The organism is Pedobacter sp. UYP24, assembly GCF_054057295.1.
The window spans coordinates 1-115343 of record NZ_JBSRZD010000002.1; the positions used below are offsets into that span (position 1 = coordinate 1).

At 38.3% G+C, this 115343-nt stretch carries 119 protein-coding genes, 2 tRNA genes and 2 pseudogenes (1 of these 123 running past the window's edge); 70 read left to right on the top strand and 53 right to left on the bottom strand.

Features of this window, described 5'->3' with window-relative positions:
* The first annotated feature begins 240 nt into the window (after nt 1-240).
* The 4 genes from ACVWYN_RS04610 to mobC (ACVWYN_RS04625) all read left to right on the top strand — a co-directional run bounded on the left by ACVWYN_RS04610 (nt 241) and on the right by mobC (ACVWYN_RS04625) (nt 4405).
* Nucleotides 241-513: a helix-turn-helix domain-containing protein gene (locus ACVWYN_RS04610; protein ID WP_457287660.1), complete on the top strand. Its 273-nt coding sequence runs from the start codon at nt 241-243 to the stop codon at nt 511-513.
* 194 nt (nt 514-707) lie between these two features.
* The gene (gene mobC / locus ACVWYN_RS04615; RefSeq protein WP_457287661.1) at nt 708-1118 is read left to right on the top strand and encodes a plasmid mobilization relaxosome protein MobC; all 411 of its coding nucleotides are present in this window, start codon (nt 708-710) and stop codon (nt 1116-1118) included.
* The gene (locus ACVWYN_RS04620; protein ID WP_457287662.1) at nt 1100-2332 is read left to right on the top strand and encodes a relaxase/mobilization nuclease domain-containing protein; all 1233 of its coding nucleotides are present in this window, start codon (nt 1100-1102) and stop codon (nt 2330-2332) included. Before mobC (ACVWYN_RS04615) ends, ACVWYN_RS04620 begins: the two co-directional genes overlap by 19 nt.
* Before the next feature lie 45 nt (nt 2333-2377).
* Nucleotides 2378-4405, top strand: coding sequence for a conjugal transfer protein MobC (gene mobC, locus ACVWYN_RS04625; RefSeq protein WP_457287663.1), 2028 nt, complete (start codon nt 2378-2380; stop codon nt 4403-4405).
* A 168-nt stretch (nt 4406-4573) separates the two neighbouring features.
* Here mobC (ACVWYN_RS04625) and ACVWYN_RS04630 read toward each other — a convergent pair whose 3' ends face one another.
* The 4 genes from ACVWYN_RS04630 to ACVWYN_RS04645 form a co-directional block, all read right to left on the bottom strand.
* A complete protein-coding gene (locus ACVWYN_RS04630) occupies nt 4574-4939 on the bottom strand; it encodes a hypothetical protein (protein ID WP_457287664.1) in 366 nt (121 codons plus the stop codon).
* Nucleotides 4940-4959: 20 nt separating this feature from the next.
* Nucleotides 4960-5346, bottom strand: coding sequence for a LytR/AlgR family response regulator transcription factor (locus tag ACVWYN_RS04635; protein WP_457287665.1), 387 nt, complete (start codon nt 5344-5346; stop codon nt 4960-4962).
* A gap of 2 nt (nt 5347-5348) precedes the next feature.
* Entirely contained in the window at nt 5349-6413 is a 1065-nt protein-coding gene (locus tag ACVWYN_RS04640) for a hypothetical protein (RefSeq protein ID WP_457287666.1), read from the bottom strand.
* Nucleotides 6414-6633: 220 nt separating this feature from the next.
* Entirely contained in the window at nt 6634-7512 is an 879-nt protein-coding gene (locus tag ACVWYN_RS04645) for a HEPN domain-containing protein (RefSeq protein WP_457287667.1), read from the bottom strand.
* 316 nt (nt 7513-7828) lie between these two features.
* Between ACVWYN_RS04645 and ACVWYN_RS04650 the strand changes: the two genes are divergently transcribed.
* The 11 genes and pseudogenes from ACVWYN_RS04650 to ACVWYN_RS04700 form a co-directional block, all read left to right on the top strand.
* Entirely contained in the window at nt 7829-8065 is a 237-nt protein-coding gene (locus ACVWYN_RS04650) for a helix-turn-helix transcriptional regulator (RefSeq protein ID WP_457287668.1), read from the top strand.
* A gap of 212 nt (nt 8066-8277) precedes the next feature.
* Nucleotides 8278-8856: a GNAT family N-acetyltransferase gene (locus ACVWYN_RS04655; RefSeq protein WP_457287669.1), complete on the top strand. Its 579-nt coding sequence runs from the start codon at nt 8278-8280 to the stop codon at nt 8854-8856.
* A 27-nt stretch (nt 8857-8883) separates the two neighbouring features.
* Nucleotides 8884-9780: a response regulator transcription factor gene (locus ACVWYN_RS04660; RefSeq protein ID WP_457287670.1), complete on the top strand. Its 897-nt coding sequence runs from the start codon at nt 8884-8886 to the stop codon at nt 9778-9780.
* A 229-nt stretch (nt 9781-10009) separates the two neighbouring features.
* A complete protein-coding gene (locus ACVWYN_RS04665) occupies nt 10010-10873 on the top strand; it encodes an RteC domain-containing protein (RefSeq protein ID WP_457287671.1) in 864 nt (287 codons plus the stop codon).
* Between the two features lie 119 nt (nt 10874-10992).
* Nucleotides 10993-11514: a hypothetical protein gene (locus ACVWYN_RS04670; RefSeq protein ID WP_457287672.1), complete on the top strand. Its 522-nt coding sequence runs from the start codon at nt 10993-10995 to the stop codon at nt 11512-11514.
* Between the two features lie 49 nt (nt 11515-11563).
* On the top strand, nt 11564-11908 hold the full coding sequence (locus ACVWYN_RS04675) for a DUF4134 domain-containing protein (protein WP_457287673.1): 345 nt from the start codon (nt 11564-11566) through the stop codon (nt 11906-11908).
* A 2-nt stretch (nt 11909-11910) separates the two neighbouring features.
* Nucleotides 11911-12276, top strand: a complete 366-nt coding sequence (locus ACVWYN_RS04680; RefSeq protein WP_457287674.1) for a DUF4133 domain-containing protein — start codon at nt 11911-11913, stop codon at nt 12274-12276.
* A 4-nt stretch (nt 12277-12280) separates the two neighbouring features.
* Nucleotides 12281-14743 carry a TraG family conjugative transposon ATPase gene (locus ACVWYN_RS04685; protein ID WP_457287675.1) on the top strand — a complete coding sequence of 821 codons (2463 nt, stop codon included), beginning with the start codon at nt 12281-12283 and terminating at the stop codon, nt 14741-14743.
* 6 nt (nt 14744-14749) lie between these two features.
* Nucleotides 14750-15487: a conjugal transfer protein TraI gene (locus ACVWYN_RS04690; protein ID WP_457287676.1), complete on the top strand. Its 738-nt coding sequence runs from the start codon at nt 14750-14752 to the stop codon at nt 15485-15487.
* Entirely contained in the window at nt 15474-16118 is a 645-nt protein-coding gene (locus ACVWYN_RS04695) for a hypothetical protein (protein WP_457287677.1), read from the top strand. The genes ACVWYN_RS04690 and ACVWYN_RS04695 overlap by 14 nt, the downstream gene beginning before the upstream one ends.
* A gap of 43 nt (nt 16119-16161) precedes the next feature.
* A pseudogene (locus tag ACVWYN_RS04700) lies at nt 16162-16371 on the top strand (TerB family tellurite resistance protein); the annotation flags it as partial.
* A gap of 371 nt (nt 16372-16742) precedes the next feature.
* Here the strand turns inward: ACVWYN_RS04700 and ACVWYN_RS04705 are convergent.
* The 3 genes from ACVWYN_RS04705 to ACVWYN_RS04715 form a co-directional block, all read right to left on the bottom strand.
* A tRNA-Pro gene (locus ACVWYN_RS04705) sits at nt 16743-16816 on the bottom strand.
* Nucleotides 16817-16937: 121 nt separating this feature from the next.
* Nucleotides 16938-17024 (bottom strand) — tRNA-Ser (locus ACVWYN_RS04710).
* Between the two features lie 63 nt (nt 17025-17087).
* Entirely contained in the window at nt 17088-19094 is a 2007-nt protein-coding gene (locus tag ACVWYN_RS04715) for an HD family phosphohydrolase (RefSeq protein ID WP_457287678.1), read from the bottom strand.
* Nucleotides 19095-19502: 408 nt separating this feature from the next.
* Between ACVWYN_RS04715 and ACVWYN_RS04720 the strand changes: the two genes are divergently transcribed.
* From ACVWYN_RS04720 to ACVWYN_RS04740, 5 genes are all read left to right on the top strand, one after another.
* Nucleotides 19503-20681, top strand: coding sequence for an acetyl-CoA C-acyltransferase (locus ACVWYN_RS04720; protein ID WP_457287679.1), 1179 nt, complete (start codon nt 19503-19505; stop codon nt 20679-20681).
* Complete coding sequence (locus tag ACVWYN_RS04725) at nt 20682-21605, top strand: hypothetical protein (RefSeq protein ID WP_457287680.1); 924 nt, start codon at nt 20682-20684, stop codon at nt 21603-21605.
* A gap of 76 nt (nt 21606-21681) precedes the next feature.
* The gene (locus tag ACVWYN_RS04730) at nt 21682-23250 is read left to right on the top strand and encodes a peptide MFS transporter (RefSeq protein WP_457287681.1); all 1569 of its coding nucleotides are present in this window, start codon (nt 21682-21684) and stop codon (nt 23248-23250) included.
* A gap of 11 nt (nt 23251-23261) precedes the next feature.
* The gene (locus ACVWYN_RS04735) at nt 23262-24818 is read left to right on the top strand and encodes a peptide MFS transporter (protein WP_457287682.1); all 1557 of its coding nucleotides are present in this window, start codon (nt 23262-23264) and stop codon (nt 24816-24818) included.
* 32 nt (nt 24819-24850) lie between these two features.
* Nucleotides 24851-25591: a polyprenol monophosphomannose synthase gene (locus ACVWYN_RS04740; RefSeq protein WP_457287683.1), complete on the top strand. Its 741-nt coding sequence runs from the start codon at nt 24851-24853 to the stop codon at nt 25589-25591.
* Here ACVWYN_RS04740 and ACVWYN_RS04745 read toward each other — a convergent pair.
* From ACVWYN_RS04745 to proS, 4 genes are all read right to left on the bottom strand, one after another.
* Nucleotides 25588-26100, bottom strand: a complete 513-nt coding sequence (locus ACVWYN_RS04745) for a YdeI/OmpD-associated family protein (protein WP_457287684.1) — start codon at nt 26098-26100, stop codon at nt 25588-25590. The genes ACVWYN_RS04740 and ACVWYN_RS04745 overlap by 4 nt on opposite strands.
* Before the next feature lie 12 nt (nt 26101-26112).
* The gene (locus ACVWYN_RS04750; RefSeq protein WP_457287685.1) at nt 26113-26973 is read right to left on the bottom strand and encodes a TIGR02757 family protein; all 861 of its coding nucleotides are present in this window, start codon (nt 26971-26973) and stop codon (nt 26113-26115) included.
* A gap of 11 nt (nt 26974-26984) precedes the next feature.
* Nucleotides 26985-28124 carry a cystathionine gamma-synthase gene (locus ACVWYN_RS04755; RefSeq protein WP_457287686.1) on the bottom strand — a complete coding sequence of 380 codons (1140 nt, stop codon included), beginning with the start codon at nt 28122-28124 and terminating at the stop codon, nt 26985-26987.
* Between the two features lie 88 nt (nt 28125-28212).
* Nucleotides 28213-29685: a proline--tRNA ligase gene (proS, locus tag ACVWYN_RS04760; RefSeq protein WP_457287687.1), complete on the bottom strand. Its 1473-nt coding sequence runs from the start codon at nt 29683-29685 to the stop codon at nt 28213-28215.
* 103 nt (nt 29686-29788) lie between these two features.
* Between proS and ACVWYN_RS04765 the strand changes: the two genes are divergently transcribed.
* Complete coding sequence (locus tag ACVWYN_RS04765) at nt 29789-30691, top strand: hypothetical protein (protein WP_457287688.1); 903 nt, start codon at nt 29789-29791, stop codon at nt 30689-30691.
* 21 nt (nt 30692-30712) lie between these two features.
* The gene (locus ACVWYN_RS04770; protein ID WP_457287689.1) at nt 30713-32236 is read left to right on the top strand and encodes an OmpP1/FadL family transporter; all 1524 of its coding nucleotides are present in this window, start codon (nt 30713-30715) and stop codon (nt 32234-32236) included.
* A gap of 31 nt (nt 32237-32267) precedes the next feature.
* Here the strand turns inward: ACVWYN_RS04770 and ACVWYN_RS04775 are convergent, their stop codons facing one another.
* Nucleotides 32268-34088, bottom strand: a complete 1821-nt coding sequence (locus ACVWYN_RS04775; protein WP_457287690.1) for a UbiD family decarboxylase — start codon at nt 34086-34088, stop codon at nt 32268-32270.
* A gap of 83 nt (nt 34089-34171) precedes the next feature.
* Complete coding sequence (locus tag ACVWYN_RS04780; RefSeq protein WP_457288364.1) at nt 34172-34651, bottom strand: Dps family protein; 480 nt, start codon at nt 34649-34651, stop codon at nt 34172-34174.
* A 211-nt stretch (nt 34652-34862) separates the two neighbouring features.
* Here ACVWYN_RS04780 and ACVWYN_RS04785 point away from each other — a divergent pair, with 211 nt between their 5' ends.
* Both ACVWYN_RS04785 and ACVWYN_RS04790 read left to right on the top strand, forming a co-directional pair.
* Nucleotides 34863-36026, top strand: coding sequence for a LysM peptidoglycan-binding domain-containing protein (locus tag ACVWYN_RS04785; RefSeq protein WP_457287691.1), 1164 nt, complete (start codon nt 34863-34865; stop codon nt 36024-36026).
* The gene (locus ACVWYN_RS04790; RefSeq protein ID WP_457287692.1) at nt 36013-36660 is read left to right on the top strand and encodes a uridine kinase family protein; all 648 of its coding nucleotides are present in this window, start codon (nt 36013-36015) and stop codon (nt 36658-36660) included. The genes ACVWYN_RS04785 and ACVWYN_RS04790 overlap by 14 nt, the downstream gene beginning before the upstream one ends.
* A 4-nt stretch (nt 36661-36664) precedes the next feature.
* Here ACVWYN_RS04790 and ACVWYN_RS04795 read toward each other — a convergent pair whose 3' ends face one another.
* From ACVWYN_RS04795 to ACVWYN_RS04810, 4 genes are read right to left on the bottom strand one after another with little or no spacing between them, the layout of a single operon-like run.
* Nucleotides 36665-37324, bottom strand: coding sequence for a 3-oxoacid CoA-transferase subunit B (locus tag ACVWYN_RS04795; protein WP_457287693.1), 660 nt, complete (start codon nt 37322-37324; stop codon nt 36665-36667).
* A gap of 7 nt (nt 37325-37331) precedes the next feature.
* A complete protein-coding gene (locus ACVWYN_RS04800; RefSeq protein WP_457287694.1) occupies nt 37332-38033 on the bottom strand; it encodes a CoA transferase subunit A in 702 nt (233 codons plus the stop codon).
* 14 nt (nt 38034-38047) lie between these two features.
* Nucleotides 38048-40417, bottom strand: coding sequence for an endonuclease MutS2 (locus ACVWYN_RS04805; RefSeq protein ID WP_457287695.1), 2370 nt, complete (start codon nt 40415-40417; stop codon nt 38048-38050).
* Between the two features lies 1 nt (nt 40418).
* Nucleotides 40419-40991, bottom strand: coding sequence for a DUF4296 domain-containing protein (locus ACVWYN_RS04810; protein WP_457287696.1), 573 nt, complete (start codon nt 40989-40991; stop codon nt 40419-40421).
* Between the two features lie 70 nt (nt 40992-41061).
* Between ACVWYN_RS04810 and ACVWYN_RS04815 the strand changes: the two genes are divergently transcribed.
* The 5 genes from ACVWYN_RS04815 (at nt 41062) to ACVWYN_RS04835 (ending at nt 47752) form a co-directional block, all read left to right on the top strand.
* The gene (locus ACVWYN_RS04815) at nt 41062-41751 is read left to right on the top strand and encodes a YggS family pyridoxal phosphate-dependent enzyme (RefSeq protein ID WP_457287697.1); all 690 of its coding nucleotides are present in this window, start codon (nt 41062-41064) and stop codon (nt 41749-41751) included.
* The gene (locus ACVWYN_RS04820) at nt 41748-42212 is read left to right on the top strand and encodes an N-acetyltransferase family protein (protein WP_457287698.1); all 465 of its coding nucleotides are present in this window, start codon (nt 41748-41750) and stop codon (nt 42210-42212) included. The genes ACVWYN_RS04815 and ACVWYN_RS04820 overlap by 4 nt, the downstream gene beginning before the upstream one ends.
* A 1-nt stretch (nt 42213) precedes the next feature.
* Entirely contained in the window at nt 42214-43482 is a 1269-nt protein-coding gene (locus ACVWYN_RS04825; protein WP_457287699.1) for an aspartate kinase, read from the top strand.
* Complete coding sequence (locus ACVWYN_RS04830) at nt 43479-44657, top strand: hypothetical protein (protein WP_457287700.1); 1179 nt, start codon at nt 43479-43481, stop codon at nt 44655-44657. The genes ACVWYN_RS04825 and ACVWYN_RS04830 overlap by 4 nt, the downstream gene beginning before the upstream one ends.
* Nucleotides 44658-44752: 95 nt before the next feature.
* Nucleotides 44753-47752 carry a glycosyltransferase family 117 protein gene (locus ACVWYN_RS04835; protein WP_457287701.1) on the top strand — a complete coding sequence of 1000 codons (3000 nt, stop codon included), beginning with the start codon at nt 44753-44755 and terminating at the stop codon, nt 47750-47752.
* 47 nt (nt 47753-47799) lie between these two features.
* Here the strand turns inward: ACVWYN_RS04835 and ACVWYN_RS04840 are convergent, their stop codons facing one another.
* From ACVWYN_RS04840 to ACVWYN_RS04855, 4 genes are all read right to left on the bottom strand, one after another.
* Nucleotides 47800-48435: a peroxiredoxin gene (locus tag ACVWYN_RS04840; protein WP_457287702.1), complete on the bottom strand. Its 636-nt coding sequence runs from the start codon at nt 48433-48435 to the stop codon at nt 47800-47802.
* Between the two features lie 72 nt (nt 48436-48507).
* Nucleotides 48508-49449 (bottom strand): DUF72 domain-containing protein, encoded by a 942-nt coding sequence (locus ACVWYN_RS04845; protein ID WP_457287703.1) that lies wholly within the window; start codon nt 49447-49449, stop codon nt 48508-48510.
* A gap of 86 nt (nt 49450-49535) precedes the next feature.
* Nucleotides 49536-50627: a S1C family serine protease gene (locus ACVWYN_RS04850; RefSeq protein WP_457287704.1), complete on the bottom strand. Its 1092-nt coding sequence runs from the start codon at nt 50625-50627 to the stop codon at nt 49536-49538.
* Between the two features lie 4 nt (nt 50628-50631).
* The gene (locus tag ACVWYN_RS04855) at nt 50632-51198 is read right to left on the bottom strand and encodes an RNA polymerase sigma factor (RefSeq protein ID WP_457287705.1); all 567 of its coding nucleotides are present in this window, start codon (nt 51196-51198) and stop codon (nt 50632-50634) included.
* A gap of 558 nt (nt 51199-51756) precedes the next feature.
* Between ACVWYN_RS04855 and ACVWYN_RS04860 the strand changes: the two genes are divergently transcribed.
* The 3 genes from ACVWYN_RS04860 (at nt 51757) to ACVWYN_RS04870 (ending at nt 54136) form a co-directional block, all read left to right on the top strand.
* Nucleotides 51757-51963 carry a hypothetical protein gene (locus ACVWYN_RS04860; protein ID WP_457287706.1) on the top strand — a complete coding sequence of 69 codons (207 nt, stop codon included), beginning with the start codon at nt 51757-51759 and terminating at the stop codon, nt 51961-51963.
* A gap of 176 nt (nt 51964-52139) precedes the next feature.
* Nucleotides 52140-53486, top strand: coding sequence for an adenylosuccinate lyase (gene purB, locus ACVWYN_RS04865; protein ID WP_457287707.1), 1347 nt, complete (start codon nt 52140-52142; stop codon nt 53484-53486).
* 98 nt (nt 53487-53584) lie between these two features.
* Complete coding sequence (locus ACVWYN_RS04870) at nt 53585-54136, top strand: NifU family protein (RefSeq protein WP_457287708.1); 552 nt, start codon at nt 53585-53587, stop codon at nt 54134-54136.
* Here ACVWYN_RS04870 and ACVWYN_RS04875 read toward each other — a convergent pair.
* From ACVWYN_RS04875 to ACVWYN_RS04890, 4 genes are read right to left on the bottom strand one after another with little or no spacing between them, the layout of a single operon-like run.
* Nucleotides 54133-54927, bottom strand: a complete 795-nt coding sequence (locus ACVWYN_RS04875; RefSeq protein ID WP_457287709.1) for an inositol monophosphatase family protein — start codon at nt 54925-54927, stop codon at nt 54133-54135. The two genes, ACVWYN_RS04870 and ACVWYN_RS04875, sit on opposite strands and share 4 nt — an antisense overlap.
* Before the next feature lie 10 nt (nt 54928-54937).
* Nucleotides 54938-56092, bottom strand: coding sequence for a prolipoprotein diacylglyceryl transferase (locus tag ACVWYN_RS04880; RefSeq protein WP_457287710.1), 1155 nt, complete (start codon nt 56090-56092; stop codon nt 54938-54940).
* A gap of 27 nt (nt 56093-56119) precedes the next feature.
* The gene (gene mtaB / locus ACVWYN_RS04885) at nt 56120-57439 is read right to left on the bottom strand and encodes a tRNA (N(6)-L-threonylcarbamoyladenosine(37)-C(2))-methylthiotransferase MtaB (RefSeq protein ID WP_457287711.1); all 1320 of its coding nucleotides are present in this window, start codon (nt 57437-57439) and stop codon (nt 56120-56122) included.
* Nucleotides 57440-57470: 31 nt separating this feature from the next.
* Nucleotides 57471-58037: a UbiX family flavin prenyltransferase gene (locus ACVWYN_RS04890; protein ID WP_457287712.1), complete on the bottom strand. Its 567-nt coding sequence runs from the start codon at nt 58035-58037 to the stop codon at nt 57471-57473.
* Nucleotides 58038-58339: 302 nt separating this feature from the next.
* On the opposite strand from ACVWYN_RS04890, the gene ACVWYN_RS04895 reads away from it, so the two are divergent.
* Nucleotides 58340-59212, top strand: coding sequence for an AraC family transcriptional regulator (locus ACVWYN_RS04895; RefSeq protein ID WP_457287713.1), 873 nt, complete (start codon nt 58340-58342; stop codon nt 59210-59212).
* 3 nt (nt 59213-59215) lie between these two features.
* Here ACVWYN_RS04895 and ACVWYN_RS04900 read toward each other — a convergent pair whose 3' ends face one another.
* From ACVWYN_RS04900 to ACVWYN_RS04930, 7 genes are all read right to left on the bottom strand, one after another.
* A complete protein-coding gene (locus ACVWYN_RS04900; RefSeq protein WP_457287714.1) occupies nt 59216-59986 on the bottom strand; it encodes an SDR family NAD(P)-dependent oxidoreductase in 771 nt (256 codons plus the stop codon).
* Between the two features lies 1 nt (nt 59987).
* Nucleotides 59988-61127, bottom strand: coding sequence for a DUF4861 family protein (locus ACVWYN_RS04905; RefSeq protein WP_457287715.1), 1140 nt, complete (start codon nt 61125-61127; stop codon nt 59988-59990).
* 3 nt (nt 61128-61130) lie between these two features.
* Nucleotides 61131-61973: a 5-dehydro-4-deoxy-D-glucuronate isomerase gene (kduI, locus tag ACVWYN_RS04910; RefSeq protein WP_457287716.1), complete on the bottom strand. Its 843-nt coding sequence runs from the start codon at nt 61971-61973 to the stop codon at nt 61131-61133.
* 115 nt (nt 61974-62088) lie between these two features.
* Nucleotides 62089-63501: a glucuronate isomerase gene (uxaC, locus tag ACVWYN_RS04915; RefSeq protein WP_457287717.1), complete on the bottom strand. Its 1413-nt coding sequence runs from the start codon at nt 63499-63501 to the stop codon at nt 62089-62091.
* Nucleotide 63502: 1 nt separating this feature from the next.
* A complete protein-coding gene (gene uxuA, locus ACVWYN_RS04920; protein ID WP_457287718.1) occupies nt 63503-64687 on the bottom strand; it encodes a mannonate dehydratase in 1185 nt (394 codons plus the stop codon).
* 119 nt (nt 64688-64806) lie between these two features.
* Nucleotides 64807-67536 carry a TonB-dependent receptor gene (locus tag ACVWYN_RS04925; protein WP_457287719.1) on the bottom strand — a complete coding sequence of 910 codons (2730 nt, stop codon included), beginning with the start codon at nt 67534-67536 and terminating at the stop codon, nt 64807-64809.
* Between the two features lie 88 nt (nt 67537-67624).
* Nucleotides 67625-69898: a glycosyl hydrolase family 95 catalytic domain-containing protein gene (locus ACVWYN_RS04930; RefSeq protein WP_457287720.1), complete on the bottom strand. Its 2274-nt coding sequence runs from the start codon at nt 69896-69898 to the stop codon at nt 67625-67627.
* A gap of 148 nt (nt 69899-70046) precedes the next feature.
* Here ACVWYN_RS04930 and ACVWYN_RS04935 point away from each other — a divergent pair, with 148 nt between their 5' ends.
* Nucleotides 70047-71165, top strand: coding sequence for a Gfo/Idh/MocA family protein (locus ACVWYN_RS04935; RefSeq protein ID WP_457287721.1), 1119 nt, complete (start codon nt 70047-70049; stop codon nt 71163-71165).
* Between the two features lie 2 nt (nt 71166-71167).
* Here ACVWYN_RS04935 and ACVWYN_RS04940 read toward each other — a convergent pair whose 3' ends face one another.
* The 3 genes from ACVWYN_RS04940 to ACVWYN_RS04950 all read right to left on the bottom strand — a co-directional run bounded on the left by ACVWYN_RS04940 (nt 71168) and on the right by ACVWYN_RS04950 (nt 75557).
* Entirely contained in the window at nt 71168-71938 is a 771-nt protein-coding gene (locus ACVWYN_RS04940) for a GLPGLI family protein (protein WP_457287722.1), read from the bottom strand.
* 2 nt (nt 71939-71940) lie between these two features.
* On the bottom strand, nt 71941-74667 hold the full coding sequence (locus ACVWYN_RS04945; protein WP_457287723.1) for an outer membrane beta-barrel protein: 2727 nt from the start codon (nt 74665-74667) through the stop codon (nt 71941-71943).
* A 65-nt stretch (nt 74668-74732) separates the two neighbouring features.
* Nucleotides 74733-75557, bottom strand: coding sequence for a sulfurtransferase (locus ACVWYN_RS04950; protein WP_457287724.1), 825 nt, complete (start codon nt 75555-75557; stop codon nt 74733-74735).
* 109 nt (nt 75558-75666) lie between these two features.
* Between ACVWYN_RS04950 and ACVWYN_RS04955 the strand changes: the two genes are divergently transcribed.
* On the top strand, nt 75667-76359 hold the full coding sequence (locus tag ACVWYN_RS04955) for a porin family protein (protein ID WP_457287725.1): 693 nt from the start codon (nt 75667-75669) through the stop codon (nt 76357-76359).
* 29 nt (nt 76360-76388) lie between these two features.
* Here the strand turns inward: ACVWYN_RS04955 and ACVWYN_RS04960 are convergent, their stop codons facing one another.
* Nucleotides 76389-77594: a PQQ-dependent sugar dehydrogenase gene (locus tag ACVWYN_RS04960; protein WP_457287726.1), complete on the bottom strand. Its 1206-nt coding sequence runs from the start codon at nt 77592-77594 to the stop codon at nt 76389-76391.
* A 234-nt stretch (nt 77595-77828) separates the two neighbouring features.
* Here ACVWYN_RS04960 and ACVWYN_RS04965 point away from each other — a divergent pair, with 234 nt between their 5' ends.
* From ACVWYN_RS04965 to ACVWYN_RS04980, 4 genes are all read left to right on the top strand, one after another.
* Nucleotides 77829-78626 carry a hypothetical protein gene (locus tag ACVWYN_RS04965; protein ID WP_457287727.1) on the top strand — a complete coding sequence of 266 codons (798 nt, stop codon included), beginning with the start codon at nt 77829-77831 and terminating at the stop codon, nt 78624-78626.
* A 2-nt stretch (nt 78627-78628) separates the two neighbouring features.
* Entirely contained in the window at nt 78629-81070 is a 2442-nt protein-coding gene (locus ACVWYN_RS04970; RefSeq protein WP_457287728.1) for a bifunctional YncE family protein/alkaline phosphatase family protein, read from the top strand.
* 99 nt (nt 81071-81169) lie between these two features.
* Nucleotides 81170-81766 (top strand): sigma-70 family RNA polymerase sigma factor, encoded by a 597-nt coding sequence (locus ACVWYN_RS04975; RefSeq protein WP_457287729.1) that lies wholly within the window; start codon nt 81170-81172, stop codon nt 81764-81766.
* Complete coding sequence (locus tag ACVWYN_RS04980) at nt 81766-82038, top strand: hypothetical protein (protein WP_457287730.1); 273 nt, start codon at nt 81766-81768, stop codon at nt 82036-82038. Before ACVWYN_RS04975 ends, ACVWYN_RS04980 begins: the two co-directional genes overlap by 1 nt.
* A gap of 12 nt (nt 82039-82050) precedes the next feature.
* On the opposite strand, the gene ACVWYN_RS04985 is transcribed toward ACVWYN_RS04980, so the two are convergent.
* Nucleotides 82051-82632, bottom strand: coding sequence for a peroxiredoxin-like family protein (locus tag ACVWYN_RS04985; protein WP_457287731.1), 582 nt, complete (start codon nt 82630-82632; stop codon nt 82051-82053).
* Between the two features lie 95 nt (nt 82633-82727).
* Nucleotides 82728-83438: an SDR family oxidoreductase gene (locus tag ACVWYN_RS04990; RefSeq protein ID WP_457287732.1), complete on the bottom strand. Its 711-nt coding sequence runs from the start codon at nt 83436-83438 to the stop codon at nt 82728-82730.
* Nucleotides 83439-83560: 122 nt separating this feature from the next.
* Here ACVWYN_RS04990 and ACVWYN_RS04995 point away from each other — a divergent pair, with 122 nt between their 5' ends.
* The 4 genes from ACVWYN_RS04995 (at nt 83561) to ACVWYN_RS05010 (ending at nt 85557) form a co-directional block, all read left to right on the top strand.
* Entirely contained in the window at nt 83561-83773 is a 213-nt protein-coding gene (locus ACVWYN_RS04995) for a UPF0175 family protein (protein WP_457287733.1), read from the top strand.
* A complete protein-coding gene (locus ACVWYN_RS05000; RefSeq protein WP_457287734.1) occupies nt 83760-84233 on the top strand; it encodes a DUF3368 domain-containing protein in 474 nt (157 codons plus the stop codon). The genes ACVWYN_RS04995 and ACVWYN_RS05000 overlap by 14 nt, the downstream gene beginning before the upstream one ends.
* 81 nt (nt 84234-84314) lie before the next feature.
* Complete coding sequence (locus tag ACVWYN_RS05005) at nt 84315-84734, top strand: OsmC family protein (RefSeq protein WP_457287735.1); 420 nt, start codon at nt 84315-84317, stop codon at nt 84732-84734.
* 232 nt (nt 84735-84966) lie between these two features.
* Nucleotides 84967-85557, top strand: a complete 591-nt coding sequence (locus ACVWYN_RS05010; RefSeq protein WP_457287736.1) for a hypothetical protein — start codon at nt 84967-84969, stop codon at nt 85555-85557.
* 75 nt (nt 85558-85632) lie between these two features.
* Here ACVWYN_RS05010 and ACVWYN_RS05015 read toward each other — a convergent pair whose 3' ends face one another.
* From ACVWYN_RS05015 to ACVWYN_RS05035, 5 genes are all read right to left on the bottom strand, one after another.
* A complete protein-coding gene (locus ACVWYN_RS05015) occupies nt 85633-86367 on the bottom strand; it encodes a hypothetical protein (protein ID WP_457287737.1) in 735 nt (244 codons plus the stop codon).
* A complete protein-coding gene (locus tag ACVWYN_RS05020) occupies nt 86364-86747 on the bottom strand; it encodes a GntR family transcriptional regulator (RefSeq protein ID WP_457287738.1) in 384 nt (127 codons plus the stop codon). Before ACVWYN_RS05020 ends, ACVWYN_RS05015 begins: the two co-directional genes overlap by 4 nt.
* A complete protein-coding gene (locus ACVWYN_RS05025; protein WP_457287739.1) occupies nt 86748-87542 on the bottom strand; it encodes a hypothetical protein in 795 nt (264 codons plus the stop codon).
* A gap of 31 nt (nt 87543-87573) precedes the next feature.
* Complete coding sequence (locus tag ACVWYN_RS05030) at nt 87574-88386, bottom strand: ABC transporter ATP-binding protein (RefSeq protein ID WP_457287740.1); 813 nt, start codon at nt 88384-88386, stop codon at nt 87574-87576.
* Between the two features lie 180 nt (nt 88387-88566).
* A complete protein-coding gene (locus tag ACVWYN_RS05035; RefSeq protein WP_457287741.1) occupies nt 88567-88701 on the bottom strand; it encodes a hypothetical protein in 135 nt (44 codons plus the stop codon).
* A gap of 460 nt (nt 88702-89161) precedes the next feature.
* Here ACVWYN_RS05035 and ACVWYN_RS05040 point away from each other — a divergent pair, with 460 nt between their 5' ends.
* From ACVWYN_RS05040 to ACVWYN_RS05100, 13 genes are all read left to right on the top strand, one after another.
* Nucleotides 89162-89299, top strand: a complete 138-nt coding sequence (locus ACVWYN_RS05040) for a hypothetical protein (RefSeq protein WP_457287742.1) — start codon at nt 89162-89164, stop codon at nt 89297-89299.
* 299 nt (nt 89300-89598) lie between these two features.
* Entirely contained in the window at nt 89599-90501 is a 903-nt protein-coding gene (locus ACVWYN_RS05045; protein ID WP_457287743.1) for a hypothetical protein, read from the top strand.
* The gene (locus ACVWYN_RS05050; protein WP_457287744.1) at nt 90491-91249 is read left to right on the top strand and encodes a hypothetical protein; all 759 of its coding nucleotides are present in this window, start codon (nt 90491-90493) and stop codon (nt 91247-91249) included. Before ACVWYN_RS05045 ends, ACVWYN_RS05050 begins: the two co-directional genes overlap by 11 nt.
* 284 nt (nt 91250-91533) lie before the next feature.
* The gene (locus tag ACVWYN_RS05055; RefSeq protein WP_457287745.1) at nt 91534-91701 is read left to right on the top strand and encodes a hypothetical protein; all 168 of its coding nucleotides are present in this window, start codon (nt 91534-91536) and stop codon (nt 91699-91701) included.
* Nucleotides 91702-91725: 24 nt separating this feature from the next.
* On the top strand, nt 91726-92748 hold the full coding sequence (locus tag ACVWYN_RS05060) for a PDDEXK nuclease domain-containing protein (RefSeq protein ID WP_457287746.1): 1023 nt from the start codon (nt 91726-91728) through the stop codon (nt 92746-92748).
* Nucleotides 92749-92777: 29 nt separating this feature from the next.
* Nucleotides 92778-92963: a hypothetical protein gene (locus tag ACVWYN_RS05065; RefSeq protein ID WP_457287747.1), complete on the top strand. Its 186-nt coding sequence runs from the start codon at nt 92778-92780 to the stop codon at nt 92961-92963.
* Nucleotides 92964-92980: 17 nt separating this feature from the next.
* A complete protein-coding gene (locus ACVWYN_RS05070; RefSeq protein ID WP_457287748.1) occupies nt 92981-93589 on the top strand; it encodes a Crp/Fnr family transcriptional regulator in 609 nt (202 codons plus the stop codon).
* A gap of 58 nt (nt 93590-93647) precedes the next feature.
* Nucleotides 93648-94436 carry a sulfite exporter TauE/SafE family protein gene (locus ACVWYN_RS05075; RefSeq protein WP_457287749.1) on the top strand — a complete coding sequence of 263 codons (789 nt, stop codon included), beginning with the start codon at nt 93648-93650 and terminating at the stop codon, nt 94434-94436.
* 2 nt (nt 94437-94438) lie between these two features.
* On the top strand, nt 94439-94999 hold the full coding sequence (locus ACVWYN_RS05080) for a YeeE/YedE family protein (protein WP_457287750.1): 561 nt from the start codon (nt 94439-94441) through the stop codon (nt 94997-94999).
* A complete protein-coding gene (locus ACVWYN_RS05085; RefSeq protein ID WP_457287751.1) occupies nt 94996-95406 on the top strand; it encodes a DUF6691 family protein in 411 nt (136 codons plus the stop codon). Before ACVWYN_RS05080 ends, ACVWYN_RS05085 begins: the two co-directional genes overlap by 4 nt.
* A 2-nt stretch (nt 95407-95408) precedes the next feature.
* Complete coding sequence (locus ACVWYN_RS05090) at nt 95409-96746, top strand: MBL fold metallo-hydrolase (protein ID WP_457287752.1); 1338 nt, start codon at nt 95409-95411, stop codon at nt 96744-96746.
* A gap of 378 nt (nt 96747-97124) precedes the next feature.
* A complete protein-coding gene (locus tag ACVWYN_RS05095) occupies nt 97125-97352 on the top strand; it encodes a UPF0175 family protein (RefSeq protein ID WP_457287753.1) in 228 nt (75 codons plus the stop codon).
* Nucleotides 97324-97800, top strand: coding sequence for a DUF3368 domain-containing protein (locus tag ACVWYN_RS05100; protein ID WP_457287754.1), 477 nt, complete (start codon nt 97324-97326; stop codon nt 97798-97800). Before ACVWYN_RS05095 ends, ACVWYN_RS05100 begins: the two co-directional genes overlap by 29 nt.
* Before the next feature lie 86 nt (nt 97801-97886).
* Here the strand turns inward: ACVWYN_RS05100 and ACVWYN_RS05105 are convergent, their stop codons facing one another.
* Both ACVWYN_RS05105 and ACVWYN_RS05110 read right to left on the bottom strand, forming a co-directional pair.
* Nucleotides 97887-98801, bottom strand: coding sequence for a helix-turn-helix domain-containing protein (locus tag ACVWYN_RS05105; protein ID WP_457287755.1), 915 nt, complete (start codon nt 98799-98801; stop codon nt 97887-97889).
* Between the two features lie 12 nt (nt 98802-98813).
* Entirely contained in the window at nt 98814-99713 is a 900-nt protein-coding gene (locus ACVWYN_RS05110) for an NAD(P)H-binding protein (RefSeq protein ID WP_457287756.1), read from the bottom strand.
* 386 nt (nt 99714-100099) lie between these two features.
* Here ACVWYN_RS05110 and ACVWYN_RS05115 point away from each other — a divergent pair, with 386 nt between their 5' ends.
* The gene (locus ACVWYN_RS05115; RefSeq protein WP_457287757.1) at nt 100100-100855 is read left to right on the top strand and encodes a DUF6597 domain-containing transcriptional factor; all 756 of its coding nucleotides are present in this window, start codon (nt 100100-100102) and stop codon (nt 100853-100855) included.
* Between the two features lie 81 nt (nt 100856-100936).
* On the opposite strand, the gene ACVWYN_RS05120 is transcribed toward ACVWYN_RS05115, so the two are convergent.
* Both ACVWYN_RS05120 and ACVWYN_RS05125 read right to left on the bottom strand, forming a co-directional pair.
* Nucleotides 100937-101290 (bottom strand): SnoaL-like domain-containing protein, encoded by a 354-nt coding sequence (locus ACVWYN_RS05120; RefSeq protein ID WP_457287758.1) that lies wholly within the window; start codon nt 101288-101290, stop codon nt 100937-100939.
* Nucleotides 101291-101660: 370 nt separating this feature from the next.
* Complete coding sequence (locus ACVWYN_RS05125) at nt 101661-101747, bottom strand: chromate resistance protein ChrB domain-containing protein (protein WP_457288365.1); 87 nt, start codon at nt 101745-101747, stop codon at nt 101661-101663.
* A gap of 84 nt (nt 101748-101831) precedes the next feature.
* On the opposite strand from ACVWYN_RS05125, the gene ACVWYN_RS05130 reads away from it, so the two are divergent.
* The 7 genes from ACVWYN_RS05130 (at nt 101832) to ACVWYN_RS05160 (ending at nt 105792) form a co-directional block, all read left to right on the top strand.
* Complete coding sequence (locus ACVWYN_RS05130; protein WP_457287759.1) at nt 101832-102398, top strand: cupin domain-containing protein; 567 nt, start codon at nt 101832-101834, stop codon at nt 102396-102398.
* A gap of 445 nt (nt 102399-102843) precedes the next feature.
* On the top strand, nt 102844-103308 hold the full coding sequence (locus ACVWYN_RS05135; protein ID WP_457288366.1) for an AAA family ATPase: 465 nt from the start codon (nt 102844-102846) through the stop codon (nt 103306-103308).
* A gap of 518 nt (nt 103309-103826) precedes the next feature.
* Complete coding sequence (locus tag ACVWYN_RS05140) at nt 103827-104255, top strand: hypothetical protein (protein ID WP_457287760.1); 429 nt, start codon at nt 103827-103829, stop codon at nt 104253-104255.
* Entirely contained in the window at nt 104252-104695 is a 444-nt protein-coding gene (locus ACVWYN_RS05145; protein WP_457287761.1) for a helix-turn-helix domain-containing protein, read from the top strand. The genes ACVWYN_RS05140 and ACVWYN_RS05145 overlap by 4 nt, the downstream gene beginning before the upstream one ends.
* A 23-nt stretch (nt 104696-104718) precedes the next feature.
* Nucleotides 104719-105138 carry a VOC family protein gene (locus ACVWYN_RS05150; protein WP_457287762.1) on the top strand — a complete coding sequence of 140 codons (420 nt, stop codon included), beginning with the start codon at nt 104719-104721 and terminating at the stop codon, nt 105136-105138.
* Nucleotides 105135-105575, top strand: a complete 441-nt coding sequence (locus ACVWYN_RS05155; protein ID WP_457287763.1) for a DUF1569 domain-containing protein — start codon at nt 105135-105137, stop codon at nt 105573-105575. The genes ACVWYN_RS05150 and ACVWYN_RS05155 overlap by 4 nt, the downstream gene beginning before the upstream one ends.
* Complete coding sequence (locus ACVWYN_RS05160) at nt 105568-105792, top strand: DUF4287 domain-containing protein (RefSeq protein ID WP_457287764.1); 225 nt, start codon at nt 105568-105570, stop codon at nt 105790-105792. Before ACVWYN_RS05155 ends, ACVWYN_RS05160 begins: the two co-directional genes overlap by 8 nt.
* Nucleotides 105793-106069: 277 nt before the next feature.
* Here the strand turns inward: ACVWYN_RS05160 and ACVWYN_RS05165 are convergent, their stop codons facing one another.
* On the bottom strand, nt 106070-106282 hold the full coding sequence (locus tag ACVWYN_RS05165) for a hypothetical protein (RefSeq protein ID WP_457287765.1): 213 nt from the start codon (nt 106280-106282) through the stop codon (nt 106070-106072).
* A 367-nt stretch (nt 106283-106649) separates the two neighbouring features.
* On the opposite strand from ACVWYN_RS05165, the pseudogene ACVWYN_RS05170 reads away from it, so the two are divergent.
* Nucleotides 106650-106865, top strand: a pseudogene (locus ACVWYN_RS05170) (SnoaL-like domain-containing protein); the annotation flags it as partial.
* Between the two features lie 539 nt (nt 106866-107404).
* On the opposite strand, the gene ACVWYN_RS05175 reads toward ACVWYN_RS05170, so the two are convergent.
* Nucleotides 107405-107776: a TraR/DksA family transcriptional regulator gene (locus ACVWYN_RS05175; protein WP_457287766.1), complete on the bottom strand. Its 372-nt coding sequence runs from the start codon at nt 107774-107776 to the stop codon at nt 107405-107407.
* 130 nt (nt 107777-107906) lie between these two features.
* On the opposite strand from ACVWYN_RS05175, the gene ACVWYN_RS05180 reads away from it, so the two are divergent.
* On the top strand, nt 107907-109040 hold the full coding sequence (locus ACVWYN_RS05180) for a helix-turn-helix domain-containing protein (RefSeq protein WP_457287767.1): 1134 nt from the start codon (nt 107907-107909) through the stop codon (nt 109038-109040).
* Nucleotides 109041-109172: 132 nt separating this feature from the next.
* Nucleotides 109173-110030 carry an alpha/beta fold hydrolase gene (locus ACVWYN_RS05185; protein WP_457287768.1) on the top strand — a complete coding sequence of 286 codons (858 nt, stop codon included), beginning with the start codon at nt 109173-109175 and terminating at the stop codon, nt 110028-110030.
* Nucleotides 110031-110503: 473 nt separating this feature from the next.
* On the opposite strand, the gene ACVWYN_RS05190 is transcribed toward ACVWYN_RS05185, so the two are convergent.
* The 3 genes from ACVWYN_RS05190 to ACVWYN_RS05200 form a co-directional block, all read right to left on the bottom strand.
* Nucleotides 110504-110890 carry a nuclear transport factor 2 family protein gene (locus ACVWYN_RS05190; protein WP_457287769.1) on the bottom strand — a complete coding sequence of 129 codons (387 nt, stop codon included), beginning with the start codon at nt 110888-110890 and terminating at the stop codon, nt 110504-110506.
* A 21-nt stretch (nt 110891-110911) separates the two neighbouring features.
* Complete coding sequence (locus tag ACVWYN_RS05195) at nt 110912-111817, bottom strand: MBL fold metallo-hydrolase (RefSeq protein WP_457287770.1); 906 nt, start codon at nt 111815-111817, stop codon at nt 110912-110914.
* A gap of 83 nt (nt 111818-111900) precedes the next feature.
* Entirely contained in the window at nt 111901-112482 is a 582-nt protein-coding gene (locus ACVWYN_RS05200) for a Crp/Fnr family transcriptional regulator (RefSeq protein WP_457287771.1), read from the bottom strand.
* 272 nt (nt 112483-112754) lie between these two features.
* On the opposite strand from ACVWYN_RS05200, the gene ACVWYN_RS05205 reads away from it, so the two are divergent.
* Entirely contained in the window at nt 112755-113216 is a 462-nt protein-coding gene (locus ACVWYN_RS05205) for a cupin domain-containing protein (RefSeq protein ID WP_457287772.1), read from the top strand.
* Nucleotides 113217-113320: 104 nt separating this feature from the next.
* Here the strand turns inward: ACVWYN_RS05205 and ACVWYN_RS05210 are convergent, their stop codons facing one another.
* Nucleotides 113321-114796, bottom strand: a complete 1476-nt coding sequence (locus ACVWYN_RS05210; RefSeq protein WP_457287773.1) for an aminotransferase-like domain-containing protein — start codon at nt 114794-114796, stop codon at nt 113321-113323.
* 108 nt (nt 114797-114904) lie between these two features.
* On the opposite strand from ACVWYN_RS05210, the gene ACVWYN_RS05215 reads away from it, so the two are divergent.
* The gene (locus tag ACVWYN_RS05215) at nt 114905-115330 is read left to right on the top strand and encodes a DoxX family membrane protein (RefSeq protein ID WP_457287774.1); all 426 of its coding nucleotides are present in this window, start codon (nt 114905-114907) and stop codon (nt 115328-115330) included.
* 7 nt (nt 115331-115337) lie between these two features.
* Nucleotides 115338-115343, top strand: the start of a protein-coding gene (locus tag ACVWYN_RS05220; RefSeq protein ID WP_457287775.1) for a GNAT family N-acetyltransferase. 432 nt of this gene lie beyond the right edge of the window; the window shows 6 of its 438 coding nt (coding positions 1-6); it begins with the start codon at nt 115338-115340; its stop codon lies off the right edge, out of view.

The window sequence follows — 115343 nt, forward strand, 5'->3', positions numbered from 1 at the left end:
ATATATAAAATTCTACTGAATATTACCAATTTATCTACTATTTCTTTATCGATATTTACCGTTTTGTTCCGATTTTATTAATCGAACTCAGGTTATTAGGTTTATTTATTGAATAATCATACAAAAATCTTAAAAATGAATTAAAAGATATTCGTACGTACCCACGAACCTCTATCGAACCAATCCCGCCACATCCCCTTTCCTTTGCCATACAATTTGAAAAAATTAATCAAAAACATTATGGCAACAATAGAATTTATTACAAAGGAAGACCTTAAACAATTCAAGTCAGAATTATTACAGGATTTAAAAGAAGCATTGAGAAAACCTAAACTTCTAGAATCCAACAAGGAGTGGCTAAAGAGTTACGAGGTTAGAGAAATACTTAAAATCTCCCCAAGTACATTGCAAACTTTGCGTATCAACGGCACAATCCCCTACTCAAAAATTGGCGGTTTGATGTACTATAAAAATGACGATATCAAAGGCCTGCTGGAAGGCAACCGAAGTTAGATCACAATCTTTTTTAATTACCATTCATCAATCACAAGCCGAAGTTCAAAATCACTTTAGGAATGGCTACGTGCATAACCGCGTGGTCATAGCAAGATGTATTTTTGCATGCGCAAAAACATCTTGCCGTCCTTGAGGCCGGGACTTTGCTCGGAACTCGCAAAGTCTGGAACTTCATAAAAGAGCTGCCAATCATGCCAAGGAAAAAACTAAAAGACCAAGACGCTATATTAAGCCACAACCTCATTATCAGGGTATCAGAAGAGCTTTTCAAAAAGCTAGATAAATTGTATAGTGAAAGCGACTGCCAAAGCATTGCCGAGGTGGCGAGAAAAATCCTTTCCAACGAAAAGATAAACTGTTTTTATAGAGATGTTTCCATACATGCGCCAATGGAGGAAATGGCACTAATCCGCAAAGAGTTAAAAGCCATTGGTATCAACATCAACCAGATCACTCGCAGCTTTAACCAGGACAAGGTAGAAACACATAGGGCATTCTACGTGATTAAAGTAGCAGACCTTTATAAAAAAGTTGATGAAAAAGTAGAAAGGCTGCTCATCATTATATCTCAATTGGCAGAAAAATGGTTGCAAAAATCGTGAGTGGCAAGAGCATCAGAGGCATGTTGCACTACAATGAAAACAAGGTAGATCAAGGGCAAGCACGACTGATTTTAGCCAATGGATTTGCGGGCGAAATCAGTAAAATGGATTTCGGTAATAAGCTTAGGCGCTTTGAAAACCTGACCATGTTTAACGGAAAGGTTAAGACCAATGCCATACACATCAGCCTGAATTTTGATCAGAGTGATAAATTAAATGATGAACTGCTACAACAGATTACGATGGACTATATGGAGAAAATCGGGTTTGGCGATCAGCCCTATCTGGTTTACAGGCATACCGATGCTTCCCATCCGCATTTACATATCACCACCACAAATATCAAATCCGACAGCCTACGCATTGACATCCATAACATTGGTAAAACGCTATCAGAAGCAGCACGTAAGGAAATCGAAATAGACTTTAGCCTTACCAAAGCAGAGGGAAGAAAATTAAGCGATGGTTTGGGGATAAAACCAGCCGATTTGGAAAAAGCGGTTTATGGTAAGTCAGCTACCAAAAGAGCCATAACAAACATAGTGAACAGTGTGGTTAGTAGTTATTGCTTTACTTCTCTTGCAGAATTTAACGCGATATTAAAACAGTTCAATGTAATTGCTGATCGGGGTTTGGAAGATACTCATATGTTCCAGAAAAATGGACTAATCTATTCTATAATTGATGCGAGCAGCAAACAAGTTGGGGTATCTATTAAGGCTAGCTCAATCTATAATACACCTACCCTATCTGCACTAAAGCCCAAGTTTGCAAAGAATATTGAAAAAAGAAAACCATACAGGGATGGATTAAAGAAATGTATTGATCAACTGTTAAACAAATATGAAATACTCACCAGAACAACATTTGTTAGCGAACTGCGAAAACAAAAAATAGTGGTAACATTCCGCCAGAGTGAGCAGGGTTTTGTTTATGGTTCAACTTTTATTGACCATAACAATAAGACCGTATTCAATGGTAGAGATTTAGGCAAGGCATATAGCGCAAAAGCATTAATCGAACGTTTCGGTAATACGGATAAACTAAAAACCTATCTCAAACAAACAAATGGGGAAAGCAACAAGACCTATCTCGAACCACTGGCACCGACTAATTACCTGAAAGACCTGTTAGGGCGAGCAGAAACCGATTATGCACCAACTACAGATCAAAAAAAGAAGAAAAGAAAACAGGGACAAGGATTTTCAAGGTAGTCAGCCAATTTCTACACCTATATTTCACATTAAACACCAATTAAAATGAACACTGGAGAGGATATACAAGGGCTAAGAAAGATCATAGATTTTACACGCTTAATCAGCATTTTCATATTGAGCATCCATTTCTACCTCTGCTGTTATGCAGCATTTAAGCAATGGAATTTTACAGCAGAGATCAGCGACCGTATCATCACCAATATTGCAAAAACAGGATTGTTCAATAGCATGACCAATTCCAAACTTGCCGCATTGCTTTTTTTAGTTATATCGCTTATTGGAGTTAAGGGGAAGAAAGATGAAAAGATACAGGTAAATGCCATTATAGCCTATCTGCTTACAGGATTGTTATTATATTTCATTAGCGTATTATGCTTCTACCTAAATGTTGTCCAAAATATTACAGCTACACTCTATATAGGTATTACCTCTATTGGTTATATGCTTATACTCACGGGCGGTGGCCTATTGTCAAGACTGATTAGAGACAAGCTGAAAACAGATATTTTTAATACCGACAATGAGACCTTTCCACAGGAAGAACGGCTTTTGGAAAATGAATATTCGATCAATCTACCGGCAAAATATCGGTTAAAAAACAAGGTTAGGAACAGTTGGATCAATTTTATTAACCCTTTTCGTGGTATGCTCATTGCTGGAACACCAGGAGCAGGTAAATCCTATTTTGTAATTAGGCACATCATTGACCAGCACATCAGGAAAGGTTTTACCATGTTCATCTACGATTTTAAGTATGATGACCTTTCAAAAATAGCCTACAACAAACTGCTAAAATACAAGGATAGCTACAAGATCAAACCATCTTTTTATATCATCAATTTCGATGATCTAAGCCGTAGCCACCGTTGCAATCCGCTTGACCCTGCTGGAATGGATGATATAACCGATGCGACAGAAGCGAGCCGTACCATTATGCTTGGTCTGAACAGAGATTGGATTAAAAAACAGGGCGATTTCTTTGTAGAAAGTCCAATCAACTTTTTAACAGCCATTATCTGGTATTTAAAACGGTACGAAGATGGTAGATATTGCACCCTTCCTCACGTTATAGAACTCATGCAGGCAGATTATGACCCTCTGTTTGCTGTACTGCAGGAAGAGGAAGAGATTAAGGTACTCATCAATCCCTTTGTATCCGCATTCCAGAACAAAGCCAAGGAACAGTTAGAGGGACAGATTGCATCTGCAAAGATTGGATTAGCAAGATTATCATCGCCACAACTTTACTACGTGCTATCTGGAAATGACTTTACGCTGGATGTGAATAATCCAAAGGAACCCAAGATTGTATGTGTAGGTAACAATCCGCAGAAACTACAGGTATATGGCGCAGTCCTTTCTCTTTATATCTCAAGGATGATAAAACTGGTAAACCGTAAAGACCAACTCAAAAGTAGTTTGGTTTTTGATGAGTTTCCCACCATATTTTTCAATAATATGGATAGTCTGATTGCCACGGCAAGGAGCAACAGGGTGGCCACCACGCTGGCCGTTCAGGATTTCAGCCAACTTAAAAAAGATTATGGTGCAGAACAGGCAGACGTAATATCGGGCATAGTTGGCAACATTATCAGTGGGCAGGTTACTGGCGATACCGCCAAAAAATTGTCTGAAACATTCGGCAAGATCATGCAGGATAGGGACAGCATGAGCATTAATAGTGCGGATACTTCCATCACCAAATCAACCCAACTGGAATATGCCATACCTGCTTCCAATATTGCTTCGCTATCATCAGGTGAGTTTGTAGGCATTGTAGCCGATAATCCAGACGAAAAGATAAAACTAAAGGTTTTTCATAGCGAGATACAGAATGACCATGAAGCCATTAAAGCTGAAGAAGATGCTTATAGGGCTATTCCGGTAATTGCAAAAGTAACAGAACAGGACATAGAAGAAAACTATAAAAAGATCAAGCAGGATATTGAAGAACTATTTACAATAGAGCTCAAAAAAATAGACGACAGAAAGCCTAAAGAAGAGGAAAAGCCAGAAGAAAGCCCAAAAAAGGAGGAGAATTCTGGAAAAAGTATGCCACGGTCGATGTAAAAGCTAATCAGCATTTTTAGACCTATTTACTTCATAATTTCCGATAATTGATCCACAAAACTCATGAAGCGATTTATGTAGTGTATTTTAAGCAATGAAATTTTAAAGCTGTGTCTATCGAAAAGGGAAATAATATCATAATCTGCTAGAACTATTTTTTATTATAAATCAAATGAATCTGCATTCATTTAGCTTTCCTATAATCAACACTACTTCATCCTCACCTATCGGAACATATCCATATTCGTAACAAAATAAGTAGGTTTTGCCATTTCGTCTAACTCGGTGAGTGTGATAGTCAAAGTCGAATCCCCGTTGAATCAAGGTAAGCATTTTAACTGTGGCCTTGCCGCTTTCATTTACCACTTTTAAAATCCTGCGATTTTTTCTAAGCGTATAGTTAACTAATCTTAAAAACTTATCCTCAGACAGTTTTGCTGCATTATTGTAGTGTGTTCGACAAAGGTCGTTACAAAATTTTTTATCTGTCCTTCCGAACAGTGCGGTACCACAGTCTAAACATAAACGTTCCATGAGTTCAATAATCAATTAATTTATACTAACGGTTGATTAATTTTCTTTTTCCTGCCTACTACTCTTGATGATATAAGTAGATAACTGGGATTATATACATCTCTGTAATGGTCTCCTACCATAAAACTTAAGCCATTTTCCATTGTGACCTGACCTCTTTTAATCTGTTTGATATGGCGCACAGCTATGATAAATGCTCTGTGAAGCCGTACAAATTGTTCAATTGAGGGAATCTGTTCAGGTACATCTGAAATTGAAAGGTAGGTCATAATGCGCCTGCCTTTTAAATGTAACATCACGTAATTCCGTTTAGCTTCAAATGCTATGATTTCGTCAAGAAAAACTTTGTGCAAAGCATTGTAATCCGATGTGACCTTGATAAAAATAAATTTTCTACAGTAGCACATGTTCAGCTGCTATACTCCACATCAAAATTACTCCTTAACCAATTCCAATAAGTTTCAAAAAACTTGAAATGGGCTTTTAATATGAATATTTTGAATTTTCGTTCTGCAAAAAAAGAGGTGATTTGGTATTCGGAAAACGATTGAAAAAGATAGAATCTAATTGGGTCAGTTTCATCATTTATAAAAAATGAAGTATTGTTCTCTGAGGGTGTCATTATCTTTTTCCCAACCTTAAATCTGTATGTTAATTCGAAATATTCTTTTCTGTCCTTCCATAAAAAACAGATTTTTGGAATTTCATACGAAAAAGAGCAAGGGTTCATATCCATCTTTCTTGGCTTGTTACGAATATTCCGCATGCCATAAGTAAAATAGTGATGAGTAAGAGGTTGTAGCACTAAGTAAGGAATAGCATCTTGCCATAAGGTAAACAACAGCCTACATCTTTCTAAGTTTCTTTCTTCTATTACCGCTATTTGTTCTTCGGCACAGTCGTACTTCGGCTTTAACACAGCAGCAATGAGACCCATTTTAACACATATATTATATAAATCAATTTGTATAGGCGAAAAATCTGATAGTCCCAAAATGTCATCGGTAGTAACAAAAGCCGTAAATGTTTTAATGGCTTTCTTGGTGAGTGTCAAAGTCCCACAATAGGGAATCAAAAATGGATAATGGTTAGAATGAAAAGACCCTAACAACGTATCTGCAAGGCAAAAACCTATCCCATTGCTATTTTGGATATCAACAAAATTTTTATCCATGAATAATAGTTTTGGCCGACGAAAAACTGTTTCAATTTTTATTAGCTCTAATTTTTCATTGGGTTTGAAAAAATAGATATATTTTGGCTTTAGGGAAATATCCATTCCCTGCCTATCATTTAATACTGTAACGTATTTACTGGTGCCATTCTTTTCGTTAAAGAAATCTGGCCAATAATATTTGTCAAAATTGCAATAGTCATAAATGGACATAAATCTATATAGGGCATAATAGGAATATCGACTTAGATTGGTTTCGTCTGTATCGACACTACAGCAAACCAATAATTTCTCCTTCATTACTTTTAAGTAAACCCTTTCCTCTGCTTCCTCACCAAGTATTATTCCCAGTGTTAACAATTCATCCTTAAAATAGATTTTTCGAATTTTAATTGATAAGTGTGGACGGGTAGGTATCCTGAATTCTGAATGGCTGTTCAAGGTTTCAAGCGTTAGCCTCAGCGTACCTCTTTCAAATGGCAGGTTAAAGAATCTAGAAGCGGGAATTTTATTTATGAGATTATCCATTTTCAACCTCACTTTCTTTGATTAGACTGTTTTCAAACTCCGAAATTTTCAGTTCGCACATTTCTCTGGTCAATTGCACGAATGCAGAAATTTTTTCAAAGAGACATTTAGCATCTATCTCGTCGACCGAAAAACTTTGCCCGTATCTTGCTTGTGAATAGCTCCTGACAAGTATTTCAAGTAATTTTTCCTCGAATAATCGACCAGTTAAAAACCATGAATAAGGAATATTAGAAAAAGAACCACATAATCGCAGCAATCTATTCAGATTGTGTACTTCTGATCGGTAAGCTAAGAATACACGAATTAATCCAATGCAACACTGCTCCACCACTTGATGCAACATAAACGTACATACGTTATACTGTTGGTTTTGCAAACATTCCCTAGCACCTGTTAAAAATCCATCAGCTAGATTTATGCGGTGTTCATAGTGCTTTTTAGCCTTTATTGCTATTTGAGTGGGATTAAATCTGACACTTAGACTGAGCAAACTTATTCCATCATGGCTATAAAGTAGTTGCCCAGAGGCATATACGTTGATAAAGAATCGATTATTCTTTTCAATGGCATCCTTAATCGACGCCTGACCATGCGAGAGAATCGTAATTGTTCCATTATTGTACATTGAATTACAATAGTCTTGAACTTCATGATCTATCCGAACGTTCGTTTCGGTTACCATTAAAAGGCAATAATGACCTTGACAGGTTAATTTTTGATCAATAAATAACCCTGTAGCTCCCTGAAAGGACAACCTATTTGAAAAGCTGATTATCTGTATAGGCTTGAATTTATCAGCAAGGAGTTTGATAAAAGACCTGAGATCACTGGCGTGTTCATCGACGGTTTTGAAAAGTTGTAATTCCATATTTCTCATTTTAGTTGATTTAACTAGAATGAGCCTTGACGATTAGATTGATAAATTTGGGATCTACCAACCGTGGTACCGTAAAGTTTCTGAGGCCTTAAGTGACACGGAATTACAGCAGACCCCAAATCTATCTCGACATGCAAATATACACATCTATTGATAGATTGTGGGAAATTCTGCTGTCTCACGTCACGGCCTCAGATTTCGGTACCGCAAGACTCTTAATTTCTTATAAAACGAATGTACAAAAAATATTCAATTCCAAGCTATGGCTGGGTAAATTTATTTTACAAATCCTTTATTTAGCTTATAAATGTTGAAACTATCCCCAATTGAACAATTTGTGATTGATAAAGTAAGAGAAAAGCGCATCGCTTTGGGAATTACTCAAGTCGTGCTTTCGGTTTCTATGGATCTAAGTCCAAAATTTGTCGGAAATGTAGAGAGTGTGAAAGCCGATGATAAATATAATATCAACCATCTTAATAAATTAGCAATCATATTTGATTGTTCCATTAAGGATTTCTTTCCTGATAAACCTATTTCATAAAGGCTAACCAATCTTTTAACAAAAATCTATGCTTATATATTATTTAGAATCCCATAGTCTGAATATCAAAATCGAACTGTGGTACACATATGACGCGGCTTTGAATTAGATTTTCTTAACTCTTTGGTTGGAAAAAAGTTAAGAAAAACAAACTAAATACTTAGTAGTTATGGTATAATTTTTGCTAGAAAATTGTTGTAAATCAAACTGGTATGATAAGAGCAACTAGTGAGGATAAATATCTTGTAGTTAATATTTTAACTGAATCTTTTGGCGACAACCAAAGTGTTAGTTTTATAATTAAACATGATGAGAAAAGACGCCAACGCGTAAAGGTCTTAATGGATTACTCTTACGAGCTCTGCCATTCCTTTGGAGAAGTGTACTTATCCAATGATAAAAAAGCCTGTGCTTTAGTTTTGTATCCAGATAAAAAACGAACAACTCTCAAATCAACCTTATTGGATATCAAACTTATATTTTCTTGTATAGGAATTGAAAATATAGGAAAAGCATTATCTAGGGAACGCAAAATTAAACACCGACAACACCAAGGCCCCATGTACTATCTGTGGTTTATAGGTGTAAATCCCCGATATCAAAATACCGGGATCGGCAAGAAACTGCTCGACGAAATAATAAAAGATAGCAATGCTATGAAACGCCCAATTTATCTTGAAACATCAACGGTAACTAATCTGCCATGGTACAAGAAGTTTGGCTTCGAAATATACAACGAGCTTGATCTAGGATATAAATTATTTTCTCTGAAACGAGAGCTCACAATATAATAATGTTAATACTCAGCAACAGAAGATATGTTAGTTTTTGGAACAGAAATGCATATTGTGACCTTCACTTTCGTGATGTTGGAAATTGCTATGTTCTTTTATCAGTTCACCTATTACTTATTTAGACCACAAGACAAAGGCAGGTTATGGTATCTTATTCTGCTATCCCTCTTACTTTTTTACAATATTACAGGCGGACTTTTCCCTGATCCCGAATTCAACATATCTATTATTACGCAAAATATCATTGCTTATGGCAGTGGGTTTTTAATGGCCTCCTATTTCCCTTTCTATTTTTACAGGGGGTTTGGCCTCAAGAGATTGAGATTCCACGCTTTGTACGGGGTGCCATTATTTTTAGTCCTTCCATACTTGGTTTTCTTTGTAGTTATTTATTCAATTCATAGAAATTTAGATATTGCAATTAATTATGGATTAGGTGTACCATTTCTATATACAATTATTGTTTTTTTGGCTATTACGAATGCAATTCGAAAAAAATATTCAGAAAACAGAAGCCCTATAAATACCATGGAAATGATTGCTGTGTATTGTGCTGTAGTTCCTTGGCTCTCTATGCCCATCCTTGCCTACTTTAAAGCGAACCAATTAACAGAAGTGCTTTTTACTAATGTAGGCTTCCTTATAATCACGTGCATTTTTATCTCTAAATCTGTTGCTAAGGCAAGAAAGGAAAGCGAGCTGTTGCTAGATATGGATTTGGCGTCATGTGACCCAAAAATAATTGAGGCCAATTGCAAACATTTTGGTCTCACCGCTAAAGAAACTGAAATAGTTCAACTTATTTGCCAGCGGATGAAATATCGAGATATTGCCGAAAAATTGTTTATCTCACCCCGTACAGTTGATAAGCATGCAGAGCATATTTTTAGTAAACTTTCCATCAATACAGTACAGACCTGATACGCAGAATGAGCCATTTTAGCGCTTAACATTTAAAATACGTGGCAACTACGTATTAAAATACGTGCCCATACTTATTTTTTTTCCAAACTATACTACTCACCTTTGTTGCTGATTGTTATAAAAACCACTAATAAAAGAACTATGGATAAAAACTACTCATTCCCGTAACATGTGAATTAATGGTGGCCAGTAAACAGGCAGGGCGGGTTCATTTAAAACCTATTTAATGAGACAGTTTAGCGAAAGGCTCTATCGTGAGCTTAATGATGAATTAGATTTAGTTCTAGCAGATGAGGTAGATGGTGCGAAAAGATTAACAGCAACGTTATTGATTATCCGTAATAAAATTAAAAAGTTGAAAGAGTTTGTTGAAAAACAATCTTTTAATAATGCTCAAGAAGAAATATACTTCTTTAAGTATATCAAACCCCGTTTCTACTCACTTTTAATATATCAGTTAGAACTATTTTCTTTAGAAAATCATAAACCTTGTTTAGATCAAAAAAAGCTTAAAGCTTATTACACTCAAGAAATGGAATTCGTCGAACGTTTTTTTAGACAGCACAGTTTTCACTATGAATATTATCGTTTAGGGGCAACTGATCTAGATAACCTTTATTTTATTCGTGGAGAAAATGTGGAGAGTATTTTGATACCTGAAATACCCGAACTCAATCCAAACTTCTCTACGAGCTGTGACCACCTCTTTTCAAAATTCATCGCCATGGAAATGTTAAGAGATACATTGTGCAATATGATCGGTGATCTTTCCAGCCAACCCGACACTATTGGTGAGCCAGTTATGGAGATGAAGTGGACAGGCGATAAGGTAAACCTCGCCGAAATTATTTATGGCATTTATTTTACAGGCCAGATCAATAATGGAAAAACTGAACTTTCGACAATGATCAAATGGCTGGGGAAGGTTTTCCAGATCGACCTTAAAAGGATCTATAGTGATTACAAGGACATAAGAAATCGGAAAGTTGCTTCCCCTACCCGATATCTCGACCAGATGCGTACTGCAATGCATCAGCGTATTGATGATGAGAACGCATTCAGACCCCATCATCCAACAGTGAGAAACTGATTGTTTTCCAAAAAACGTTCGTATCTACGAACGCCTATCGAATAAAAAATTGTGGTTGTTCAAATCTTTGCTTTAGAAATACCCGGTGCAATGTAGCATCGGGATAAAGCAAAGAAATTATGTTAGCACAATTTACATGGCAAGCTTTCCTGATTGCCACATTGGTACTCACGCTGGTCTGGTATGCAGCAGTGATCCTGATCTTTTATCGAGAGAAATTGAATTGGTTGTTAAGTGGAAAATTACCACAGAAACCAGAAGCATTATCGCACAGGTGGGATAATGGCGTTGAAACCTTGGAAGAAGAACAATACAGTGAAGAAGCACTGATGGGCAAACCAAAAATCCCTGAAGGCACGAGTAATGTGAGCATGGGCAACATTGGGTTTGTTGCTGACGCTGATGAAAAAACCCAACAGCTCGGGCTGGTTCCCGATGTATTGCAGGAACTGAAAGAAGTCTTTTCCATTCTGGAAAAAGAAGATGGCAATAAAAAGGATTTTTTTAACCTGATGGAAGTTGTTCGGGAGAAATACGGGCAGATTGGCTCCAATCCCAATATCGGGCGCATCAATGAATTTATTGCCGCACATGCCCCTTTTCATCTTTCTAGTGAAGAACTCGAAAACCTTTGGGACTGACATTCCTATCTGTTCTTCACTGCTATAAACTCTTTTAAATCCAAAAAACATGAAAAATCAATTCAACAACCCCAAGAAACAATATATTGCCAAATCATTACTGATCACTTTTACCCTCTGTATCTACAACATTTTATCCAGCATTTCCCTTTTTGCACAGGATGGCAATGCTGGAATACAAGAAGCAACAAACAAGGTTAAAAGCTATTTCGATACAGGAACCGACCTGATGTATGCCATCGGTGCAGTTGTTGGAATCATAGGCGCTATAAAGGTCTTCAACAAATGGAATGCTGGCGAACCGGACACCAATAAAGTAGCTGCCGCCTGGTTTGGAAGCTGTATTTTTTTGGTGGTGGTGGCAACTGTCCTTAAATCATTTTTCGGGATATAGCCATGGCCAGTATCTATCACATCAACAAGGGCGTATCCAAGCCCATTGAGTTCAAAGGGCTAAAGGCACAATATATCGCTTATTTAGGGGTAGGCCTAGTACTTCTGCTGATTTCCTTTACAGTACTTTATATTTCAAGGGTCAGCCTTTTTATCATCTTACCATTGATTGTTGGCCTGGGTACGGCATTGCTCTTTATCACGTTCCACCTAAGCCACCGCTTCGGCGAACACGGTCTAATGAAGTATATAGCAAAACGTGGGCTGCCAGATCATCTCAAATTCCGTTCAAGACGGTTATTTACCTCGTTAAAACATAAATCTAAATCCGATAGGCACCGGATCTCAAATCCCAATATTAAAATCTAAGGTTATGGTAGAAGCTAAAAATATACTGCCAATCTATAAGGTAGAAAATAATGCCATTGTATCTATGCAGGGCGATATGACCATTGCTTTTAATGTAGAACTGCCAGAAATCTTTACCCTTTCGGACAGGGATTATGAAGCCTACCACCAGAGCTGGGTAAAGGCCATCAAACTGCTGCCCCAACACAGCATATTCCATAAACAGGACTGGTTTACGCAGAACACATACCAAGCGGATTATGGCAGAACCGATAACAGTTTCCTTTCCCGAAGCAGTGAAGCTTTCTTTAACGAAAGGCCTTTTTTAGATCACCAGTGTTATATTTTTCTGACCAAGAAACCATCAGGCAGAAAACTATCCAGCTCGGCCTATAGCAACATATTGCGCAAATCTATCGTGCCTATCGAAACTATTGACCCTATACTGTTCAGGGATTTTCTGGACAGTGCAGGCCAGTTTGAAAGGATATTGAAAGATAGCGGTTTTGTGGCTATGCAAAGGCTGGGTGATGATGAGCTTGCGGGAACGGCAAACAAGGCAGGCATTATCGAAAGCTATTGTTTCCTTTTAAATTCTAGTGAACAGCCTATGGTTCGTGACATCCATATCAAAGATGAAATCCGTGTGGGCGACAAGCATTGTGAACTGTACACCCTTTGCGATGTAGAGAATATGCCTATACTTTGTGGCAGCCGTATCAACTACGATAAATACAGTACCGACAGAACCAAGTTTTCTATAGGTTTTGCATCGCCACTAGGGCAATTGCTCGACTGTAACCACATTCTGAACCAATATATTTTTATAGGCGATGCGCAAAAAACCATCAAACGGTTGGAAGCAAAAAAATTAAGGCTACAATCTTTATCCTCCTATAGTAGGGAAAACACCATTTCAAGGGATGCAACCAATGATTTTCTGAACGAGGCGATTGCCTCTGGTAGGCTTCCGGTTAAGGCGCATTTCAATGTGCTGGCATGGTCGGACGATACGGAAAAAGCGAAAGACCTGAAAAATCTGGTAGGTTCTGCAATGGCGCAGATGGATGCTGTGGCCAAACAGGAAACCCATGGACAGGCGCAGATCTGGTGGTCTGGACTTCCGGGCAACGCTGCCGATTTTCCAATGAACGACACCTTTGATACGTTTGTAGAACAGGCGACCTGCTTTTTCAATCTGGAAATAGGTTACCGTAACAGCGTAAGCCCTTTTGGGCTACGTTTGGGTGATAGGCTTTCGGGAAGACCTGTACATGTAGATATTTCGGACGAACCCCTCAAACAGGGTTTTACCACCAATCGAAACAAGTTTATCCTTGGCCCAAGTGGAAGCGGGAAATCATTTTTCACCAATCACATGATAAGAAGCTATTATGAGCAGGGTGCCCATGTGGTACTGGTAGATGTTGGTCACAGTTATAAAGGTCTGTGCGATCTGGTAGGCGGTTACTATTTTACCTACTCGGAAAATGATCCCATCAAGTTCAATCCCTTTTACCTGACCGATGGCGATATATTGGATACCGAAAAAAAAGAGAGCATCAAAACATTGCTATTGGCACTCTGGAAAAAGGACGATGAAAGTTTTAGGCGCAGTGAGTATGTAGCATTATCAAATGCCTTGACCTTATATTTTGCGCATCTTGATAGCCGTTCTGATATATTTCCTTGTTTCAATTCCTTTTACGAGTTCTTGATGTCGGAGTATATGCAGGTCTTGGAAGACGGAAAGGTCAAGGAAAAGGATTTTGATGTAGGCAATTTTCTATATGTTCTAAATCCATACTATCGTGGTGGAGAGTTCGATTACCTTTTGAACGCTTCCGAAAATATTGATCTGTTGCACCAGCCTTTTATCGTTATAGAACTGGATAACATCAAAGACCATCCGATCCTGTTCCCCGTTGTTACCCTGATCCTGATGGAGATGTTCATTTCCAAGATGCGCAAGCTAAAAGGAGTCCGAAAGGTTTTGCTCATTGAGGAATGTTGGAAGGCGATAGCCAAGGATGGTATGGCAGAGTACATAAAATATCTTTTTAAGACGGTAAGAAAGCATTTTGGCGAAGCCATCGTGGTTACCCAAGAGGTGGAGGATATTATCAGCTCGCCCATTGTTAAACAGGCCATCATCAACAATTCGGACTGCAAGATCCTGCTAGACCAATCCAAATACCAGAACAAATTTGATGCGATACAGGAACTTTTAGGACTGACCGAAAAGGAAAAGGCACAGATACTATCAATGAACAAAGCGAATGATCCCAAACGAAAATACAAGGAGGTATTTATTTCATTGGGAGGACAGTCCAGTAAAGTATACCGAACGGAGGTTTCCATGAGCGAATACCTTGCCTACACCACCGAAGAAAGCGAAAAGATGCAGGTGCAGGAATATGCCATCAAGTACGGAAGCATACAGAAGGGCATAGCCGTACTGGCCAGCGAATTAAAAAACAAACAATAATCAGTTATGAAATCAATTCACAAAATCGGTGCAATCCCTTGCATCGGTCTAATCAAGAAAATCATGAAAAAGTATATGGTTATCCTGCCTGTAAGTGCCATGACCTTATTTGTGTCCCTGCCCACCGGGGCAAATGCGCAGATAGCGGTATTGGAAGTTATCAAGGCCGGAGTAAAAAAAGTAATCAAGGCGGTTGACTTGAAAGTCCAACGCCTACAGAACGAAACCATCTGGTTGCAGAACGCCCAAAAGGTGTTGGAAAACCAGTTGTCCAAATTAAAGTTAACAGAAATTGCCGATTGGACAGAAAGGCAAAAAGACCTGTACAAAAATTATTATGAAGAACTGTGGAAAGTCAAATCAGCCATTGCCTACTACAAGCGTATTAAAGATTTAACAGAAAAACAGGTAGCCATTGTTGATGAATACAAATGGGCCTGGGGACTATTCCAAAAAGACAAGCATTTCTCTGGCGATGAACTGGAGTACATGCAGAAAGTTTATTCGGGCATATTGGATGAAAGCATTAAGAATTTAGATCAAATTTTACTGGTGGTGAACTCATTCAAGACACAGATGAGCGATGCCAAAAGGCTTGAAATCATTAATGTTGCCGCTAACCAGATGGATGCCAATTACAGCGACCTCAAAACTTTCAATACGCAGAACAGCATGTTAAGTATCCAAAGGGCAAAATCACTGGACGAAGTAGCCATTTTAAAAGAACTGTATGGAATCAATTAAGCTAAAAATCATAGTATGCCTGATGTTGATGCTTTTTTCTACCACAACCAGTTTTGGGCAAACCTTGGCAGAATTCTTTAACCAGAAGAAAACGCAGAAAAAATACCTGATCGAGCAGCTTGTAGCTCTAAAACTATATACTGGCTACCTTAAAAAAGGTTATGATATTGCAAGTTCCGGGCTTGGTACGATAAAGGATTTGAAAAATGGCGAGTTCAACCTGCACCATACTTTTATTTCCTCGCTGAAAACCGCTAGTCCAGCCATCAAAAACAGTGGTAAAGTTGCCCAAATTATTGCCTATCAGCTAGCTATCGGTAGCGCATTTAATGGTGCCAGTAATAACGAATCCTTATCTGCCACTAATCAGCAATACCTCAAAGAAGTAAAGGATAAAGTGATGGAAGAATGCCTGAACGATCTGGAGGAACTGCTATTGGTGATTACATCAGGCAAAGTAGAAATGACAGACGATGAGCGCATTACTAGACTGGACAAAATTTATGTGGCGATGAAGGATAAATCCGCATTTACCCAAAGTTTTACTGCTGATGTAAGCCTACTCGTCCAACAGAGGGAGAACGAACAGAAATCTATTAACCATTTAAAAAAACTATATGGAAACCCATAAATTAAGAACAGAAAGACCAATGCTGAAAGCTTTTCAGCATGGCATGCTATGCCTATTGTTGACCGTAGCGGTATTGCCTTCCAGAGCACAATCCACCGAAGTACAGCAATTGCTGCTGAATGTGGAAAAATTGAGCCAGTTAAAAAACATCCTTTCTGATATGAAAAAAGGCTATACCATAGTCACTAATGGCTACAATGCGGTAAAAAATATTTCACAGGGCAATTTCTCTTTACATGAGGTATTCCTTGAGGTGAGGTCATGGCATATGCCTGACGAACATCTGGTATCACTTCAACTTTATCGGAAGCTTATGGCCTTTTGTACTGGGGTAAAACTTTGATGGGCCGCATCCGGACCGCCATACTTTTCGTGCCCTATCCTAAAAAGGGGCACTAAAAGCATTCAAATTGGGGCAAAATAAACACCAAAACGTTCTGACTATCAATTGATTAATATGGTATTTGTGCCCCAATTTAAATATTAAAAAAAGGACACCGAATAGGGCACATTTATCTTGATATTATATGTATAAATTGGTATGAAAGAAAATTATAAAACAACAAAAAACCCCTTTAATCATACAATTAAAGGGGTTTAGCCGACTTTTAGTTAGTCTAATTGTCGGGGTGGCAGGATTCGAACCTACGACCTCCTGCTCCCAAAGCAGGCGCGATACCGGGCTACGCTACACCCCGAACTGGTATCTTCTTTTTTTAATTCCCTTTTTCGAAGGGATTGCAAAGTTAGACTTTAAACTGGTATAATCTAACTTTGTTTAAACTATATTAATGTATCAACTACATCAACAAATTTAAGCGGAGGAAGAGGGATTCGAACCCTCGGTACCGTTGCCAGTACGACAGTTTAGCAAACTGTTCCTTTCGGCCACTCAGGCATCCCTCCAATCTCAAAAGCTCCCTTTTGAGGTTGCAAATATAGCAATTCATTGATGTTTGCAAAGAAAAATTACAGTGTTTGATGATAATCTATCCGCACATGATAGATACTCATAAGCATTGTCTTGAAAATCAGCTTTATAGTTTCTATATCTTTTAACGTAATATCGCAATTATTTAGCTGGTCCTGCTCCAGTTTATAGTTAATTATACGTTCAACCAATGCATTGATGCTTTGTGCATCCGGATTTTTCAGACTCCTGGATGCGGCTTCCACCGAATCTGCCAGCATTAAAACACCCGTCTCTTTAGAGAAAGGGATCGGTCCGGGATACCTGAAAATGTTCTCATCAACAAATTTTTCCGGTGAATTCTTTAAAAAACTTTGGTAAAAATAATCTACCCGTGTGTTTCCATGATGCGTTCTGATAAAATCGATCACACTTTCTGGCATCTGATGCCGGCGCGTAATTTCTATTCCCTTGTGGACGTGCTTAATGATAATCTGTGCGCTTTGCTCGTAAGGAAGCTTATCATGCGGACTAACAGCCGTATTTTGATTCTCAATAAAGTATTGTGGGTTTTCAATCTTTCCAATATCATGGTACAGTGCCCCTGCCCTTACCAGCAAGGAGTTTCCACCAATCTTAAAAATAGCTGCCTCAGCAAGATTGGCCACCTGTAGAGAGTGCTGGAATGTACCCGGCGCCTTAAAGGCCAACTCCCGCAAAAGTTTATTATTGGTATTGGTTAATTCTATCAAAGCAATATCTGATGTAATCCCAAACACACGCTCAAATGCATAAATCAATGGATAGGCCAGTAATGAAAGTAGTACGCTAACGACAAAGGGAACAAAATTTCCCCATTCAATATTTGTTATGGAACCCTCCCGCAGCAGTGCGATGCCTACAAAAGAAATAAAGTAAGCAGAAAGTATAAACAGTGCAGACAACAGTAATTGTTCTCTCTTAATGAGGTTCCTGATGCTATATATAGCTACCATACCTGCAGTGGTTTGAAAAAACACAAACTCAAAGCTATTGGGCACAAAAAATCCCGCAATCAGTATTACCAGTAAATGCAAATAGAGCGCCAGCCTGGTATCAAAAAGGATCCTGATAACGATGGGTACAATACAAAATGGGATGTAATACAAACTTGGCAAATTCAACTTTATGGCCCATGTTAAAGAAAGCAACATGGTGGTGGTTACCAGTAAAATTAGCGTAAGCTGCCTGTTATCGGCAAAAATATCTTTCCTAAACAGCTTAAGAAATACCATCAGCAGACTTACAATAAAGCCTACCAGCAAAATCTGACCGAAATAAACAAGTTTGCTATCCCCTATGGTTTTGGTTTGGGCCTCGTATATTTCTTTAAAAGATTGGAGCTTCTGATATACCTCCTCATCGATTACATTATTTTTTGCAATAATGAGCTCGCCTTTTTGAACCATACCTCTGGTGGTAGACAAACTGTTGACTGCATTTCTCTGCACCATTACAGTTAGTTTCTCGTTAAAAACTATGTTTGCCTGTAAATGATCTTCAACCAGGTTTAGTACGGCTTCCCTAACTTTTAGATTTACAGACTTAAACGTATTGCCATAGTAATCAAGGGCAGATTGAACAGTAAAAAAATCACCCGAGCTTTGTGTTTTACTCACGTTATTTTGAACCAGGGAAAAATCATAATTCTTAACCTTCTTTTGATGTTTCGCATTAATGGCGATGATGCCTTTCTCGTAGATCGACTTGAGCAGATTAAAAGAATATTTTTTATAGCCCTCCTTTTCACTCTCTGGTAATGCAATACTTCTCCATTTTACATCAAACTCGCTTAAATAAGCATCTTCTACTCCTTTAACCATTTCGGTATTGAAAGTATAAATGGGCAATATATTATCTAAAGCATCCTTTTTATCAATAGCTACCTGGGGTGTAGTCTTTAAAATGGCAAAGCTGAATGGTGCTACCAGGTCTTTGTTCTTCCAGATTTCCCCTTTTTCAAATTCATACCTAAAGCGGGGTTGCTTAGGCAAAAAAGCCGTAATCAGAAAAACAGAAAACACCATCGTCAAATACTTAATGTTGGATGAGTACTTTCTGTAAAGCACTCTACGAGAATTCTTTTCGATTTTAGCCAAAACGATTTTAGATTGATTTATTCAAAAATAAGATAATTTTTTGGCACTCCCTTCATTTATATACTGAGCAAAATGGGGCCTTGGGCCTTAGTTGCTATAGGCTTGTCCCTACTTTCTCCCACATAAATCCCACCTTTCTCCCACTAAATGATTCTTTTTAGGGACAATTGTGGGAGAAATAAGGCATTTAGGTAGAACATGTGGGAAGGCAGCCCATAACTTGCGCGGATCCAATACCAATTAAAACATTTGCAATTACTGCTGATTAATGGCAACGCCATTACTACTCCACAGCAATTATTACATAACTTTGCTTTCAACCAAATTAGATTGAAGATGAAAGAGGTAGTAATCGTATCGGCAGTAAGAACGCCTATAGGGAGTTTTGGAGGTTCATTAGCAGGGTTTTCTGCAACGCAATTGGGTGCCCTTGCTATAAAAGCAGCGGTAGAAAAAGCAGGGATAAAACCTGCTGATGTGCAAGAGGTGTATATGGGCAATGTACTTTCTGCTAATTTGGGCCAGGCCCCTGCCACACAAGCCGCTAAATTTGCTGGTTTACCAGATGTTCCAAGTACAACCATTAATAAAGTGTGTGCTTCTGGCACGAAAGCCATCATGCTTGCCGCCCAAAGTATTGCCCTCGGACAGCAGGATATTATTGTGGCCGGTGGCATGGAAAGCATGAGTAATGTACCTTATTATCTGGATAAGGCCAGAAATGGCTATAGATTAGGTCACGGACAAATTATTGATGGCTTGGTAAAAGATGGTTTATGGGATGTTTATAACGATTATCACATGGGTTCTGCTGCTGAGCTCTGCGCTGAAGAATGTGGTTTTAGTCGGGAAGATCAGGATGCTTTCGCCATTGGTTCTTATAAAAAATCTCAACAGGCCCAACAAAATGGCAATTTTAACCATGAAATTATAGCAGTAGAAGTTAAAGACCGTAAAGGCGATATTACTTTAATAGATAAAGATGAAGAGCCCTTTGCCGTTAAGTTTGATAAAATACCCATCTTAAAGCCTGTATTTAAAAAGGATGGTACCGTAACTGCTGCCAATGCATCCACATTGAATGATGGAGCGGCAGCTTTGGTGTTGATGAGCGCTGATAAAGCTGCTGAATTGGGATTGAAGCCTCTTGCCAGGATTTTGGCTTATGCCGATGCACAGCAAGCCCCGGAATGGTTTACCACCGCTCCTGCTAAGGCCATTCCGCTAGCTTTAGCTAAGGCTGGAAAGAATTTGGCAGACGTAGATTTTTTTGAAATTAATGAGGCTTTTTCCGTAGTTTCACTTGCAAATAATAAAGAGATGGGCTTGGATGCAGATAAGGTGAACATTTATGGCGGTGCGGTAGCGATGGGGCATCCTCTTGGTGCCTCGGGCGCTAGGATAGTGGTAACCCTCTTATCCGTTTTGGCACAGAATAATGGCAAAATAGGTGTGGCAGGTATTTGTAATGGCGGTGGAGGTGCCAGTGCCATTGTAATAGAAAATTTAAGCTAAATGAGCAAAGGCATTCGCGCGTTAGTAACTGTGTTTTTAGCCTGCTTTTTTGCAAGTAGCGTTAATGCGCAGCATAGCTTTATCTTCAACAATGTTCCGATAATGACCAAGTATCAGGATACGTTGATCAGGCTGGGTAATGAAACCGCAGCTGCGCAAAGTACTGGAGAACGTTTTGCAAAAAATGCTGCTTTTATAAAGACACTGGTTAATTCGTTAAAAACGCAATCCTCCTTTACCTTCCCTTTTGATTCGCTGCAAAAGGTAAGTATCCTAAAATCCCCTGATCATTCTTTCCGCATTTTTTCCTGGCAACTGCCTCTTGAAGATGGCAGTTATCGCTTTTTTGGCGCCATTCAAATGGCGACTAAAGATGGCAAGCTGAAGCTTTTTCCATTGATTGACAATACAGACAACTTTACTGATGTTAACCAGGTTACCAGCAACAAAAACTGGTATGGTGCCCGTTACTATGAAATTATCCCCGTGGTGGTAACCGGAAAAGCACCTTATTTTGTGTTGCTGGGCTGGAAAGGCAATACCATTAAAACCACCAAAAAAGTGCTTGAGGTTATTTCATTTGATAAGGGAGCGCCCGTATTTGGCATGCCTGTTTTTGAGGGTGTAAAAGCTGGTAATACAAAAAGTAGAATCGTTTTTGAATACAACAAGCTTAATTCTATGACGCTAACCATGGATAAGAGCGTAAACATGATTGTTTTTGATCATTTGGCGCCTTTTTCTGATGATGTGGTAGGCAACTTTGAGTTTTACGCTTCGGATTTAAGCTTTGATGCTTACAAAATTGTTAATGGCCGGTTAAAGCTTGTGGAGAACGTAGAACTGAAGAATGATCCAAGCAATTTGGACGACTTTTACGTAGATCCTAAGGACAAAAATACTAAAGCCATAAAAAAGCTATAAGTTTGAAAGTATGGCTACAGGTAGCTATCTTGCACTTTGAACTAACTGAACTGACTATATTTACTAAAAAACTAACATGAGTACAAAGAGTTTGGATACCCCAAATAATTTTTTTGAGAGTAAAGTGCTCGGACATCCTGCCGGATTGTTCGTTTTGTTCTTTACAGAGATGTGGGAGCGCTTTTCATATTATGGAATGCGTGCTTTACTGGTCTTGTTTTTAACATCAACCATTGCTGCGGGTGGCTGGGAATGGACTAAGGCTGATGCCTTAACACTATATGGTACTTATACCATGGGCGTTTACCTGACACCTGTGCTTGGTGGTTTAATAGCCGATAGGTTATTGGGTTATCGTTGGGCAGTAATATTAGGTGCTTTGATTATGACCTTGGGACATGCAAGTATGGCCATGGAAACACCTGCTTTCTTATACATCGGACTGGGTTGTTTAATGGTTGGAAACGGTTTGTTTAAACCAAACATGACCTCAATTGTATCTAAAATGTATAAGGATTTCCCTGAGAAAAAAGATGGTGCTTATTCTATCTTTTATATGGGCGTAAATGCGGGTGCATTTTTAGGTATCATGATTTGTGGCTATATCGGCGAAAAGATTTCATGGAGCTGGGGCTTTGGTTTAGCGGGAATATTTATGTTTCTGGGAATGCTGCAGTTCTATTTCACTAAAAACATTTTTGGTAATATCGGCCTGCTACCGGGAGAAGAGAGAAAGCTAAAAGCAGCGGAGAAAGAATTGAATCCGGATAAGGAAGTGATTGAAGAACATGTACCAGGCAATATAGTTCGGGACAGGTTAATTGTAGTAATGATATTCTCCATTTTTACCATCTTCTTTTGGGCTGCTTTTGAGCAAGCCGGTGGTAGTATGACCATTTTTGCTAAAGAGAATACCGTAAGGATATTAACTGGAAGTGCAGGGTTGTCATTTAAAATTGTAGATGCCCTTTTAACCATTGTACCACTGGGTATTATTTCTTATGTGTTATTTAAGTTATTTACACAAACCTTTGCGAAATATAAAATAGGGAACACGATTCTTGCGGCTAGTTTTGCTATTATCTGGGTTATTGTGCTATGGAAAGTTCAACGTGAATTTGCAGCAGAAACAACAGAAATTGCAGCCTCTTGGTTCAATATTCTAAATTCGTTGTTTATCATTTGCTTTGCCCCTGTATTTTCTAAATGGTGGGAAAGTAAATACAACCTTGCTGCCTCTTTTAAATTTGGTTTAGGTTTGGTATTGCTCGGAATTGGTTTTGGATTTCTAGCCTATGCTGCCACTGCTATTACTTCTCCAGATATTAAAGTAAGTTTGATCTGGTTGGTATTGGCATACCTGTTTCATACACTGGGTGAACTTTGTATTTCTCCTGTAGGCCTCTCCTACGTTAGCAAGCTGGTTCCTGCCAAGTGGATTGGATTCATGTTTGGGGTATACTATTTATTTATCGCGATGGGTAACAAGCTTGCTGGTGCATCTGGAAGTATGATTGAAGAGATCACCAAGAAATATAGCTTATCTACGTTTTTCTTGATTTTTACATTGATTCCAATCGTAGCCGGCTTTATTATTACGGTGCTTCATCCGCTGATTAAGAAGTTAATGCACGGAGTTAAATAATTAATTTAAGGATGGCTGAAAACCTAACGCTGGATCAAATCCAGGATTTTAAAGGGAAATATCCGAAGCAGCTTTGGTCGCTCTTCTTCTCGGAAATGTGGGAGCGCTTTTGTTTCTACGGAATGCGCGGTATGCTCACCTATTTTATGGTGACACAGCTATTGATGAACGATGTGGATGCTAATTTACAATATGGAGCCACTCAGGCTTTTGTATATGCATTTACTTTTATAGGCGGCTTGTTTGCTGATAAGATTCTGGGTTTTAGAAAATCTTTGTTTTGGGGTGGCATATTGATGATTGTCGGCAGTGCCATCTTAGCCTATGATCCGCATCAGTTTTTCTTTTTGGGTATCAGTTTTACTGTAGTAGGGACGGGTTTCTTTAAACCGAATATCTCTACCATGGTTGGTAAATTATATCGTTCTGATGATCCGCGTAGAGATGCTGGTTTTTCTGTGTTCTATGCCGGTATCAATATAGGAGCATTATTAGGTGGGTATGCATGTATCGCAATCGGTAAAGACTATTCATGGCACCTGGCATTCGGACTGGCCGCCATAGTGATGACAATCAGTTTGATTACCTTTCTTTTTACCCAAAAAGGTTTGGGTCCTATTGGCCTGCCTCCTACTGGAGATCAGGATATTACAGAAGAATCTTTAGCAGGAATTGACGATAAAATACCTACTGAACCTGTATTGGTTAAACGTACGTCTATCAACAAAAAATGGTATGATTATATCGTATATGCCGGTACTCTTGCCGTTGTCCCGGTAATTATGATTATGGTTGCTAAAACGCAGTATACCGACTGGTTTATGTACATTATTGGTCCGGCTGCTTTACTCTATTTGTTCTTTGAAATGGCTAAGTATGGTGTTGCTGAAAGAAAAAAGTTGCTCGCTGCTTTAGTATTTATTTTATTCTCTATTGTTTTCTGGGGAATTTATGAGCAAAGTGGTGGTTCATTGGCCTTGTTTGCGGCAAGAAACCTGGATAACAAGCTACTTGGTGGCGCACTTACATTGGACCCTAATGGCGTTAATAATTCTGCCAATTCACTATTCATCATCATCTTTGCCTTTTTAATTAGTTTGATTTGGATCGCCCTTGCGAAGAAAAAGATAGAACCAAACACCATTATTAAATTTGGACTGGGCTTTTTATTTCTGGGTGGCGCATATTTTATATTCTATGCCACAAGATTCTTTGCTACGCCAAATGGAATAGCTTCTTTAGACGTGTTTACCATAGCTTATTTTGTAGTGACCATTGGAGAATTGTGCTTATCGCCCATCGGATTGTCTATCATGACCAAATTGTCGCCACCTAAATTACAAGGGGTAATGATGGGTATGTGGTTTTTAGCAAGCGCATACGGACAATATGTTGCAGGTATTTTAGGCGCAAATCTTTCTGAGGCAGGAGAAAATGATACTCCCCTTCAAAAACTAATGACTTATACTGATGGTTATAAACAACTTGCTATTTATTCGTTAATTGCAGGAGTAGTATTGATCGCTATTTCGCCCTTGGTAAAAAAGCTGATGCAGGAAGTAAAGTAAATACTTAACTTCGCCTCTTTAATTTAGCATACGTGTCAGACAGTTTAGTTATCATCCCAACCTACAACGAGAAAGAAAACATTGAGAAGATCATTAGAAAGGTTTTTTCTCTCGGCTTCTTCTTTGAGATCCTAATTATTGATGACGGTTCTCCTGATGGTACGGCAGAGATTGTTAAATCGCTGCAGCAAGAATATCCTGCATTACACCTGGAACAACGTAAAGGTAAACTCGGCTTAGGTACGGCGTATATACATGGTTTTAGATGGGCCCTGGAGAGAAAACAATACGCGTATATCTTTGAAATGGATGCTGATTTTTCTCATAATCCCGACGATTTGATCAGGTTGCGCCAAGCATGTGTGGAAGGTGCAGATATCGCTGTTGGATCACGCTATGTAAATGGTGTTAACGTGGTAAACTGGCCAATGAGCAGAGTATTGATGTCTTACTTCGCTTCGATGTATGTCAGGATGATTACAAGAATTAATATTCAGGACGCTACTGCGGGTTTTAAATGCTATACACGCGAGGTTTTAGAAACTATACCGTTAGATAAGATCAGATTTGTGGGTTATGCCTTTCAAATAGAGATGAAATTTACCGCGCTTAACTATGGTTTTAAAGTAGTAGAGGTGCCAATTATATTTACCGACCGTACAGAAGGCACTTCAAAAATGAGTACCCGTATATTCAGGGAAGCTTTTATAGGCGTAATCCAAATGAAGGTTTGGAGCTGGTTTAGAAAGTACGACAGAAAGACAATCAGTTAGTTTTTTGGCGTTTTTCCTTCCCGCATCATTTCCCCGAAGTCCATTCCCCTATCCATAGCGGATACGATCTTCACTATTCTTTTTGTACGGGTAGGCTCGGTCTTTGCAGAATTGAGCCAATTGATATACCAGTTTTGGTGCGACTTAGGCATTTTTAAAAAGCCAGCAATTAATGCTGGTTCATCTGTTAAACAAAGCTCAAGATCTTCAGGTATTTCTATTTTAAAATCCTTATCCTCTTCCAAATCAAGGCTTAATACAGCACCCACTTCTTTTTTTAACTGCTTTCTTAGACTGGCTTTAAGCGCAAGAATAAAATCGCCCTCTCCCATCGGCACGGTAGCCATGCCTTCTATAGCTAGCTGATCTATTTTTCCTTTTACCCGGAAACTCTTTTTGCAATCTGGTTTGATCTGATTGGCCAAAGCCTGAGGGATGAAGACATAGGTCCAGCCAGTCTTTTCGCCCATTTCTGCAAAGCGCTCTATTTCTGCCTTAAAGGTCACCATCAAATAAAATTACTAGAATTTTTCGGTTACACCAATACCGAACAATGCAAAATCGTACTTAACCGGATCTATAGGATCAAACTTTAATAGCGCATTTGTCAATTCTACAGCAGTTTGCCAATCGGTCTGCTTTCGCTGTATCAAACCCAGCTTACGCGCCACGCGATCTACATGAACATCGCAGGGGCAAATCAAATCCTTTGGCTTTAAGTTGTTCCATAAGCCAAAATCAACCCCTTTATTGTCTTTCCGTACCATCCACCTGAGGAACATATTTAAGCGCTTACAGGTAGACTTTTGCAAAGGCGATGACACATGTTTAATTGTTCTTCTTGGATAATCTTCTAAAGAGAAGAAATACGAACGGAAGTAATTAAGACTCCTTTCAATTTTTGGTCTTTGGTGCGTTATTTCTGATAGTAAACACGCGGAAGAAGAGTAGAACTCCGCTTTCCCAGGTATGGCATCAGAAACATAATCGCCGTTAAATTCATCAGCAGGCGACAAAAAGGCTGCCTCCAGGGAATCATACTGTGTATAATGCATTTTAAAAAATGAAATAAAATACAAAAGATCTGTATCGTTAAATGTTCTGTGCTTGAATCCCAACAGGCGCTTCAAGTCATCATCTGAATGGTAAATCATAAAATTGTAAGGATCATTATCCATACGATCAAACAGCTCCCTACATTTATTGATTATTGTTTTACGCTGTCCCCAAGCTAAAATTGCCGCAAAAAATGCGGCAATCTCTATGTCTTGTTTCTTTGTAAATTGATGTGGAATACAAATCGGGTCATTTTCTATAAAATCAGGCCTGTTATACTGCTCCGACTTCATATCCAGAAAATCCTTAAGTTCTAAAAATTCCAATGGCTATTAAATTAACTAAGGGCTTGTTCCAAATCAGCAAGCAAATCATCAATGTCTTCAACCCCAACGCTTAATCTGAGTAGGTTATCCGTTACCCCAACCTTTTCACGCTCTTCTTTTGGAATGGAGCCATGTGTCATGGTGGTTGGATGGTTAATTAAAGATTCAACGCCACCTAATGACTCTGCAAGGGTAAATACTTTAAATGAAGAAGCTACTCTAAAAGTTTCTTTTAAATCAGCATCCTTAATTGTAATGGATACCATACCACCGAAATCCCGCATCTGCCTTTTCGCAACATCATGATTTGGATGGTCTTCAAATCCAGGCCAGTAAATCTTATCAATCTTTGGATGATTGCGCAGGAAATGCGCCACCTTTGCCCCGTTTTCACAATGTGCTTTCATCCTTAAATGCAGCGTCTTTATGCCTCTTAGAACAAGGAAAGCATCTTGCGGACCAGGAGTTGCACCGCATGCATTATAGACAAACCAAAGGTCTTTATAGAGCTGATCGTCATTTACCAATAAGGCACCCATTACCACATCAGAGTGACCACCGATATATTTAGTAACAGAATGCATCACAATATCAGCACCCTGATCCATTGGGTTCTGAAGGTAAGGAGATGCAAAAGTATTATCAACAGCTAGGAGTAACTTATGTTCTTTAGTGATCTTTGCCACTCCAGCTACATCAATGATCCTCATGGTTGGATTAGTAGGTGTTTCAATCCAGACTAATTTGGTTTTTTCGGTGATAAAAGGCAATATATTCTCCGGTTTAGATAAGTCCAGGAAATGAAACTTAATGCCATACTTTTCATATATTTTGGTAAAAATCCGATAGGAACCACCATAAAGATCATTTCCAGTAATCACTTCATCACCAGGACTTAGCAACCTAAGTACGGCATCAGTAGCACCCATACCACTAGAGAAAGCAAGACCATACTTCGCATTTTCAAGTGCGGCTAAGCAATCCTCTAAAGCCTTTCTGGTCGGGTTGGTACCCCTGGAGTATTCAAAACCTTTATGATCGCCCGGCGATTTCTGTGCATAAGTTGATGTTTGGAATATAGGGGTCATAACCGCTCCTGTAGATGGATCTGGTTCCTGACCTGCGTGTATAGCTTTAGTTGCGAATTTCATGGTTAACGAATTGATTTAAATAAAAAAAGCTTGTTTTTAAAAAAGCTGTAAAGCAAGATTAAAAAGGTAATGTATTAGTTTTTAACGGTTAGTAAGCCCTGGCAAACAACACCCTTTGTATGGAAGGCTTACCAGAATAAATACAAACACCATCTTGTAATGGGTTATTTAAAGGAACGCAGCGAATGGTTGCTTTAGTCTCTTCCTTAATTTTTTGTTCTGTTTCCGGACTGCCGTCCCAATGCGCCGAAATGAATCCTGCCTTAGTATCCAACAATTCTTTAAATTCTTCGTAAGAATTGGCCTCAGTGATGTGCTCTTCTCTGAATTTTAAAGCTTTGTTAAAGATATTGGCTTGAATCTCATCCAGTAACTGGGCAATATAAATATCAAGACCTTCCTGATTTACCGTTTGCTTTTCTCTTGTATCTCTGCGGGCAAGTTCTACAGTACCGTTTTCCATATCGCGACCGCCAATTGCAAGCCTTACTGGAACGCCTTTAAGCTCATATTCTGCAAATTTAAAGCCTGGCCTTTGCGTATCTCTATTGTCGTACTTAACAGATATACCTAATTTTTTAAGCTTTGGCGACAGCTCGTTTACAAATGCAGATATTTTTTCCAATTCTTCATCACTTCTATATATTGGAACAATAACCACCTGTATTGGCGCAAGTTGTGGTGGCAGTACAAGACCTGCATCATCACTATGTGCCATAATAAGCGCACCCATTAATCTGGTAGATACTCCCCATGAGGTTGCCCAGACATGCTCGATCTTACCTTCCTTATTGGTGAACTTCACATCAAAAGCTTTTGCGAAATTTTGTCCTAAGAAATGTGATGTGCCTGCCTGAAGCGCTTTACCGTCTTGCATTAAAGCTTCGATGCAATAGGTATCTAATGCGCCTGCAAAACGTTCGTTAGGTGTTTTAACACCTTTTACTACTGGAACAGCCATCCAATTTTCAGCGAAATCTGCATATACATCCAGCATTTTTCTTGTTTCTTCAATCGCTTCATCAGCAGTTGCATGCGCGGTGTGTCCTTCCTGCCAAAGGAATTCTGTAGTGCGTAAAAAGAGTCGTGTGCGCATTTCCCAGCGCACCACATTAGCCCATTGGTTAATCAATAAAGGCAAATCACGGTAGGACTGAATCCAGCCTTTATACGTATTCCAGATTATGGTTTCTGAAGTAGGGCGAACAATTAATTCTTCTTCAAGCTTTGCGGTCTCATCTACGATGATGTTTCCGTTGCCATCATTCTTAAGGCGATAATGTGTCACAACGGCACACTCAGTCGCAAAACCCTCTACGTGTGAGGCTTCCTTAGAAAAAAATGACTTAGGAATGAATAAGGGGAAATAGGCATTACTGTGACCGGTATCTTTAAATTTCTGGTCTAATACTGCCTGTATTTTCTCCCAAATAGAGTATCCATAGGGTTTTATGACCATACATCCCTTAACTGAGGAGTGTTCTGCCAGGTCAGCTTTTATAACAATGTCGTTATACCACTGGGAATAGTCTTCGTTTTTACTTGTAATGCCTTTGCTCATAGCTCTCTGGAACGTTTTTTGTGTTAAATAGCTTGTAATGTATCCCGCAAATTTATAAATTTATACCTACAAAAAAACCAGAACACACAAAACCCAAATATATATGAAACCATTTCATTTTTTCACCAGTATTCTTGCCGTTACAGCGATAGCTGTTTCGTCATGTTCTACACCCCGGCTTGCTCAGCAGGGTGTTGATAGCGATGATGTGTATAGTAGTAAGGCACAGGCGAAAACCTATGTGCCGGTTGCTATCCGATCGTCACAAGAGGCTCCTTCAGGACAGCAATACCAAGAGGATGACTACTACGGAACGAGTGATCCATATTATGACATGGATTACTCTTCCAGAATAAATCGTTTCTCTTACGGATCCACTTTTAGATCTTATTACGATCCTTATTTTTACGGAAGCTTGTATTCTCCTTATAGCATGTACCTGGGTTATAATGACTTTTTCGGTGCCGGTTACGGAGGCTGGGGATATCTTTCTTCTCCATTTTATAGTTTCAACAACTTTGGATATAACAACTTTGGATACGGAAACTATTACGGAGGTGGCTATGGAGGCGGATATTATGGTGGTGGCTTCTTAGGGGGTGGTTATTACGGTGGCGGTTACTATTCAGGTAGAACTACTATGGTGCAAGACTATAAAGCGAGACCTTACATGGGCAGAGAAAATGGAGTTGGGGCCAATCGTGCAACATCCAGAACTGCAAGCTCAAATACAAGACGAGTTGATGTAAATGGTAATGTTGTAAATGACAGAAGCAGATCTGACCGTACTAATCCCAATACAGCACCAACAACACCTAGCCGCTCAGAACGTTCTACTGCTCCGGCAGCAAGACCAACACGTACTGAAAGTGCTCCTGCACAAAGACCTGCTCCTACTTATACTCCTCCCGCCAGATCGGAAGGTACAAGGAGCAGCGGTTCGTCATCATCAGGAAGCAGCAGCGGCAGCAGTGGTGCAAGACCAACAAGATCAGGTAGAGGATAGTTTTTGATCATCAAAACACACATGAAGAAAATAATTTTATCACTGGCGGCTATAGTAGCCACTACAGGAAGCATATATGCACAAAGTTTTGCACCTGATGCGTTCAGGTTTTCACAAACAAACTTTGGAAGTACGGCAAGATTTAAGGGAATGGCTGGCGCACAAATTGGCGTTGGTGGAGATATGAGCTCTTTAGGAGCAAATCCTGCAGGACTTGGTTTGTTTACCAAATCAGAATTTAGTTTGACACCTGAGTTCAATAACATGAACGGAAATGCATCTTTCCTTAATGCAAATACAACATCTTCCAAGGATCGTCTTAACTTAAACAACTTAGGCGTTGTTATTTACAGTCCGACATTAAGGACTCAGGGACAAGATACGCAACGGGGTTTGGTAAGTTCTGTATTTGGTTTTGGATATGCCAGAAACAATGATTACAATGCAGATTTCAGCTATAAAGGTACCAATCCAAACAACTCGATTGCAGATTATTATTCTGATTTAGCAAATGGTGCTAATGCAGATCCGAAGTCATTACAATCTGGAAGTTTGGAAAGAATGGCCTATGACGGTTATTTAATCGGATATGGACCAATTAATTCTACACCCGGTGCTGCCAGTGCTTATTTCCCTGAAACTGACGTAAATAATGTACAGCGCAAGAGTGAGATCAGATCAGGTTCTACATCTGAATTAACTGCTGCAGGCGCATTAAACATTTCTAATCAGTTCTATCTTGGTGCCAGTATTGGACTGGTAAATATTAGGTATATTAACGACAGTGAGTTTACTGAAGCTGGTTTTAATGTAACAGAAAATTCAAATTACAGCTTATCAATGAGACAAAACCAGCAAACAACTGGTTCTGGTATTAATGGTAGGTTGGGTGTTATTTTTAGACCCGTAAGCACTTTCCGTATTGGAGCAACTTTACAAACACCTACCTGGTTGTTAGTAGAAGATAACACCACAGTAACTCTTGACACAAAAATTGCGACCGGATCAAGTGCGGGAAGTTATGTTAGCGACCCAACCAATTATGTATTTCAATATAAGCTCCGCACACCGCTTAAAGGCTCTTTGGGAGCCAGCTACGTAATTGGTGGAAAAGCATTGATTAGTGCTGATGTAGATTATATAGATTATTCTTCCATTCTTTTTTCTAATAATGTAAACAGCAATGACCCCAACCGGATAATGGCTGAAAACGATAACATTAAAAACAACTATAAGGAAGCGTTTAATTATAGGTTTGGAGCTGAGTACAAATTGGACAACTTTTTTAGTTTAAGAGGGGGCTACGGATTGAATGGTACCGGTGTAAAAACAGATAATAATGGTTATTATGATACTAAGATCTATACTGGAGGTTTAGGCTATCGGGTTAACAATTACTATTTTGATCTCGCCTATCAACGACTGGAAACCAATACGAGCCTTGCTCCCTACGAATTGGGCACCGCAGCTAATCCATTAGAGCCAGTTGCAGAAATTAAAACAGCCAGAAATAATGTATTCTTAACCTTTGGCGTAAAATTTTAATTAATTATATTTTTTGTTGGAGAGGGATTGCTTAAATGCTTTCCCTCTTTTGCATAATTATATCTACCCGCTTTTCTACTGCTTCATCTTTAATAAGTTCTGGCGCATGATGTGGCTTTTTGCGTGCATCGATGATTAGTGGCCCGACGCAACCCCAATGCTTGTCTTTGATAAATTCATCAACACCATAAATATCTGTAGCAGGATTGCTTCTTGTAAAAGTTACCCATATTAGATTGTTAATATTTTTAGCTACAAACTCTGCATCATCACAAAGAACAACAATCATAATCCCATTTAAATCTTGCGTTTTAAGCGTAGTACTTAAAGCATCAATTTCATTTTTTGCAATTGCAGCATTGGTGTATGGTTTTCCACTTAGAGCTACTATTCCGGGGATGACTAAGGTTGGCTTATAAAATTCACTAGTTAGGTTATCCCATTTGATAGCTGTCGCCAGAACACGCTTAATTTCACCTGCGGCAGCGAACACAACCTTAGACCCGCTATTTAAGCCCTCCCCGCTATAATCTAGTGTATCTATTGTAGTTTGGGTGTGGAAATGTAAATCCCTTTTCAGGTCTATACGAGAAAGAATGTGTTGTAAAAAATTAGAAAGATCATTAGTATTTAATCTTTTATCATCTTCTTGTGCGGCAATAAATAAGTATTTAGCTAAACTGAGTTGATTCTTTCCTAAGATGTGGTTTGCTATGGTTAGGATTTCCTGTGGCCTGCGTTCTTTCAAATATGGCGTATAACGCTCGCTACCTATAGCAAAAAGCAGTGGATGTACTCCTGCTGCGTCTACCGCATTAACTTCTTTTAATCCATGAATCTCTTTTGGTAGGGCTGAACCTGTTATTTCGTGGATCAATGCACCAAAGCTAGTGTCTTCCTGTGGTGGTCTGCCCACTACAGTGAACGACCAAATGGCATCCTCCCGGTGGTATACATTGTGAACCTTCATCACGGGAAAAGGATGTGTTAAGCTATAATAACCTAAGTGATCACCAAATGGGCCCTCAGGCTTTGTTTGCTGAGGATACACAGTTCCAGTAATAACAAAATCTGCATCAGCAGAAATGCAAAAGCCTTCCTCATCATAAAAGTATCTAAACCTTCGGTTACCAAGTGCACCTGCAAATGTCATCTCAGACAGTCCTTCAGGAAGCGGCATAACCGCTGCAAGAGGGTGCGATGGCGGCCCACCTACAAATATACTCACCTTAAGTGGTAGTCCTTTTGCATTCGCTTTAGATTGGTGTACGCCTATTCCACGATGTATTTGGTAGTGCAATCCTATTTCTTCATTTAATAAGTAGTCATTTCCAGCAAGCTGAATCCTGTACATACCGAGATTGGCATTTAGAATACCCGACTTATCTGGATCTTCAGTATATACTTGCGGCATGGTTATAAAGGGACCTCCATCCATTGGCCAGTTTACAATTTGCGGCAATTCACTAATGGTAGTCTTTTTAAATGCTTGTTTAAAAAGACCTTGTTTAAGGGGAAGGGCAGTTAGGGCACTTAAGCCGAGGCCTGGTAACTTTAAAGGATTTTTTAAAGCCTTCATGGGATCAGACCTCAAATTTACAAGCTGTTCTACTTTCGGAAGACTATCACGAAACATAAACCTGGATCTTTCTAGTGTTCCAAATAGATTGGATACAGCAGGAAACTTGGTTCCTTTTATCTTCTCAAAAAAAAGTGCTGGTCCCTGTTCTTCGTAAACCCTTAGATGAATTGCTGCCATTTCAAGATAAGGATCAACTTCTTCCTTTATTCTTATCAGGTGACCATGATTTTCAAGGTCTGTAACACATTCAGCTAAACTTTTATATCCCATGCTGCTTCAAAGGTATTAAAAGAAAAATCGCCATCCCGAATTTATTTCAGCATGACGATTCTAATTATTTTATTTGGAAAAGACTACTTTTTGCCTGCAAATGAACGAAGCATCCATGTTGTTTTTTCTTTGAACTGCATGAACTTATTTACCATATCATTGGTACCATCATCTCCAGCCTTATCTGAAGCTTCCATTAAATCGCGTTCAATTTGTATAAGTATAGCCATATCATCCAGAACAGCATCAACCATTGCCAAATCGTTTAATCCAATGGTATTAATTTCTTTAATTTCGCTTTCAGCGATATAATCAGCAAAACGGCTATGGGGTGGTTTACCCAGTGTTAAAACACGCTCAGCAATCTCGTCAATTGTTAATTGGGCATTGGTGTACAACTCTTCAAACTTGATGTGTAAGGTGAAGAAATTTTGTCCTTTTATATTCCAGTGACAGCCTCTTAACTTCTGGTAATGAATGTGGTAATTTGCTAAATATTCATTAAGCAGATCAACTACTGGCTTTACTTCTTTCTCGTTTAAACTTATTTCTTTTGCGTCCATAATAATATTTAGTATTTTGTTTCCCATGAGGGAAGTACATGTAGTTATAAAACATTTTAAACGCACAATGGTTTGAAAAATCTATTGTCTTTATACAATAGTAAGATCTTATGTTCGTTTTAATGTATCACGTATGTTAAACACGCATTACCAACCACTGATATTTTTATTTATTCGTATTATTGCCAACTGATCATTTTACTAGAAATTAATGTATAAATATTTTAATGTATCTGTTTTCGCTATTTTTTGTACTGCCAGCGCATCACAAGCTTCTACAAGAGATTCTATTGGGGTTGAAAACAATAACGGAAAGAAACTTATCGTACATCAAATTGTTGCGAAAGACACTTATTACTCTATAGGTAGAAGATATAATGTTGTTCCTAAAGACATTATGACATTTAATGACAATAAGTTCCTTCAAATTGGAGTGATCATTAAGGTGCCAACCAATATTCCGTTTAACAGCCCAGCTACTGTTTTGGCATCCCAAAAGGCTACCAACGATTTGCCAATTGTTACGGATACTGCAGTTGGAAATCTAATTGAGCATGCTGTTCAGAAAAAGGAAAACTTAAATATGCTTGCCGAAAAGTATGGTACTACAGTAAACGAGATCAAAAGGATCAATAACCTGAAGGGTATCAATTTGCAAATTGGTCAGATCTTAAAAATACCGGCAACAAATGCCCCAGAGGAAAAGACTGATGTTGTGGCAGCTATCCCTGAGAAGCCTGTAGTTATTCCTGAGAAGTCTGTAGAAGTCAGGACCTATCAAAAGCCCGCCGAAGAATTAAAAATACCTGTACCCAAAAGTAACACAGAGGACTTTATAGAGCATACCGTGGCAGGGAACGAAACGATGTACTCTATAGCTACTAAATATAAGCTGACGATGGATCAGTTAAAAGCAAAAAACAACCTGAAGGATAACTCCCTAACAATTGGCCAGAAGTTGCTGATAAAAGGTCAGTATCCAGTAAAGCCGGCCTATATCCCGCCAGTTACCACCACCGAAATTGATTCTGCTTCCTCTTTAAAAAACCCTTCTTTACGGTTACCTGCAAACAGGTATGGATTGAACCAGATTGATGAAAAAGGTACTGCTGTTTGGATTGCAGATCAGGATCTTGATCCGACAAAAATGCTTGTACTTCATCGCTCTGCGGCTATTGGTACGGTAATGAAAATAACCAACCCGATGAGCAACAGGACTGCTTTTGCTAAGGTTGTTGGTAAATTTACCGAGAATGAATCCACAAAAGATGTTATAATTGTAATGACAAAAGCAGTTGCCGACGCATTGGGAGCGCTGGACAAAAGATTTTATTGCAATATAACATACGGCGGACAAGAGAATGAACAAAAATAAACCTTTCATTATTGGTATTGCAGGAGGGAGTGGATCTGGCAAAACCTTTTTTTTAAATTGCTTTTTACACCATTTTAAAAATGACGAGGTAACATTGGTTTCTCAGGATGATTACTACATCCATGCCGGTGATATGACCCAGGAAGAGAACAAGCTTTACAATTTTGACCTTCCTTCCACTATTGACGATGAGCAATTTCTTCACGACATTAAAAAATTGTTTAAAGGGGATGTAGTCTATAAAAAGGAATACAACTTTAATAATCCCCTTGCTGTTGTTAAAATATTGGAGATAAATCCAGCTCCTATTATTATTGTAGAAGGGCTTTTTATCTTACACTTTAAGGAAATTGCTGCTTTGCTAGATCATAAAATTTTTATAGAAGCGGCTGAAGAAGTAGCACTGGCCAGAAGAATAAAAAGAGATGGCATGGAAAGAGGTTATCCTGAAGAAGATGTGTTATACAAGTGGCATAACCATGTTGCTCCTGCTTATCAGGAGTTTCTATTGCCCTATAAGAACAACTGCCATCAAATAGTTGTCAATAATTTTGATACCCCCGAAGATATTATCCTAATTACAGATGAAATCTCTGCTAGTTTTAAAGAACGCCTTGGAGAGAATGAAGTATAACTAACTAGTCCAACAGCATTTCTGGAACATTATCTTCTGCAAAAAGCTTACCTAATGTAGATTGCCTGATATATTCTACTGAAACGCCGGGTGCTCTTTCTACAAGTTTGAAACCACCTTTAGGCAAAATATCTAAAACAGCCAATTCTGTTACAATCTTCTTAATGCAATTGATTCCTGTAAGTGGTAATGTACAGTTGGGCAGCAACTTGCTTTCTCCAGCTTTATTTACATGTTGCATAGCAACGATAATATTTTTAGCTGAAGCAACAAGATCCATAGCACCGCCCATTCCCTTCACCATTTTACCTGGTATCTTCCAGTTGGCTATATCTCCGTTTTCAGAAACTTCCATCGCTCCCAAAATTGTTAAATCTATCTTCTGGCTTCTAATCATTCCAAAACTCATAGCAGAGTCGAAAAAGGCAGACCCAGGTAAAGTAGTAATGGTTTGTTTACCAGCATTGATCAGATCGGCATCCTCCTCACCCTCAAAAGGGAATGGCCCCATACCCAAAAGGCCGTTTTCTGACTGAAGCACTATATTGATTCCCTGAGGAATGTAATTAGCAACCAGAGTAGGGATGCCTATTCCCAGATTCACATAAAAACCATCTTTTATTTCCTTTGCGATGCGCTTCGCAATTCCATTCTTATCAAGCATATTGGTACTAGCTTTTTTTGATTACTGTGCGTTGTTCAATTCTCTTCTCATAATTTACGCCCTCAAATATGCGGTGTATGTACACGCCAGGTGTATGGACATGATCTGGATCTAATTCTCCTACTTCCACAAGTTCTTCTACTTCCGCAATAGTTATTTTTCCTGCCATTGCCATTATAGGATTGAAATTGCGACTGGTAGACCTGAAAATGAGGTTACCAGCTGTGTCGCCTTTCCATGCCTTTACCAGCGCGAAATCAGCGTCAAATGCATATTCCATGAGATATTCTTTTCCATTAAAGTTTCGAGATTCTTTCCCATCTGCAACTTCAGTACCCACTCCTGCGGGAGTAAAAATAGCAGGCATGCCATAACCCGCAGCCATACATCTGGTAGCTAGTGTGCCTTGCGGTATTAATTCTACCTCAAGCTCTCCGCTTAACAACTGACGCTCGAATTCAGCATTTTCTCCAACATAAGACGCTATCATTTTTTTAAGCTGATGTTTTTTTAGCATCAGTCCTATTCCAAAATCGTCCACCCCGGCATTATTTGATATACAAGTAAGTTGCTTTACTCCCTTTTCAACAAGTGCTGCTATTAAATTTTCTGGTATTCCGCATAGACCAAAACCGCCTAACATTAAGGTATCACCATCCTTTATGTCTGCAATCGCTTCAACAGCATCTTTTACTACTTTATTGATCATAATAAAATATTTGTTTAGAAATATACGTAAGTTATTCCATCTCCACCCCTATCTGCGTGTTCATCTTCAATACGATTAACCTGACTATATTTTTTTAAATATTCCCTAATTAGTTTTCTTAGAATACCATCGCCTTTTCCATGTATTATTTTAATAAACGGGAAACCAAGCATAATTGATTTATCCAAATATTTTTCTAATTCATGTATTGCGTTTTCACCCCTAAAGCCTCGTAGATCAAGTTCAGCATTAAAACTACTAATTGCCTCTGATAAACTTCCAGTGAATGAATTATTTTGAACCACTTTTTTAGCTTGCTTATTGCTAATCTTATAGACCCTGTTTTTCTTTAAAACAGATCGAAGATCTCCTAATGCAATTACCAGGTTATCCCTATTAATTTCCATCACCTGGCCTGTAGTTTCACTATTTGTTAACTGAACCCAATCGCCTACTTCAATTGCAGTACTTACATGAACGGGCTTTTCTGGTTTTTTGTCTTCCTTAACCTGATTTTGGACGAGTTCCTTTTGAAGGTTTTGCCTCAACTGTTTAGTAACTGTTCTATCTGCTTGCTTCTCTTTTATCTCTGCAATTGTATTTTCAACCAGCTTATTGGCATTTTTAATAATAGATTGTGCCTCAAGCTTTGCTTCCTTTATCAGTATCTTTCTATTTTCATCCAAAAACAATTTTAACTCTTCATTCTCAGCAACTAAATTCTTAACCTTATTTTGCTGAGTAGCCAGATGAAGTTTAGTATCATAAATTTGCTTCTTTTCTCGCTCCAGATCAACAAGCAAACTATCAATACGGTTTTGATTAGTACCTGTCTTTTTCCTGGCCAGCTCCAATACTTCCTTTTGTAACCCAATATTCTGTGCAATTTCAAAGGCATAAGAGCTACCAGGCTTACCTACCTCCAAAACGTACATCGGCTTCATTTTGTCGTTATCAAATAGCATAGATGCATTTTCCACGCCGGGTGTATTGCCGGCAAAAAGCTTAAGGTTTGAATAGTGAGTTGTAATCACTCCCCTAACCTTTTTATTATTTAACACTTCTAGAACTGCTTCTGCCATTGGTCCGCCAAACTGTGGATCTGTTCCAGTACCAAACTCATCAATAAGAACAAGAGATTTGGGTGTAGCATGCGCTACGAAAAACCTCATCTTTGTAAGGTGGGCACTGTAGGTACTTAAATCGCTCTCGATAGATTGGTCATCACCGATATCGGCAAAGATGTTGTCAAAGACCCCTACTTCACTTGATTCGTGAACTGGTATTAATAGTCCGCATTGTACCATCAATTGAAGTAAACCCACTGTTTTCATGCATACAGATTTACCGCCGGCGTTTGGTCCTGATACTAAAACAATCCTCAAATTATCGTTGATCTGAATGTTCAATGGAACAACAGTCTTTTTATCAGCCTTAAACGAAAGATAAAGTAGTGGATGAGTGGCATTAACCAATCGTGTTCTCGCTTCCTTAATAAGGATAGGCATGTCTGCCTCAACATCTATGGCAAATAATGCTTTAGCCCTTACAAAATCAAGTTTGGTAAGAAAACCATGGTATGACAACAACAACGGCGTATAAGGTCTGAGTTCTGTTGTTAGGGCAATTAATATTCTGATAATCTCTCTGCGCTTATCAAATTCAAGATCCCGCAATTTATTATTTAAAGAAAAGACTTCTTCTGGCTCTATATATACAGTCTGACCGCTGGCAGATTCATCATGTATAAACCCTCTTAGCTTTCTTTTATTTTCTGCCAAAACAGGAATGCACATTCTTCCATCCCTAATTGTTAAACTTCCATCGGCAACCCAATTGTTACTTAATGCCTGTTTATAGATGGAGTCCATTCTTTTCCTAACATCCTGTTCTCCTTTTGATATATCAGCTGTAATTTGTTGTAATGTTGAAGAAGCATTAGGCTTAATCTTTCCCTTTGGATCAATTATCGTTTCAATTTTTTTAAGAATGGCCTTTTCAACAGGGATGTGTTCAAATAGTGCTTCCAGATTTGGATAAATTTCCTTTCGCTCTTCAAAAAAGTGAAGAACAGAAAATACAGTTTGAAGTGATGCATACATTTGGTGCAGCTCATCTTCCACTAAGTATGTTCCTTCTACTTTAATTTTATCAGCTAGAGATTTAATATCGAAAAAAGTACTGATCTGAAGTGGTTCTTGATTTAGCAGGATACTTTTAAATTCATGCGTTTGTCGCAGAAATTTATTAATCTGATCAAACTTATTCATTACCTGCATTTTAGCGACCATTTGTTGTCCCATTACACTTAGGCAATGCTTATGAATAAGTTGCCTAACCTCATTAAAACCAAGGCGTTCTAAACAATTTTCAGGATATAACATATTATGCTTTTACGGCTTTTAACTTTTTAGTATTCACAGCCGTTTTAGCTTTCTTCTTTTTCCTCTTTTTCTTCTTTGCTTCAGCCTTTTTAACAGAATCCAATCCTTTAACAGAACTTCTTCTTGCTATAGAATCTGCCCTTCTGTTCAATATCACTTTATTTAAAGAATCAATCTTTCTAATGGAATCTGCAGCCTTTTTTATGTCTGACTTTTTAATCACAACAGCATTTTTTAAAGAATCAACTTTTAAAATACTCAACTTTTGTTTTAGCAGACCTGCATTTACTTTCTTGTAGATAGCATCCATGATAGCAGGATTTTTAAAATAATAATCCAAACTCTTATAGTACTTTGCAGAATCAACTTTAAATTTTAGATATATACCATCGTAAAAAGACGCCGCAATTATTTTAGCAGAGTCTGTTTGGTAAGTAGAAATAAGACCATCAGCAATATGTATGTCATTCAATACGAGGGCCATTTCATCTGGCTGAATAATATCTGTTGGTATCCCGGGTTTACATGCAGAGATAAATAGAATGAACAAAAGAATATATATATAGCTTTTCATTGATTTAAAAGATCATTATTTCTTCGGCAAAGTTCGCCAAGGTTGTTATTTTTACCAAAAATACTGATAAATGAGTATAGCAGATAACTTATTAAAATATAAAAACGAGCTTGGACAAAGCGGTGTAGAATTAATTGCAGTTTCAAAATACCAAGAAAATAGCGCTATTATAGAGGCATACGATGCTGGTCAGCGTGTTTTCGGCGAGAATATTGTACAGGAACTTGTAGAAAAACAAGCACAACTGCCAACAGACATAGAATGGCACCTGATAGGCCACTTGCAAACCAACAAAGTTAAATACATTGCATCTTTTATAACACTAATACAATCTGTAGATAGTTTAAAGTTGCTTACTGAGATAAACAAACAGGCAGCAAAAAATAATAGAATAATTGATTGCCTTCTTCAAATCTACATCGCTGATGAAGAAACCAAGTTTGGACTTGGCTTTGATGAAGTTATAGAATTATTGAGATCTGACGAGTACCAAAATATGAAGAATGTTAAAATAACAGGTCTTATGGGGATCGCTAGTAACAATGCACCAGATAAGCAAACTCTTGACGAGTTTATCGAACTAAAGGTATTGTTCGATGGTATTAAGGTCAGTTTTTTTAGAAAAGACGCTAATTTCAAAGAAATATCAATGGGAATGTCTGGCGACTATAAACTTGCAATAGAGGCTGGAAGCACGATGGTAAGGGTTGGAAGTAATATTTTCGGCAAAAGAGTAATAAAACATTACAAATCGGAATGAACGTTAACATAAGAACGGCAGAAGAAAAAGACTGTTCCAGACTACTGGAATTGATCAATGAACTTGCCATATACGAAAAGGCACCTGATGAAGTTACAGTGTCGTTAAATGAATTTATTGATGCAGGTTTTGGACCTAACAAAGTATGGAAAGCATTCGTCGCTGAAATAGATAACTATGTAGTGGGCTTTGCCTTATACTATACCAGGTATTCTACCTGGAAGGGTTGCAGACTTTACCTCGAAGATTTCATTGTAACGGAAGAGTTTCGCGGCAAGGGCATTGGAAAACTACTTTTCGATACCGTTGTAAAAGAAGCAAAAGACAGCAACTTTAATGGAATGGTTTGGCAGGTGTTGGACTGGAATACTCCCGCCATTAATTTTTATAATAAATATTATGCGCATTTTGAGGCAGGTTGGCTTAATGCGTCATTTTCAAAAGAACAAATCTATGGTTAGCATGAGAGTCTATAAATTTGGTGGTGCATCCGTAAAAGATGCTTCTGGTGTTATAAATATTGCTCAAATTATTAATAGCTGTCCGGATCAGAAGTTACTGGTTGTAATTTCAGCTATGGGTAAGGTTACCAATAAATTAGAAGAGCTAACTTCGGCTTATCTAGAAGGTTTGGGAAATACAGATGAGATATTGGATGAAATTAAGGAATTCCACTTTAAGATCGCTCGCGATCTATTTCCCAACTACAGTCATCCAATTTATAATGAAATTAGTAATTCTTTTGTAGAAATTGAATGGTTATTAGACGAGGAACCAACTGATAAACCTGATTACATATATGATCAAATTGTATCAATTGGTGAGATCATTTCTACAAAAATAGTTGCTGCATATCTTGAATTTATCGGCACTAAGGCAAAATGGTTGGATGCCAGGAATTATATTCATACCGACAATACATACCGTGAAGGTAAAGTAAACTGGGGAAAAACTGAATTAGAGATACAAAAAAAATTACTTCCGATTGTTGAAAATCACATTGGAATAACTCAGGGGTTTATCGGTAGCACCAGCGAAAACTTTACGACAACCCTTGGCAGAGATGGTTCAGATTATTCTGCGGCAATTTTTAGTGCAGCATTAAATGCAGATAGCCTTACCATCTGGAAGGATGTACCAGGCGTATTGAATGCAGATCCTAAATGGTTCGATGAAACAGAGCGGATTGCACAGCTTTCTTATCACGATGCCATTGAATTGGCGTACTACGGCGCCACCATTATCCATCCTAAAACAATAAAACCGATCCAAAACAAAAATATACCACTTTATGTGAGATCTTTTCTGGAGCCCGATGCTGAGGGTACTGACATTACCGGGGTTAAAAATCATTTACCTATACCCTCTTTCATCTTCAAGGTTAATCAGGTACTGATATCTATCTTTCCTAAAGATTTTTCATTCATCATTGAAGAAAACCTTAGTGGGATCTTTAACCTGTTTCACAATCACAAAATTAAGATCAACACAATGCTCAACTCAGCAATCAGTTTTTCTGTAAGTTTTGATCATGATGCAAAAAAAATGGAGAAACTTATTCAGGATTTATCTAAAGACTATAAAGTGAAATATAACACTGGAATTGAACTGGTCACAATCCGCTACTACAACCAGGAGACCATAGACCGGGTTACTGCTTTTAAGAATATTTTATTGGAGGTAAAAAGTAGAAATACTTGTCAGATTGTAATGAAAAACAAAAGCATTTGAATCAGGAGCTTTTATCAAAAGCAGCACAAGATTATATCAATACCCATCTCCAAGATGACGTAAATAAGATTGCTTTGGCAAAAAGTCCAATAAATGGAATTGAATCTGCAGAATTATCCAATCAAATCTCAGCTAAAAAAAAATCAGCTAAAAAATTGCCCACGTGGTTCAATAATGCTGGAATATATTATCCTTCCCCTCTTTCGATAGAACAGACCTCTTCTGAAACAACTGCAAAATATAAGTCTGGATTAGCCAAAGGTAAGACACTTTTGGATGTAACAGGTGGCTTTGGAGTGGATGGCTATTTTTTTGCTAGCGAAATAGAAAGCACCGTACATTGCGAGATCAATGAAGAACTGCTGGAGATCACTTCTCATAATGCCTCGATCTTAAAGCAAGAAAACACCATTTTCATGCCAATCGATGGTATTGAATTCTTGAAAGAAAACCCGAAGTATTTCGATACTATATATATTGATCCTGCCAGGCGTAGCACATCCGGAAAAGTATTCTTTTTGAAAGAATGCAATCCAGATGTTGTAACTAACTTGGATCTTTTGTTGGGAAGTGCTGGTCGACTCATCATAAAAACTTCGCCTTTATTAGATATTTCTGCAGGATTGCTTGAGCTTAAAAACATTGTAGAAATACATATTGTAAGTGTTAAAAACGAGTGTAAGGAATTACTTTGGGTTCTGGAAGATAAACATATTGGTCCAGTAAAAGTAGTTGCAATTACCCTCAACGAGGCCCAAAAATCATTCTCGTTTACATTTGGTGATCAGCCACAAACGCAAATTTTAGAAACCACCCCCATCGGATATTTATACGAGCCAGATGTTGCCCTTTTAAAATCTGGTGCATTCAATTTAATTGCAGAGCGATACAACATTAAAAAACTAGATATTCAAACGCAACTTTATAGCGGAGTTACCGCTAATCATGAATTTCCAGGCAGAATATTTAAAATTAACAGGATTCTTACTTCGGGAAGTTTTAAAAAAGAAAAAGACCTAAAAGGAAATGTTATCGTTAGAAATTACAGAGATAAAGCAGAATCGATAATTAAAAGATATAAGATCAAATCAGATTTAACCAAGTTCCTAATATTTACCTACAGCAAAAAAGATGGTTTTATAGTTATTGAAGCAGATATCATTCAACATTATTAATTCCATTTAACATTCTTTAACACTCTTTAACATTTCTAAAAAGTTAACATTCAATCTTTTAGTTATTTTTGGTTAACCTAAATTTTAACCAAATTATGATCAACTATCACAAACTCAACAATTGGGTTGGATGTGCGCTCTTTGCCACAGCTACATTTATTTACTGGCTCACAATGGAATCCACTGTAAGTTTCTGGGATTGTGGAGAATTTATTGCAGCGGCCTACAAGTTACAGGTAGGCCATCAGCCTGGTGCACCGTTATTTCTAATGATAGGTAAGTTATTCTCTCTTTTATCAATGGGCAATAGTGGAAAAATTGCATACTGGATGAATTTTAGTTCTGTACTCTTCAGTGCTGCAACTATTATGTTCCTGTACTGGACAATCACACGTTTCGCTGCGAAGGTTTTGAAGCCCAAAGAAAGTGCCTTAAATGGATTATGGGTAATCACCGCAGGAATTATCGGAGCTTTATCGTTTACTTTTTCAGATACCTTTTGGTTCTCTGCTGTGGAAGCAGAAGTATATTCGCTATCTATTTTATTTACCTCGGTAGTTTTCTGGGCAATCCTTAGGTGGGAAGAAAATTTGAACGACAAGTGGCTTGTCCTTATCGCCTTTATTGTAGGTCTTTCTATTGGCGTGCATTTGCTTAGTTTATTAGCCATACCTGCAATCGTTCTTGTCTACTACTTCAAAAAAACTAAACAACCGAATCTTATTGGTGTACTCAAAGCAGTTGCAATTGCTGGCCTCATCTGGATTACAGTCCAATTTATCATCATTCAGTATTTCGTGCTATTAGCGGCCAAATTTGACATCTTTTTTGTGAATACGTTGGGTATGGTTTTTGGCTCAGGGGCTACCGTATTCCTCCTATTGTTAGCAGGATTAGTATCTTATGCGCTATATTACTCCATAAAACAAAAGAAATACTATTTAAATCTGTCTGTTGTCTGTTTGTCCTTTGTCCTGTTAGGATTTAGTTCTTATTTCCTAATCATCATTAGGGCAAATGCAAAAACAACTTTAAACCTTTCTAATCCTGATAATGCGTTATCACTTTATAACTATTTAGGGCGTACAAACTATGGTGAAACACCTTTATTGTACGGACAGACTTTCGATGCTGAGCCTACGAAATATGATGAGACTGGAACTGATTACCGAAGGGGTAAAGACAGGTATGAAGAAGCCGGTAAACTAATTAAAGCTGAGTACGATAAAAACCTCTTATTTCCAAGAACCTATAGTCATAAGCCCCAACATGATGCTTTTTATAAAGAATGGCTACACCTTTCAGACGGGCAAACACCCACCTTCTTCCAAAATTTAAAATTCTTTACCTCTTATCAACTGGGTTATATGTATTGGCGATACTTTTTTTGGAACTTTGTTGGTCGGCAAAGTGATGTTCAGGGTATGGGACTTTCAAATGATGGTAACTGGATTAGTGGAATTAAGCCTCTAGATGCAATTCGCTTTGGTAAGCAAGATAAACTTCCACCAAGTATCGCAGCAAACGAAGGTCATAATGAATTTTACGGGTTGCCGCTGATTTTAGGAATTGCAGGTTTATTTTTCTTATACAAAAGAAGCCCGAAAGATTTGATAACATTATCCGCATTATTTGTTTTTACCGGTTTAGCCATTATAGTTTACTTAAATCAAGACCCACTACAGGTAAGAGAACGAGATTATGCTTACGTTGGCTCATTCTACGCATTTTCCATCTTTATAGGCTTGGGACTGCTTGCAATTAAAGAAGTATCTGCCAAGTTGAATGCTCCTAGAATGAGTTTTGCAATAGCCGTTTCGGCAACAATAATTGCCGTGCCTATGCTCATGGCACATGAGGGTTGGGATGAACACAATAGATCTGGTAAAACAACCGCCTTAGAATGGGCAAAGAACTATTTAAACTCCTGTGCACCTAATGCTATATTATTTACCAATGCCGATAATGATACGTTCCCATTATGGTATGTACAGGAAGTTGAAAACTATCGAACCGATGTAAGGGTAGTTAACATTCAATATTTGTCTGATGGCAACTATATTGATCAAATGAAACAAAAAGTTGGTAATTCAGAAGCTTTACCCATCATGGTTCCGTCTTCAAAATACATTAAAGGAGTCCGCGACTGGTCGCCGTATGTAGATTATGGATTTACAGATAGTGTGGAATTATCAGATATTTTAGCTGTTTTGACTTCAGATAATCAACAGGATAAAGTTGCAATGATGGGAGGAAGTTATGAGAACCTACTCCCTACCAAAAAATTAAAATTGACTATTGATAAGGATCAGGTTCTAAATACAAATACAGTTAGCAAGTCAGACCAAGAGCAAATTACTCCTCAAATGGAATGGACATATAAAGAAGATAAGGTTCTTAAATCTGATCTGGCAATATTTGATATTCTAGTACATAATAATTGGAAAAGACCCATTTATTTTGGTACAAGTATATCATCCGATAGTTATGTTGGCCTGGAGAAATACCTATATCTTGAAGGCTATGCATTTAGACTCTTACCTTTAAAAGCACCATCAACACCAGATAAAGAACTTGATAAAGAATTACAAACCAATTCTACGGTGATGTACAGCAACATCATGAACAAGTTCGATTTCAGTGGATTCCGATCTGCTAAATATTTAGATCCTGAAAGCAGGAGAATTGCGTCAGGAACTTATAAGTTCATTAACAATCTCGCAGCTAACCTCATCCTATCTGATAAAAAAATTGAGGCGAAAAACCTATTGGTAAAAGCTGTTGATCAACTGCCTGCAAAATTCTATTCAATTGAGGATACCTTAATCAGAATGTACACGGTCCAGAATCTTTATCAAGTTAATGAAACAGCAAGAGCTAATATTATCACAAAACAAATCAATACATTTCTGGATCAGGAGTTGATTTATATTGCATCTTTAGATCCTAAAGAATGGAATTACTACGGAAGGGATATACAATTGGGTTTGTCGATTCTTGGCAATCTGGATCGGATAACAGCCGATAGGAAGCAGACAGACCTTAATAAGTCAATTAAGGAAACTTTGCAAAGGATACATAGCAAGTTTGTTTAACATAGAATTTAAAAGGGCTATCTTACGATGGCCCTTTTAATGTCAAATTATTTATTCGGCTGAGGTGTAGTTCTAAGATAAGGCTTAATCACCTTATGTCCTTTTGGAAATTTAGCTGGAATATCTTCCGTTTTTATGCTATTCATAACTACAACGTCATCCCCATCTGTCCAATCGGCTGGCGTGGCAACACTATATTTAGCAGTCAATTGCAGAGAATCAATCACCCTTAGCACCTCATTAAAATTACGTCCCGTGGAAGCCGGATAGGTTAACATCAACTTAACTTTTTTATCAGGAGAAATAACAAATAATGAGCGTACTGTTAAAGTTTCAGAAGCATTTGGATGAATCATATCATATAAATCCGCAATCTTCTTATCCTCATCTGCAATAATAGGGAATTCAACGTTAGTATTTTGTGTCTCGTTAATATCTTTGATCCATCCCTTGTGAGACTCTGCAGAGTCTACGCTTAATGCCAAAACTTTCACATCTCTCTTATCAAACTCTCCTTTTAAAGATGCAGTACGGCCAAGCTCTGTTGTACAAACTGGAGTATAATCCGCAGGATGCGAAAATAAAACACCCCAGCTGTCGCCTAAGTATTCGTAGAAGTCAATTTCACCGATTGAAGTTTGTGCTTTAAAATTGGGCGCAGCGTCCCCTATTCTTAAACTCATAATTGTATATTTTAGTTGTAAATAATAACGCGTTCAAAGTAAAAAATAATGTCTACAATTTAAGTATACTATCTAAAATAATTCTCCTTGATTTGTAATATCTTCATCGTCCCCTAAAATATTGATTTCAGGAATGGATGCCCCGAAATATTTGTTAAACTGCTTAATTGTATAATTAGCTAAAATAGGTGTATCCTTCTCATCATGCTGATGCAAAAAGAAGTAGACTTTAGTAAGTCCCTTATCCAACCATAGCTTTATTCTGGTCGCCCATTCATCAATTCGGGCAAAATCTGAAGCCTGATGCTCCATTCCGTTACCAACAAAACGTATAAAAATTTCCGGGATAGTGAGCTCCATATGCACACAATCTCTTCTACCACTGGAATCTGTTATAATTGCTCCTTTATTCCACTTTGCCAGCATTTCAAAAAACCTGGCTCTAACAGATTCATCAGAAAACCAACTCAGGTGCCTAACCTCAACAAATACCTTTAAATCCTGTGGCAATAACCTCAGGTAGTTCTCCAACACCTCAAAATTAGCAGGAGAGAAATTGTCTCCCAGCTGTAGGAAACAAGGTCCAAGATATTTTCCAAATTCATAAATACTAGCCAAATATAAGTCTGTTGGCAGTTCTGCATCCTTCAAACGTTTAATATGGCTAATGGTCCTGGAAAATTTCGGACAAAACACAAAACCTTTTACTGCATTTTCATCAGCCTTTTGTTTCCACTTTTGGATAAGATCTGCCTTAGGAATACTGTAGAAAACGGCGTTTAACTCAATTGAATTAAAGTGCTTAACATATTCATTCAGAAAATTAGCTTCTTTAGTCTTTGCTGGATAGATCATGTTGACCCACTCCTTTCTTCCCCATTTTGCACAACCAACATAAAAATCTGTATCAACAGCCTTTAAACCAGTTAATGTCTTTGAAGTCTGCGCACCATCGGGTGGTAACCTAAAATCTATACTTGGCAATAATTCACCCGGTACTTTTCCAAAATCCATAATATGCTATAAAATAAAGAACCCCTAAACTTACAATTTGTTTAGGGGTTTGAAAATTTTGATTACTTATAATAAGCAAGCATATCCTATTTATACACCTTAACCATAAATACAAAGTCCTGCATTTTTTCAGCCTGTCTGTTTTTGGTTAACCCTTGAAGAGAATTCCTTTTAGTAAATTTAGCCTGACTTCCTAATGAATCATTAGGAATCATATTCAATATTTCACGGATATATCTAGATTTAACCGCAAATGTAGCACCGTCAACTTGATTTAGTTTAGCGGTAATAACACCAATTACATTTCCATTTTGATCCAGCAGAGGACCCCCACTATTACCAGGATTAACGTCTATTGATACCTGATATTGAGTAGAATCATTACCACTGTAACCAGTTTTAGAACTCACATACCCCTTGGCGTAAACAGCATCATCTTTAGGAAAACCCAGCGTATAAACATCTTCGCCAATACCAACTGCATTTTGTTTTAACCTATAAGGAAGATTAGGTAATTTAAATGATTCATCAACTATTTTTAAAATAGCTAAATCATATTGGGTATCCCTTTTATCGATTTTAACACGATATTGGTTACCCTGCCTATCTTGAACATATACAGAATCTGCACCATCAACTACATGAAGATTGGTAAGAATATATCCGTTAGTAGTTAAAGCAAAACCAGTTCCACCAAAATTAGCAGGCTTTAAATTTTTTGTTATTACAGCAGTTGAATTGATTTTTCTAATCAGGCTATTCTGCGAATTCTTTATTTTGGCTAAATCTCTTTTTACCAGCTCAACACTTCCAATCTGCTCTGTATTTTGTTGTATAGAATACAACATAATCATGCTTAAAAATATAAAAGAAGCAGCTACTGCAATGGCAGCGCGGTTTTTACGCCATATATTTACAATAAAGGATGGATGCGGACCGAGCTTTCTGCTCAAACCATCAACATCGATATCTAAATGTGCCTCAGCCATTTTAGACTTAAGCTCTATAGTTTCACCATAACTTTTTAATGACTCTAGAAAAATGTGATGCGTAACCACTTTATGATCCACAGTTGAGTCATTAAGCCTGAGTTGCTCAAAAGCTTTCAATTCGGCCTCATTAAGTTTACCATTAAGGTAATCTTCGATTATACTTTCTAAATCCATCTCGTTCTTCATCGTCTTATGACTGAAAAAATAATTTTTTTAACCGTTGCAGGCATTTGTATTTCTGTGTTTTAGCATTGTCCGTATTTGTATAGCCAAACTTTTCAGAAATATCCTGCATGGATAAGTTGTTTATATAAAAATCCTGAATAATTGTTTTGCAGGGTTCTCCCAGATGGATTAAAGCCGAATGCATCTTATTAAATTGCTCTTCCTTTTGTCCATGATCTTCAACATCAATATCTTCAGAGAGTACGTCTTCAAAATCTGCAATATTATTAGTTTTTCTACTTTGCTGCGCAAGCTTCTTTAACCAAATACGTCTGCAAACTGAATAAATATATGTTTTTAGTTTACTGCTTAACTCAAAATCTCCGCTCTTTATTTTATTGTATAAAACGATGATTCCCTCCTGATATACGTCTTTCGCATCATCCTCATCACCGTTATTATTCAATATAAACTGCAAAACCATGGGAAAATAACCAATGTAGAGTTTATTTAGCGCATCATCAGAGTTGTTTAAGATTCCTAAAACAACCTCTCTATCTGTTGGAACTGAACTGCTTAACTTATTACTCACCAATTAATACATTTAAACGTGAATGGTAACCCAATAATAACGAAAAAAAATACTTTTTATCAATTGTATATTAATACTTCATTGTCCTTCTCGATAACCCTTACCATTTATTTTATTTTTAAAGTGATGTTAACTAAAAAATTAGTGCTAATTCCTAGTATTTCATAACATCCATTTGCGCTGGGAGGTCTAAAACTCACCAATATTCAAAAAGGATGCGTTCGATATGAAATGCATAAAAATGGCTGTTTAATGGGTGTGTTCTCGGTGTTTGATGGCTGTTGGCTCGGTGTATTCACCCAGAACATACCCCTAGAAGGCCGAAAAGACCCAGAAATAGGACTTTTTCGTGTATAAGCCATATAAAACGCGATCAATAAAATATAAAGAAGCTATACAAGTATTATTTCAGGCTTGCCACTACATATGGACAAGAAAGAAACAACATTCTCTTTTTGAAATATACGGGGAATAATTTTTTTTAAAACAAATGGGTTACCTTTTAAACTTTATGGTATTAATCTGTAAAATTAATTAATTATATAAAATAGAATTACAATGAAAAACGCATTTAAATTTGGCTTTTTAGCTTTAGCAATTTCTTTATCAGTAGCAGCTTGTAACTCAGAAAAAAAGGGTTCATCTACAGATACTACAATGACTGATTCTACAGCTGTAACTACTACTGTTGATACTACAGTTACTGATTCAACTGTAAAAGACACTACTGTAACAGTTAAAACTGATTCAACTAAGAAAATGTAACTTTAGCTAAATTAGCCTAATTAAAAGAGTGTACCTTAACATGTTAGGTACACTCTTTTTTTTGTCAAAAAATGAATCATACCCTATATTTTAAAAAAGTCTTACCGGCTACCTAGTTCCGTCCTCCCTTTCAGCTAAAAAATATTACATTTGTTCTTGTTAAAACAGTTAATTTCATGAACTTATCACCCCTGCAAGCCATCTCTCCAATTGATGGCCGTTACAGAAATACAACTCAAGAACTCTCCGCCTATTTTTCTGAATATGCTTTAATTAAATATAGAGTATTTGTAGAAATAGAATATTTCATAGCACTTTGTAAAGCAAAGCTACCTGGCTTAATTGATTTTGACAGATCAACTTACCTAAAACTAAGATCAATACACGAATCTTTTAGTGAATCAGATGCTCAGGAAGTAAAAGATACTGAAAAGGTTACCAATCATGACGTTAAGGCTGTAGAATATTTCGTAAAAAAGCAATTTGATAGTCTTGGTTTACAGAAATATAAAGAGTTTATCCATTTCGGACTAACTTCTCAAGACATCAATAATACGGCCATTCCTTATAGTTTTAAACTCGCTCTAAATAACATCTATTACCCACAAATTGAAGCCCTGATTTCAAGGATTACTGAATTGGCTGCTGGGTGGAAAGATATACCCTTACTCGCTCATACCCATGGCCAGCCTGCTTCTCCCACCAAATTGGGAAAGGAGTTTGTAGTATTTGCCGAGCGTTTGGAAATTCAACTTAGGAACCTTAAAAATATACCTAATAGTGCAAAATTTGGTGGTGCAACTGGTAATTTTAACGCACATCACATCGCATACCCTGCAATTAATTGGATAGATTTTTCAAATCATTTTGTCAATACTATTCTAGGATTAGATCGCGCCCAGCACACCACGCAAATAGAACACTATGATCAGTTTGCTGCACAATGTGATGCACTTAAACGCATTAACAACATCATTATTGATTTGGACCGAGATATCTGGGCGTATATATCTAAAAACTATTTCAAGCAAAAGATAAAGGAAGGGGAAATTGGTTCTTCTGCTATGCCGCATAAAGTAAACCCTATAGATTTTGAAAATGCTGAAGGAAATGCGGGAATTGCAAACGCTTCATTTGAATTTTTCGCAGCAAAATTACCAATCAGCCGACTTCAAAGAGATCTCACCGACTCCACTGTACTCAGAAATGTGGGTGTCCCTATGGCTCATACTATAATTGCAATAAGTTCTACTTTAAAAGGACTCAACAAATTACTTTTAAATGAGGAAGCTATCAATGCAGATCTAGATAACAATTGGGCCGTTGTTGCTGAAGCCATTCAAACCGTTCTGAGAAGAGAGGCTTATCCTAATCCTTATGAAGCCCTCAAGGATTTAACACGCACTAATCAGAAGATTACAGCACTAACAATGTCAGAGTTTATCGATGGTTTAACAATTAATGATCAACTAAAACAAGAATTGAAGAATATTACGCCATTCAACTATACGGGTGTCTATTAGCATTAGGTAGAATGATTCTTGTTAAATGACCTAAAACAGACACCTACTGCTATAAATGGTTCGCTTAATTATTTAATTTTGTATCAAATATTAAGATAATGACTATTAACGTATATACAGAACAAACACCCAACCCTGCAACTATGAAATTCATGGTCAATAAATTATTGATCAATGGAAGTGAAGACTTTGCAACTCGGGAGTCAGCAGAACACTCACCATTTGCAAAGGAGCTGTTTAAATTTAGTTTCGTTAACGGAGTCTTTTTTGCCAGCAATTTTGTAACAGTAACCAAAACTGAGGATGCTGATTGGGCAGATATCGAACCAATACTCAAGGAGTTTGTAAAAGGTGCTGTGGAGTCAGAGTACAAAATTAAAGAAGAAACTGGCGAAGATGCTCCTGCATTTGAGGGATCAGATTTAGAAATAAAAATTCAGCAAATCTTGCACGATTATGTTCGTCCTGCCGTTGAACAGGATGGTGGTGCCATAAGTTATAAATCATTTGATGATGGTATTGTTACTGTTGAGCTAAGAGGGTCATGCAGTGGGTGTCCGTCTTCAACAATTACATTAAAATCAGGTATTCAAAATTTATTACAAAGAATGGTTCCTGAAGTTAAAGAGGTAGTATCAGAATCACTTTAGGTATTAAAGTGATTCTCAATTATTTCAAGGACCTCATCATCTATTCTTCCGTTCGTTGCTAATATTTCTCTTTTCTCAATAAATTCCTGACCTCCACCAAAATTCATTATCTTACCTCCTGCCTGCTCAACAATATATGCCCCAGCAGCTATGTCCCAGGAATTTAAGTTATATTCAAAGAAGGCGTCAAACCTGCCACATGCAACGTATACTAAATCTACGGCTGCAGATCCAATACGCCTCAACCCATGACACTTTTGCATCATCTCAGCAAACACTTGCATATATTGCGCTTGTTTTTCGAATTGGTAATATGGAAACCCAGTTGCCAATAGGCATTCAGATAAAGACTCGCGACTAGAAACACTAATCTCTTTATTGTTCAAGTAAGCCTTACCACCCTTGTAAGCGGAGAACATCTCTCCCCTATTGATCTCATAAACAACTCCAATTACAGGCTTGTCATATTCATAAAGTGCGATGCTAATGGCATAGGTAGGGATGCCGTGAATAAAATTAGTAGTCCCGTCAAGTGGATCAATAATCCAATTATAAATTTCCCCTCGGGTATTAATGGTTTCTTCTTCAGTGGTGAATCCAGCTTCAGGAAATATTTTGGAAAGATTTCTAACCAACTGCCTTTCAGCTTGCTTGTCAACATAAGACACCAGATCATTTAATCCTTTAAATTCAATTGCTTTAGCATCAAAACTTAAAGATTCCTTTCTTATAAAATTACCGGTTAGCCTGCAGGTGGCTATTACCTTTTGACACAATAGTTCGTAATCCAAAGCCTTTTAATTAGTAGTTTTTCAGTTCGTCCCTATTTCTCATTGCATTCCACACCAGCATTAAGCCAGACAGGAAAAGCAAAGAAGAAATCAATTCTGCCTGGGTAAAATGAATACCAGCAACAGTGTATTTACTATTTACCCTAACTAATTCAACACAGAAGCGCTCTACGCCATTCATCATCAAATAGATACCAAACATCATACCTGGAGATTTAATATAATCACGGATCTTCCAAAGCACAAGAAAAAGCAAGAAACAAACAATCACCTCATACATAGATGTAGGATACACCGGCTGAACGAGTTCCCTACAGAATTTACCTACACAGTTTGCGATAGGTTCCCCTTCATTAGCTACATTATTTGGATAAGTATAAGCCCAAAGCCAGTCTGGAAGCCATGAAATTGGCTTTGGATTTAAGTTTGGAATTCCCCAGTCGCCATCGCCAGACAAATGACATCCTATACGGCCAACACTATAGGCAAGCATCATTCCAGGACCACCAATATCCAACATGTGCAATGGCTTTACACCATTCTTATTCGCTAAATACAACACCGCAGCGCCACCGCAAATTAAGCCGCCGTAAAAAGTAAGACCACTAAAAGAAAGAAGGCCGCCAATTGGATCCTGTATAAATGAATCCCAATGTTCCAGGTTATCAAAGATTTTTGCACCTAGAAAGCCCCAAACTGCCGCCCAAACTATTAATGTACCCATCAATTCATAAGGATGCTGTATTACTTCTACAGTTTTTGGTTTAGGTAACTTATGGGCGTTCTTCTCTTTATAATCCCAGTAAACAAATAAGGCCGCAAATGCCAATCCGCCTATAAAATTACCATTCAATGATAGCAGCACAGTTTGCGCGTCATTAACAAATAATTTATAATTTAAAAGAGCATGTACCAGTTTATACCCGATTAAGAAACCAAATATGGCATTGCCGATCAACTCTGCAGTTGTTGCAGGCAAACCAACTACAACAGATTTCTTCACAGGATGCAAAATTCCAAGTGCCTCCTTCCTTTTAAATTCTTTTGTAAAGGCCCAATAGCCCGCAATAAAAGCCAATGCTACAAATACCCCAAACGTATTGAATGGCAGCGGTACTTGTACACCAAAAAGATATTCTAGAAAGTGAGATACAGTTGGAAACATACAGATAAAATTTATGCGAATATAGGATTAATGCACTAAAAATTGGTTTGTTTCTGCAACTTCTACCTCCCCGTCTGCAGTCATGGCTACCAATTTAACGGTCTTTATTTCATTTACCATTACGGGATCGTATTTCGCTTTTACCTTAACGTAGTTCTTAGTAAAACCATGCATAAAACCATCTCTATGCTCATCTTCGAATAAGACTTGAGCTAATGATCCTACCTGACTTTGATAAAAAGCTCTTCTTTTCTTGTCAGATAAAATGTGGAGCATTTTATTGCGTTCTCCACGAACACGTCCAACAACTGCACCAGACATTTCAGCAGCGGCCGTTTGCTCCCGCTCAGAGTAGGTAAATACATGCAGATAAGATATATCAAGCTCGTTTAAGAACTGATAAGTATCCAGAAAATCATCGTGTGTTTCACCTGGAAAACCGACAATCACATCCACCCCTATGCAGCAATCTGGCATGATAGACTTAATCTTTGCTACTCGTTCTATATACAGTTCACGCTGATACCTCCGTCGCATCAATCCTAGTATTTTATTAGATCCAGATTGCAAAGGAATATGAAAATGAGGTACAAATCTCTTTGCTTTAGCTACAAATTCTATAATCTCATTGCTAAGCAAATTTGGTTCAATAGATGAAATCCTTATTCTTTCAATGCCTTCAACTTCGTCGAGTGCCTTTACAAGATCAAAGAACTTATCCTCTCTCTCTCCATTTCTGATACCAAAATCACCAAGATTGACACCAGTTAACACAATTTCCTTTACACCGCTTTCAGCAACCTGACGTGCTCTGTTTACCACATTTTCAATGGTATCGCTTCTGCTGTTTCCCCGAGCCAGTGGTATCGTGCAATAGGTACATGGGTAATCACAGCCATCCTGAACTTTTAAAAAAGTACGGGTACGATCACCAAAAGAATAAGAGGCAACGAAGTTATGATTTACTTTTTCGATATTTTGCTGATGAATAATAGCTTTAGGTTGCTTAGTTAAATCAGAGATGTACTCTACAATTCTAAATTTCTCCGCAGCGCCCAAAACCATATCTACTCCTTCAATCTCAGCAATCTCAGTTGGTTTTAGCTGAGCATAACAACCAACAATAGTAACGTAAGCATGTGGGGAATATTTTAAAGCTTCCTTAACTACTTTACGGCACTTTTTATCTGCATGATCTGTAACTGAGCAGGTATTTATTACATATACATCTGCGCCGGCAGTAAAATCTACCACTGCATAACCGGCATCTGTAAATAGTCTTCCTATAGTTGAAGTTTCTGAGAAATTCAACTTACAACCTAAAGTATAAAACGCGACTTTCCTCATTGAAGATGCAAAGATAAGTTTTTAAATGAAACTATGATTCATTCCATCTATAGGAATCCTGCTCCAGTCCTGCAAGGTCAATCACCCTGCTTACAACCGTGCCCGCTACGTCTTCCAGAGTTTTGGGCAGGCTATAGTAAGATGGATTAGCGGGGCAGATAATTCCTCCGGCTTCTGTTACTGTTTTCATGTTATTAATATGGATAAGGCTAAAGGGGGTATCCCTTACTACTGCAATCAACTTCCGCCGTTCTTTTAAAATCACGTCAGCCGATCTGGAGATCAAATCATTTGAAATACCACTGGCTATTCTTCCAAGTGTACCCATTGAGCATGGAATAATGATCATGGTATCAAATTTAGCAGAACCTGAAGCAAATGGTGCATTGAAATCCATTTTCTGATAAAAATCGAATGGATAGTTTCCAAATTCTTTATTGCCTAATTCGAATTGCCAAACTTCCTTGGCATTATCAGACATAACTACACCAATTCTTTCAATCTGGTCGGTTAGTTTAAGAAGGTTATCCAACAACACTTTTGCGTAAATAGAACCGCTGGCACCCGTAACTGCTACAATAATCTTTTTCTTTTTCATAGATTAAGTAAAGATAAGAAACCCAAAAATAAAAAAGGGCCGAATATAAATATTCGACCCTACATCTACCTATGAAAAACATACCCCCGAAAGGGTAAGCTCAAATGTAATTATCTTTTTGAATAAATGAAAGTTTATACAACCTTTTTTTAAACGAATTATAAATATCTATTGGTTAAACCTGAAAAACCTAAAAGGAACTAAAAACTAAGCGATTTTGTCAGGCATCTTATCCAGAATTATAAAATTAGGTATTATTTAAAGATTTTATAACTTTATACTTTTCTAAATAACCAAATTGAATGAAACCTCAGCTACTAAAAGTATCTAACAACCCGGTAAATTCTTTTAGTGCGAGGCGAGATGAAGTTCCCTATATAAATAATAAGTGGCATTACCATGCGGAAGTGGAACTGATCTATTTCAAGAAAGGAAACGGGACACAATTCATCGGTGACAGCATAAAACGCTTCCGTTCAGGCGACGTATTGTTGGTAGGCGCTCACCTTCCTCACTATTGGCGTTTTGATGACATTTATTTTAATGAAGAACAGAAAACAAATGCCGACGTATTGGTGGTACATTTTGGAGAGAATTTTTGGGGAAGTCAATTTTTGGCGCTACCTGAAAATAAGATTTTAAAAACCATACTGGAAAAAGCCCAACGCGGCCTTAAAGTTAACGATAAACAGAAGAAGCATATAGGGGAACTGATGGAATTCATACTTTTGGCCGAAGGCCCAAAGCGGATCATCTACCTAATGGAGGCGCTTGCAGCAATCGAGGCTTCGGCTCAGCTTACACAACTCTCATCTATAGGATTTAGGCACAATTATGAAGATAAGGAGAATGACAGGATCAACACCATATACAATTATTCTATAGCCAATTTTAAGCGAAAAATACAAATGGAAGAAATGTCTTCAGTAGCAAGCATCAGTCCCAATTCTTTTTGCCGCTATTTTAAATCCAGAACTGGAAAAACTTACACACAATTTATTAGTGAAATAAGAGTGGGACACGCCTGCAAATTATTAATCGAAGATATTATGAATGTTAAGCAAATTTGCTATGAAAGCGGCTTTAATAACTTTGCAAGTTTTCATAAGCATTTTAAGGTGATCACAGGCAAAAGTCCGCTTACTTATCAAAAATCCTACCTAAACAAATCTTAATTGCTACCTACCCATCCAACCCCCGTCTACGGTAACGATGGATCCATGTATGTAATTAGAAGCAGCAGAAGCCAGGAAGACCACCGGACCTTCAAAATCTTCCGGCTGGCCCCACCTACCGGCAGGGATTCTTTCCAATATTGACTTACTCCTACTTTCATCCGCTCTTAACGCAGTAGTATTAGCTGTTGAGACATATCCTGGTGCTATCGCGTTCACGTTTACACCACTTGCCGCCCATTCATTTGCAAATGCTTTTGTTAGCTGACCAATAGCACCCTTGCTGGCGGCATAACCAGGCACATTTATCCCTCCTTGAAATGTTAGTAGCGAAGCAATAAAAATAACCTTTCCTTTTCTTCTTGCTACCATATCCCTGCCTATTTCACGAGTCAGTATAAATGGAGCTGTTTGGTTTACCGCTATAACTTCATCCCAATAATTGTCTGGATGTTCTGCAATCGGCTTTCGTAAAATCGTTCCGGCATTATTAACTAATATATCAATCACAAGATGATTCAACTTTACCTGATTACAAAAACTTAACAAGGAATCCCTATCGGAAAAATCGCATTGATAAGCATAGAATCTTCTACCTTTGGCTACAACAGATTGTTCAACTTCACTATGCATTAGTGGTAAATTTGCAGATACCCCTATAATATCTGCACCTGCTTCTGCAAGGGCTATGGCCATGGATTTACCAATACCTTTATTACACCCGGTTACTAAAGCAGTTTGTCCGTTCAGCTTAAATAATTCCATTATTGCCATGTTATTTTAAAGTAATAATAAGGGGCTCAATTAACGTCTGCCTAAAATCTTCTAAATAACTAAACCATTGTTTTGAGCTGATAATTTTACCTCCTTTACTCCAAGCTGCACCGTTATAATAAACTACAGGTTTATTACTAGCGGCATTTACCAAGGTTAACAGATGTTCTGATTTAATGATAACCTCAGGCTTTTCTTTCATCATAATTGTACCAATTCCCAAGGTACCGTCAGCACCATGCTCTGGTTCCCAATAACCTGCAATCCCATTTTTGTCTTTCAGAATATCAGGATTTTGTTCCTTCCTCAATACAATACCCGTAGCAACTCTTAAAGGTCCCTTTTCCGCATCAAATGTAAACGTTGCTTCAACCCTGTTTAATTGCGAACCTGCATCAAGTGTATAATGTTTACTCGCTTTCACCACCCTGCCAGCTACATCCCATTCATCATATTTCAAAACAAATGCAAACCTTAATGGGCCATTATCTAGTATCTCCCAAGTCCTGTAATTTTTTGGGAACAAGATTTTGCTGTCAATAATAGGAGCAATGTCTCCCGCCCCGAGCGTAAAACCTACATGGTAAAAATCAAGACCGTCTCCATGGTCGGCATGGTAATCTCCTGTCTTATACCACTTGTCTACCACCATTTTATCAGTTCGTTTAGCCCATACATCCAAACCAAATGCATTCTCGTTGGTCGCTTCTAACGCCTTACCATACATCCTAAAAGCAATTTTATCATTTTCCCAGGCAAAATCATCCATACGTTCAGGAACATATCTTCCATAAACTTTTGGGGTTACTAGGGGCGGTTTGCCTTCTGTAATTCGAAACTGGATAGATTTACCTGCAGGAACAGAGGCTTTTAGCAACAGACTTTGTGGCTCATTCAATCCGCTATATTCCAGCTGGTAAGGAACCTCAGCATGCTCCTGTTCATCATACAACTTTAGGTTTCCGCCTTTTAACCCGGGCATCTTGGTTATAATTGCTTTCCAGCTTATAGAAATGGTTTCCGACAAACCACCTGATGTTTTACGCGGATTTTTAATTGTTACCAAAATCTCCTTTTTCGTTTGCGCTCCTGCTTCTGTCAGCATTACTACAAAAGCAACCAATAACAGTAACTTTCTCATAAACTATCTCAGTTGATTAATTGCACAATGATCCATATCTCCATAGTCAAGGTTCTCTCCCGCCATGCCCCAAATAAAGGTATAGCTACTCGTTCCTGCGCCTGCATGAACTGACCAATCTGGAGATATTACTGCTTGCTCATTCTGCACCCAGATATGTCTGGTTTCCTGTGGTTCTCCCATAAAATGGCAAACGCTTTGGCCAGTTGGCACCTCAAAATATAAATAAACTTCCATTCGTCTATTGTGGGTATGAGCAGGCATTGTATTCCAGACACTTCCGGATTTCAATTCTGTCATTCCCATTTGAAGCTGGCAGGTCTGTATCACTCCATTTACTAGCAATTTATTAATTACGCGGTGATTGGCGGTTTCCTGCGATCCAAGAACAACTATTTCTGCTTCTTCTTTCGTTACTTTTTTAGATGGATACTCACGATGTGCTGGTGCTGAGTTGAGATAAAACCTAGCTGGATCAGCAGAATTTTCCGAACTAAAAACCACATTTTTAGTCCCTCTGCCTAAATACAATGCTTCTTTAAAATCAAGCTCATACGTTACGTCGTTCGCCACAACACTTCCCTTTCCGCCAATATTGATAATCCCCAGTTCTCTTCTCTCTAAAAAATAACCAGCCTTTAGATAGTCAGGGTTTGAAAGCGCAACTGAGGCCTCAACCGGCATAGCCCCACCCACTATGTACCGATCATAATGGGACAGGGTTAGGTTAACGGAGTTTGCGGTAAATAAATCCTCGATCAGGAAATTTCCACTAAGCGCAACGGTATCCATCTGTTTCGCCTCTGTTGGACTAACTGCAAAGCGGCTGTTAAATGTATTGCTCATCTTTATCTTTTAACATCTAGTTATTGCCAAGCTAAACAATATTTGCAAATTATTATTAAACCTTAGTATCAAATCTATTCTTGTAAATTTTTGCCCAAAAAGTATGATCGTATTCTTACTTCCCTAATCCAAAGTATGCCTTAGCATTGTAGTAGCAAATATCACTAATAATTTTCCCTATCCACTTTTCGTCGTTTGGAAGTAAACCCTTCTCCATTTCTTCACCAAAAAGATTGCATAAGATCCTGCGAAAATAATCATGCCTTGAATAGGATAAGAAACTACGTGAATCTGTAAGCATCCCAACAAAATTACTGACCAGACCCATGTTAGATAGTGCATTTAATTGCTTTTCTATGCCGTCTTTCTGATCTAAAAACCACCAACCAGATCCGAACTGGATTTTACCCTTAACACCGCCTTCGGCGAAATTACCAGTCATCGCAGCAAACATTTCGTTATCAGCAGGGTTCAAATTATAAATGATGGTTTTAGCGAGTTGGTCGGTTAGGCTCAGGTTACCAAAAAAGCGAGAAAGCCTTTCAGCCTGACTAAAATCCCCAATCGAATCGTAGCCAGTATCTGCGCCTAACTTCTCAAACATACCAAGGTTATTGTTTCTTATCGCGCCAAGATGGTATTGTTGTACCCAGCCCTTTTCATGATACTTCTTAGCCAGAGCAGTCAATACATACCCGGCAAAAGCATCCGGATTAGAGTAGGTAGTATCTTCAGCCTTTAAAAATTCTTTAAACTCCTTTTGTTCCGCGGTAGTAAGCGCATAATTAAATGGCAAAGCCGATAAACCATGGTCGGCAATACTGCAATTGTGGTTTTCAAAGTAATCTATCCTGGTCATCAACGCAGTAATAAGCGACTCCAAATCTTCTATCACTATGCCGCTAACTTCAGAAAGCCTATTTACATATTGCCTGAATTGCACATTTTTATCAATCATTAGTGCTTTATCTGGCCTAAAAGAAGGTTTTACCTCAGTTTTAAAATCGCTTTCTTTTAACATTTTGTGGTATTTCAAATCATCACATGGATCATCTGTAGTACCAACCATCTCTACCTGATAATGCTTTAATAAACCTTGGGTAGAAAAATCTTTATTTGTCAGCAATCCATTACAATGCTTATAAATATCCTTTGCTGATGATTCATTTAAATAATTATTGATCCCAAAAGGATCCTTGAGTTCCATATGTGTCCAGTGAAACAAAGGGTTTCTAACCGTAGCTGGAACAACTTTAGCCCAAGCCAAAAACTTCTCTTCATCAGTTGCGTCCCCAGTAATTAATCTTTCATCAACACCCAAAGCACGCATGGCTCGCCATTTGTAATGATCACCCTTAAGCCAAATTTCTGTAAGGCTGCTAAAATTTTTATCTTCTGCAATTTCTTGCGGTGGTAAATGGTTGTGATAGTCAATCACAGGCAATCCTTTTGCGTAGTCGTTATACAGCAATTTTGAAGTACTGTTATTCAGCAAAAAATCTTCAGCTATTACATTTCCTTCTTTCATCTCAATTGCTTTTTATAATACCAAACTCTAACCCTCTAAGCTCTGCAAGGCCTTTTAGTCTGCCAATTCCAGAATACCCCGGGTTCGTCTTCTTTTTTAAATCGTCCAGCATTTGGTGACCATGGTCCGGCCGCATTGGCAAGCTTACCTTCCTCCTTTGCTGAATTTTATAGATCGCTTTAACTACATTGTACATATCCACATCACCTTCCAGGTGGCTATCTTCATAAAAATCCCCATCTTCATTTCTTTTGGTACTCCGCAGATGGATGAAATGAATCCTGTCGCCAAATTCCCTAATCATTTCCGGCAGGTCATTATCCGGCCGGACACCAAAAGAACCCGTACAGAAACACAGGCCATTACTCAAGGAAGGCACCGCATTAAATAATTCTCTAACCAAAGCTGCGGTACTTACTACTCTTGGTAATCCAAATATCGGATAAGGGGGGTCGTCTGGATGTATGGCCATTTTAATTCCAGCATCATCTGCAACCGGAACAATTTCTGAGAGGAAATGAATGAGGTGTTTATGGAGTGTCTCTTCATCTATTCCCTTATAGGTATCCAAAGCCACTTGAAACTGTTCCAGTGTAAAGCTCTCCTCGCTTCCCGGTAAACCGGCTATAATATTGCGCTGTAGTATCTTACGTTCTTCTTCGCTCATTTGCTCATAACGCGCTTTACCATTGTTCAATTCATCAACTGTATATTCTTTTTCTGCGTGCGGACGTTTTAATAGGTAAACATCAAATGCTACAAGCGCTGCTTTTTCAAATTTCAATGCTTTTACCCCATTCTCCAATTCGAAAGCCAGATTGGTTCTTGTCCAATCTAATACAGGCATAAAATTATAAGTGACAACCTTAATGCCACAGGCAGACAAATTGCGTATGGATTCTTTGTAATTCTCTATGTAGTTTTCAAACCCTTCCGCCTGTGTTTTTATGGTTTCATGTACTGGAACGCTTTCCACCACATCCCAATCTAACCCTGCTTCAACAATCAACTGCTTGTGCTTTAAAATATCTGTTGTACTCCAAACCTCGCCATTCAGCACATGATGCAACGCAGTTACCACGCCAGTACAACCAGCCTGTCTTATATCAGCTAAACTCACCGGATCATTTGGTCCAAACCAGCGCATGGTTTGTGTCATTGAATACACACTATTGGTATTACTCATGGTTTACTATCACAAAAAAAGCAGGAACAAGTCCTGCTTTAAGTATTAAATATAGTGCAAGTTTCAATTATGGAAGGCAAGATAGCTCCCTTTTATTATCGAAAACGTTTGCGTCCTGTCTATTTTACTTCATACTTGTATGTTTTTCTTCCTAGCATACCATCGGCATTTATACCTTCAACTGTTACCCTGTAAGTTCCTTTACCATCACTGTTAAAGAAATTGAACTTTGCCTTTCCTTCTGCATCTGTCATTATTGATGGGTTCCAGTAAATGGTTGATCGTAAATCAGAAACCTTAGTATCATTACCATCATTCTTGTAAACTGGAGCGTAGAATTCTCTCACAACATTATATCCTCTTGGATGAGCAGTGGCTATATAAGGATTATACGATTTACGTGTTGAGCCCATTCCTCTTTTGGTAACAAAGGACAATCCTACACTACCAATCATATTGATCAATGCCTGATTGCTACGAACCACGTCAACACGTTCAATATCTGCCGGATCCCCGAAGAAAAAATCCTGACTTTCACACGGACTGATTTTCCTGCCATCTACAATTATTGCCATCACTTCTCCTCTTGTAACAGCAACATCAACCGGGCCGCATTGGTCAGAGTTATCTTGTCTAAATGAGATATTAGGAACTTTAAACTTCAGCCATTCCAAAATATTTAAATAAGCGACATCACTTGGAAGAAACCTAATGGTCTGATCAGCATGCCCCTCCAAAATTAAATCCAATCCGAATGCTCTTTTTTTCTTTCCAGCAGTAATCTGAACCTCATTAAGTTGTTGTGTACGCCCAAGCATTCCGCGTTTCTGAAGTTCCTCTTCTTGTTTCTTACTATTGTCAAAAGAAGCTTGCAAGGTTTTGCGCTGGTCTGTGTCAAAGTCACCAATGTTTGGATTCGGACTCATCATCTCATCACGCAATTTATCTACTTTAATTTCTACGTTTTTTCCACCCTTATCCGTTTGGCCTTGTACAGTGAAACTGATTTCACTTGTTATTAACAGGTTCTTAAATTTGTAAACTCCATTTGCATCAGTTATGGCCTCGTCAGGCAAGCCAGTTAATTTATTGGCCATAAGCAGCACCTTTCCACCTACAACCGGTTTATTACTCAGTGTAAATAATTTCCCTGTAATTTCCGAAGTCAACTTCTCTGCTTGATACGGCAGATTAAAAGGCGTTTCAGAAATGATATCTTTCCATGTAAATCTCCTGTAGCCCTGCGTCATCATCAACAAGTCGAGGTTGTTTTTGGTTTCCACAGTTGGGTTATTAAAATAATAATTCGGTTTTTCTATATAGCCTTTAATATCAGAGCTCAATAGAATGTGAGATATTATCGTATTTTCTTTTGTTTCATCGTAAGGTGTCGCTGCTTCGTTAATAACAGAAACAGAGAAATTACCTCGTATAGGCGTCTTCTTGTCATCCAGTGCTTGTAATGAAAGTTCCACCTTCTCTCTGGCACCATAACTTTGCTTATCAGAACCAAGCTTAAGGTCCATCAGATCATTATTCTGCACAAAAGCAATACGTTCATTAAGCGGATCCCCAGAAGCTGAGAACAGCGTAAACTGTACAATACCAGATGGAAGGTCTTTAGCAGGTATAGAAATAGAAACCGCTGCTTTATTAATCGGAACAGAGGTTGCCATGTGAACATTTCCTCCCGTTTGCGCTACAAGACTAGCAGTCTGTCCAGCTGTTTTATATAAATCAGGACTAGCGTTTATTCTTACAAGGATCGTGTCGGTTTCTGGGTTATTATAAACACTAAGCACATACCCTTTATCGAGTGCGGCAGGTAGTTTTACCACATTTTCAGACCCATCAGGATAGGTCACCTTCGCCTGATAGGTTTTGCCGGCTTCTGGGAGAAATCTAAAAAAGCCCATACCCATGTTCTGTGCCTCAAATTCTGAAACCGTGTTATTCTCAGCATCGGTAATCAATCCTTTTACAGCAACACCTAAACCATTACTACCAGTAGCTTTAAAAGCCACCCTGGTACGGATACCACTAACTAGCGGCCCACTTTCAGGGAAGAATTGCAAGTCGGTTGATGCAGATACAGACTTAACGGTAAAATCTTTGGTAATAAACTGCTTGTCCACCGTATTGATCTTGCTGTGAATCCTTGTTCCAAAAACTTTACCAGATTTACCAGGCTGCAGTACAATTCGTAAAACACCATTATTATCTGTGGTCTTCTTTTGGGTAGTGATCATATCATACCCTTCCAAAAGGTCGTAGTTTACTGTTTTATTTGCAAGGGGCTCTCCCTTATCGTTTGTATAGGTCACTACAGCGGTTAGAACAGGTTTAACACCATCTTTACTAAATTCATAATCTATTTTTGCGAATACGGGATTGGTAACAGAATTCCCTATACTGAATACTTTATCATAAAAATAAGCTGGTCCGGCATTTCTCATCCATTGAGTATAAGCACGGATCCGGTAGTTACCTTCCCGGAAACTACTGTCTGCAAGCACAAATGAACCCTTACTCATACCTGCAGTAACAGGCAACTTAAGTGCAGTAATAAGCGAGTCAGACTCGGTAATCAGATCAACATAAAGCGCACCACTTAATGCAGATAATTGATGTTTGCTTCCAATTGTGACATAGCCTTTAAACCAAATGGTATCTCCTACCACATAGTACGGCTTGTCAGTGTGTAAATAAACTTTTTCTTGTGGATTGGTGTCATTCCACTTTTGCAGAGCAGACACAATCTTATCTACCGGATCATCGCCTTTTGGAATAAAAGCGAAAGCAAATAAAGAAATTAGGGCTAGGGCGAGAACTGAGCGTTTCAAATTCATAGAGGGAATTAATTAAGTTGGTTAGAAGCCTTAAATATAGCGTAAAAAATATTTAAACACCAAAACTATATAAATTGAAGAACATTTTTCATGATATACTTAAGGTGTAGCTCTTACCTGCCTGGGTTTCAAAACTGTATTTAAAATCATTTCCAATTGTGCTTGCCTTCAAAGCACCGAAAGACGCTTTTAAGGCAGTTCTAGTTCTTAACTGGCAAGTACCACCCGAGAGCGATTTGATAACAATCTTAAAGATCTTTCCATCTTTCCATTGCAAGTCGCTAATCTCAAAATTGCCCCTTGCACGCAGTCCTATAACTTCACCGTCAGACCATGCTTTCGGCAGGGCCGGAAGTATTTGTAACTCACCGGTGTGACTTTGGACCAGCATTTCGCAAACTCCGGCAGTATAGCCAAAATTTCCATCTATTTGAAAAGGAGGATGCGCACAGAAAAGGTTTGAGTATATACCTCCACCCTCATTATAATCCACCCCCGAGCCACCAACTGGTGTAATAAAATTCTTCAAAATCAAATAAGCATGATCACCATCAAGCAACCTTGCCCAGAAATTCATTTTCCAGGCCATAGACCACCCGGTAGATACATCACCTCGTGCCAATAAGCTTGTCTTTGCAGCATTTGCCAATTCTGGGGTGGTTAAAGGACTAATCTGTCTCCCGGGGTGTAATCCAAAAAGGTGCGAAACATGACGGTGTGTATCTTTAGGGTCATCCCTGTCAGTTTCCCATTCCTGCAATTGTCCCCATTTACCAATCTTTGGTTTCAATAAATGATCTTTTAAATCCACAACATGGTCGCGGTATGTTTTATCGATGCCCAAAGCATCGGCAGATTCAATATAATTTGTAAACAAATCGTACACAATCTGTTGATCGTGAGTAACGCCATCTTCGGTAGGGCCATGCTCCGGCGACCAGCCAAGAGGCGACACTAAAGTTCCATCGGGCCTGTGTTTCAAATGGTCATCCCAAAACTCAGTGATCTCCTTTAAAATCGGATAAGCAAAAGACTTCAGGTATGCTTTATCCTTCGTATACGCATAATGTTCCCATAAAGCTTGCGCATACCAGGCACTTCCCGGAGTATTCCAAAGGTAACTCTCCCCTCCAAAAGGATTACTTTCTGTACGTAATGTCCAGCCTCGAACACCAGGATATTCCTTTTGCGTATTGATTTTTCTTACCTCCCTAATGGCATTTATATGATCCAGATAAGGGAAATGACATTCAGAAAGATTTGCTGGCTCAGCCAACCAGTAGTTCATCTGCAGATTAATATTGGTATGGTAATCACTTCCCCATGGCGGGTTATTACTTTCATTCCATAAGCCTTGCAAATTGGCTGGCAAGCCTCCCTTTCTCGAAGAACTGATCAACAGGTAACGCCCATATTGAAAAATAAGCGTTTCCAATTCTGGATCGGGAATTTTCTTGTAATCCAAAAGTCTTTTATAGGTAGGCTCCTTTAAAATAGAAGGGCTGGACGAACCCAGATTTAGAGAAACGCGACCAAATAGTTGCTGGTAATCTTTTAAGTGATCGCTTAGCAAAGTAGCATATGGCTTTGCAACAGCCTGAGTAATTACCCCTGCATTCTTAACAGCAGGGGTCTCACCTTTCCAGTTACGTGACCTGTCATTTTCAAAATCGGTTGCGGCAGCCATGTATATGGTAAAAGCATCAGCATTACTTATTCTCAGCTGCATACCACCCTTTCCATCGCTTTCTGCAATGGCAGTACCGCCTGTAGTAGATACCTTTGCATCTGCCTGATACATCATATCGTTACTCAACTTACCCGTTATAGATATGGTATTTCCATCTGCTTTCACCGGAGAACCATGTTCATCTTTTAGTCTGATAACCCCAGAATAAGCCCCTTTTTTTGTCGCAGTAAAGCGAAGCACCATCACCTTATCTGGAAAGCTGCAAAAATACTCACGCTTGTAAAAAACATTATCTTTGCTATATGAAACCTCATGTAATGATTTGTTGAGGTTAAGCACTCTTTTATAATCAGTCGGAATTTCCTGATCTTTACCGTTAAGGTCAATAAATAAATCTCCAAAAGCCTGATAAGCGCCCCTGTCCATTTCATTGCCAGTCCACAGCGTATTATCATTAAACTGCACATGTTCGTTGTATACACCACCAAAAACCATTCCTCCTATCCTCCCATTTCCTATAGGATAGGCATCGGTCATCCAAACCTTTGCAGGCTTGTTATCCCAGATTTTCAAGTCAGCCTCTAAAGCTGTTACCTTCTTTACCTGCGCTTGTGCTGTCGCTATTAAAAAGAACAGTAAAAATGCCTGGTTAATAAGTTTTATATGTTTCATATTTGGTTTGTATTTCAATACTATGCAATACCGATCATCTCAAATGTAAAGGCTTGCAAGCACAAATCAATTCCAAAAACAATTAATTCGATGGATAATTCGGCACTTTGAATATATTGCTTAATATTATGCTAAATACATAGAGGTCATGAATACACGCAGAAACTTCCTTCAAAATATAGGCTTATCAACCCTTATGCTACAGTTAACACCACTCAATAGCTGGGCAGAAAATAATATCTTAACTAATGAAAGATATGACGGTCCAGTTTTAAGAGTAGCCATTATGGGCTTGGGTAGTTATGGTTCCCGCGTAGCGGATGCCATGCAGGCCTGCACCAAAGCCAAACTAGTTGGTGTTATCAGTGGAACGCCTTCAAAAATTAAAGACTGGCAAAGTAAATACAACATTCCAGAAAAGAACTGTTATAACTATCAAAACTTCGATCAGATTAAGAACAATCCTGATATCGATGCCGTATATGTGATCACACCAAATGCTTTACACCACAACCAGGTAATTCGCGTTGCCAAAGCCGGTAAACATGCCATCTGCGAAAAACCAATGGCAGTAAATGCTAAAGAGGGTCAGGAAATGGTTGATGCCTGCAAAAAAGCAAAAGTTAAATTGTTAGTGGGTTACCGCATGCATTTTGAACCCAGAACACTAGAAGTCATCAGAATGAGAAACGCAGGTGAGTTTGGAAAGATCACTTTTTTCCAGGGACTTTGTGGGTTTCGTGCAGGCGATCCTGCTCAATGGCGTTTAAACAAACAGCTTGCTGGTGGCGGTTCTATGATGGATATAGGCATCTACGCCATAAACGGAGCAAGGTATATGGTGGGGGAAGAACCGGTATGGGTTACCGCACAGGAAACCAAGACAGATCCAATTAAATTTAAGGACGGTGTAGATGAGACCATACAATTCCAGTTCGGCTTTCCTAGTGGTGCAACGGCTTCCTGCTTATCTACATACAACATGAACAACCTGGATAAATTTTTCCTTAATGGGGAGAAGGGCTTTGCAGAACTGCAGCCTTCTACCGGCTACGGTCCGATTAAAGGTAGAACGCATAAAGGCGAATTAGATCAGCCAATTACCGTACATCAAACGGTGCAAATGGAAGAAATGGCCCAGATTATCTTTGATGATAAAAAACCAATTGTACCTATAGATGGAGAGGAAGCAGTTAAAGACCTTAAGATCATTGATGCCATTTACATGGCAGCAAAAACCGGCAGCAAGGTAGTTTTAAAATTGTAATGTTATAATAAAAGGCCTTTCAATGCTACAATGGCATAATCGCCGGTATTGCTGATTGCCTTCATAATGTCGTCAAACAGTTCCTTATTGTTTACCACTTTACCTTTTTTAGGGGCTTCAATAGCCTTAGCTTCCACGTCCATTTCATTTACTTTGGTAGCAAACCAGGTTACATTTTCATGGGGCACGGCAACACCCAGGATCATTCCAGGCAAACCATTAAATGATTCCGGACCACCAGAAACATGGATCTCATCTGTATAAAAAGCTACAACATAGATGGAATCCAAAACCAATCCATTAGCCCTCCTGCAGTTGTAACCTGCAATAATGCGTATTTCATCTGTTATCTTCCATTTGATGTTACGGATTTTGTCCTTAACCAAAAAAGTGCGTTCATAAAAATCCTTTTGAATGGTGCTGGTTCCATCGGCCAGATTGGAGTATACAATATTGAGCTGATTGGCCATCGGGCTATCATATTGATAATAAACCGATCTTTCGGGTGGAACGGGAGTAAACAACGTTGCCGTTTCAGAAAAAACGAGTTTACTTTTTAGCACCCTAAATTGCGGTTCAGTTCTCAGATACTGCTCATAATGAGGCTTAACCTCCAACGAATTCTTTGTAATCTTCTTTTTTACCAGCGCAAACATATTAGCGGTACGCTCAAACTCTATGCTGCCGCTTGTTATAAATTTATTTTGTTGGGCCCTAGAGCTCAAATTCCCAGCTATCACTAAGCAAAACATCGTTACAATTAACTTTCTCATGGTTATTTATTTTGCATTGATTTACCAAATTTGCTGAAATCCCAGCTAGCCGAAAACATAAAATACCTGCCTATTGCTGTATTGCGGGATTCTGTAAAACTACCATCGTATCCTGTCCTACTATAGCCTGTATTCTGATTAAAGAGATCATTTGCGGTAATAGAAAGTTTTAATCCTTCTTCCTTTAGAAATGACCGTCCGAAATAGGTTTTTAAAAGTAACTGCTCAAATTTTCTGTCGAATACCTTATTCTTGGCGGTAAATTTATAATTCATATCAGAACCCATAAAGAAATTACGCGGCAACTTTGTGTAATAACCTAAATCAGCATTAAATCCTTTTGAGTTGTTGTTTACTGTCTGCAGAGAGGAGGAGTTTAACGTAAATTTGGGTGATAAGTCTATATAGTAAGAATAGACAGTCTGGTTCTTTCTAATTTCAAATTCTGGAGAATAGGTAGTTAATTTAGTTTTTTGAAGCTGACTATTTATATAACTATAGTTACTGCTTCCATCAATTGTCATACCTATAAAAACAATAAAATCAAGCTTGGTGGCATGACCATATACCTCTCCATAAACCTGGTAAGAACTTCGCTGTTTGCCTTTTATATTAGACGACATATAGGTGTTCACCCCTAAAGAATCTGTATTTCTATTGCTCACTATCGGATTTATGGTATTCCCAAAATAGCCCCTAAAATTAATACCCCTATCTAGGGTTGGCTCATACAGGTAATACCTGTAATTTAATGTACTCGAAAATGAAGGCTTCAAACCTGGATTACCAACATAGATGTTTAAAGGATCGTAATTCTGTCGAAGCGGCTGCAGGTCGTAAATACTTGGTTGTTGCGTATATCCATAATAACTTAAACTGATGTTTGATGATTTGCTCAGTTTATAGTAATAGCTGGCATTGGGGGCCCAGTTAATGAATTTTCGACTAATCGTATTCCCTACTATAAATTTATCTGTCTGCTTTAATCCATCATTACCTATACTACTACCAATACTCGCATTGCTTTTATCGCCATTCGCATAGCGCAAAGAGAAGTTGTATTTATTAGATAAATTAACCAGACTGAAATCACTGCTAAAAATAGAATCCAACATGTTAAATTGTCCGGAACCCGATTTATTGAAAGATTTATTGGTATTATCCTTTACACTTCTTGAATAATTATAGCCTGCATTAAAAGACAAAGTCTTAGAAAATTTATCAGAATAATTAAAACCTCCTGAAACATTGCTGTTTCCAGTTTTGGAGGGCTTAAATTGATCAATGCTTTCCTGGCTTTCTACATTCCCAAGTGTGTTATAATATTTTAAATCAGAAAGCTGATAACCAGAGCTTTCATAATCAGATAAATTTGTTGAGCCATTTATTGAAATGCTGCGCCCATTTTTATTGAGCCGTTTGGTGTAGCTGGCGCTAGCATTGGCAGATTCATTTTTTCTATCACTTATAGAAGAAGTTACATTGGTATTTTGCAGAATCCCATTTCCACGTACCGTGTAGGCGTTGTTACTGCCGTTATACGTTCCATTACCAGTATTCCCACTATAATTCACATTAAGATCGGAGGTAGAATCAATTTTAGAGTTAAATGAACCGCTAAGCGACTGATTAAAAGTGTAACTATTAAAGCTGCCGGCATTGCTTCTGAGATTAAAATTACCCGGTAAATTATTTTGTGTAATTGAGCTGCTGTTGCCATCCACATTCAGTGCGCCTATCTTATAATTGGCATTGATGTTCTGTTTGTCCTTGTTCCATTTGGTATCAAAATGCATTCCCGCGTCGCGGGCAATTGGAATTCCATTACCGTAATATTCACGTCCACTATACCCAAACCCATATTTTGAATTGTCAGAACCATCTAAACCAACCTTACCGGTATTTCCAAAATTGCCATAAGCTGAGATCTTCTTTTTAACATCAAACTTATTAACCATTGCCTGTTCGCTATAAAAGTTATCAGTACCATAACCCCCATCCAACTTACCAAAAACACCCTTCCTTTTGTCTTCGCTCAGCACTAAATTTATGGTCTTCACCTTTATTCCATCATCAATACCTGTTTTCTTAGCAGCATCACTTTTTTGATCATATACCTGAACTTTACTCACCATATCAGCCCTAATAGTTTTAGAAACAAGGGTTGGATCATCACTAAAAAACTCCTCCCCGTCTACCAACAATTTGCTTACTTGTTCACCCTGAAAAATGATGGCGCCACTCTGGTTAATCTTCATTCCAGGTAATTGCTTCAACAGATCATCTGCTTTTGCATTCTTTTGCGTGGCGTAAGCAGCAGCATTAAACTCGGTGGTATCCCCTTTAATCTTTATTGCCACAATCCTTGCCTTCACAATCACTTCGTTTAGCAAGGTAGCCTTTAATATCATACCTATCCTACTGAAGTTATAACTAGGTTTGGCAGCATCAAGCGTGAAATTTTCTACAAAGTCCACATAATCAGGATAAGTGATCATGATCAGATACTTACCTGCCTGCAGGTTTTTGATATCAAAACCTGCTTTGTTGGTGTAAGTAAATTTTTGAAGCGTAGAATCTTTGGCATTAAGCACACAAACAGTAGCTTTCTCTAAGTTGCTTTTTGAAGTGGTATCTATCACCATTCCCTTTACAGAAAAATCAGTTTGCGCAGATGCAGAAAAAAAAGAGAGAAATGATAGCATCACTATCAGTACCATTAATTTCATGAGCGTTATATTTGGTAAAGCAATATAAAACCAAGCAATTAGTTAATCACAATGTAACCGATAAATTACAATTTATTCCTGCTCCATTCGCTCCAGGAACCTACGTACAATTTAGGGATATCCAATCTGGCATAGTCCATCGCCAGCAAAGTATGACAAGCTGTAATTCCAGAACCGCAATGTACAATTACATGCTTAGGATCAACACCCTCAAGCGCTTTCAAGTATTTTTCTTTCAGTACTTCAGGGGAAAGGTAGGAACCACTTGAATCTAAATTTTCGGTATAGGGGATATTAATCGCACCTGGAATGTGACCTGCTACTAAATCAATCGGTTCCGTTAAGCCGGCATAGCGATTGGCATCGCGAACATCAATCACGATATGATCATCCTTTTGTACCACTTCTTCCACTTCGGCCATATCAGCTAAACCCAACTCCCATGAAGTCATGTCATAACGGGGAACAGCCTTTGGAATTTCTACGCAAGCATCAGTTGGAAACCCTGCCTTTACCGCAGCGTCATAACCTCCATTAATGACCTGAACTTTATCATGACCAACAGCCCTCAGCATCCACCACAAACGTGCTGCGGCATTACCGCCATTTTTATCATCGTAAACTATGACATGGGTACCTTTAGAAATTCCTAATTTTGCAAGAAACGAGCTAAACTGCTCAAAAGTTGGCAGTGGGTGCCTGCCTCCTATTGCAAAATCTCCAATATTTGCCAGGTCGTTGTTCACATCTGCAAAAAAAGCACCCGCCAAATGCTGTTCATCAAAGCGGACTTTAGACCCTGCACTGGCATCCACAATGACAATATGTTCAGATAAACTTAGCGTAACCAGTTCTTCAGGTTGTATAATTGGGGAGATTTTTACAGACATATCTATTCACTTTGCCCAAAGATAATAATCTGCTTTACAACTGTAGCATTTAGCTTATTCTACTCGTATTCTATATATTGCTAGTCTATTATCTAAACTTATCGCGATTATGAGCATCAAAAAATTGTTTTTCATGTGTTTCTTTACATCGCTTAGCGGAATCTGCTTCGCACAGGTAAAACTTAATGTAAAAGCCGGACTAAATTATGCCAATGTCATCGCAAAGGACGACAGTGGAACCCAGGAAAAAACTTATTCAATACCAGGAATTTATGCAGGGTTAGGTATAAATCTCCAGCTATCTGATCAATTTTCCATCCAACCTGCTATTGCATATGCAAGAAGAGGCTTTAAAGAGCGTGGAGCAACAAACCGTTACGGCTTTGGAGAAGACTTCAAAGCAATGGTATCCTATTTTGAGTTGCCGATAGATTTCATATACGCTAAGCAAATTGGTGAAGGTAAACTACTGTTTGCAGCCGGACCGTACGTTGGATATGGAACCGGAGGTAAATGGACTTCAAAATCAGATGTCATTATAGGCGATATTGCAATAGGTAATAAAGGGGACATAAAATTCCAAAGCGATGCGTCTTATGGTGATTACGGCACCTATGTTTACGCTAAACCTTGGGACTATGGCGTACATTTCAGTGTGGGGTATTCATTTTGCAGCAATTATTCCATATCCTTTAATGTGCAACAAGGAATTGCAAATCTACAACCAAGGTGGTCTGATTATCGGTCTGAAAGTAGTGTCAGAAACAAATCTATTGGCTTAACGGCGGCCTACAGCTTCTAATCCCAACGGTACCCTATTTGTAATAAAAGCTAATTCTTAGCTATCCTGTACAATTTACCTCCATCAGTTGCAGCATAAATAGCACCGTCTTTACCAGTTGCCATGCAGCGCCAGCGTTCATTTTTATCAGCAAGCAGGCGCTCTTCACCAACTACTTTGTTGTCTTTGATTACCAAACGAACGATATGTTGAGCGCCCAATGCACCTAAAAACAGGTTGTTTTTCCATTCAGCAATGTTACCAGTATAAAACATCATACAACCTGGCGAAACACTAGGATCCCAATAATATACAGGTTGTACGGTACCTTCTTTTTGTTGGATTCCATCATAAACTTTCTTACCACTATATTCAATACCATAGGTAATAAAAGGCCAACCATAGTTACCACCTGCTTTAATTAAGTTAACCTCATCACCTCCACGCGGACCAAATTCAGCTTCCCAAAGATCACCAGTTAGTGGATTGATGGCTAAGCCATCAGGATTACGGAAACCATACGCATAGATCTCTGGTTTAGCATCTGGTGTTTTCACAAATGGATTACCTGAAACAGGCTTTCCTTCTTTAGTAATGTAGATAATTTTACCGGTAGTAGCGCCTAGTTCTTGTGCTTTTACACGTATTTCATTAGACTGACGATCGCCTGAACTAACAAAGATATTTCCTTGTTTATCAAATACCAGGCGCGAACCAAACTGACCTGCTCCTTTATAGCGGGGGGCGGCTTCAAATATCACACTTACATTTTCTAATTTAGTTTCATCAGCTGATAACTTTCCCTTAGCCACGGCAAGCGTAGCACCGTCATCGCCAGGTTGTGCATAAGTCCAGTAAACCATGCGGTTCTTTGTAAACTCAGGATCTATATTTACATCCAACAAACCACCCTGTCCTTCAAACTGCACGGCCGGAAATCCAGTAATCGTTTTATCAAGTTTACCAGCAGTTGTAAATATTTGCATCGTTCCAGGTTTACTGCTGATCAATAAGCGACCATCTGGCAAAACATGCATACCCCATGCTCCTTTTAAGTCTGCACTAATAACTGTTGATACGTATGAAGTAGCAGTAGTAACACTACCAATACGGGTCTGTCCGGCAAAGGCTGGCTTATACTCACTATTGGCTTTATTCTTTTCAACTGGCTGACCAGCTTGCGCAAAAGCAGCTGAACTTGCTGATAGCAGAAACATACCAAAGACAAACGGTTTATACATTTTTGAATACTTCATAGGGATCGTGGATTATTTTCAGTTAAACTACAACAATAAGGACATTATGTTTAATTACAACATTATTTTTACAAAATTAGTCTATTCCTCTGGGAAGCCACCTAGTATTTTGTTAACATTATTGTCATTTAACAAGCGTAATTTATGAATATATTTATATGGGAGAATTAACTTAATAGTAATGTTGAGCACGTCTTTTCTTAATTTTAATGACCTAATATAGCACTTTATTATATGAAGAAAATATTACTCATAGCCTTAATAGGCCTCGGATTTACTGCTTCTGCACAGCAGGCAGCTCAACCATTTTTATATACTGTTAATTCATTAACAGGACAAGAGCCTCAATGGAACCTCCATTATTCTGGAAGCTATGGTGCACGCACCTCTGGCCAGTTTGGCTATGATGGTATGGGTCAGCAGTTTGGTGTTAAGGGCTATCTTGGTAACCGTTTTACCTTATATGCTACGGCTGCAATAGGTTTCGCCAACAGAGGCGGAGTAACATCCTCGCAACAAGCTGAAGTTTTACGTGACCTAATAGGTGGTGGAAAGCGCTCTGAAGGCTTCAGACTTGGTATAGGGTTAGGTGCTAGTCGCGATTGGTCCAATGTCAAATCGGCTACAAGCAGGGTTGTGCTATCCTTCGACCAGTCGAAATGGCGAGCAACGGGAAATCTAAGATTTGAGAAAGCATTCGACAATAGCAGAGATAAACTTGATTTTATCAGCAGTGTAGGTTTTCAGTATCGCTTATCACCTTCCTTATTCCTAGGTTTTGAGGCCGTTGGTCAGGATTTAGAAGGATTTTGGGAAGCAAATGAGGCTGAAGGTGGTGCAAAACTAATGGTTGGCCCTTCTTTAAACTTATCGCCAGCAAATTCAAAACTCTCCTTTTCGTTCTCAGGTGGACCGGTTTTCTACGCCACAAGAAGTAACGCCTTGCCATCAGAAGCAATCCGTGAACTTGGTTCTACTATGAATGGATATTCACTAAGGGCATTAATTAATTTTAATCTTTTTAATAAGTAGTAATGAAACAATCATATCTTTTAGTAATTATCGCCTCTATTTGGTGTGGACAAGCCTTTGCTCAACTACCAGGCAAAACAGGTCAGAACAATCAGATCCTTTTACCCAATGGCTGGAAATTAAGTCCTGCAGGACATTCCATTCCATTGGGCGACTTACCATTAAACCTTCAACTCAGTTCCTCTGGTAAATATTTGGCCACCACCAATAACGGACAAAGCACGCAATCACTTCAATTGATAGATCCAAAAACGGAACGAATAATAGATGAACGCATATTGGCTAAATCATGGTATGGATTGGCATTTAGCAATGATGAGCAACACTTATATGCTTCTGGAGGCAATGACAACTGGATCTATGATTTCCGGTTAAAAAATGGAATGCTTGGAACTTGTGACACCATTAAACTCGGCCAGGTATGGCCAAAAGGCAAGATTTGTCCGGCTGGTATTGTAGTTAATAAATCAAACAGCAGGCTATACACCGTAACAAAAGAAGACAGTACGCTATATATCATCAATCCCGGAGAGAAGAAAATCCTTAAAAAAGTTCAGCTCCCTGCAATTGCTTATAGTTGTGTCCTATCTAAGGATGAAAGCAAATTGTACGTTTCATTATGGGGAGGCAAAGGCATAGCTGTAATTAACCTCGCTACTGAAAAAATAGTAAAAACTATTCCGGTAGGTAATCACCCTAACGAATTGCTAATTAATAATAAAGGAACTGTTCTTTTTGTGGCCAATGCCAGCGACAATACGGTATCGGTAATAAATACCCTATCCGGTAAAGTAATAGAAACCATTGCCACAACCCTTTACGCAACTCAATTAACAGGATCTACAACAAATGGCCTGGCGCTCAGCGCGAATGAAAAAAGCTTATACATTGCCAATGCAGACAACAATTGCCTTGCTGTATTTGATGTGAGTAAACCAGGCAGCAGCCAGAGCCAGGGTTTCATCCCAGTTGGATGGTATCCTACTAGTGTTAAAACGCTGGGTAATAAAATATTTGTCAGCAATGGAAAAGGAAATACCTCTCTACCTAACCCCAGGGGACCGCAGCCAATTTCTAAAGTAGACAACAGTGGTTACCAAATGGGAAGTACAGCTAATGATAAATTGCAGTACATAGCCGGACTTTTTAAGGGTAGCTTATCAATCATCACTGCTCCTAAAATAGAAGAGCTGAAATCTTATACCAAACAAGTTTATACCAACACTCCATTTACCGATAAAAGGACGACTGAAGCTGACGGAGAAGCCGGAAACCCAATCCCTCGCAGAGCTGGAGAGAAATCACCCATTAAACATGTTTTCTATATTATCAAAGAAAACAGGACTTACGATCAGGTACTTGGTGATCTGCCGCAAGGCAATGGCGATTCGTCTTTGTGTTTATTTGGAAGAAGGATAACACCAAATCAGCACGCACTGGCAGAGAATTTTGTGTTGCTGGATAACTTCTATGTAGACGCCGAAGTTAGTGCTGATGGCCACAACTGGAGCATGGCAGCTTATGCGACTGATATCATTGAAAAAACATGGCCTACAAGTTATGGCGCTCGTGGTGGCTCCACCAGTTTTGAGGGTGGTAGAGTAGCAACCTATCCTAAAGATGGTTTTATTTGGGATTACTGCCAGCGCGCTGGAGTCACTTATAGAAGCTATGGCGAGTTTGGCGAATATTCCAAAGCCGGCATCAAATCATTGAAAGGACACATGGGGCCGAATTCTCCAGGATTTGACATGAATATTTCAGATCAGGTAAGAGCAGATGCCTGGGAACACGACTTTGACTCACTTTTAAATGCAGGTGTAGTCCCGCAGTTTAGTACACTTAGAATTTCTAACGACCATACCAGTGGTCAGAAAAAAGGCAGTGTATCTCCTCAGGCAGCTGTGGCTGATAATGATTTGGCAGTAGGCAGAATTATCGAACATCTATCACATAGCTCGATTTGGAAGGAATCGGTGGTATTTATACTGGAAGATGATGCTCAAAATGGCCCAGACCATGTAGATGCGCACAGATCGCCCGCTTATATTGTGGGTCCATACGTTAAACGAAATACTGCGGTTCATACCATGTACTCCACATCAGGTTTCTTAAGAACTATGGAGCTGATCCTCGGACTTCCTCCTATGAGCCAGTATGACGCAGGTGCGATGCCTTTATTTGAATGCTTTACCAGCAAGCCAGATTTTACGCCATTTAATCTGTATAAGCCTTTGATAAATATTGACACTAGAAATGTGGCAGTAAATGAAAGCAGTCGGCGATCAGAGAATTTTAACTTTGCAAAAGAAGATGCTGCACCAGACCTCGACCTAAATGAAGTAATTTGGAAGTCTGTAAAAGGCGAACATAGTGTTATGCCTGCGCCAAAGCGAAGCGCCTTTGTTATCCTGGAAAAGAAAAAGAAAGGCGATGACGATTAATTAGGTGGATCGCTAAAAGATTTATTGTTTTTATTGTAAGGACTTCAGGCTTTCTCCGACAAACTTTATAGCCTATATTTATGCTCATGAAGTACAACAATGACAGATAAACCCAGCGAAACGCTGATACAAAAAAACACCGCTGATCCACTAAACTGGGTAGGTAACTATTCTGATTACCTTTTTCGGTACGCGATTACCAGGCTAAATGATCATGAACAAGCCCGCGATCTGGTGCAGGAAACTTTTCTTGCCGCACTAGAGAAGCTGGAACAATTTAAGGGAGTAAGCACAGAGAAAACCTGGCTTACGGCTATCATTAAAAATAAGATCATAGACATTTATCGCAAAAAATCTTCAGGACTTGCAAAAAATGAAGAGACAGAAAGTATAGATTACGATGAGCAAGGTTTTTTTAATCCTGAAGATGGACACTGGAACATTCAGCACCGCCCAAAAGAATTTGGCATTGAACAGGAAGACCAACTGATCAGTAAAGAATTTCAACAAATCCTTCAGCGATGCATGCAGAAGCTTCCATCTTTATGGTTTTCGGTATTCAGTATGAAACATCTGGATGAAGAGGCAACTGAATTTATTTGTAGCGAACTTAAAGTAACTCCAGCTAATTTCTGGGTAATTATTCACCGTACGAAAGTAAGCCTAAGGTCTTGCCTTCAAAAAAACTGGCTTTAATGGATTCAATAAAAAAAATAGCCTACAACTGTAGGAAAGCGACTTTCCTTATCGAAAAGCAGCAAATCAGCAGTATTACTTTACAGGAAAAAATTGAACTGAAGATCCATTTAACTGGATGCTCTATATGCAAATTATTTCAGCAACAAAGTATGCTGATCAACAAAATGATGGGTAAACATTTTGCTGACCAGCATAAAAGTATCAATCTTGACTCCCAGTTTAAAGCGCAATTGCAACAGAAAATCAACGATAAGCTGCAAAAAAACTAATCTGGCTAACCTTTAAAGTTCAGTCAACAAGGTTTTAATAGAAGCTCGCTTCTGGTAGTTTTTATCAAAGTGGACAAACTTAATTTTACCAGACGGACTAATAATGTAAGTTGCCGGAACAGGTAAAGTATGGCGGTTATTTCCATTGTTAGCTTCCAGGTCTACACCATAAGTTTTGTATTTCGCAAAAGTGTTATCGTCCATCCTAAAATCCACTCCATAAGCTTTCATGATCTTATCATCCGCATCCTGTAACATAGAGAAAGAAGCATTGGTTTTCTTAATGGTTGTGTTGATGTTCTCTTTCGTTTCGGGTGTTATACCGATCACATAAGCATTTTTACCCGTCAGCAATTGTAACGAATCCTGCAATTCTTTAATGTGTTTGTTGCAAAAGGGACACCACTGGCCGCGGTAAAAAAACAGAACTACGGATTTTTTAGATTTAAGAACCTTCTTTAGATCTATCTTTTTGCCATTTTGATCCATGCCACTAAAGAGTGGAGCCTGCTGCCCTACTTTCAATCCAGTTTGTGCATAAACGCATATTTGCAGGCATACAAGTGTTAAAGCAATAAGAACTGTTTTTTTCATTTGTTTAATGTTTTGGGTTTTCATGTTTGTGCGATATCATATAATGCCTTAGTCGGTTCGGTCAATAATACCTTACAGAAAAAATAAAATAGATATTACCCTACGTTCAGAGGTCTCACTTCCACTTTACTAGGCAATGTTCTTGCAGGCATATTTAGTAAATCAACCACCATCTGACCAATATCTTCAGGCTGTATTTTCCAGGCATCTTTTTCTGCATTCGGTTCATGATCTGCGAAATGAGTAGCCACCGAACCCGGCATAATAGTCGTTACTTTAATGTTATACTTTCTTAAATCAAGCATTGCAGCCTGGGTAAACCCTGTTAGTCCGAATTTACTGGCATTATAAGCAGAAGCTCCCGGAAAAAAGTTCGTACCTGCTAAACTGGAGATGGTAATGATATATCCTTCACTTTTTTTCAAAGCATCCAAAGACGCCTTTATGCTGAAAAACACGCCCGTTAAGTTGGTATTTATCGTGTCATGCCACAACTCTTCTGTTAGCTCATCTATTGGTGCAAAATAACCCACACCTGCATTGGCAATTAACACGTCCAATTGTCCCCAGGCATCCAACACATCCTGAACTGTTTTAATTTGCGAAACCAAGCTTTTTACATCAGCTTCCAATCCAATAACCTCACCAAATTCTTTTAATTGTTGAACAGCACTATCCGCATTTTCCTTACTGCGACTAGTTATCGCAACTTTATATCCTTTTAATAATAAAGACTTTGCAACACCAAAGCCTATACCCTTGGTTCCTCCAGTTACTAGCGCTACTTTTTTCATTTCTTTTTCCATAGTGGTAATCGATATATAAAAAGGCAATATCGGGTTATTAAAAAAGAAAAAATGTCATATTATTAAGAATGTACCATTTATGATTTAAATTGAATAATGTCTATCTTTATATTATGACTACGATGACATTACAAGTTCCAGATGCTCTTGAAAAAGCGCACGATGAAACGATTCGGTTTCTTGCAGCTAAACTTTATGAGGCTGGTAAATTATCTTTAGGACAGGCAGCGGAAATGTGTAATATGAAGAAATGGGACTTCCCCGAAGTGCTTGCTACCTATAATGTAAGCTATTTCCAGTATTCAGAAGAAGACCTGGCTAATGAATTTAAGTGATGCCACGCAGACGGTAGTAATTACTGATACCAGTTGTCTGATTATTCTTGACAAGTTGGAGTTGCTGCATATCTTACAAAAACTTTTCTCAGTTGTGCTGACTACACCAGAAATAGCTGAGGAATTCGGTGCCCAATTTCCAGATTGGATAGTTGTTATTTCTGTAAGAGACAAATCATTACAACAGAAATTTCTTGAAATGGTTGATCCCGGCGAAGCTAGTGCAATAGCACTTGCCCATGAAATAAACAACCAATACCTTATCACCGATGACTTAGCAGCTCGTAAACTTGCCATTACGATTGGACTTCCAGTTATCGGAACGCTTGGCGTTCTTATCAGAGCAAAATCATATGGAATAATTCCTCTTGTAAAACCAGTGATTGAGCAAATGAAGCAAACCAATTTCAGAGTATCAGAAGCGCTTTTCGCTACGACTTTGCAACAAGCAAGAGAATAAAATTCAAAACAAAAAGGACACAATTTTAGTAGAAGAATAAAGGTAAACACCCTAAATTAAATAAACGTTAAAACAGAAAACATGAAACGTACAGCAAAAGCACATTGGAATGGCAACTTACAAGATGGTAAGGGCGAAATCAGTACCCAAAGCACCATACTTAACGAAACTCAATATTCGTTTAAGACCCGTTTTGCAGACGGCGTAGGCACCAATCCGGAAGAACTAATAGCGGCTGCACATGCAGGTTGCTTTACCATGGCCGTAAGTGCTACCCTAACCCAACAAGGTATCACCGCTGGCGATCTTAGTACAGAAGCTATATTAGATCTGGATATGCAGGCTTTAAGTGTAACTGGCATTCATTTAGAATTGAAGGCCAGCGCTATTGAAGGCGTTGATGAAGCTAAATTTAAAGAAATTGCAGAAGGTGCTAAAACAAACTGCATCGTATCGAAAGCACTTAACGTGCCCATTACTTTAAATGTTACTTACGGATAGTAAATAGGTTTGTCTTTTAAAATTTTGATGAGCCAGCGTTAAATAACTAGCGCTGGCTTTTTGACGTCTATAAAATCTGTAGACATGCAGATTTTATAGGATCATTGTTCAAATGCATTCATGTCTTGATTTATAAGTTGATTGATAATGAAAAAATAATTATTGCAAAACTATCGTGATTAAATATTAAAAAGATTAGCGATACAGACTACCTTTGCAAAAAATTAACACAATGAGCGAAATAGAAAAATATCCAGTTTTAGACTATATAGTAAATACATTAAAGAATGCCTTAACTGATGCGAAACTAGAGATCAAAGCACGAAACGAATACATAATTAAGGATGGTAATGACGAGATACTACTTAGGCAAGAACCTACTAATGAAGGCAATGCGGCTACCATCCTGATCACAGATAAAAGACATATCATCTTTAGTGAAGATTTATTAGAAACCCTGCAGTACATACACCAGGATATCGTTGGAAATCCAGAGTTAATGAAAGCTTTAGAAAACGCAACTATTATCATTAATGACTTAGATATTGAAACCGAATTGGTTTTCCAGGCCATAAAAGATCAGTTAGATCAGTTGAGTAATAGCTATGAGTTTATACAATCGGTTGAAAATAAGATTACTAAGATTGGAGCTGGTTTTAAATTTGGAAAACACATTTTCAGGCTAAACATCAACAATGAACCGAAGGAGATTTCCATAGAAACAAGATTTACTCCAACTTTTGATCCAGCTATCCAGAAAACAATAGCTGCCGATATCCAAAAAGTTCAGGCCGCTGTAAACAAGATGTTTAAAGAAGATTGATTGCTTGATCAGTTTCTGATGGTTGATCGGTTTGTTGGTGTTGTAAGTTAACTGGGTAATTTACTTTTATATCCACTACTTAATGGTGTTTCTAGCCACTCCAGTTAAGCCACGACCGGACAGATATACTGCTGAACTATCACCGATTAGCAATCTAAGAGATTCAGGATTTATATGACTGATATCAAGTTTTGAAACACCTGTTACATTTGCTTGGAGATACTTCACACTAAATGTTGGAGAACCTTTCAAATAAGGATTTTTTTCAAACAAAATGTCGGAAGAGTCCTTCTGCATAATGTTCAGTGAATCAATTATGGAAATACTTGTTTGCATCTGGAGTTGCGATTTGCCAGACATGGATATATTTAATTTTTTTTGCCTGATATCAAACATTTCCAGGTTAGTGTTCAAACCGTTTACAGATAATAATTCAGGTGCTGAGATGCGTAGCAAAACATTATTCGATAAAAAATACTTATCGTTTAGATTACTAGCTTTATAATCGAATTTTAAATGTAAAGTGTCATTTTTGACAAACACTTTAACTGTGCTATCTTTTTCATATCCTTCCCAAATATCGTAGACCTTCACAGAACAAGTATTGTTCTGTTGAAAATAAATGTGAGTCTCATTACCGCCTTCAATAGTAAGGTGCTTAAATGGCTTACTAGAAATCTTGTTGTAATTCCAGTAAAAATCAGTTTTGTCAATGTGCATTAGTTGGTTCTTCAAAAGGATGTTTGATGCAAACAGACTTGATACTAATAATATAAATAGCGCTAATAAGATTGAAGAACTAATTTTCATGATCTATTGTAATTATTAAATTTTAAAATGTATGCGTCAAATTGTTTGGCAATTTCTTCTGGGTAGATTTTCAATAAGTACATGTTCCGCAGAAAAGTTGGAAGTTCATTTTCTATAAACTGCTCACGTCTAAATATCATAACCCGTTCTATTGCCTGATCCTCAACAAAGTACCCTATCCCTCTTTTATTACTGATGATATTTTTGCCTTGTAGGAAATCATAAGTACGCTGAATAGTATTCGGAGTCACTTGCATTAAGATTGCAAGCTCTCGAATGCTAAGTATTCTATTTCCAGACTCCCATTTTTTAAGTAAAATCTGATCAGATACATATTCTGCTATCTGTAAGAAAATCGCTTGCTTTTCTCTAAACTCCATTTACATCTCCTTCTCAGATAAACGAATATAGGCAGTGAGCCATAAGATAATTGGCAATATATAATACGCAATATATTTTGTGAATTGATTGATGCCTTCTGGTAAATTTAAGATGCCTCTATTATCTCCAATCTTTAAAAACACACTCCTATAGGGTACCGATGTCTCCAAACCATCGAACAATATAGAACCAATCAATAGATTTAAAAAATATAGAACGGAAAGTATTGCACATAAAACAAGTGCAACTTTAATAAAACTAACCTTATTGAAATATAATGACCCAACTAGCATTGCACCTGCAACATTAACCAAAACCATATATACCATTTTCGCTATATTATTATCAAAAGAAAATAAATCCACACCATCATAAAGCTTTTTATAGTTATAGGCAGACGGATCAAGACTATTGTGGTATCTATTTACGAACTCTATATCTATCAAACGGTAAACTCCTAAGTAAATCACAGGAAATATTACTCCAGCAATTAATATTGCACAAAACCATTTTTCAAAATTTGAAGCGGGAAGCATTAAAAAGGAAATTCCACTAGCAGTCGAATTAAAATAATTGAAAACTGTTGAAGCCATAAAGCTACCTCCTAAAACAAACCCGATCAAAAAGGATGCTACCTGTGCTTTACCTATTCCTGCAGACTGTTGCACTGAACCATAGATAATTAATGTTATTATCAAAGAAAGTCCGAGCAGTCCAAGTATCTGCGAAGGTCGCTCAAAGATGGTCTTTATAAACAGCCAGCTAAATCTTTTTAAGTTGAAGTTATCATTCATTGAATTCAATTTTTAGTTAATATTTCAGAGGTTAGGATGGATCAGAGGTTGCTCCGTTAAAAAAATGCTCTAAATTAATCCTTGAATATTCTTTTTCTTTATTTTCTCTAACTATTACCGCGCCCCGCAAATGGTCCTCTCTATAAAGAATTTTAGTATCAACAGGTATTTCCTCAACAACATCAAAATAGAATTTTTCAGATATTTCATCCATCGTTGCATGCACTATTAATCGACCATCGTTGACTATAATCAATTTATCTATCAAATTTTCCAAATCGCGGGTTTGGTGGGTTGAAATCAGAATGGTACGTTCATCTGACATTACAGTCGCTATTAGTTGCCTGAATTGCGACTTAGACTGAATATCCAAACCATTTGTAGGCTCATCCATTAGCACAATTTTAGTATTACAAGCTAGTGCGAAGGCAATAATAAATTTCTTTTGCTGTCCAAAGGAAAGAGAAGTCAGCCTTCCTTTTATAGATACACCAAGTTCTTCAAGCGATTGGCGGAAACTACTTTTATTAAAATTGGGATAAAACGGCGAAAAAATACTCACATATTGTTTAGCTGTTAAAGAAGGAACATAAACCTCCTCTGGAATATAATATACTGTTCTTAGAAAAGACGGCTTGCGGTGTCTAGGCACTAAAGAATCTATTTTAACACTGCCGCTTAGTGGAAATAATGTCCCAGCTATATTCTTTAGTAAAGTTGATTTACCTGCTCCATTCATTCCAAGCAAACCATATATATACCCCTTGTCAATAGTAAGAGATAAATCTTCATAAAGGAGATTGCTTTTGCTATAACCAAATGACAAATTCGATATTTCAATCATAAGTGTAGTAGTTAAGTATTACACTGCTAATGTAAACTTTCTTTTTTAAATTCTAACTTTTTTGGAAATAAAATTCAGCAGAGGTGAAATACTGATGTTTTGTATATTTATTACTTTAAAATTTTTTACAAAACTCCAATCTAGTCAAGCATTATAGTCGATGCTCCTTACCTCCTGCCTTTACACTAATACCATACAAGAACCATATTCAGACCATACATCTCCACTAAAAGTGGTACCTTTTTGCGAAGATGTATGGTCTGTGTATCGAAGAAGTACCGTAGCAGCTCCAAGGCTGTCTAATAATAAAGCCATATAGGCTTTTAATACGTCAATGAACTTCTGCTGCCGGCTATCACAGCTGGCAGGTTAAATCTAAAAATCGATTTATTTTAAAATTGAACCGAAACAATGCCTGTTATTTTTAGCTGATCAGCAATGGCGGAGCATGTTCCCTGTTTCCACAATCTATTAGAAATTATCCCTAACAGATTAGTGTGATTTGGCTTGTAAAAACCTCATTTTATTACAGTTGCAAATGTAGGTAAAATAGCTGATATTTCCAAATAAATTTCGGTATTATTTTAAATTAAACATATTGATTTACAGATAATTACATTCATTTTTTAGAGTTAGAAATAGATTGATTTTACACCCTATTTTTGACTTAATTTGGTACCAAAATTACGGGAAATTACTACCTATATTTTCTTCTGTAGTCCGGCATTAATGTGGGCTTAAAATGCCTTAGTAATTAGCAGATTGCCTGTCTTACATGACTTTATTAGCGAATTGGAGCAGCGGCAAGGCAACGCAGCTATCGACAATCAAGATGCAGACTTTTGAAGGTGTACCTGCTAATATTTTCAATATCATCTACATCACCTGGAGCGCCTTTCGTGCAGGCTACTAGGTATCTTGGAGCACTAAAGGTACCCTTTTCCCCTCCAAAGTACCTGTAAAGGTACTTGCAGTGCTATAACACCCCTGTTGAATTGGCTATGAAATTCAGTATTTTTCTTCCGCAGTACTAAAAATTATAAAAAAATCTTCACAAACATTTCATCTAGTCCTTAAAATTTAAAAAGCTTAACGCCTAACTTGGTTGAACACTCGCCTTACTTGCTCATTTCCGTTAAACAACCCATAAAATTACATGAGATTTTCATTAAGTTTGCAAATAGCACCTAGTAAATCATTGAGCAATTCAGCATGTTAGCGAACCTTAGTTCTATCTCTACCATCTCAAGAGTGATTGACACTGCAGGAAGTCACCCAGTGGTTGTTATGGCAGAGGACATCGAAGAATATGCCTGCAAATATGATGCGCCAAGTAAACTCATTAACGAATATATTGGACATCAATTTCTTCAGCTTTGGGGATTTGACCTTTTTCCCGCTGCATTTATTCAAATTAAAAGGGAGCACATACCTGATAACATCTTGGGTGGCAGAATACAGATACCTATGTTTGACAGGCCCTCTTTCGGCCTCTTATACAATAACAATGCAGGTGAGATCAACAATACACTATTAGGATTAAGGAATGACAGTTACGAAATCGCTAAGTTTGAACAACGCTTTGAGGATCTTATGAAGATTGGCCTATTCGATCTTTGGCTGGCAAACGATGACCGTAACCATAACAATTATAACCTTCTTTCTTTAGGAAATAGATTCATACCCATAGATCATTCTAACCTATTCGATGGAAATGGATTAGGCCGAAAACTTTGTCCACTAACTTGGGAAGATAGCGTACTTAGTTCCGATTTGGCAGTCACATTTCTAAATAATAAGAAAAAAATGATAGCAATGCATAATGACCTACTTGAAAATTTCCCTACCTTTGTAACGAGTTGTAAAGCTGCATTATCTGATATAGTTTTGGACATTCCCGAGACTTGGTGTAATGATAAAGCAGGCCTTATTGAAAAAATTTCTTCAAGCGTGATCGACAATCCCGCATGGATAAAACAAATACTACTTTTTCAGAACTTATTCATAACTTTAATCGTTAAAACAAATCATGAAAACTTTTTATTCCATATTGTACTGTGCTATCCGTCCCAATTTAGACGAGAAAATCAGTATTGGGATATTTATGGCAAATGATCAGCATTGCAAATTTTTATATTCGGCAGAAAAGCTACAGGTTATAAAGGATCTATTCACAGAAGAAGCTTACAATACCATCAAATTGCATCTTAAATCCTTAAGCAAATTGTCTACGGAATGTGTAAACGATTTTATGCACTCCCACAAAGGGCAAAAATTCTTTAGAGAGGAATATTTCAATTATCTGTCGCGCTATGCGCAAAACCTTATTACCTATTCAGCACCAAACCAAATAGATTTAGAAATCACCGATAGCATCTTTAACAAGCTTTTTGAAAAGTTTATTTTCCATTTACCAGAAATTCAAGCAACAAAGAACAGTCCAATCGAAGTAGTACGCAAGCGTCTTACAAAGACTATTAGAGGAAGAGTGAATTTTGATTTCGAGTTCAAAAAGAATGAAATTCCAGGTCTTATCGTACCTGCAAGAGTTTGGTTCATAGGTAAAAATGAAGTACAGGTAACAGGAGAAACAAAAAACTTTAATGGGTTCCCCCATATCATCCAACAACAAATTAATGCACACCTTTTTCTAATCGAAAAGATTAAAGAAACAAAGGAAGGCAAAAACGGACATTTTTTCTTTATAGCTGACGAGCCAGAAAAATCGCTCAGCGAAAACCATAAACTATGGAAAGCGGTAAAGGATTCTAAAATGCTGGATATGGTGCCAACCAACGAAATAGGTAGAATTGAGGAATACATGGAAAAGCACGGTGTTGAACCTCTTTTCGCTACTAAGTAATCACATCGGCATTTTCTTAAAATGATCCTACCGGTTCTAGATGCAAATCTAACCACTTTTCTAATCAACACAATGCAGCGTTTATAGTTCTTGCCACTCCCACGAGGGCACTTACTGTATAACAGAATATGGGCAGGGTACAGTGATTCGCTACTTTCCTGTTAGGCTTTGGCAGCTTTCAACTCGGTTTACTGTTTGGTTGTTTTTTACCATTGTACCACGATATTGCTTTGAAAATTACTAATTTAGCCAGACATGCCCCAAACCTGAACACACCTATTTTAATGAAAACTTTAAAGAAACAGCCAATTTTATCTGGTCATGTTCCTAACGAGGATGAACAAAATAAAATTTATACAATCATTTCAAAAATCCAGCAAGAAATCAATTTTTTAAAAGAATACAAAGCGACTTTAATTTCAGAAGTGGTTATAGGTAAAGTAGATGCATGAGAAGTGGTTTTAGATTAGGTCAAAATGAAAGAACCTCATAATCCAACAATTGTTAGCGAAATAAAAACTCTAATAGAGCAAAGCAAACAGCAAGTAGCTGTGACTGTTAATACTACGATGAGTTTGTTATATTGGCAAATTGGCAAGCGCATTAATGAGGAAGTATTAGGAAATGAGAAAGCAGCCTATGGCAAGGCAGTTATAGAAAACTTATCTCGTCAGTTAAAGCTTGATTACGGTAGCGGTTGGAGCAAAAAACAGCTGCTACATTGTCTCTACGTTGTAGAGACTTTTCCAGAATTAGAAAAATTCTCTACGCTGTGTAGACAATTGAGCTGGTCGCATATCAAAGTAATTATGTACATGAACGACCCCCTAAAAACGGAGTTCTATATTCAAATGTGTATTCATGAAAAATGGAGCGTGAGAGTTTTTCAAGAACGCATCCAATCCATGCTTTATGAACGCACCGCCATTAGTAAAAAACCAGAAGAAACCATTAGTAATGAGTTAAAAATGCTTCAGGATAACAAAGCTATTAGTCCTGATTTGGTCTTTAGAGACCCTTATTTCTTAGACTTTTTAGGCTTGGCAGATTCGTATTCCGAAAAAGATTTAGAAAGTTCTATTTTAACTGAATTACAGCGGTCTATTATAGAACTAGGTTCTGATTTTGCTTTTATGGCACGTCAGAAACGAATTACGATAGACAACAGAGATTATTATATCGATTTACTTTTTTACCATCGAAGATTAAAATGTTTGGTGGCGATAGAATTGAAATTGGGTGAATTTGAAGCTGCAAACAAAGGACAAATGGAATTGTACTTGCGTTATCTGGAAAGACACGAACAAGTGGAAGGTGAAAATTCTCCAATTGGTTTGATTTTATGCACAGGCAAAAACGAAGAGCATGTTGAATTGATGCAGTTAGACCAAAGCAACATCCGAGTTGCCGAATACCTAACTTTATTACCTTCAGAAGCCGTGTTACGAGATAAATTACACCGAGCGGTTGAGATAGCACAGAATAGATTGCAGAAGTAACAAAAACACAAATTAATCAATCTTAAAAAATGGCAAGCGGAATCCATACCGGGCATACTAATCTTGAGCATAAAATAAAGAAAGCTCATGTAATATGGGATAGTGAGGTGTATACTTTCTGCAATGTTTACCTTAAATCTGCAACGGCTTTGCAAGTAACAGATCAGAAGAAATTGTATTCACTAAATGTTAAAAAGAATTTACCAAAAATTTAATCAAGCTAATACATAAGATGAAACTATTTGGAACCATCCTGGAAGAAGAAGTACAAGCCAGCAGCCAGCGCAAAACGTTGCCTGCCGGTACAGTGATGATGCAATCAAATAGTTATGTGCGTTCCATCCCAGTGGTACTTTCGGGCAGTATGCGGGTAATCCGTGAGGACGAAGACGGTCGTGAGTTTTTGCTTTATTACATTAAACCAGGCGAAAGCTGTATCATGTCTTTCTTAGCGGGGATACATGAGGATACCAGCAAGGTTAAGTTGGTTGTAGAAGAAGATTCTGAAGTTTTAATGATTCCGGTAGACAAGGCAAGCGAATGGGTAAAAGTATATCCCGAATGGGCTGAATTTATCTTTAAACTATATCACAAACGCTTTGAAGAATTATTGGATGTGATCAATGCAGTTGCCTTTCAAAAATTAGATGCCCGGATTGTTACCTTGTTGAAGAAAAAGGCTAGCGTTTACCAATCCAATGAATTAAATATTACCCACCAACAGCTCGCTGAAGAATTAGGCACCACCCGCGAAGTGATCTCCAGGCTGCTAAAGCAGATGGAGAAGCAACAAATGATCACCTTATCCCGGAATAAAATCACTTTAAATTCCACTCTGTAACATACGTCACTAACTACCTGTTCAAACCTTGGTACATTTGTTCCATAATAACAATGTTTTGGAAATAGCAGGTTACGCAGCTTCGGTTTTAATTGGTATGTCTTTAGGCTTAATAGGTGGTGGCGGTTCTATTCTAACTGTTCCAATTTTAGTTTATTTTTTTGGCATCGACCCAATACTTGCTACTACCTATTCTTTGTTTGTTGTCGGGTTAACCAGTGCTGTAGGCACCATAAGTCATTATCAAAAGGGAAATGTTAATTTTAAAATTGCGTTGGTATTTGGCATCCCTTCGTTGATCTCGGTATTCATCATGCGCAAATGGGTGATGCCTGCAGTGCCGCACCATTTGTTAAAAATCGGGGATTTTGAATTAACGAAAAGTGTATTGCTGATGCTGGTATTCGCCGTTTTGATGCTGGCAGCATCAATATCTATGATACGTAAAGAAAAGACAGCACCCAATACCGAGCACCAGACCAATCACCTAAAATTAGTACTGCTAAGCATTGTGGTAGGTATCATAACTGGTTTCGTGGGTGTTGGCGGAGGCTTCCTCATCATTCCTTCGTTGGTGTTATTTGCCGGGTTACCGATGAAAAAAGCCGTGGGCACCTCACTAATGATAATGACAATCAGTTCGCTATTGGGAGTTTTAGGTGATGTATCCCAGCATGCGGCTATTAACTATTCATTTTTAATACTATTTTCTGCCTTTGCTATTGGGGGTATAATTGCCGGTAGCTATCTTACTAAATATGTAAACGACACCAAGCTTAAACCCGCCTTTGGTTGGTTTGTATTGATCATGGGAATTTTTGTATTGGTAAGCACTTTAACTAAATAAATATGGAAATCATTAAACAACCCTGGCCCTGGTATATCGCAGGTCCCCTCATCGGACTGGTAGTTCCGGCTTTGTTATTATTAGGAAATAAAACGTTCGGGATATCTTCGTCCCTCCGTCATATTTGCGCTGCATGTATACCATTTAACATCACATTTTTTAAATACGACTGGAAGAAGGAAAGCTGGAACCTTTTCTTTGCAATAGGCATCATAGCTGGTGGATTTATCGCTACATATTTTTTATCGGTGCCGGGTTCAGTGAAACTCAACCCACAAACCATTGCCACATTACAGCAACAAGGCGTAAAGGATTTCAGCGGCTTACTACCTAGCGACATCTTTAGTTTTAGTCAGCTGTTTACCTTGAGGGGATTTGTATTTATTGTGCTGGGTGGTTTTCTTGTAGGTTTTGGTACCCGATATGCAGGTGGCTGTACTTCCGGACACGCCATTATGGGTATATCTTCGTTGCAATGGCCATCATTATTAGCCACTTGTTGCTTTATGATCGGCGGCTTTGCCATGACCTGGCTCATCTTACCTTATTTATTACAGTTATGAAGAATATTAAATTTCTAATCGTCGGCCTTTTATTCGGCATTGTACTGATCAAGTCTCAAGTGATTTCTTGGTTTAGAATTCAGGAAATGTTTCGTTTGGAAGCATTTCATATGTATGGCGTTATTGGCAGTGCAATTGTTGTTGGCATGATCTCAGTCTTACTTATCAAGCATTTCGGTTTTAAAACCATCAACAAGGAACCGATCATCATTCCCGAAAAGAAATTCCATTGGGGTAATGTATACGGCGGATTGATCTTTGGTTTAGGCTGGGCTATAACCGGGGCTTGTCCGGGTCCGCTATTCGCACAGATTGGCAGCGGGTTTATGGTGGTCATGGTTACATTACTAAGTGCCATCGCTGGTACCTGGGTATATGGTTTATTAAGTAAAAAACTTCCTCATTAGTTATGAAAATAGAACAATTTGAAGACAAAGGGCTTTCGCATTATTCGTATGCGATATTAAGCGAATGTGACAGCGAAATAGTGCTGATTGATCCCAGCAGAGACATTGCACCATATTTAGCTTATGCTAAAGAACATGATGCAACAATTATTGGCGTAATAGAAACGCATCCGCATGCTGATTTTGTGAGCGGTCACCTGGAATTGCATCAAACCACGGGGGCTATAATTTACTGTTCCAAATTGTTAGGCGCGGAATATCTACATCAAACATTTGACGATGGGGCTGTGATTGAATTTGGAAAGATTAAATTAAAAGCATTAAATACACCTGGTCATTCGCCGGACAGTATCTGCATTGTGCTGGAGCACAACGGAATTGATAAAGCAATATTTACAGGTGACACCCTATTTATTGGCGATTGTGGAAGGCCAGACCTACGTGAAAAAGCTGGTAACCTAACCGCCAAACGGGAAGAACTGGCCAGGCAAATGTATCATTCACTTCGTGATAAAATATTAGTATTAGATAACGAAGTCTGGGTTTATCCGGCCCATGGTGCAGGCACACTATGCGGCAAGGCATTAAGTGAAGCCAACTGCAGTACCATAGGTGCAGAACGGTTGAGCAATTGGTCTTTACAGGAAATGACTGAAGAACAGTTTGTTAAAACTTTGCTGGAAGACCAACCTTTTATACCCAAATATTTTGGTTATGATGTGGAGTTGAATAAACGTGGTGCAGCCAATTTAGAGTCCTCCATTGCCGCAGTTCCTACGCGTAACATCAACCAGCCTTTAAACAGTAAGATAGTTATTGTAGATACCCGACCTGAGCAGGAATTTAAGGCACAGCACTTACCAGGATCAATCAATATTCAGAATGGGGGTAAATTTGAGACCTGGTTGGGTAGCATCATTAATCCTGAGGAGGCATTTTACCTGGTAGCTAAAGACAATGGGGCGCTACAAGAGTTGGTATCTCGCACTGCCAAGATCGGATACGAAGGTTTTATTGAGGCGGCTTTTGTATTTGAAATGGGAACAGAAAAAACGGATGACCTCAATTTGGATGCATTTAAGGGAAATCTTGAAGATTATACGATTGTTGATATTCGCAACAAGACGGAAGTATCTGCTCAATCAATATTTGAAAAAGCGATCTCTATACCATTACCTGAACTGAGGGAGCGAGTTTTAGAAATTCCCTTCGACAAACCTATTGTGGTGCATTGTGCTGGAGGTTATCGAAGTGCTGCCGGCAGTAGTATCATAAACAATGCTTTAAAAGGAAAAACAACAGTATACGATCTTGGAGAAGCGGTAAAGGATTTTATTTGATCTTAAAAAAAAGGAAAAACGACAGCCAAAAAGACCAATAAAAAATTTGTTACTTACCTGAACAAGTTGTCATTAAATAATAAATTACATGACCGATAAAAAAGAACACTGGGAAAACGTTTATGATGAAACATCAGCTCCATTAAAAAGTAACCTTTTACTAACTGTAACTAAAACCACTATGGGCTGAAAGTCCATCTGTTTGTTGCCCAGAAAAAACGAAATTCTTTCCACAAAGCGGAAATAGATACTTTTGATATGTGGAGAACAAACAAATCTTTTCGAATCGTAAAGTCCTTACGTTTAGTAACCTAATTTCTCATCTGCACAAATTTTGTTTTAAATTTTAATAAAACCTATCTTTATAATATGACTACAATGACCATACAAGTTCCTGATGCTCTTGAGAAAGAACATAATGAGACCGTACGCCTAATTGCAGCTAAGCTTTATGAAGCGGGTAAACTTAACCTAAGACAGGCTGCAGAAATGTGCGGATTAAAAAAATGGGAGTTCCCTGACGTGCTTACCCAGTTCGATGTCTCTTATTTTCAATATTCTTACGAAGATATAGTTGATGATATCGAGCGAATCTCCAAACACTAGTATTGTTATCACTGATGCCAGTTGTTTCATTTTGCTGGATAAGATTGGCAGGCTATCCATACTCCAATCTCTATTTTCAAATGTCATTACTACTCCAGAAATCGCATTTGAGTTTGTTAAAAGACTGCCCTTTTGGGTGGAAGTAATAGCAGTAAAAGATAGGGAGCTTCTTTATGATTATGCGGACATTGTAGATATTGGTGAAGCCAGCGCTATCGCCTTAGCTGCCGAGATACCTTCTCCAACCCTAGTTTTAGATGACATACGAGGTAGAAAGCTTGCGGACAAACTTTCGCTAGCATATACTGGCACAATTGGCTTATTGATATTAGCTAAAGAAAGAGGAATTATCCACTCACTTAGTGATTGTTTTGACCAAATAAAACTGACTAATTTTCGTTTTCCAGAAGCAATAATGAGAGCATTATTGGAAAAATACGAACCTTGATCAAAAGAAGAGCAAATCGGAAAACTCATTAGTAAGCATTTTCTTGCCATCAACCGTATCCTACCAACTGTTGAAATATCAGCCCCCTAATTAAATGACTGCCTAAAATCTAAAGGTGATAATTTTGTTTTTGTCTTAAACAATTTGCTGAACGACTGCGGATGTTCAAAGCCCAATGCGTAGGCAATTTCCCCTACCGATAAGTTTGTGGTAGAGAGTTTTTCTTTGGCTTTTTCAATCAAATGATCGTGAATATGCTGTTGGGTACTTTGCCCAGTTAATACTTTTAATAATCCGCTAAGGTAACTTGGCGAGATATTCAAATTATCAGCAACAAACTGCACGGTTGGCAATCCTTTTTCAAGGAGATTGTCGTTGTTAAAGTAGGAATCCAACAACTCTTCTAAACGATTCAAGATCTGGTGATTGGTAATTTTTCGAGTAATAAATTGGCGATGGTAAAAACGATCAGCGTAGGTAAGCAATAACTCGAGCTGCGCAATAATCAAATCCTGACTAAACTTATCGATACTAGATTGATATTCAGATTCAATGTTTCGCATCACGCCAATAATGGTATGCTCCTCTTTTTCTGAAAGATACAATGCTTCATTTGATGAATAACTAAAATACTCATAGCGCTTAATACCCTGTGTCAAAGGTGTATTCCATAAAAAATCAGGGTGTATTAACAGCATCCAGCCAGAATGCTGATAATTTCTCCTGTCTCCTTGTATTGCAAAAACCTGTCCTGGTGAAATGCAGAACATAATCCCCTCATCAAAATCATAGGTTTGTTGTCCATATCTCATCTTCGCATGAAGACTTCTTTTTAGCGCAATGGTGTAAAACTCATTTACCAAACTTTTAGGTTCATCTTCCTGCATCCTTTTAATATTAGTAAAATTAACTACGCTTATTAATGGGTGTTGTGGTCTGGGCAATTGCCAGAACTTATGGAATTCGCTAATCGTTTTTAATCGATGTGGAGTATTGCTCATATTCTAATATACTTATACTTGTTTAAAGGCTGCTGCAAATTCATTTGCGAAATCTTTCATTTTCACCTTTCCCATTACTGATGGCTTGTTTTCCTGGTAATCCTGAGCCAATAAACCAGTACCTAAAGCGGCGTACATCTCCACCAATCCAGCTGCAATCTCAGGGTTCATTCCAACTGCTTTTAATCCATTGAGCACTTCTTGATCTGATACTACTACCCATTTCAATTCTGGTTTACCAATGGCTTCGCCTAAAATTCTTGCAGTTTCATTACCACTTAAATCCTCACTCCCTACACGGCGAATATTTCTTTCAGCTGGAATTTGTACCAGCTCTTCGGCAATTACTTGGGCAATATCTTTTGGTGAAACCCACGGGATAAGTGCTGTCCCTCCATAATTTGCCGCTATAACCCCTGTATTTTTAATCATCTCAACATAGCCAAATAAATTGTAATAGAATGAATTTGGACGGATGTGTGTAACTTTTACATCCTCTACAAGTTCATTAAGAATCAATTCCACATTGTGCGCACCAATTAATATCCCATTGCCTTCTGCTAAATTTCCACCAATTGTACTGAGATTAACTACCCGTTTTACACCAGATCGCGCGATTGCTTTTGCATAATGCTTACCCAGCCTGGTATAGTAAGCGAATAGATCAAGATTGTGATCAAAGTAGTTGCCTGGAGGAACCATTGTATATACTGCATCCGCGCCATTAAATGCTGTGGTGATAAAATCTACATCTTCCAAGGAACCAATTGCTGCTTTTGCACCGATTGCCCCAATCTCCTTTTGTTTTTCGGGATTGCTGCTGATGACAGTAACCTCATGTCCTTGCGCTAGTAATGTTGTTGCTAATGGTTTGCTAATATTCCCTAAAGAACCTGTAATTGTAATTTTCATAGTCTGAATTTTTGATAGGACAAATTTGCTTGGTTACAGTTTTATTCTTGTAACCGAATCTACTTTTGTTGTAGCCGAAAAAAGGAAATAGCTTTGAAACAGCTGGCCTATTTAAAAAGAGAAATGGATGAACGTCTAACAGATTGTTATAAGTTCCGGCAAAGTCATACGACTGTACTTAATACGTATGATTTTTTAAGGGCATGGCAATTGTTAATGGCGTTAAAATGGTAATCCGTTAATCAGCGTAAATATGTGGTCTCATTTTATTTGCACAACACGTTAAAGATAATACAATCATTATCTTTAGTCAACAGAATGCACGTTTGCGCGATTAACCAATAGTTGAAACTTCGCATATTTTTTTAATAGTTAATATTCAGCTTATGGAAACGTACAAATATATTGAAACACCTCCCGCATCGCACCTTAAGAATTTTATTGAGACGTATTGGGTGCTGGAAACGGGCGCACTTTATCAGCCGTCTGAGAGGCGGATATATCCAGATGGTTGTACAGAGATCTTTATTAATATGGGCAATATGAACCCATTACTTAATGACAAACCGCTTTTGCCAGGCAATATTTATCTGGGAGGAACAATGACCTCATCCAGCATTATACATAATATACCCAACAGTTTGTTTATGGGCATCCGTTTTAAGCCCGGAGGTTTTTCTGTTTTTTATAAAATGTCACTTCAAGAAACCACTGATGAAATTATTGAATTTTCAGATCGTTTACTATATAGCCTGTTCGACTCAGATAAAAAAGTGACCGACCGCCTGGATCATTTCTTTACTGGAAAGATCAGGGCTACCCGCAATTTGCTCGCAATAGCTGAAACCGTTGAAGTCTATAAAGGGAAAATTACGGTTGATCACCTCGCTAAAATGCATTTTGTTACTAATAGAACACTGGAAAGGATGTTTAATGAACATATGGGTATCCCGCCTAAGGAATTTATAAAAGTAATCCGATTCCAACAAGTGCTGAAAAGGATTCGGAAAAATGAACCAACGAAAAATCTTTCTAATCTCGCCTATGAAATGGGCTATTATGATCAAGCGCACTTAACAAATGACGTTAAAAGGTATTCTGGATTAAGCCCGAAAGAACTGGTTTCAATGTTCATACAGTGATCATGATTTTTTTAATATTTGAAATCCGCTGGTGAATGTTAATTGTCATTAAAGGACTGTAACGCATTTTTCATTATCACATCAGGAAATAAAAAATTGTTGTTGTATGATCTTTCCGTTCAATGTATGATAGACGCACAGCTCTTCTATCTTTCGGAGTTGACCTGCAGTTGTAAAGCCCATTGTCAGATTGACCGCAAAATAGTTTCCAGAATTTAATGGTTCGGAAACAATTACATCATGTATATCTGAATTTGAAAGAAACTTCTCTTCCCGCTCAATCAATAAGGAAAGTCCTTCCATAGGTGGCAAATGCCCGTAAACTGGATCAATACTTATAGCGCTGTCGCTAAATAATTCTTTATATGCCTGCACAAATTGTTGTTCCCGTAACAAAGAAACCAACGATGTTGAAATTTGAGTTGTAGTTTTCATACTAGCAAATTTATACTGATAGAAGGGTACATTATTGGAAAAAGCCGACAATTTTAAAACAGCAATAATTGCGGAAGTAACAGATCTAACCAATTATTTTGAATCGCAGTTGATCGCTTTCTCTTCAAGGGGCATACTTGTGGAAACACGGATGTTGGATATTTAAAGGGTTTTGATTAGGATACCGATTACGTCTGCGATTCCGATGATATAAGGTTCCTGTAGTTTTTTAATATAGATGAGGGCTAAAAAAGCGCCTATGCCGTGGCAATGTAACTCGAACTTAATAGCCAACCAAAGCTACCGGCACACCAAAACCCAAGTACCCAACTTTAGGAAATAGAGCGGAATGTCTCGTAAAGAATATTGCTTAACCATCGTGCCGAAATATTAGCTTGATCAGCCAGGGACATGCAATGCGATCGATCTTCGGACGTTCGCGGGTAATCCATTTCATATTTTCAATTGTTTAATGTATTGTCTATTTTTATATAGCTATCAATCTACAAATCGTTTTACAGTCTTTAATTCAATATTAAAAATGAAGAGGAAAATTTTTATTTCGAATGTGCTAACACTTGCAGCTATACCATTGGTTGGAAAATCTTTCGACAAGCAAAATAATATGAAAATAGGAAAAGGTTTTAAAACCAATAAAGGAGAAGGCAGGCTACATGGACATATTAAACTAAAAGGTGTTAACGCAAATATCCTGGATGTTAAAGTATCCGGAACAGACACTGAGGGAAATATTGCAGTTTTTGAGCAAACAAGCCTTTCTCAAGGTAGAGGAACGCCTTTGCATATCCATCATGCGCAGGATGAAATGTTTTATGTATTGGAGGGAGAATACTTTTTTAGAGTGGGCGATGATAAATATCATCTTTCTACGGGTGATAGTATTTTCCTGCCGATGAAAGTCCCACATGCCTGGACTCAGATTTCAGAAAAAGGTAAGATGACGGTTACTTTTCAACCCGCTGGCAAGATGGAAAATTTCTTTGTTACCCTGGCGGCGTTAGATCATGAACCAAATCATGATGAACTGGCTAAACTTTTCGCAGATAATGAAATGCAGATTGTAGGCCCGCCGCTAAAAATTGAGTGATATTCTTTTGTCTAAACTCCCCCAGCTACGAGTATGATAACTCTGCTCTACTGTTGCGCTCTGCACTTGCTAATCTAACGCGCATTTAAAAGGCACAAATTGCAATCCACTGATAATGTTCTCTTTGTACTATTTTCCGGTCAAATGAGGTACTAAAAAAGGTCATATGATGTACCAACTTCGGTCATATGACCTTTTTTAGTACCTAGCAATTGGGTAAATTGCAATATACAACGCGATGTTAGCAAGCAGCGATGCATGTGAAAAAGTTCTTTGATGTATTTTTAAGTTTTGGGTGTATAATTAGCGGGAGATTTGTTAGTTGGCATGAAATGCAACAACCTAGTAAATCCAAATTTAAAGTTTGGATTTACTAGGTTACTATGTAATTTTACAATATGATTAAAAGAAATCTAGAGGCGACATTATTAGAGAAACTCAAAAGATTTCCTGCTATTGCTTTCTAGGGCCTCGACAGGTAGGTAAGACAACATTGGCTAAGCGATTGAAAGCAGAGGGAATAGAAAGCCTGTATCTTGATATGGAAAATCCAAATGACCAAAATAAACTTCAAGATGCCTTTAGCTATTTATCTTTATATGAAGATAGGCATGTAGTTGAACAGGTTTTTCAAGCTAAGTCAAGTCATCTTGATCTGTTCTTCTATAGAACACAAGCAGGTGCGGAATGTGATTTATTACTTGTGCAAGGAATCACTCCTATAGCCTGTATAGAAATTAAATTATCAAATGCCCCTGTTATATCTAAGGGATTCCTGAATTGCATAGATGACCTTATACCTAAATTTAGTTTTATAATTACACCTCAGAGCGATACTTATGATGTTAGTCATGATATAACTATTATTAATCTTTCTAATTTCGTTAACGAAAAATTAAGCTCACTGTAGCCTTCTAATTAAACAAAGAATTTACACACAAAAAAGGTTCAAATCTTTCGAGATGAACCTTTCAAAACTGGGGTGTCTAATGGTACAAATATCATCAAATTTTATTGCTGATTTGAAGCGATTGGCCGAATTGCCACAAAAAATGAAAGAGTATGACGAACTGTTAAAAGACCATAATTGGGGTTTTTGTAGTGATTCGCAAGATCGTTAAATCACAAAAATCGTTATCCATAGTAGAGGGTTTTACATATCCCTGCTATGGATATTTTATTAGCTCAAATCTCTACTATAGATATATCATGTTTATGTAATTTAAATTTTTAACAAAAATGGAAATTAGCCCCATAGTCTAGATACATTTCCCCTTTTATGGTTTGTAATCATTCTTTCTCTTCGCGGTCGGCCAAAAACTGCCTCGCTAAAGCTTTCCAGCCTTTTCAGCCTCAGTAAATCTATCAAAATCGTAAAGCGTTAGCATAACCCCAAAATATCAAATTAAAGCTTTAATTTAGCCTCACATGCAATTTGACCCGGAAAATGCCGTAAATAAACTATGTGCCGATGGCATGATGCTAGAAGGTGAATCCAAACCAGCTGAAGCGGCAGCGCTGTTCCTTCAGGCCTGGAAAATAGCGGCAAATGCCACCGAGAAGTTTACCGCCGCGCATTATGTCGCCCGGCATCAAACTAGTATTGAGGACAAACTAAAATGGGATGAGATAGCGCTAAAATTCGCATTGGAAGTGGAACACGCGGAAATACAGCACGTTTATCCCTCCCTATATCTAAACATTGCCAAATGCCATGAAGATTTGAATGATCTCTTGCAAGCCGCTGAAAATTATCAAATAGCTCTTCATTATGCGGATTCGTTACCGAACGATGGTTATAGTAATATGATCCGCTCGGGTATAAACAGCGGTATAACACGGGTTCAGACGGCATGAATTATCCTAAACTCTATTTCTATCGGCGGATCGTCCAGGCCAAGCTATTCATCGATCAGCATTACGCCGAGAATATTGAATTGTTTAAAATCGCTGACGAAGCCTATTATTCCAAGTTCCATTTTATCCGCCAGTTCAAAAAGACCTATCAACAAACACCGCATCAATATGTCATGACCGTCCGCATCAATAAAGCCATGAAACTGCTGGCCACTGGCATGCCCGTAGCTGAAGCCTGCAAAGCAGTCGGCTTTGAAGAACTCAGTTCCTTCAGCCGTTTGTTCAAACGCAGGACCGGCCTCAATCCCTCCGCTTATCAAAGCCAGCAGCAACACCTCCAGCAACAAATCGCCCAAACGCCATTAAGCGTTGTACCGCATTGCTTCGCCTTCCAGTACGGCTGGGTTGAAAAAGAGCAATTTCCGACAAATAAAGTCTAAGTTTTTAGCCGTTTATTTGTGTTATGATCACACGCATGACCCATATGAACATTTATGTTCTCGACCAAAACAGCGCCCTTGACTTCTATACTAACAAGTTGGGCCTCAAAGTTATTATCGACGCTCCCATGAACGAACATGCCCGCTGGCTGACCGTTGGCTCGCCCGAACAACCCGGCTTCGAGATCAACCTCACGCCTATCCATGAAAGTATTTTAAAATCAAAAGGTTCCGTAGAGGCGCTAAAGGAACTGGTTAAACAAGGCACCTTTGGCGTTGGCATCTTTACCTGCACCGATATTATGGCCACCTACGAAGAAATGAAAGGCAAAGGCGTGGAATTCATTAAGCCACCCACCAAAGAATTTTACGGTACTGAAGCCTTGTTTAAAGACGATTCAGGTAACTGGTTTTCTTTAGCGCAATTAGTACCCGTTCCATGAAAAACCTATTCGACCAATACACCCGGACGGAAGTCAGGGCCCGCATTAACAAACTAAACGAACACAGCCAGCCCGAATGGGGTCAGATGAACGTTTATCAAATGATCAAACATTGCGTTATGTGGGAAGAAATGCTATCGGGCAAAACCCTGTATAAGCAATCCTTCCTCGGCAAACTCGTTGGCAAATTCGCACTGAAAGACATGCTCAAAGATGAACCCGCCAAACATAACCTGCCTACCGTACCGTCCTTTAAAATCACCGGCAATGGTGATGTAGAAAAAGTGAAAGCCGAATGGCTCAGCTTAATGGCGGAACATGATCACCGGGAACCGGAAGGCTTCCTCCATCCTTTTTTCGGCAAACTCACCGCTGAACAAGCCGGTAAAATGGCCTATAAACATATAGACCACCATTTACGCCAGTTCCATGAATAAGATCAATTTGACCGCCTATTACGCTACCATCAAAAAGAAAACCGGCAAAACACCGGCTGACTTCAAAGAACTGGCTATCGGCCAAGGCTACTTCGAGAGTGGGGTTTTAAAAACTTCAGTCAAAGCGGCGGAAGTAATCGCCTGGCTAAAAGCCGATTTTAATTTGGGCCACGGACATGGTCTGGCGATTTATCATAGTTTGAAAGATGCTGAATAGCCTATTAGCCGAAGATAACAGAATGAACAGCAAAAAATACCGCAACTACCAAAACCCCTATTGTAAGGGTCTCGTAGGTACAGTATTGACGTTTTTCGCTCATTACTTGGAGATTCTGATGAACGAGACCACCTGATTCCGGGGCAAGCATTACTTGCGTTATTAAAATTTAGTCCCTTTTAATAAAAGTACCTTTTTCATCAAATATCAAATCGCCGCCTTTAATTTCTGCCTCATACATTGTTTTCCCGCAGCATCTGTAACTTTACCTGCTTGTTTAATTTTTTTGGCCTTTGTAATGTGCCTTAACATACGTCGCTATTGATGCGGGTAAGGAGCTAACCGGTATAGCTCTAACAATTTCAACAAATGCAGCTGCGGGGGTAAACATTACGGAGTTATCCTCGCCCGATTTACCGCCCCAATTGGCTTCGTAGTTTCCTTTTTCTTTTTCCCAGCTAGCTTTAGTGGCCTTCGGGTATATACTCATTAAAGCGGATTTAACAGACTGTGGTACATCCTTGCTTTTCAAGTCTTGCGTCATTGCGCTGCTTGTAGAATCAGGGCAACGCCCATTAAAAACATTTTTCTAATGATTCTTTGTTTTTTAATAAAAAAAACACTATTCTGTAGAAAACTTGTTTAGTTTTTGTAGCAAAGATGTGTTGGTCATATCGGATTTAATTTCTAGTATATTCGTTAATTAAACCAAAACCAAATTACATGCAAACCACAGAACAAATAGCCTACAGGCTGGTGTCCTTATGCCGTGAAGATAAAAATCTTGATTGTATTAGACAATTATATGCAGAAAATGCCACGAGCACTGAATCTAATACTGTAAATCCGGACGAGATGCTATATTACAGAAGAACATTAACTGGTTTAATTCTGTAGAAACACTGCACAGTACCGTTATTTCCGAGCCCATCGTTACAGGCAATTTTTTCGCACTCACCATGGATATAGATGCTACTTATAAACAGCATGGTCGTTTTATCATGCGTGAAATTGGTATTTATGAAGTAAGAGATGGTAAGATTATTAGCGACCGGTTCTTCTATAATATGTAAATAGTATAATTTCTAATAGTGTTAGAAGCGGAAGTATTACCTTTCCGCATTTCAGTAATATCTATGCGCCGCTCGATAGTGTAGAAATTAATACAGGATTGGATTAAACCGTTGAATAAATGATTCAAATTAGGATAACCTTGGATTTGGCATAGAACTAAAGAAGTCAAATATCTAATTTATTAATTATCAGATATTGACATTTTATCTCTAGTAGAGTAAAAGTGGGTGGAACATGCTACAAATATCATCAAAGTTTATAGCTGATTTGAAGCAATTGGCCGATTTGCCGAAAAAAATCAAGGAGTATGACGAGTTGTTAAAAGCCCATAATTGAGGTTTTTGTAGTGATTTTATTGGCGATTAAATTGTAAAAAAACATCCATAGTAGAGATATGAATTGCTCTACTATCGATGTTTTACATCACTTTATCTCTACTATGGTATATCTTACAATTCTTTAATTAAATTAAAAACCTGAGTTTGTTTTTTGAAAAACTTATTAAAGATTGCATACTCAAAGCCTACTTAGTAAGCAATCAGACATGCTTTAATTTCGCTTCTAAACTTAAGGTAGTATGCGGCACCGCCCGCAACCGCTCTTCCGGAATCAGTTTGCCTGTTTCACGACAAATACCATAAGTCTTATTTTGAATCCGCAATAACGCAGCTTCGAGTTGCTCAATGAATTTCTTTTGACGTCCTGCCAGCTGATTGGTCTGTTCCTTTTCAAAAGTGGCCGAGCCATCTTCCAGCGTCTTGCCGGCAATGGCTGCATCATCGCCGTTAGAGTTCGCCGCGCTTAGCGATCCCGCAAGCTCGTTCAATTCTTCACGCGCTACACGGATCTTTTCTTCGATCAATTGCTTAAATTCTCCTAGCTCGTTGTCGTTATATTTCGTTTTTATCATTTTCCCTTGGAGTAAAGCTTATCAACACTAAACAACGATTTTAGTTTAAAATTAAAATTACGACTAACTTTACGCAGGTATTAAACCGCTATTAGCTTTACCGGACAGCTATTGATCTTTATATACTTATATGAACCCAACAATTGAGGCCCTGTTTACCGGGCCAACATTAATAGTAGCACTTTTAATTTTTGCCAACTTCAACAAGGTAAATATTAAAGCCAATAGATGGCTGGGCGTATTTGTTCTGCTCATCTTCTTCATTCAGTTGGGTGTACTTTATGATAAAACTCATACAATTGGCGAAAATCCGCCAGTTATTGATGTAATTAACCTGGCCAATTATATTATAGCACCCGTATTTTACTTTAGCATTGTTTATTACGTAGAACCCAGCCGTAGATGGCGAAGGCGCGATAACCTTCATTTTTTATTTGGCGGGGTTATACTGCTCTTAACCATCATTACATTTTTTATGCCCGCAAACCCGGTAATTACTCCAAATGAGAAGGAACTGGAGGCAAAAGCAATAATGATATTTAATGCAATTTTTAGCTTACAAGTGCTTACTTACTGTTTTGTTTCGTATTACAGAATTACTAAATACCAGAAAAATCTTTTAATATATGCATCTAACACCTACCAAATAAACCTGCACTGGCTGAAAAAAATTGTTATCTGTGTAGTGCTTATTGCGGTATTTTGGTTAGTTGATATAATATTTCGAATTTCTGAAAACTCTTTATTGTTTGATTATAGTTCCACCTTGATGTATTTTATTGGCGTTTGCTACATCGCATATAATACCCTGCTGCAAAAGGAAATATTTTTGTTTAATACCGAAGAAAAACAACAGCTCGCTGCCATTATTGATGAAGCAGAAAACGAAACGGAGATTAAAAAGAAACTAATAACAGATGAGAAACTCGCGGAGTATGTTCAAGCACTCAAACAGCTGATGGATGCACAAAAGCCTCATCTGGATGACGAGATCAGCTTGATACGACTCGCAGAGCAATTTAAGACATCACCCCATTTGCTTTCCTACATTATTAATTCAGGTTTCCAGGAAAATTTTTTTCAATTCATCAACAGGCACCGTGTTGACGAAGCCAAGAGAATGATCCTCGACCCTAAAATGAGCTACCTGAGCCTGGTAGGTATAGCTTATGAAGCGGGATTCAGTTCAAAAACGGTATTTAACACCACCTTCAAAAAAATCACTGGCCAAACCCCTACCGATTTTAGAAAAACTCATAATTAATTGGTTTACAATAAAATTCATGATGTTCGGATTCATAAGTTAGAACATTTGTGCCTCACATATACTGCAATTTTGCTATCGCGATCCCAATGGTATGTACCAATAAACGGACATCGCGTTAAAATAAAGTATATGAAAAAATTATCAATGTTATTATTATTAAGTGCCGGCTTACTCTTTTCATGTAAAAAGAATAAACCGATCAGCCCCGATTCAGTTAAAGAAACCTTAGTAAATGTGGGCAACCATAACCTCATGACTTATAGCGTGATCAAAAACTCAAAATACCTGGTAGTTTTAGAATCAGGCCTTGGCGATGGTCATGAATCATGGAACCCAACCGGGAAATCGGCTGATATTTTGGAATTGGCAAACGACATTCAATCAGATATTGTCCTGTATGACAGGGGCGGCTACGGAAAATCGGGCAATGGCCTAGCTCCGAGGGACATTAACCAGCTGCGCACCGAACTGGAAAAGGTAATCGAGAACCTATCAGGCGGAAGAAAAGTAGTATTGGTTGGGCATTCAGTTGGCGGCCTTATCACTCGCGATTATGCTATCAAAAATTCATCAAAAACAGCCGGATTGCTATTTGTCGATCCTTCTCATGAAAGCTTTAACCAACCTACTCAGGCCATTGAAGACCAGATATACGGCGTATTTTCATCTGCTTATGGCGTCAACTCGGGCGCTGCTACCGAAGCGCGCCAACTTATAGAGGATCTGCAATACACTGCTACTTTGCCAAATCTGCCAAATATCCCCGTAATTGTGTTGACCAGTATGAAGCACGATGATGCGAATAATATAACAGACGCCACTTATCATAAAACCCGGCAGGACTGGTATAATGCTCATGAATTATTAAAACGTGGTGTAAACGACTTTACCCATGTTACCACAACGGCTGCCGGCCATTATATTCATCAGGAAGATCCTGATCTTTTTTTAAAAAATTTAAAGCTTTTATTATCCAAACTACCTTAAAATAAGTAGTATAGGTTGTAAGTGGTGATAGTGCTTTAGTATGTATACGAGGAATTTCGAATACCTAATATATTAATTATCAGATATTTGAATTTTATCTATAGTAGAGTAAAACGGGGTTGCCTATCGGTACAAATATCATCAAAGTTTATCGCTGATTTGAAGCGATTGGCCGATTTACCGGAAAAAATCAAGGAATATAACGAACTCATAAAAGACCATAATTGGGGGTTTTGCAATGATTAATTTGTCAATTAAATCGAAATAAAAACATCCATAGTAGAGATATGAATTACTCTACTATGGATATTGTATATCACTTTATCTTTACTATGGTAGAGCTTACCACTCGTTTAGCTCTAACAGCAACCCTTTGAATAAAAAGCAGAAGGCCAGCCGCCACGATACGAAGTCCGCATTTTAAAGGTTATTCCTAAGTGAGTTGTCGGTGCATATGCAACCTATAAAATAGTTTATTTCATCGCATCGTTAACAACCTGGCTATCTACAAACTGTTCCATACGGATTACTCTGCCGCTCTTCAATTGCCAAAGATGAACAACCCTTGCCTCAAAATATTTGTTAGTTTCTTTGTAAGTACCCGAATAGGCTCCATAAGCAGCTATTTTATCTCCGCTGGCAACATAATCGTCTATGTCTACCCGATAACCTATCCATTCGGTGGCCAAGCGCTTAAACACGTTCGATACAATGGCATTAAAACCTATATAAGTACCGGCGTAAGGAAATCCGTTAGCCTCAATCCATTGAGCGTTCTCATCCAAAAAGTCTTTAAGATTAGCCGAATTTTCTTCCGCTGTACCCTGATAGGTGCTTTTTACGATCTCTAAATTTGTCATTTTTCGCAATTTAAAAGCATTTTACCATTTCATTTCGCCGGTATTCACTTTCGCACCGATCTGCAAAGCAGTTTCAAACGCCAGGTTAGGATATTTTGCTTTGATCGTCCTAATCAATTCAACAGATGTTTTATTGGTTTTTAAGGCTTGTTGATAGAATTGTAAATATTCTTCTGTAAATTTTACAGACTTGAGATCAAAAGAAGAAGTGCCTGTACCATGCGCGGGAATCACGATCACCGGTTGCAATGCTTCTGTTTTTTTTAGTGCAATCAGCCATTTACCATTCGGATCTATTTCCGTAGCTTCTTTATCCTCTGCCATCCATAAATGGAAGTTGTCACCAAAAACGTTAATGCCGCCAACTACCGCTTTAATAGCCGGTATCCAGATAAATGTCCGGTCAGGAAACTGGTCTAAGCCGATGACCTCTAATTTTTGTCCTTCCAACTCCAGGCTGCTGCCCTTTAATACTTGCGGCAATACAATGTTTTTAGTGATGGCGTCACCTACCTGGGCTCCCCATACATCCAGTTTTTTCTGCGCGGTTGCTTTGATATGTGCTACGGTGGCTGCTGTTGCATAAACCGTTACCCGCGGAAAATATTTTTTAAATACTTCCAGCCCGAAATAATAATCAGGATCGCCATGTGATATATAAATGGCTGTTAATTTCTTTCCGGTTTCTTTCAGCTCATGGGCCACGTTCTCAGCATCAGCCAGTGTAAACTGTGCATCGATCAGTATCGCATCCTTTTTGCCGGAAACAATTACAGAAGCGACGCCAATACCGGCCTCGTTGGCATGATAAACTTTTAATTGTAAAGGTTGCGCATCAATTATTTTAATGCTTTGCGCCTGGGTTTCCATAGTAGAAATGCTGGTTAAGATGAATAATACGGGTGATAATACGTTCAGAATTTTCATTGTTTGATTATTGATTAACAATACAAATATCCTAACTACCGACCTGCGAAAGATTGAACAAGTTCAATAAATGAATAGCCGACTTATTTTTTTTGAACGATCTTCTTCCTAATCTTACTTAAAAACTCATGAGATATACCTAAGTATGCAGCAATTTGCACATTAGTGAGCCGCCCGGCGATATTAGGGTATTTGGAAAGAAATTCAATATAGCGCTCGTCAGCGGTTTTGCTTAGGGCACCCAGCATCCTGCGCTGCAGGGCAACGAAAGTTTTTTGCCCCATGATCCGGAAAAGGCGCTCTACCTGGGGCAGATCTGCGTATAATGCTTCTTTATCTTTTTTTCCGATAAGCAATATTTCACTGTCTTCCAGCGCTTCGATACTCAATTGTGCGGGAAGTTGGTTTGTAAAACTGTCTATATCACCTATCCACCAATCTTCAACGGCAAAATAGAGGATATTCATCGTTCCATTAGCATCGGTATGAAAGACTTTGAAGCAGCCCTTGTTGACAAAAGCCTCAAATCGACAGATGTCACCAGCTTTCAACAAGAATTGCTTTTTCTTGATCTCTTTCAAGATGAATGGTTTGCAGAACCGCGACATTTCATCCGCTGAAAGGTGAATATGCTTGGCTACGTTTTTTTGAAGGAGGCCTGTCATTGGATAACAAATTTACGCTTATCAAATTAAAAAAGAACATAGTTCAAGTACTATGGAACGACTGGTCAAGCTTTTTGGCTTTTTTGAGATTAAAGTAGTAAAATCGATTTGATCACCTTGGATGAAAATTATGGTGTCTATAAAAGATAATCGAAATTAATTTATTTAGCCAGAAGTCAAAATCCAAAAGATATTCAACCGCTGGTACTTTACATTAGTTAACTCTGGTACCTTTTTAGGTACCAATTAGCTTTTAATTTTGTTCAATTCAAATGAATAAATCAAAAACTATTGCCATGAAAATAACTAATTTAATCTCAGGTCTTTTAATTTGCGTAAGCACAGCCCAGCTTCACGCGCAAACCACCGATAAAAATGCAGCACCAATTAAAGAAAATTTAATTACCTCACATCATACAATCCTTGAACAGGCATTACCAAGTAAAGCGTTCAAGAACAAATCGGTAGAAATGTTGATAGTTGATCTTCCGCCATTAAGCACGTCGATAGCTCACCGTCACCCGTATCCTACGTTTGGCTATGTGGTATCAGGTGAAATTGCTTCTGTGTTTGAAGGGAAAAAACATGTTTATAAGGCGGGAGATTCATTTTACGAAACACCCCAGGGTTTACACGGTGGATCATGGAATGAAAGCGCTACTGTTCCTGCTAAATTGTTGGTTTTTTATGTGAAGGAAAAAAACAAAACAAATTATATACCAGAGAAAAAATAATTAGGTTCTATCGTGGAGAGTGGCTAACCGTAGCTTTCTCCACGATTTTTCACTGAAAGTAATGGCAGTTTATTGGTTAACGATCTGGAATGTTGGAGCAATTATTACTGCCCCGTTGTACAATCCCTGATGATACCGATTGCAACAACTATTTTTTCGGGGGTTAAACTGGCAAACCCAAATCGTATTGCATTGTGTCTTTGGTTTTCATTCCTATAATAGGCTGAACCAGTGAAAAAAAGCCCCTTTGCCCTTGCTTTTTCAAGTACTGTTTTTAATGGATATTGTTGCTTAAACTTTATCCAGATGGCAAGGCCTCCCTGGGGTTTACTAAATTCTACAACCTCTCCGAGTTGCTCGGCCAAAAGCTTGCAAGTGAGGTCACAACGACGACTATAGATCTTAAGTGATCTTTTGATATGGCGCGCCAATTCGCCAGTAGTTATCATTGTAGCCAAAGCATCTTCCATCAGGGTATCGCCCCGCAGATCCATTAACTTTCTTAAATAAATGGCCTGTTCCACGAAATTAGCGGAGGCAATCAGGTAGCCGAGTCTGAAGTTCGGTGCCAAAAGCTTGGTATAGGAGCCTACATAAATGATATTTCCTCCATGATCGCCAGCTGCTAATGGTATCACCGGACTGTTTTGATAATGGAAATCATAATCATAGTCGTCTTCGATCACTGGAATACCAAATTCTTTGATCAACTGCAGGAGCTTGATCCTTCTGGCAGTACTCATGGTTACTGTTGTTGGGTGATGATGGTGGGGGATAATGTAAAGCAGGCTTATCGCAGTTGTTTTTAACAGCTTTTCTATAACATCAACATCCATCCCATGCGAATCGGCCGGCACACGGATCAGCTTTGCACCTATGGACGTAAAAACATCATCGGCGATAAGGTAGCTGGGGTCACTTACCAATACCTGGTCGCCGGGTTTCAGGATCAGTGATGCGGCAATATATATGGCCATTTGTGCACCCCTGGTAATGATGATGTTTTCTTCGGTAATGTTTAGTCCCCTTGTTTCATTCAGGAAGGAACAACTGGCCGTTCTAAGTGCAGCGCTTCTACCCGCATTGCTTAAAGACAATATACTGGTAACTTTTTTTCCGTTTAATTGCCTGCGGCATAATTTAAAAAGGAGATCAAATGGGGCAAGATCAATATCCGGGAAACCGTCATTGACGATCAAACCGTTAGTAACCGGCACAACTTTAAGTTTATCAATTATCGCATGTCTCGTAAATTGAAACTTTGCCGGTTTAGCAAATGAGGCCTGTGCATTCGCCTTGTTAAAAGTACGGGGTTTTATTTCCGGCAAATTAAGTGCTACCTGCGTTCCTTTTCGCGGAATGGTCTCTATCCAGTTTTGTGCGGAGAGTTCTTCATATGCAGCGATAATTGTATTGCGATGTACGCCCATTATTTGAGCGAGTTCTCTTGTTCCCGGAAGCCTGTTTCCTGCATGCAAAAATCCCTGCTGTATCAGGCCGATCACTTGAATATAGATCTGCTTATAAAATGGTGTGGGACTTTCATGGTCGATTACCACTAATGTTTTATAAGGTATCATATCTTATAAAGGTATAATTTAATCTGGTACGCAATAGTAGTTAAGTCTGGTACCTTATACCGTACCAGATAAATATTAACTTTGTAGAACAAATTACAAGTAATGAATATGAAAAACACATTTGATATTCCCCAACTTTTTCTACGCCTGGCTCTTGGTATAGGTTTCCTGCTTCCGGTTATGGACCGGTTTGGCTGGCTTGGAGCAGCGGGTGTACACGGCAACGCGTGGGGTAACTGGGACAACTTTGTAAGCTACACCAATGCGCTGATGCCTTATTTGCCGAAATTCTTAGCCAATATAATGGCGATTATGGCCACCACTGCTGAAATAGTATTTGGTGTTACGTTGCTCATTGGTTTTAAAATTAGGCTTGCTGCATTTGGCAGTTTCTTGTTAACATTGATTTTTGCGTTGAGCATGTTTATATTTTCAGGACCCCGGATACCTTTTAACTACTCGGTATTTGTAGATAGCGCTGCCGCACTTTTATTGGCCTATATCCCGGCTTACAGGTGGAGTATTTCATATTGATATCAATATGATC

Excerpts from the sequence above, each read along its gene's own strand:
- ACVWYN_RS04895 (WP_457287713.1), top strand. The coding sequence starts at position 58,340 with ATGAAACCTCAGCTACTAAAAGTATCTAACAACCCGGTAAATTCTTTT.
- ACVWYN_RS05165 (WP_457287765.1), bottom strand. The coding sequence starts at position 106,282 with ATGAGTATATACCCGAAGGCCACTAAAGCTAGCTGGGAAAAAGAAAAA.
- ACVWYN_RS05200 (WP_457287771.1), bottom strand. The coding sequence starts at position 112,482 with ATGACAGGCCTCCTTCAAAAAAACGTAGCCAAGCATATTCACCTTTCA.
- ACVWYN_RS04610 (WP_457287660.1), top strand. The coding sequence starts at position 241 with ATGGCAACAATAGAATTTATTACAAAGGAAGACCTTAAACAATTCAAG.
- mtaB (WP_457287711.1), bottom strand. The coding sequence starts at position 57,439 with ATGAGGAAAGTCGCGTTTTATACTTTAGGTTGTAAGTTGAATTTCTCA.
- purB (WP_457287707.1), top strand. The coding sequence starts at position 52,140 with ATGAACTTATCACCCCTGCAAGCCATCTCTCCAATTGATGGCCGTTAC.
- uxuA (WP_457287718.1), bottom strand. The coding sequence starts at position 64,687 with ATGAGTAATACCAATAGTGTGTATTCAATGACACAAACCATGCGCTGG.
- ACVWYN_RS05130 (WP_457287759.1), top strand. The coding sequence starts at position 101,832 with ATGAAGAGGAAAATTTTTATTTCGAATGTGCTAACACTTGCAGCTATA.
- ACVWYN_RS05030 (WP_457287740.1), bottom strand. The coding sequence starts at position 88,386 with ATGATTGAAATATCGAATTTGTCATTTGGTTATAGCAAAAGCAATCTC.
- ACVWYN_RS04785 (WP_457287691.1), top strand. The coding sequence starts at position 34,863 with ATGTATAAATATTTTAATGTATCTGTTTTCGCTATTTTTTGTACTGCC.
- ACVWYN_RS05040 (WP_457287742.1), top strand. The coding sequence starts at position 89,162 with ATGACTTTATTAGCGAATTGGAGCAGCGGCAAGGCAACGCAGCTATCG.
- ACVWYN_RS04735 (WP_457287682.1), top strand. The coding sequence starts at position 23,262 with ATGGCTGAAAACCTAACGCTGGATCAAATCCAGGATTTTAAAGGGAAA.
- ACVWYN_RS05045 (WP_457287743.1), top strand. The coding sequence starts at position 89,599 with ATGTTAGCGAACCTTAGTTCTATCTCTACCATCTCAAGAGTGATTGAC.
- ACVWYN_RS04810 (WP_457287696.1), bottom strand. The coding sequence starts at position 40,991 with ATGAAAAGCTATATATATATTCTTTTGTTCATTCTATTTATCTCTGCA.
- ACVWYN_RS04925 (WP_457287719.1), bottom strand. The coding sequence starts at position 67,536 with ATGAATTTGAAACGCTCAGTTCTCGCCCTAGCCCTAATTTCTTTATTT.
- ACVWYN_RS05010 (WP_457287736.1), top strand. The coding sequence starts at position 84,967 with ATGAGCGAAATAGAAAAATATCCAGTTTTAGACTATATAGTAAATACA.
- ACVWYN_RS05105 (WP_457287755.1), bottom strand. The coding sequence starts at position 98,801 with ATGAGCAATACTCCACATCGATTAAAAACGATTAGCGAATTCCATAAG.
- ACVWYN_RS05160 (WP_457287764.1), top strand. The coding sequence starts at position 105,568 with ATGAATAAGATCAATTTGACCGCCTATTACGCTACCATCAAAAAGAAA.
- proS (WP_457287687.1), bottom strand. The coding sequence starts at position 29,685 with ATGAGCAAAGGCATTACAAGTAAAAACGAAGACTATTCCCAGTGGTAT.
- ACVWYN_RS04905 (WP_457287715.1), bottom strand. The coding sequence starts at position 61,127 with ATGAGAAAGTTACTGTTATTGGTTGCTTTTGTAGTAATGCTGACAGAA.
- ACVWYN_RS04770 (WP_457287689.1), top strand. The coding sequence starts at position 30,713 with ATGAAGAAAATAATTTTATCACTGGCGGCTATAGTAGCCACTACAGGA.
- mobC (WP_457287663.1), top strand. The coding sequence starts at position 2,378 with ATGAACACTGGAGAGGATATACAAGGGCTAAGAAAGATCATAGATTTT.
- ACVWYN_RS04805 (WP_457287695.1), bottom strand. The coding sequence starts at position 40,417 with ATGTTATATCCTGAAAATTGTTTAGAACGCCTTGGTTTTAATGAGGTT.
- ACVWYN_RS04845 (WP_457287703.1), bottom strand. The coding sequence starts at position 49,449 with ATGGATTTTGGAAAAGTACCGGGTGAATTATTGCCAAGTATAGATTTT.
- ACVWYN_RS04680 (WP_457287674.1), top strand. The coding sequence starts at position 11,911 with ATGGCCAGTATCTATCACATCAACAAGGGCGTATCCAAGCCCATTGAG.
- ACVWYN_RS04685 (WP_457287675.1), top strand. The coding sequence starts at position 12,281 with ATGGTAGAAGCTAAAAATATACTGCCAATCTATAAGGTAGAAAATAAT.
- ACVWYN_RS05115 (WP_457287757.1), top strand. The coding sequence starts at position 100,100 with ATGGAAACGTACAAATATATTGAAACACCTCCCGCATCGCACCTTAAG.
- ACVWYN_RS05025 (WP_457287739.1), bottom strand. The coding sequence starts at position 87,542 with ATGAATGATAACTTCAACTTAAAAAGATTTAGCTGGCTGTTTATAAAG.
- ACVWYN_RS04665 (WP_457287671.1), top strand. The coding sequence starts at position 10,010 with ATGAGACAGTTTAGCGAAAGGCTCTATCGTGAGCTTAATGATGAATTA.
- ACVWYN_RS05175 (WP_457287766.1), bottom strand. The coding sequence starts at position 107,776 with ATGATAAAAACGAAATATAACGACAACGAGCTAGGAGAATTTAAGCAA.
- ACVWYN_RS05085 (WP_457287751.1), top strand. The coding sequence starts at position 94,996 with ATGAAGAATATTAAATTTCTAATCGTCGGCCTTTTATTCGGCATTGTA.
- ACVWYN_RS04945 (WP_457287723.1), bottom strand. The coding sequence starts at position 74,667 with ATGAAATTAATGGTACTGATAGTGATGCTATCATTTCTCTCTTTTTTT.
- ACVWYN_RS05210 (WP_457287773.1), bottom strand. The coding sequence starts at position 114,796 with ATGATACCTTATAAAACATTAGTGGTAATCGACCATGAAAGTCCCACA.
- ACVWYN_RS04630 (WP_457287664.1), bottom strand. The coding sequence starts at position 4,939 with ATGGAACGTTTATGTTTAGACTGTGGTACCGCACTGTTCGGAAGGACA.
- ACVWYN_RS04955 (WP_457287725.1), top strand. The coding sequence starts at position 75,667 with ATGAGCATCAAAAAATTGTTTTTCATGTGTTTCTTTACATCGCTTAGC.
- ACVWYN_RS04990 (WP_457287732.1), bottom strand. The coding sequence starts at position 83,438 with ATGGAAAAAGAAATGAAAAAAGTAGCGCTAGTAACTGGAGGAACCAAG.
- ACVWYN_RS05015 (WP_457287737.1), bottom strand. The coding sequence starts at position 86,367 with ATGAAAATTAGTTCTTCAATCTTATTAGCGCTATTTATATTATTAGTA.
- ACVWYN_RS05005 (WP_457287735.1), top strand. The coding sequence starts at position 84,315 with ATGAAACGTACAGCAAAAGCACATTGGAATGGCAACTTACAAGATGGT.
- ACVWYN_RS04730 (WP_457287681.1), top strand. The coding sequence starts at position 21,682 with ATGAGTACAAAGAGTTTGGATACCCCAAATAATTTTTTTGAGAGTAAA.
- ACVWYN_RS04650 (WP_457287668.1), top strand. The coding sequence starts at position 7,829 with ATGTTGAAACTATCCCCAATTGAACAATTTGTGATTGATAAAGTAAGA.
- ACVWYN_RS04960 (WP_457287726.1), bottom strand. The coding sequence starts at position 77,594 with ATGAAGTATTCAAAAATGTATAAACCGTTTGTCTTTGGTATGTTTCTG.
- ACVWYN_RS05215 (WP_457287774.1), top strand. The coding sequence starts at position 114,905 with ATGAAAAACACATTTGATATTCCCCAACTTTTTCTACGCCTGGCTCTT.
- ACVWYN_RS04725 (WP_457287680.1), top strand. The coding sequence starts at position 20,682 with ATGAGCAAAGGCATTCGCGCGTTAGTAACTGTGTTTTTAGCCTGCTTT.
- ACVWYN_RS05180 (WP_457287767.1), top strand. The coding sequence starts at position 107,907 with ATGAACCCAACAATTGAGGCCCTGTTTACCGGGCCAACATTAATAGTA.
- ACVWYN_RS05050 (WP_457287744.1), top strand. The coding sequence starts at position 90,491 with ATGGCAAATGATCAGCATTGCAAATTTTTATATTCGGCAGAAAAGCTA.
- ACVWYN_RS05000 (WP_457287734.1), top strand. The coding sequence starts at position 83,760 with ATGAATTTAAGTGATGCCACGCAGACGGTAGTAATTACTGATACCAGT.
- ACVWYN_RS04640 (WP_457287666.1), bottom strand. The coding sequence starts at position 6,413 with ATGAAGGAGAAATTATTGGTTTGCTGTAGTGTCGATACAGACGAAACC.
- ACVWYN_RS04780 (WP_457288364.1), bottom strand. The coding sequence starts at position 34,651 with ATGGACGCAAAAGAAATAAGTTTAAACGAGAAAGAAGTAAAGCCAGTA.
- ACVWYN_RS04655 (WP_457287669.1), top strand. The coding sequence starts at position 8,278 with ATGATAAGAGCAACTAGTGAGGATAAATATCTTGTAGTTAATATTTTA.
- ACVWYN_RS04670 (WP_457287672.1), top strand. The coding sequence starts at position 10,993 with ATGTTAGCACAATTTACATGGCAAGCTTTCCTGATTGCCACATTGGTA.
- ACVWYN_RS05070 (WP_457287748.1), top strand. The coding sequence starts at position 92,981 with ATGAAACTATTTGGAACCATCCTGGAAGAAGAAGTACAAGCCAGCAGC.
- ACVWYN_RS04965 (WP_457287727.1), top strand. The coding sequence starts at position 77,829 with ATGAAGAAAATATTACTCATAGCCTTAATAGGCCTCGGATTTACTGCT.
- ACVWYN_RS04970 (WP_457287728.1), top strand. The coding sequence starts at position 78,629 with ATGAAACAATCATATCTTTTAGTAATTATCGCCTCTATTTGGTGTGGA.
- ACVWYN_RS04775 (WP_457287690.1), bottom strand. The coding sequence starts at position 34,088 with ATGGGATATAAAAGTTTAGCTGAATGTGTTACAGACCTTGAAAATCAT.
- uxaC (WP_457287717.1), bottom strand. The coding sequence starts at position 63,501 with ATGAAAGAAGGAAATGTAATAGCTGAAGATTTTTTGCTGAATAACAGT.
- ACVWYN_RS04790 (WP_457287692.1), top strand. The coding sequence starts at position 36,013 with ATGAACAAAAATAAACCTTTCATTATTGGTATTGCAGGAGGGAGTGGA.
- ACVWYN_RS05120 (WP_457287758.1), bottom strand. The coding sequence starts at position 101,290 with ATGAAAACTACAACTCAAATTTCAACATCGTTGGTTTCTTTGTTACGG.
- ACVWYN_RS04930 (WP_457287720.1), bottom strand. The coding sequence starts at position 69,898 with ATGAAACATATAAAACTTATTAACCAGGCATTTTTACTGTTCTTTTTA.
- ACVWYN_RS04835 (WP_457287701.1), top strand. The coding sequence starts at position 44,753 with ATGATCAACTATCACAAACTCAACAATTGGGTTGGATGTGCGCTCTTT.
- ACVWYN_RS05125 (WP_457288365.1), bottom strand. The coding sequence starts at position 101,747 with ATGAAATGGATTACCCGCGAACGTCCGAAGATCGATCGCATTGCATGT.
- ACVWYN_RS05080 (WP_457287750.1), top strand. The coding sequence starts at position 94,439 with ATGGAAATCATTAAACAACCCTGGCCCTGGTATATCGCAGGTCCCCTC.
- ACVWYN_RS05185 (WP_457287768.1), top strand. The coding sequence starts at position 109,173 with ATGAAAAAATTATCAATGTTATTATTATTAAGTGCCGGCTTACTCTTT.
- ACVWYN_RS04985 (WP_457287731.1), bottom strand. The coding sequence starts at position 82,632 with ATGAAAAAAACAGTTCTTATTGCTTTAACACTTGTATGCCTGCAAATA.
- ACVWYN_RS05150 (WP_457287762.1), top strand. The coding sequence starts at position 104,719 with ATGATCACACGCATGACCCATATGAACATTTATGTTCTCGACCAAAAC.
- ACVWYN_RS05155 (WP_457287763.1), top strand. The coding sequence starts at position 105,135 with ATGAAAAACCTATTCGACCAATACACCCGGACGGAAGTCAGGGCCCGC.
- ACVWYN_RS04870 (WP_457287708.1), top strand. The coding sequence starts at position 53,585 with ATGACTATTAACGTATATACAGAACAAACACCCAACCCTGCAACTATG.
- ACVWYN_RS04715 (WP_457287678.1), bottom strand. The coding sequence starts at position 19,094 with ATGGTGTTTTCTGTTTTTCTGATTACGGCTTTTTTGCCTAAGCAACCC.
- ACVWYN_RS05110 (WP_457287756.1), bottom strand. The coding sequence starts at position 99,713 with ATGAAAATTACAATTACAGGTTCTTTAGGGAATATTAGCAAACCATTA.
- ACVWYN_RS04660 (WP_457287670.1), top strand. The coding sequence starts at position 8,884 with ATGTTAGTTTTTGGAACAGAAATGCATATTGTGACCTTCACTTTCGTG.
- mobC (WP_457287661.1), top strand. The coding sequence starts at position 708 with ATGCCAAGGAAAAAACTAAAAGACCAAGACGCTATATTAAGCCACAAC.
- ACVWYN_RS05145 (WP_457287761.1), top strand. The coding sequence starts at position 104,252 with ATGAATTATCCTAAACTCTATTTCTATCGGCGGATCGTCCAGGCCAAG.
- ACVWYN_RS04745 (WP_457287684.1), bottom strand. The coding sequence starts at position 26,100 with ATGGTGACCTTTAAGGCAGAAATAGAGCGCTTTGCAGAAATGGGCGAA.
- ACVWYN_RS04980 (WP_457287730.1), top strand. The coding sequence starts at position 81,766 with ATGGATTCAATAAAAAAAATAGCCTACAACTGTAGGAAAGCGACTTTC.
- ACVWYN_RS04820 (WP_457287698.1), top strand. The coding sequence starts at position 41,748 with ATGAACGTTAACATAAGAACGGCAGAAGAAAAAGACTGTTCCAGACTA.
- ACVWYN_RS05020 (WP_457287738.1), bottom strand. The coding sequence starts at position 86,747 with ATGGAGTTTAGAGAAAAGCAAGCGATTTTCTTACAGATAGCAGAATAT.
- ACVWYN_RS04720 (WP_457287679.1), top strand. The coding sequence starts at position 19,503 with ATGAAAGAGGTAGTAATCGTATCGGCAGTAAGAACGCCTATAGGGAGT.
- ACVWYN_RS04675 (WP_457287673.1), top strand. The coding sequence starts at position 11,564 with ATGAAAAATCAATTCAACAACCCCAAGAAACAATATATTGCCAAATCA.
- ACVWYN_RS04795 (WP_457287693.1), bottom strand. The coding sequence starts at position 37,324 with ATGCTTGATAAGAATGGAATTGCGAAGCGCATCGCAAAGGAAATAAAA.
- ACVWYN_RS04880 (WP_457287710.1), bottom strand. The coding sequence starts at position 56,092 with ATGTTTCCAACTGTATCTCACTTTCTAGAATATCTTTTTGGTGTACAA.
- ACVWYN_RS05035 (WP_457287741.1), bottom strand. The coding sequence starts at position 88,701 with ATGGCTTTATTATTAGACAGCCTTGGAGCTGCTACGGTACTTCTTCGA.
- ACVWYN_RS04995 (WP_457287733.1), top strand. The coding sequence starts at position 83,561 with ATGACATTACAAGTTCCAGATGCTCTTGAAAAAGCGCACGATGAAACG.
- ACVWYN_RS05195 (WP_457287770.1), bottom strand. The coding sequence starts at position 111,817 with ATGAAAATTCTGAACGTATTATCACCCGTATTATTCATCTTAACCAGC.
- ACVWYN_RS04755 (WP_457287686.1), bottom strand. The coding sequence starts at position 28,124 with ATGAAATTCGCAACTAAAGCTATACACGCAGGTCAGGAACCAGATCCA.
- ACVWYN_RS05090 (WP_457287752.1), top strand. The coding sequence starts at position 95,409 with ATGAAAATAGAACAATTTGAAGACAAAGGGCTTTCGCATTATTCGTAT.
- ACVWYN_RS05100 (WP_457287754.1), top strand. The coding sequence starts at position 97,324 with ATGATATCGAGCGAATCTCCAAACACTAGTATTGTTATCACTGATGCC.
- ACVWYN_RS04935 (WP_457287721.1), top strand. The coding sequence starts at position 70,047 with ATGAATACACGCAGAAACTTCCTTCAAAATATAGGCTTATCAACCCTT.
- ACVWYN_RS04975 (WP_457287729.1), top strand. The coding sequence starts at position 81,170 with ATGACAGATAAACCCAGCGAAACGCTGATACAAAAAAACACCGCTGAT.
- ACVWYN_RS04765 (WP_457287688.1), top strand. The coding sequence starts at position 29,789 with ATGAAACCATTTCATTTTTTCACCAGTATTCTTGCCGTTACAGCGATA.
- ACVWYN_RS05055 (WP_457287745.1), top strand. The coding sequence starts at position 91,534 with ATGAAAACTTTAAAGAAACAGCCAATTTTATCTGGTCATGTTCCTAAC.
- ACVWYN_RS04825 (WP_457287699.1), top strand. The coding sequence starts at position 42,214 with ATGAGAGTCTATAAATTTGGTGGTGCATCCGTAAAAGATGCTTCTGGT.
- ACVWYN_RS05065 (WP_457287747.1), top strand. The coding sequence starts at position 92,778 with ATGGCAAGCGGAATCCATACCGGGCATACTAATCTTGAGCATAAAATA.
- ACVWYN_RS04940 (WP_457287722.1), bottom strand. The coding sequence starts at position 71,938 with ATGAGAAAGTTAATTGTAACGATGTTTTGCTTAGTGATAGCTGGGAAT.
- ACVWYN_RS05095 (WP_457287753.1), top strand. The coding sequence starts at position 97,125 with ATGACCATACAAGTTCCTGATGCTCTTGAGAAAGAACATAATGAGACC.
- ACVWYN_RS04635 (WP_457287665.1), bottom strand. The coding sequence starts at position 5,346 with ATGTGCTACTGTAGAAAATTTATTTTTATCAAGGTCACATCGGATTAC.
- ACVWYN_RS04850 (WP_457287704.1), bottom strand. The coding sequence starts at position 50,627 with ATGAAGAACGAGATGGATTTAGAAAGTATAATCGAAGATTACCTTAAT.
- ACVWYN_RS04645 (WP_457287667.1), bottom strand. The coding sequence starts at position 7,512 with ATGGAATTACAACTTTTCAAAACCGTCGATGAACACGCCAGTGATCTC.
- ACVWYN_RS04950 (WP_457287724.1), bottom strand. The coding sequence starts at position 75,557 with ATGTCTGTAAAAATCTCCCCAATTATACAACCTGAAGAACTGGTTACG.
- ACVWYN_RS04620 (WP_457287662.1), top strand. The coding sequence starts at position 1,100 with ATGGTTGCAAAAATCGTGAGTGGCAAGAGCATCAGAGGCATGTTGCAC.
- ACVWYN_RS04860 (WP_457287706.1), top strand. The coding sequence starts at position 51,757 with ATGAAAAACGCATTTAAATTTGGCTTTTTAGCTTTAGCAATTTCTTTA.
- ACVWYN_RS05140 (WP_457287760.1), top strand. The coding sequence starts at position 103,827 with ATGCAATTTGACCCGGAAAATGCCGTAAATAAACTATGTGCCGATGGC.
- ACVWYN_RS04695 (WP_457287677.1), top strand. The coding sequence starts at position 15,474 with ATGGAATCAATTAAGCTAAAAATCATAGTATGCCTGATGTTGATGCTT.
- ACVWYN_RS04890 (WP_457287712.1), bottom strand. The coding sequence starts at position 58,037 with ATGAAAAAGAAAAAGATTATTGTAGCAGTTACGGGTGCCAGCGGTTCT.
- ACVWYN_RS04690 (WP_457287676.1), top strand. The coding sequence starts at position 14,750 with ATGAAATCAATTCACAAAATCGGTGCAATCCCTTGCATCGGTCTAATC.
- ACVWYN_RS04815 (WP_457287697.1), top strand. The coding sequence starts at position 41,062 with ATGAGTATAGCAGATAACTTATTAAAATATAAAAACGAGCTTGGACAA.
- ACVWYN_RS05060 (WP_457287746.1), top strand. The coding sequence starts at position 91,726 with ATGAAAGAACCTCATAATCCAACAATTGTTAGCGAAATAAAAACTCTA.
- ACVWYN_RS04800 (WP_457287694.1), bottom strand. The coding sequence starts at position 38,033 with ATGATCAATAAAGTAGTAAAAGATGCTGTTGAAGCGATTGCAGACATA.
- ACVWYN_RS04840 (WP_457287702.1), bottom strand. The coding sequence starts at position 48,435 with ATGAGTTTAAGAATAGGGGACGCTGCGCCCAATTTTAAAGCACAAACT.
- ACVWYN_RS05190 (WP_457287769.1), bottom strand. The coding sequence starts at position 110,890 with ATGACAAATTTAGAGATCGTAAAAAGCACCTATCAGGGTACAGCGGAA.
- ACVWYN_RS04900 (WP_457287714.1), bottom strand. The coding sequence starts at position 59,986 with ATGGCAATAATGGAATTATTTAAGCTGAACGGACAAACTGCTTTAGTA.
- kduI (WP_457287716.1), bottom strand. The coding sequence starts at position 61,973 with ATGAGCAATACATTTAACAGCCGCTTTGCAGTTAGTCCAACAGAGGCG.
- ACVWYN_RS05205 (WP_457287772.1), top strand. The coding sequence starts at position 112,755 with ATGAATAAATCAAAAACTATTGCCATGAAAATAACTAATTTAATCTCA.